Below are 112,963 nucleotides of genomic sequence, written 5' to 3' on the forward strand. Positions count from 1 at the left end.
GGGCCGGCGGCGCCCGGGGGGGGGGGGGGGGGGGGGGGGGGGCCCCCCCCCCCCCGGGGGGGGGGGGGGGGGGGGGGCCCCCCCCCCCCCCCCCCACTCAGGTCACAGGCGCTCGAGGAGCTTGCGCATCTGGGCGATCTCGGCCTGCTGCGCGGACTCGACCGCCTTGGCCAGTTCCTTGGCCGCGGGGTCGGCGCCCTGGGCCTGCTCGGTCCTGGCCATCTCGATCGCGCCCTCGTGGTGCGCGATCATGAGCTCGGCGAACTGCCGGTCGAACGCCGCGCCCTTGGCCGCGGCCAGCTTCTTCATGTCGTCGGCGGACATGATGCCGGGCATCTCGTGGTGCATGCCGCCGGACGGGGCCGGCTTGCCCCAGGCGGCGAGCCAGCTCTTCATGGTCTCGATCTCCGGGTCCTGGGCGGCCTTGATCTTCTGGGCCAGCTCCTTGATCTCGGGGTCCGCGGCGCGGGTGGCGGCCAGGCCGGCCATCTCCACGGCCTGCTCGTGGTGCGGGATCATCATCTGCGCGAACATCACGTCGGCGTCGTTGACGGCGGCCGACGGCTTGGTGCTGGCCGAAGGGGACATGCCCTGGTGGCCGGCCATCGGGTCGGCGGTTCCGCCGGCGTTTCCGCAGGCGGTGAGCAGGGCGAGGGCTCCGGCGGCGAGCGAGATCTTGCGCAGGATCGAGCGGTTGGTGTGCATGACTGTGGACTCTCTCGGTCGAGGTGTACGGCTGAGCTGCGGTGAACTCGACCGGCCTATAGACGCAGCACCGAGAGAGCGGTCAGGCGGGGAGCCGTGGGTGGTGGGCGGGCGGCTCGCCGGACCCGGGTGAACGTCCGGCTCAGGTGGAAGGACGTGCGCCGCAGCCGGCCGCGCCGGGCGGCGAGTGCCAGGACGAGGAGTGAGGCGAGGATCGCCACGCAGACGGCCGTGGGGTCCAGGCCGGGTGCGGCCGGCTGCTGGTGAGGGGACGGGGTGGCGGATCGTCCGTGGGTGGAAATCGCGGCGGGCTGCTGGTGCGGGGAGGGGGAGGTCGCCTGGGTGGGCTGGCCGTGGGTCTGGCCGTGGGTCTGGCCGGGGTGGCCCATCGTGTGCATGCCGGAGATGCCGAGCGCGAGCAGGACGAGCAGGAACCCGCGCACGAGGCGCGCGCGCCCGTGGTCGGTCAGTTTGCTGCCGGTCATCACTATCCACAGTAGTAGCTGGGCGGTCGGGCTCGGAACCGGCCGAGCCCGACACCCGGCCGATCAGACCAGGACCGCCTCGTAGCCGGTCTCCTCGATCGCGTCCACGATGACGGCGTTGTCGACGGTGCTGTCCGTGGTCACGGTGACGTGGCCGGTGGCGAGCTCGATGTCCACGTTGCTGACGCCGGCGACGGTGGTGATCTGGTTCCTCACCTTGGTGGCGCAACCGTTGCAGGTCATGCCGGTGACCTTGTAGGTGGCGGTGGTCATGCCGTCCTCCTCGATCCTTAATACCCCCCTTGGGTATCGACTCGGTGCACTCTACGCCGATACCCCCTCCCTGTATATGAGATCCACATCACACCGCTCCCGTATACCCCAGTGGGGTATGGTCTCTTGGCATGAAACGAATCACTGTGGTCGGGGCGTCGCTGGCCGGGTTGCGGGCCGTACAGGCGCTTCGGCGGGAAGCGTTCGACGGGGAGGTCACCCTGATCGGCGCCGAGACGCACCTGCCCTACAACCGGCCGCCGCTGTCCAAGAGCGTCCTGCGCGGCGACGACGACATCGCCCTGCCCGGGGCCGAAGAGCTGGACGAGCAGTGGCTGCGCGGGCGGCGGGCCGCCGCGCTCGATCCGATCGGCAAGGTCGTCAAGCTCGACGACGGCTCGGAGGTCGGCTACGACGGGCTCGTGATCGCGACCGGCGCGCGGCCGAGACGGCTGGCCGAGCACCCGCCCGGCGTGCACACCCTGCGCACCATCGAGGACTCGCTCGCCCTCCGCGCCGAGCTCGCCGCGGGTCAGCGGCGGGTCGTCGTGATCGGCGGCGGCTTCGTCGGCGGCGAGGTCGCCTCGACCGCACGCTCGCTCGGCCACCGGGTGACCCTGATCGACAGCGCGCCCCAGCCCATGCTGGCCACCGTGGGGTCCGACGCCGCGCACTGGCTCGCCGCGCATCACCGGCGCAACGGCGTGAACCTGCTGTCCGGCGTGCGGGCGATCGGTTTCGCGGGCGAGGCTCGGGTGGCGGGCGTACGGCTCAGCAACGGGCAGTCCGTCCCCGCCGACCTCGTGATCGCCGGCATGGGCGTCGTGCCCAACACCGAATGGCTCGCCGGCAGCGGGCTGACCGTCGAGGACGGCGTGCTCTGCGAGCCGACGCTGTTCGCCAGGGGCGCCGCCGACATCGTGGCCGCCGGGGACGTGGCCCGCTGGCCGCACGGCTTGTACGGCGACGCACTGGTCCGGGTCGAGCACTGGGCGACCGCCAACGACCAGGGCGCCCTCGCCGCGCTCAACCTGCTGGCCGGGCCGGAGCACGCGAAGCCGTACACCGACCTGCCCTCCTACGCCACGCACGTGCACGACGCGCGGATCCAGACGGCGGGCCTGCCGCACCTGGCCGACGAGGCCAGGGTGCTCGCCGGGTCGCCGGCCGACGACAGCTTCGCGGTCGGGTTCGCCCGGCGGGGCCGCCTGGTCGGCGCGGTGGCGGTCAACTCACCCAAGGAGCTGATCCGCCTCAAGCGCCGGGTCGCCGCCGGTGAGGAGCTCTGATCTACGATCCTCGATAGCATGACGGGATGCGCCGCCTGGGTGAGCTCGAAGCTGTGATCATGGAGCGGATGTGGTCCGGCCGGCGTCCGGCCACGGTGCGAGACCTGGTCGAGGAGCTGCGCAACGACCGGGAGATCGCCTACACGACGGTGATGACCGTGATGGACAACCTCCACACCAAGGGCCTGCTGAAGCGGCGGACCTCGGGCAAGGCGTACGTCTACGAGACGGTGTCGTCGAAAGAGGCCTACGCCGCTGAGCTGATGCGTGAGTTGCTGGCCGGCAGCGGCAACCGGGCGGCGACGCTGGTCCACTTCCTGGAGCGGCTCGACCCCGAGGAGGCCGAGGCCATGGAGGCGGCGCTCCGGATCATCCCGCCGGGCGGCCGCCCCTGACCGTCGGCCGGGGGCTCCTCACTCGGCGGGTTCGAGGCCGATCAGCAGGTTGAAGGCGCCGGTCAGCAGGTTCAGCGACACCAGGCCGACGATCTCGGCGATCACCCGGTCGCTCCAGCCGTGTGCCCTGAGCTCGGCCACGTCCTCGTCGGTGAGTGAGGACGGCTCGGCCAGCACGCGGACGGCCACGGCGATCAAGGCGGCCTCGCGGGCGTCGGTCGAGGTGCCCTGGCGGGCCAGTTCGATGTCGGTCTCGCTGAGCCCGGCGGCTCGCGCGGCCTTGGTGTGCGCCGACAAGCACATCGAGCACCCGATCCACTCCTGCACGGCGAGCGAGATCTTCTCGCTCAGCGGGCGCGGGATCTTCACCCGCTTCATCGCCCGGGAGAAGTCCAGGTAGCCCTGGAGCAGCGCGGGCGAGTGCGCCATGGTGGCGACCATCTCGCCGGCCCCGCCCCGCCTGGCGACGATGTCCTCCAGGATCTCGCGGGACTTCTCGGGTGCTTCGGTCGGGTCGAGTGCCGGAAGGCGTCGCATCGTGTTCCTCCTTGTGCCGCTGCCAACGCTATACCCCCTACCGGTATTTCGGAACCCCCACTGGGTATGCTTAAGTTGAACAGCAATGTTCAAGTTAAGGAGTGAGCGGATGAAGAATTCAAGCTGGGCGGTCCTGGTCCTGTTGTGTCTGGCGCAGTTCATGCTGATCATCGACATCACCGTGGTGCAGGTCGCGCTGCCGGCCGTGGGAAGCGGGCTGGACCTCGACCGTGAGGCGCTGACCTGGGTCGTCACCGCGTACACGCTGTGCTTCGGCGGCCTCATGGTGCTGGGCGGCCGGCTGGCCGACGCCTTCGGGGCCCGCCGCACGCTGCTCGCCGGGCTGGTCGTCTTCACCGTGGCCTCGCTGGTGTGCGGCCTGGCCTCGACCGGGGCCATGCTGATCGCCGGACGGGCGTTGCAGGGCGTCGGCGCCGCGTTGCTGTCCCCGGCCGCGCTGGCGATCATCACCAGCACGTTCGAGGGCCCGCGGCGTCACCGGGCGCTGGGCGTGTGGGCGGCCATCGGCGGCACCGGAGCGGCGCTCGGCGTGCTGCTCGGCGGCGTCCTCACCGCCGGGCCGGGCTGGACCTGGGTGTTCTTCGTCAACGTGCCGGTCGGGCTGATCCTGCTGCTGGCCATTCCCGCGCTGGTGCCCGCCCTGCCCGGCCGGCCGCAGCGGCTGGACCTGCCGGGCGCCACCGCCGTCACCCTGGCCACCGGCCTGCTGATCTACGGTCTGGTCACCGCGGGCGACGCCGGCTGGACGGCTCCGGCCACCTTGCTGCCGCTGCTCGGCGCGGTGGCGCTCTACGCCGGTTTCGTGCTGATCGAGCGGGCGTCCCGCGCTCCGCTGATGCGGGCCGGGACGCTCGCCCGCAGGCCGGTCCTCTCCGGGACGTTCGTCATGCTGCTGGCCACCGGCCTCATGCTGGGGTTGTTCTTCCTCAGCTCGCTGTACCTGCAGCACGTCCTCGGCTTCAGCGCCCTGGAGACCGGCCTCGTCTTCCTGCCGGTGGCCGTCGCCATCACCCTCGGGGCGCAACTCGGCGGCCACCTGATCGGCCGGCTCGGCGGGCGGCCGGTGGCGGTGGGCGCGTTCGTCCTCACCGCGCTCGGCGCGGCCCTGATGACCCGCGTCTCGCCCGAGGCCGGCGTCTACACGACGCTGGTGCCGGGCTTCGTCGTCGCGGCCCTCGGCATCGGGCCCGCCTTCGTCACCGCCACCACCACGACCCTGGCCAACATCCCCAGCGGCGAGACCGGGGTGGCGTCCGGTGTGATCAACACCTTCCACGAGCTGGGCGGGTCCATCGGTGTGGCGGTGGTGTCCACCGTGGCCGCCGCCAGCCTGTCGCCGGGTGCGAGTGATCTGGGGGGCTTCACGTCGGCCTTGGTCGTCTGTCTGGTCGCGGCTGTTTTCGCGGCGGTCGTTTCGTTGGTGCTGGTCCCGGGGGGTAGGCCGGCCGCTGCGTTCGTCGGCCATGGGCACGGGCACTAGGGGACAGTACAGTCTGGGCTGTATTGTCGTGCTGGTGAACACGGTGGTGAATGCGGAGGCGCTGGCCCGGGTGGGGACGGCGCTCGCCGATGAGAACCGGCGCCGGTTGTTGCTGGAGTTGCTGCAGGCACCGGCTTATCCGGCGGATCTGGCCGAGCGGTTGGGGATGACTCGGGGGAACGTGTCGAACCATCTGGCCTGCCTGCGGGGGTGTGGGCTGGTGCGGACCGTGCCGGTGGGGCGGCGGGTTCGGTACGAGCTGGCGGATGTGAAGCTGGCTCGGGCGCTGGCCGAGCTGGCGTCGCTGGTGTTGCTGATCGACGAGGTGGAGGGCCGGGCGGAGGGGGAGGCGTGCGAGCCGGGTGATTTCGGTGGCTGACGCCTGCTGCGCGCCGGGCCCGGCCGCCCCGGGTCCCGCCGCGTCGGGTTCGGCCGCGTCGGGTTCGGTCACCTCGGAGGAGGTGGCGCCGGCGGCGATCTGGCGGGTGCGGGAGCTGCGGTTCGCGGCGGTGGCGGGGGTGTTGCTGCTGGCCAGCGTGGCCGCTCCCGGGCTGTGGGCCGGTGGGGCCGCAGCCTGGTGGGCGAGCGGGTTACAGCTCGCCGCCGTAGTGGTGGGTGGAGCCACGTTCGTCCCGGAGGCGGTGCGGGCGCTGGTGAAGGGGCGGCTCGGGGTCGGGCTGCTCATGACCATCGCCGCCGCCGGCGCGGTCGCGCTCGGCGAGTACGGCGAAGCCGCCACCCTCGCCTTCCTCTTCTCCATCGCCGAAGGGCTGGAGGGCTACGCCGTCGCCAGAACCAGGCACGGCCTGCGCGCCCTGCTGGACCTGGTGACGCCGACCGCCCGAGTACGTCGCGACGGCAGGGAGTCGGAGGTCCCGCCCGCGGAGCTGCGCGTCGGCGACATCCTGGTGGTACGGCCCGGCGAACGGATCGCCACGGACGGCGTGGTCACCGCCGGTCGCGGCTCGCTCGACACCTCGGTCGTCACCGGCGAATCGGTGCCCACCGAGGTCGAGCCCGGCGCCGTGGTGTACGCGGGCACGGTCAACGGCTCGGGAGCGCTGGAGATCAGCGTCACCGCGACCGCCAAGGACAACTCGCTGGCTCGCCTGGTCCACATCGTGCGCGAGGCACAGGAACGCAAAGGCGCGAGCCAGCGCCTGGCCGAGCGGTTCGCCCGCCCGCTGGTGCCCGGCGTCCTGGTCCTGGCGGCGTTGATCGCGCTCGTCGGGAGCCTGACCGGGGACCCGGCCGTGTGGATCGAGCGGTCCCTGGTGGTGCTGGTCGCCGCGGCGCCGTGCGCGTTCGCGTTGTCGGTGCCGGTGGCGGTGGTCGCCGCGATCGGCGCGGCTTCCAAGGCCGGGGTGCTGATCAAGGGGGGCGCGGCGGTCGAGGCGCTGGGCCGGGTCAAGGTGGTCGCGCTGGACAAGACCGGCACGCTGACCCGCAACCGGCCGGTGGTGATCGAGGTGCTTGCCGTACCCGGTGGTGATCGGGATCGGGTCCTCGGTGTCGCCGCCGCGCTGGAGGCGCGCAGCGAGCATCCGCTGGCCGCCGCGATCCTGGCCGCCTGGCCGGGTCCGGAGGCGCCGGCGGCGGACGTGGAGGCGGTGCCGGGGCACGGGCTGCGGGGACGTGTCGAGGGCGTGCCGGCTCGGCTGGGCAAGCCGGGGTTCGTCGAGCCGGGGCCGCTCGCCTCGGAGGTGCGCCGGTTGCAGGACGCGGGGGCGACCGTGGTGCTGGTCGAGCACGACGGCTCCCTGGTGGGGGCGGTAGCCGTACGCGACGAGATCCGTCCGGAGGCGGCCGAGACCGTCGCCCGGTTCCGGGAGCTCGGGGTCGAGGTGGTCATGCTCACCGGCGACAACGCCCGCACCGCCGCCGCGATCGCCGCGCAGGCCGGCATCACGGACGTGCGCGCCGGACTGCTGCCCGCCGACAAGGCGCGCATCGTCACCGAGCTCAAGGCGCGCGGGCCGGTCGCCATGGTCGGCGACGGCATCAACGACGCGCCCGCGCTGGCCACCGCCGACGCGGGCATCGCCATGGGCGTCATGGGCAGCGACGTGGCCGTCGAGGCCGCCGACCTGGCGCTCATGGGCGAGGACCTGCGCCGCCTGGCCGACGCCGTCGCGCACACCCGTGCCGCGCGGGCGATCTTCACCCAGAACCTGCTGCTGTCCGGGGCGATCCTGGTGGCGCTGGTGCCGCTGGCCGCCGCCGGGGTGCTGGGCCTGGCCGTCGTGGTGGCCGTGCACGAGGTGGCCGAGGTGCTGGTCATCGGCAACGGCATCCGGAGCGGGCGACGCCGCCACCTGCCCCAGCGGGTCCGGGGCGCGAGCATCCAGGAGGCCGCGTAGACGGCCGAGACGCCGTCGGCGAGCACCGCCACCAGCCCGGGTACGGCAGCCATTGATCGCCTCGCGCTCAGGACCCGAGGATCCGCGCCCTTCGCGGGATCGGCCCCGGGTTCCCCTCATCCCGACCTCCTCGGAAGATCAAGGGTTCGGCAGCGCTCGACGAGGTGCCCGGTCAGGCGACGGTTCCGGCGTCGACCAGGAAGGCCGCGCCGGTGATGTTCCGCCCGCCGGGACCCGCCAGGTGGGCGACCGTCTCGGCCACGTCCTCCGGATCCAGGTAGCGCCCCAGCGCCGTGAAGGCCCGCTCCTCCTCGGCGTCCGGGCCGTCGGCGGGGTTCATCTCGGTGTCGGTGGAGCCGGGATGGACCAGGTTCACGGTGATCCCCCTCGGCCCGAGCTCCCTGGCCAGCCCCTTGGTCAGCCCGACCAGCGACGACTTGCTCATCGCGTACAACGTCCACCCCCCGTACGGCACGCGCTCCACCAGGCTGCTCCCGATGTTGACGATCCGCCCGCCCGCCCCCATGACCGGGACGACCGCCTGGGCCAGCAGGAACGACGCCCGAGCATGGATGGCCATCGTCCGGTCGAGCTCTTCGAGGGTGACTTGCTCGACCGGCCCGAACGGCGCCACACCGGCGTTGTTGACCAGGATGTCGACCCGCCCGAACACCTCCACCGCACGCTGGACCGCGGCCCGCAGCGCCGCCGGGTCCGTGGCTTCGGCCCGCACCGCCACGGCCTCGCCCCCGGCCGCGTTGATCGCCGCCACGACCTCCTGAGCCCGGTCAGCGGCCGAGGCATAGGTGATCACCACCCGGATGCCGTCCCGCGCGAGCCGCCGGGCGATCGCCGCTCCGATGCCCCTGCTCCCACCGCTCACCAACGCCACTCTCATGACCGCCTCCGATGTAAACGGAATCCATTCCGCTTAAGACGGTATCCGGAATCTGTTCCGTTTACCAGCCCGCACTAGGCTGGTCCGGTGACAGCCGAGCGAGCCGACGCCGCCCGCAACCGGGCGAAGATCCTCGCGACCGCGGCGGAGATCGTCGCCACCCAGGGGATCGACGGCCTGACCATGGCCGAGGTGGCCGCGGCCTCCGGGGTCGGGGTCGGCACCCTCTACCGCCGCTTCGGCGACCGCTCCGGCCTGGCCCACGCATTGATCGACGCCCGCGAGCGCGAGTTCCAGCAGGCCTTCCTCACCGGCCCCCCGCCCCTGGGCCCGGGCGCCGAGCCCGCCGAACGCCTGCGCGCCTTCCTGCACGCCCTGGCCGACCGCACCCTCGCCCAGCTCGACCTGCTGCTCATGGCCGAGACCGCCGCCCCGTTCGCCCGCTTCGGCGGCGCCTACGAGGCCTACCACCAGCACCTCAGCCTGCTGCTCGGCCACCTCCGGCCCCCGGCCGAGGCGCCCTTCCTCGCCGACGCGCTCCTCGCCCCGCTGGCGGCCAACCTCGTCGCCCACCGCGGCTACTTGGCCGACACCCTCAAATCAGGCCTCGACCGCCTCCTGCTGAGTCTCGGCTGACTGTGAGGCGTCGGAGGCGAGTCTCCTCATCTCGCCCCGCCTCTCCCCGCGATTTCCGGATAATTCGGTTCATGGCGAGGGGATACCGGTATGTCGATGCCGTTCGATTACTGAACGGGGACGAGCCCGCGATCCAGGGTCTCGACACCGTCCTGGGGGTGGCGACCCTGGGCCTGTGGGATCTGATCGACGTCAAAGGTCAGCTCGTCCAGGTGGGCAAGGATCTGCTGGCCCGATGGCGGGAGTGGAGATCGCGCAGTTCGTGGCGCAGCCGTACGGAACGGATCGAAGCCGCGCACACGATCGTGGTCGTCACCGCCTTCTTCTCGGCCCTGGACGAGTTGCGCCTGGACATTCGGCTGACCCCGGAAGAGCAGGAGCGGCTCGCCGGTGTTCCGCTCGGCCGGCCGCCGCTCGAATCCGTGCCGTTCTGCCCGTCGCCGCAGCAGCCGTTCGAGGCCACCCGCGACCTGGTCGCGAGCTATTACCGCGACCTCGCCCTCCAGTTGTTCCGTTTCATCGGCGGCTTCGCGTTCTGGGAGGACATGCCGGAACACCGGCGTGAACGGATCTCCGACGCGGTCCTCGCCCAGCAGGCGCTGCGGCTCTACGAGGACAGTTACCGCCGGCTGGCGCAGGACGTACCCGAATTCGGGTTCTGGGCCGGCATGATCGACCACCAGGCCACTCGGGCGAGTCTGACGGACCTGCACGGGCTGCTGTCCCGGGTGGCGGCCGAGGTGGTTCCCGGTGACCGGCTCGCCGAATTGACGCGAGCGCAGCAGGCGCTGCTTCGCCGAGCGATCGCCGACATCGGCGAGGTGCCGGACGGCCTCGTTCTGCCCAGCCTGGAAGAGGCCTACATCACGCCGTGCTACCGCATCACCGATGTAGGGCGGGGAGACAATCCCGCCATCGAGTCGTGGTGGGACGAGCATCGGCTCCGCCGCGATCTGCCCGCCTTTCTGGCCGGCTTTCTCACCAATCCCATGGCCAGCCGGGTGCCTTTGGTCGTGCTGGGACAACCCGGAGCGGGCAAGTCGGTGCTGACGAAGGTGCTGGCCGCCCGGCTGCCCGCAACCCAGTACCTCCCTATTCGCGTGCCCCTGCGGGAGGTCTCGGCCAATTCGGGGATCCAGGAGCAGATCGAGCAGGCCGTCCACCAACTGACCTCCGAGCAGTTGTCCTGGCCCACCATCGCGAAATCGGCCAACGGCGCGCTGCCGGTCGTGATGCTCGACGGTTTCGACGAATTGATCCAGGCCACTGGAGTGCGCCAGTCGGACTACCTGGCGAAGGTCGTGAAGTTCCAGGAGCGCGAGGCGGACCTGGGCCGGGCGGTATCGGTGATCGTGACCTCCCGCACGGCGGTCGTCAACCGGGCGGAGTTCCCGGTCGGCACCGTGGTCGCCCGGCTGGAACCTTTCGACCAGAAACAGATCGAGGCCTGGCTGACGATTTGGAACCGGGCCAACGCCGACCATTTCCGTACGGCCAGGATTCAGCCTCTGGGTGCGGAAGAGGTCCTTTCGCAGCGGCAGCTTGCCGAGCAGCCGCTGCTGCTGCTCATGCTGGCCATCTACGACGCCGACGGAAACGCGCTCGGTAAGGGATTCGAGCTGAGCCAGGCCGAACTCTACGAACGGCTGCTCCGCCGCTTCGCCGAACGAGAGCTGCTCAAGGAGCACCCTCCGGCCCGTGCCCGGGAATTGGTGGACTGGGAGCTGACAAGGCTGTCACTCGTCGCTTTCTCGATGTTCAACCGGAGGCGGCCGTGGGCCACGTCGGACGAAGTCGATCGGGATCTGGAAGCGCTTCTGGAGCCCGCGCCACTGGCCCAGCCCAAGGACTTCGCCACTCCGCTCGGCCATGGCGACCGGGCTTTCGGCCGGTTCTTCTTCGTGCATCGCGCGCAGGCCGTACGGGACGACCGGGTTCTGGAAACCTACGAATTCCTCCACCTGACCTTCGAAGAGTTCCTGATCGCCAGGATGGTGGTCACCGTCGTCGCAGAGCTCGCGATCCAGGAATCGGCCAGATTCCGGCCACGGGCGGCGGACGGTTTGCTGCGAACCCTGTTGTCCTACTCGGTGCTCACCAACAGCACAGCCATCATCACCTTCATGCGGGAGGTCATGGCGTCCCATTCTGTGGAGGAGCGGAAGAACTGGCAGTCCGTGCTCGCCCGGATAAGCCGCGAGCTGGATCAGCGAGACGACTCCCACCTGCCGGGCTATCGGCCCTGGGATGCGGGCTCGGTCAGGCGACATGCTTATTACTCGGCGAATCTCATGATCATCGCGCTGATCTGCCGGCCGAGCCTGAACGCCCGCGAGCTGTTGTCCGACGAGGGCGAGGGCATGGCGGGCGCCTGGCGGCGGCGGGCGCTGCTCTGGCGCTCGCAGGTCGCGCTCGCCGAGTGGTACGGCCTGGTCAGCCTGGTCACCATCAGCGACTACCTGGGCTTGAGCATCGAGGACCTCGCGAGCAGAGAACGGAGCATGCTCTCCAGCAGCGAGGCCTTCACCTACGACCGGGGCGCTCCGAGCAGCGAACTGCTGCGGGAACAGGCCCGCTTCTCGTACCTGGGTGACGAGATCAAGCTTCTCCACGCGGTCGAGCCGATCCTGCCGATGGGTCCTCCGGAACTCCTTCGCGACTATCTGGACATCCTCATGCTGCCGCTGAACGTCCCGGTGAGGGATCGGAGCCAGGCCTACGTCCGCATCGGCTACCGGACGGAGCAGCAGTGGGAGATGAAGGCGATTCTCGGGGACCTCGCGATGATGCCCGTCCAGGCGGCGGGCGCCGTTCTCAAGGAGCTCGCGACCGTGTCCGACGCGGCGGAGCAGTACGCGATCGAGCTCGCCACCCGGCTGGGTCTGCCGCAGCGGATCGGCTGGTATGCCCGGGGATGACCCTTCCAGGGCTTTGACCAAAGCGATCAGAAATGGAGAAGCCCAGGTCGAAGTCCCGCCCGTAGCGTGAGGGCATCACTTCGATCCCATAGAGGAGTCACCGCATGAAGGCGCACGTCAGCTCGATCCTCCTGGCCGTCGACGACATGGAGCGGGCCAAGCGGTTCTACACCGAGGGCCTCGGCTGGAAGGTCAAGAACGACTACGGCATCTCGGTCTTCTTCGAGTCCGACGGGGCCTCGCCGGTCGGGTTCTACGGGCGCGAGGGGCTCGCCGCGCAGGTGGGGCTGAGCCCGGAGGGCAGCGGGTTCAGCGGCCTGGTGCTGACCTACGTCGTCCGCAGCGAGGGCAGGGTGGACGAGATCATGGACGAGGCCGAGAAGGCCGGTGCGACGATCCTGAAGCCCGCCGGGGCGCTGCCGTGGGGCGGGTACGGCGGGGTGTTCGCCGACCCGGACGGCTACGTCTGGAGCCTCGGTTACAGCGACCAGGGCGAGGACCAGCCCTACGCCGAGTAGGACCCGGCGCGCCGGAAATCAGGTGTCCGGCACCCGCACCGCGCGCCGGAAATCAAGTCTGCCGAATCCCCTTCCCGCGGCGTAGGATCCGGGCCTCAACGGGCCGACGGGGGAAGGGTCAGGGAGCCGATGAGCGATTCGTTCGTGCATCTTCACGTCCACACCGAGTATTCGATGCTCGACGGAGCGGCCAAGGTGAAGCCGCTGTTCGCGGAGGCCGCGAGACTGGGGATGCCGGCGATCGCCATGTCCGACCACGGCAACATGTTCGCCGCGTACGAGTTCTACCAGACCGCCAAGGGCGGCCCGGTCAAGCCGATCATCGGCATCGAGGCCTACGTCGCGCCGGAGAGCCGGTTCGTGAAGAAGCCGGTGTTCTGGGGCCGCCGGGCGGAGACGGGCGTCGCCGACGAGGAAGGCGGCAAGGACGTCTCCGGCGGCGGGCGCTTCACGCACATGACGATGTGGGCCAAGGACACGGCCGGGCTGCGCAACCTGTTCCGGCTGTCGTCGCTGGCCAGCTACGAGGGGTACTACTCCAAGCCGCGCATGGACCAGGAGCTGATCTCCGCCAACGCCTCCGGCATCATCGCCACCACGGGCTGCCCGTCAGGGGCCGTGCAGACCAGGTTGCGGCTGGGGCAGTGGGACGAGGCGGTCCGGGTCGCCGGTGAGTACCAGGACATCTTCGGCCGGGAGAACTACTTCCTGGAGATCATGGAGCACGGCGTCGACATCGAGAAGGAGGTCCGCGCCGACCTGCTCAAGCTGGCCAAGCACCTCGACCTGCCGATGCTGGTCACCAACGACTCGCACTACGTCACCGCGGACCAGGCCGACGCCCACGACAGCCTGCTCTGCGTGGGCGTCGGCAAGAACAAGGACGACCCCAACCGTTTCCGCCTCAACGGCTCGGGCTACTACCTGAAGTCCGCCGAGGAGATGCGCGGCCTGTTCCCGGACTACCCGGAGGGCTCCGACAACACGCTGCTGATCGCCGAGATGGTCGGCTCCTACGACGAGGTGTTCAGCTACGTCGACCGGATGCCGCAGTTCCCCGACGTGCCGGAGGGCGAGACGCAGGAGTCGTGGCTGCGCAAGGAGGTGCTCACCGGGCTGGCGATGCGGTACGGCACGCCGATCCCCGAGCACGTCCTGGAGCGCTACGAGACCGAGATGAAGATCATCGGCCCGATGGGCTTCTCGTCCTACTTTCTCGTGGTCGCCGACATCTGCAAGTACGCCCGCGACAACGGCATCCCGGTGGGCCCGGGCCGGGGCAGCGCCACCGGCTCGATCGTCGCCTACGCCACCCGCATCACCGAGTTGTGCCCGCTGGAGCACGGCCTGCTGTTCGAGCGGTTCCTGAACCCGGAGCGGATCAGCCCGCCCGACATCGACCTCGACTTCGACGACCGCCAGCGTGACCGCATGGTCCGCTACGTCACCGACAAGTACGGCACCGAGATGACCGCCCAGGTCAACACCTTCGGCACGATCAAGGCCAAGGCCGCGGTGAAGGACGCCTCGCGCATCCTCGGCTACCCCTTCGCCGTCGGCGACAAGATCACCAAGGCGATGCCGCCGGACGTCATGGGCAAGGGTGTGCCCCTGGCCAAGCTCTTCGACGAGAGCCACCCGCGTTACGTCGAGGGCACCGAGATCCGCGCCCTCTACGAGAACGACGCCGACGTCCGCAAGGTCATCGACACCGGGCTCGGGCTCGAAGGCCTGATCCGGGGCACCGGCGTGCACGCCGCCGCCGTCATCCTGTCCTCCGCGCCGCTGCTGGACCTGATTCCGATGCACATGCGGAACAAGGACGGCGTGATCATCACCGGGTTCGACTATCCCTCGTGCGAGGAAATGGGCCTGATCAAGATGGACTTCCTGGGTCTTCGGAACCTGGGCATCATCGATCACGCCATGAAGATCATCGAGCAGAACCGGGGCGTCCGGCTCGACACCCTCACCATCCCGCTCGACGACGCGACCACCTACAAGCTGATGGCCCGCGGCGACACGCTGGGCGTCTTCCAGCTCGACGGCGGGCCGATGCGCCAGTTGCTGCGGCTGATGGAGCCCACCCGGTTCGAGGACATCGCCGCCGTGCTCGCCCTCTACCGGCCGGGCCCGATGGCGGCCAACGCGCACACCAACTACGCCCACCGCAAGAACGCCCGCCAGGACATCGACCCGATCCACCCCGAGCTCAAGGACGCGCTGGAGCCGATTCTCGGCACCACCTTCCACCTGCTGGTCTACCAAGAGCAGATCATGGCCATCGCCCGCGAGTTGGCCGGCTACACCCTCGGCGGCGCCGACCTGCTGCGCCGCGCCATGGGCAAGAAGAAGCCGGAGATCCTGGCCAAGGAGTTCGAGAACTTCCAGTCCGGCATGCGCGGCAACGGCTTCTCCGACGAGGCCATCCAGGCGTTGTGGGACGTCATGCTGCCCTTCTCCGGGTACGCCTTCAACAAGTCGCACACCGCCGGCTACGGCCTGGTCGCCTACTGGACGGCCTACCTCAAGGCCAACTACCCCGCCGAGTACATGGCCGCCCTGCTCACCAGCGTCGGCGACGACAAGGACAAGGCCGCGATCTACCTGGCCGAGTGCCGAAAGATGGGCATCCAGGTGCTGGCGCCGTGCGTCAACGAGTCGCACCAGGACTTCGTCGCCGTCGGCGAGGACAAGGTCCGCTTCGGCCTGGGCGCGGTCCGCAACGTCGGGGAGAACGTCGTGGAGGGCATCGTCACCGGCCGTGCCGAGGCGCCCTACACCGACTTCAACGACTTCCTCGGCAAGATCCCGCTGACCGTCTGCAACAAGCGCATCATCGAGTCGCTGATCAAGGCCGGCGCCTTCGACGCCATGAGCCACCCGCGCAAGGGCCTGCTGGTCGTGCACGAGCAGGCGGTCGACTCGGTCATCGGCATCAAGAAGAACCAGGCCCACGGCCAGGACTCGCTCTTCGGCTCGTTCACCGAGAGCGGCGACGACGCCTCCTTCTCCATCGCGGTGCCGGACGCCGAGTGGGACAAGAAGACCAAGCTCGACTTCGAGCGCGAGATGCTCGGCCTCTACGTCTCCGACCACCCGCTGGCCGGCACCGAGCGGCTGCTGGCCCGCAACCGCGACACCACCATCGCCGACCTGCTGGACAGCGGCCGGGACGACCGGGGCGACGTGCGGGTCTGCGGGTTGATCACCAAGGTCGAGCGGCGGGTCAACAAGGCCGGCAACATGTGGGCGATCGCCACGGTCGAGGACATGGACGCCGCCGTGGAGTGCCTGTTCTTCCCCAAGAGCTACGAGCTGTACGCCCCGGAGCTGCGCAGCGACCTGGTGGCCTCGGTCAGCGGGCAGATCAACAACCGGGACGGCGCGATCTCCATCTTCGCCACCGACCTCACGCCGCTCGACGTTTCCGGGATCACCAGCGACAGTGGGCACCCGGTGACGCTGCACCTGCGGGAGGAGCGGCTGAACCCCGCCTCCGTGGAGGAGCTGCGCCGGGTGCTCAAGGCGCACCAGGGCACGGTGCCGGTCCGCATCGCGTTGCGGCGGCGGTCGGGCAAGTCGGTGTTGCTGGCGTTGCCGGAGTATCCGGTCACCGCGGAGGTGTCGTTCGCGGCCGACATCAAGACGCTCTTCGGCCCCGACGCGGTTTCCTTGTAGTGAGGTGCCCCCGTGACACGGTCCCTGTGAGACGCCTGCCGTACCTCGCCCGACATATCCGTACTCGCGTGACATGCTCTACGCGTGCCCACCACCATCTACGACGTAGCCCGCCGTGCCGAGGTGTCCGCGGCCACTGTCTCCCGGGTGCTGAACGGTAACCCCAACGTCGATCCCGACATGGTGGCCCGGGTCCTGAAAGCCATCAGGGAGCTGGGCTACCGGCCCAACGCCGTGGCCCGCAACCTGCGGCGCAGCCGTACCACCCTGTGGGCGGTGATCGTCTCCGACGTGGGCAACCCGTTCTTCACCACCCTGGTGCGCGGGGTCGAGGACGTGGCCCAGCAGGCGGGTTTCTCCGTCGTCCTGTGCAACACCGACGAGAACCCCGCCAAGGAGGAGACCTACGTCGCCGCCGCGCTGAGCCAGCAGATGGCCGGCGTGATCATCTCGACCAGCGGCAGCACGAAGGCGGCCAAGTCGCTGGCGGGTTCGCCCACCCCGGTGGTGGCCATCGACCGCGAGCTGGCCGGCGCCGGCGTGGACATGGTGGTGGTGGACAACGCCGGGGGAGCCGAGGCGGCCACCCGGCACCTGGCCGCCGCCGGGTTCGCGCGGATCGCCTGCATCACCGGCCCGGCGGGCGTCTCGACCGCGGAGCAGCGGCTGGCCGGCTACCTGGCCGGGGTGAAGGCGACCGGCCGCGAGCCGATCGTGCTGCGCTCGACCTTCCGCGAGCAGGGCGGGTTCGACGCGATGAGCGCTCTGCTGGACGCCCCCGACCGGCCGGACGCGGTCTTCGTGGCCAACAACCTGATGGCGGTCGGCGCGATGCGCTGCCTGGTGCGCCGCCGCATCGCCGTGCCGGAGGAGATGGGCCTGGTCGGCTTCGACGAGCTGCCGTGGGCCGACCTCATCCGGCCGTCGCTGACCACCGTCGGCCAGCCGGCCTACGAGCTGGGCCGCACCGCCGCCCGGCTGCTGGCCGACCGGATCCAGTCCCCGGCGTCCGAGCCCGCCCGCATCGTCCTGCCCACCCAGCTCAACGTACGGCAGAGCAGCACCCGCTGAACTGAGCAATCGATTGCAGTTACCCTTTCCCTCAGGCGATCCGAACGGGGGCAGGATGACGACGATCTACGATGTGGCCCGCCACGCGGGGGTTTCCGCCGCGACCGTCTCGCGGGTGGCGAACGGCCGGGCGACCGTGGATCCGGTGCTCGCCGAGCGGGTACGGCAGGCGATGAGCGAGCTGAAGTACCGCCCCAACGCCGTGGCCCGCAACCTGCGCAAGAGCAGGACCACGCTGTGGGCGGTCATCATCTCCGACGTCGGCAACCCCTTCTTCACCGCGATGGTCAGAGGCGTCGAGGACGTCGCCCAGCAGGCCGGTTTCTCCGTCGTGCTGTGCAACAGCGACGAGGACCCGGCCAAGGAGGGCAGGTACGTCACCGCCGCGCTCGACGAGCAGATGGCCGGCGTGATCATCTCGCCCTCGGGCCGGGCCACGCACGTTAACCGCCTGGTCGAGGCGGGGGTGCCGGTGGTGATGATCGACCGCCAGGTGCGCGGCAGCAGTGTCGACACCGTGCTGGTGGACAACGAGCACGGCGCCGAACTGGCCACCGCGCACCTGATCGAGGCCGGGTACGAGCGGATCGCCTGCATCACCGGCCCCCGCCGGTTGTCCACCGCGGCCCAGCGGTTGCGCGGTTACCAGCGGGCGCTGCGCGCGCACGGCCGTGCCGTACCGGCGGAGCTGATCAAGTACGCCGACTTCCGGGAGGAGGGCGGGTATGCGGCCATGGCCGAGCTGCTGCGGGAGTCGCGGCCGGACGCGGTGTTCGCCACCAACAACCTGATGACCGTCGGCGCCGTCGAGTGCTTGGTCGACCAGGGGGTGCGCATCCCGGAGGAGGTCGGGGTGGTCGGCTTCGACAACATCCCGTGGGCGCACCTGGTCCGGCCGTCGCTGACCACGGTCGGGCAGCCCACCTACGACCTGGGCAGGACCGCCGCGCTGCTGCTCGCCGAGCGGATCGCCGAGCCCACGCGGCCGGCGACCAGCGTCACCCTGCACACCCGGCTGCACGTCCGGGAGAGCTCGGTCCGCTGAACCCTTGACTCCGGAATCGGGGCTCATTACCTTTTGGGCAACCAGCAATCGATTTCTCAGGGGTGCTCATGACCGTGCCCGCTGTGCTCGGGGTCGACATCGGGACGTCCAGCAGCAAAGGGGTCCTGGTCGGCCTGGACGGCACGCTGCTGCGGACCGCCGTCAGGGAGCACGCGGTGGACCGGCCGAAACCCGGCCACGTCGAGATGGACGGGCGCGTCTGGTGGACGGAGTTCGTCTCCCTGGCCCGTGAGCTGGGCCAGGACGCCGAGGTGCGCGCGGTCGGGGTGAGCGGGATGGGCCCGTGCGTCCTGCTCGCCGATGCCGACGACGTCCCGGTCCGCCCGGCCGTCCTCTACGGCGTCGACACCCGCTCGACCGCGCAGATCGCCAGGCTGGAAAGCGAGCTGGGGGCCGAGGAGATCCGCCGGCTGGGCGGCTCCGACCTGTCGAGCCAGGCCGCCGGAGCCAAGATCGCCTGGGTGGCGGACGAGGAGCCCGAGCTGTTCGCGCGGGCCCGGCGGCTGTTCATGCCTAGCTCGTGGCTGGTGCGCCGGCTCACCGGCGAGTACGTGCTCGACCACCACTCGGCCAGCCAGTGCACCCCGCTCTACGACGTCGGGCGGCTCGACTGGCACGGGCCGTGGGCCGAGCGGATCGCCCCCGGCCTCGACCTGCCGCCGCTGCGCTGGCCGGGCGAGGTCGCCGGGAAGCTCAGCACGCAGGCCGCCCGAGAAACCGATCTCCCGGCCGGAGTTCCGGTCATCACCGGGACGATCGACGCCTGGGCCGAGGCGCTCAGCGTGGGCGCGCACGAGCCCGGCGACCTCATGCTGATGTACGGCACCACCATGTTCCTCATCCACACCGCAGCCGAGCACCGCACCTGGCCCGGACTGTGGGGGACCGTCGGCGCGCTGCCCGGCACCTACAACCTGGCCGGCGGCATGGCCACCTCGGGCGCGATCACCGCCTGGCTGCGCGAGCTGGTCGGCGCGGGCTACGAGGAACTGCTGCACGAGGCGGCCGGAGCGGGCCGGGGGGCCAACGGGCTGCTGATGCTGCCCTACTTCGCCGGGGAGCGCACGCCGGTCATGGACCCGCGGGCCAGGGGAGTGATCGTCGGGCTCAGCCTCTCGCACACCCGGGGCGACCTCTACCGGGCGGCGCTGGAGGCGACCGGCTTCGCCGTACGGCACAACATCGAGACCATCCGCGCGGCCGGCGGAGACATCCGCCGGGTGGTCGCGGTCGGCGGCGGCACGCAGGGCGGCCTGTGGACGCGGATCGTCTCCGACATCACCGGCCTGCCGCAACACCTGCGCGCGACCTCGATCGGCGCGTCGTACGGCAGCGCGTTCCTCGCCGCCCAGGCCGTCGGCCCGGCCGAGATCGACGACTGGAACCCCGTCCGGGAGGAGGTCGTCCCGCAGCCGGAAGCGGTCGCGGACTACGACCGCCTCTACCGCCTCTACCAGCAGCTCTATCCGAGCACGGCGAGCCTCGCGCACGAGCTCGCCGACCGTCAGCTCCGTTGAAGGGCAGGTCATGTACCGACTCCCCCCGCTCATCGAGCCGCCCGCCGCAGAGCCCGGCGTCATCTACACGGTGGCCAGCGGCGATCTGCGCCAGGGCGCCAACCAGACGTGCTGGCCCGTGCAGGAGAAGCTGGAAAGCGACCTTTCCGCGGCGTTACGCGACCTGGGCTGGAAGGTCCGGCGCGGGCACGAGGTGGACCCGGCCAAGGGGCACGGCTTCATCGACAGCCAGCGGGCCGGGATCGAGGTGTTCAAGCGGCTGCCGCCGGACGCCCCGCTGATCGTGGTCGAGGCGGTCTGGCAGTACAGCCACCACGTGCTGGCGGGACTGCGCAGCCACCGCGGGCCGATCCTGGTCGTGGCCAACTGGAGCGGGCAGTGGCCCGGCCTGGTCGGCCTGCTCAACCTCGCCGGCAGCTTGACCAAGGCCGGCAAGCCGTACTCGCTGCTCTGGAGCGAGGACTTCACCGACGAGTGGGCGCGGCAGGGGTTGAAGACCTGGCTGGAGAGCGGCGAACTGACCCACGACACCAGCCATGTGACGAAATATCGGCAAAAAGGGGATGGTCCGGAGGTCGCCCTCGGCCAGGCGGTCGCCCGGCAGCTCGCCACGGAGAAGGCGATCATCGGCGTCTTCGACGAGGGCTGCATGGGCATGTACAACGCGATCATCGACGACGAACTGCTCAACCCGCTGGGCATCTACAAGGAGCGGCTGTCGCAGAGCGCGCTCGTCGCCGAGATGGGCCGGGTGAGCGACGAGGAGGCCCGGCAGGTCCGGGTCTGGCTCGACCACATGGGCCTGGTCTTCCACACCGGCACCGACGAGGCCACCGAGCTGACCGAGGCCCAGCTCACCGCCCAGTTCAAGATGTACATCGCCGCCCTGCGCATCGCCGACGACTTCGGCCTCGACGCCGTGGGCATCCAGTACCAGCAGGGGCTCAAGGACGTCGTCCCGGCCAGCGACCTGGCCGAGGGCCTGCTCAACAACGTCTCGCGCCCGCCGGTGCGCAGCCGCGACGGCTCGCGCGAGCTCTACGCCGGGCAGCCGCTGCCGCACTTCAACGAGGTGGACGAGGGCGTCGCGGTCGACTCCCTGATCACCAACCGGATCTGGACCGCCATGGGCCTCGACCCGGCCACCACGCTGCACGACGTGCGCTGGGGCGAGGAGTACGACGGGCGGTTCGTCTGGGTCTTCGAGATCTCGGGCTCCGTGCCCGCCTCGCACAACGGCGGCTACCACCGCTCGTGGAGCATGCGGCAGCCCCCGATGTACTTCCCGCTCGGCGGCGGCACGCTCAGCGGCGTGTCCAAGCCGGGGGAGATCGTCTGGTCGCGCGTCTTCATCATGGACGGCGAGCTCCACGTCGACCTCGGCCGCGCCACCGTGGTCGAGCTGCCCGCCGAGGAGACCAGACGCCGGCTCGACGCGACCACCCCGCAGTGGCCGATCATGCACGCGGTCCTGCACGGCGTCAGCCGCAACCAGTTCATGGCCCGGCACCGGGCCAACCATCTCAACGTCGCCTATGCGGACGACGCCGCCGGCGCGGACAAGGCGCTGGAGGCCAAGGCCGCGGCCTTCGCCGAACTCGGCGTGCACGTGCATCTCTGCGGAATCTCCTGACAGGAGGGGGCCTCGTGAAGCCCTTACGCGTCGCACTGATTCCCATCCTGGTCCTGGCGCTCGCGCCGGCCGGGTCCGTCCAGGCCTCGACGGTGCACTCCCCGGCCGTCGTGGTGAGCAAGCTGACCGGTCCCCACTCGCTCAGCGACACCGGCGGCCGGTGGCAGGTCCACGCCACCGACCTCGGCATCATGTGGGACAACGGCAACGGGGAGGTCCTGGCCGCCTTCGGCGACACCTTCGGCAGCACGTGGCAGCCGCCGGGCGCCAACGGCAACGACTGGCGCAGCCAGGTGCTGTTGCGCAGCACCGACCGCAACCTCGCCGACGGCCTGTCCTTCAGCAGCGCCGCGACCGACACCGCGGGCCACGCCAAGGAGCTCATCCCGAGCCGGAAGATCGACAACGACGAGATCACCGTCATCCCCACCGCGGGCGTCGCGGTCGGCTCGCGGCAGTACCTCGGCTACATGTCGGTCCGGCACTGGGGCCAGCCCGGCTTCTGGGACACCAACTACGCCTCCATCGCCTACTCCGACGACAACGGCCAGACCTGGGTCACCGCCGGCGGCCCCCGCTGGGACAACCCCGGCGGCGCCAACCGCTTCCAGATGGCGGCCTTCGTCCGCCGCGACGGCTTCGTCTACGTGTACGGCACGCCGAACGGCCGCAACGGGGCCGCCCACCTCGCGCGCGTGCCCGAAGGCTCGATCCTGAACAAGTCGGCCTACCAGTACTGGACCGGCACCGCCTGGCAGTCCGGCCAGGACACCCTGGCCGCGCCGATCGTCGCGGCCCCGGTGTCGGAGCTGTCGGTGCAGTTCAACGCCTACACCGGCAAGTGGCTGATGACCTACCTCAAGGGCAGCGACATCGTGCTGCGCAGCGCTAGCGCGCCCACCGGCCCGTGGAGCGCCCCGGCCGTGGTCGCCAGCTTCGCCGACTTCCCCGGCCTGTACGGCGGCTTCATACACCCGTGGTCGTCGGGGCCCGACCTGTACCTGGCGCTCTCGCAGTGGACGCCGTACAACGTCTACCTGGTCAAGGTGCAGCTCAACCGGGACGCGACGATCACCAACCCCAACCTGGTGCGCGACCCGAGCTTCGAGCGCCAGGCGACCGGCACGGTCTCCAGCCCGTGGGCGGTGCGCGGCAACGGCGGCATCGACAACGGGACCTGGTCCTTCACCGCCGACCGCAACGCCTTCGTCCGCTACAACCGCGGCTGGCACGACCTCTACCAGACGGTCGCGGTCACCCCCAACACCAACTACACGCTCACCGGCTGGCTGCGCACCTCGCCGAACAACGACAACGGCTTCTTCGGCGTGCGGGCCCCGGGCGGGCCGCCCATCGCCGAGGTCAACTTCCGCGCGCTGGGCGGCTGGACGAAGCAGACCGTCACCTTCTCCAGCGGCAGCCGCAGCTCCGTCGAGGTCTTCGCCGGAATCTGGACCGACAACGGCGACATGTGGCTGCAACTCGACGACCTGTCCTTGACCAAGCGTTAGAAATCGATTTCTCTCAGGAGGACCCGTGACGTACGGCCAGTACGGCAGCAGCCTGCGCGATCTGCCGCGGTTGCGTTCGCATCGCCGCCGGAGGGTGTCGAGCTGGGACCGTTCGGGCGGCAACGACGACCGCGTCACCGTCGAGCCGGGACAGACCGTCACGCTCGCCGACATCCGGGGCGCCGGCTCGGTCAACCACATCTGGATGACCGTGGCGCCCCGCGACCCGGGCACGCCCGAGACCCGCGACCGCGACTTCCTGCGCAAGCTGGTCCTGCGGGTCTTCTGGGACGACAACGAGCACCCCAGCGTGCTCGTGCCGCTGGGCGACTTCTTCGGCATGGGCCACGCCCGCACCGCCAACTTCGTCTCCGCGCCGCTGCAGATGAGCCCGCAGGACGGCAAGGCGTTCAACTGCTGGTTCCACATGCCCTTCGGCAGCCGCGCGCGCTTCGAGCTGACCAGCGAGTGCGCCGAGGAGGTGCTCTGGTTCTACTACTACATCGACTACGACGAGTTCGACGAGCTGGGCGAGGGGCTGGGCCGCTTCCACGCCCAGTGGCGGCGGGAGAACCCCGCAGACGGCGTCGAGCAGGGCACGATGTCGAACTCGGAGTACCTGTTCGGCGGGGTCAACCTCGACGGCGCCGGCAACTACACCATCCTCGAGGCCGAGGGCCGCGGCCACTACGTCGGCTGCGTCCTGAACGTCACCAACCTGCGCCACACCTCCGACTGGAACTGGTACGGCGAGGGCGACGACATGATCTTCATCGACGGCGAGGCGTTCCCGCCGTCGTTGCACGGCACCGGCACCGAGGACTACTTCAACACCGCCTGGTGCCCCAGCCAGAGCTACCACGCCCCCTACCACGGCCTGACCCTGCCGGGCGGGGAGAACTGGTCGGGGCAGATCTCCATGTACCGCTTCCACATCGAGGACCCGGTGCCCTTCACCACCTCGATCCGGGTCGGCATCGAGCACGGCCACGCCAACCGGCGCCAGGACGACCTCTCCTCGGTCGCCTACTGGTACCAGGAGCTGCCGCACAAGCCGTTCACGCTGCCTCCGGTGCGCGCACGGCTGCCCATCTTGTGATCATGACGTAAGGAGACGACGTGCGCACACCACTCATCCGGCTGATCGCGGCCGTGGCCGGCGCGGCCGTGCTGGCCGCCGGCTGCGGCTCGGGCGGCAAGCCACCCGCCCAGGGCGGCGGCGGGGGCGCCAAGGCCGAGATCACCCTCTGGCAGCAGAAGTTCACCGACCAGGAGGACGCCTGGTACAAGAAGGCGGTCGCCGCCTTCAACAAGGCGCAGGACAAGGTCGTGCTCAAGCACGTGATCGTCCCCGCCGACACCTGGGACCAGAAGATGAAGGCCGCCCAGGCCGCCGGCAAGGCGCCGGACGTCTACACCGTCAACTACAGCAAGGTGCCCGGCTTCGCCCGCACCGGCGTGATCCAGCCGCTCGACAAGCTCATCCCGGCCGACAAGTGGGCCGGGCTGCAGGAGTCGGTGGCCGGCTCCGTGGCGTACAAGGGGCAGAAGTACGCCTACCCCATGCTCGTGGAGCCCTCGGCCGTGCTGTTCTGGCGCAAGGACCTGTTCACCCAGGCCGGGCTCGACCCCAACCGGCCGCCGGCCACCTGGCAGGAGCTCATCGACTACGGCAAGAAGCTGACCACCAAGGACGTGGCCGGCGTCGTCACCGCGGCCAACCAGATCGACATGGCCTGGTCGACGTGGGGCCTGCAGTGGAACGCGGCCGGGCACCTGCCGATCACCGACGACTGGTCGGCGCCGCAGGCCACCGATCCCAAGTACAAGCAGTTGTTACAGGTCTACCAGACCCTCTACCAGGAGGGGATCATGCCCAAGCAGCCGCTGGCGCCCTACGCCGACGCCAACCCGCTGGGCCAGGGCAAGACCGCGATGATGGTCTGCGGCTCGTGGGCGGCCAGCGTGCTGATCCAGGACTACCCGAAGCTGGTCGGCACCATCGGCGCCGCGGCGCTGCCCTCCTTCGACGGCGACGCGACCAAGCCCACCGCCACGCTCGGCGGCTGGACCATGGTGGTCGACGCCAAGAGCAAGAACCCGCAGGGGGCGGCCGACTTCGTCTCCTGGCTGCTGGCCGGGGACACCACCCTGCTGGTGGAGTTCTTCAAGAACACCAAGTTCTCCAAGTACTCGCCGCGCTCGGCCGTCGCCGACGCGATCGCCCAGGATCCGGCCGTGGCCGAGAACCCGTGGGCCAAGATCATCGAAGAGCAGGTCGTCAAGCACGCCAAGCCCGAGCCCACCTACGACTGGGCCATCAGCCTGGCCTTCGGCAAGGCCATCGAGAAGGCGCTGCAGGGCAAGGACATCGACCAGGCCCTCCAGGCCGCCGACGCCGAGATCAAGGACCTGATCGCCAAGAACAACCTGGCCGGACAGGGATCCTGACCCTCGCGAGCCCGCTGCCGGCCCGCGCGCAGGACCGGCAGCGGAGAAAGGAGTGCCCGTGGCTGTCACGTCACTGCGGGCCACGAGCGCCGGGGCCCAGGCCGGCACGGCCCCGCCCCGGCGGCTGAGGCGGGACAACCGGGCGGCGTTCCTCATGGTGACGCCGCTGCTGGTGCTGCTCGGCGTCTTCGTGATCTGGCCGCTGCTCCACGCGGCCTACATCAGCTTCTTCACCTGGAGTTTCTACGACCCGGCCGTCTTCGTCGGCCTGGAGAACTACCTCAACGTGCTCACCGACGCGGAGTTCCTGCACTCGGTCTCGCGCGGCCTGCTGTTCTCCGCGATCGTGGTGCCGATCCAGGTGACCGTCGCCTTCGTCTTCGCCAACCTGGTCAAGTCGGTCAGCCGCCGGATGGCCGCGGTGCTGAAGGTGACGATCTACGTGCCGGCCGTGATCTCCGAGGTCATCGCGGCCATCGTGTTCACGCTGATCTACACCCACCGCGGCGGGCTGCTCAACTGGTTCCTCGACTTCTTCGGCATCGAGGCGATCCCGTGGCTCGGCGACACCGCCACCGCGCTGCCCGCCATCGCGGTGCCGGCCGTCTGGATCGGCATGGGCGTCGCCTCGCTGATCATGCTCGCCGGGCTGCTCGACATCCCCGAGACCTACTACGAGTGCGCCTCGCTCGACGGGGCCGGGCCATGGACCAAGATGACCCGGATCACCCTGCCGCTGATGAAGAACGTCATCCTGTTCCTGCTGGTGACCGGCTTCGCGGCGTCGCTCCAGTTCCTCATCCTGCCGTGGCTGATGACCCAGGGCGGCCCGGTGAACTCCACCAACCTGCCGAACCTGTTCATCCTTCAGCACTTCAACACCGACCTGTACGTCGGTTACTCGATCGCCGCCGCGCTCCTGCTGTTCGCCGTGCTCGGCGCGGTGTCGGCGATCATCTTCCGGCTGGTCAGATCAGAGAAGGCGATGGACGCATGAGGCGCGCACTGGGCTGGATCCTGCGGTACGGCCTGGCCGTCCTGTTCGTCGTCGCCGCGCTGTTCCCGCTGGCCTGGCTGGCGGTGGCCGGGTTCAAGGCCAAGACCGAGGTGGTCGCCACGCCGTTCCAGTTCTTCCCCGAGGTGTGGCGCTGGGAGAACTACACCCAGCTCCTGGCCGACGAGGCCTTCGTGCGCTCGCTCGGGGTGACGCTGGTCGGCGCCACCCTGTTCGCGGCGCTGAGCCTGGTGGTCAACTCGCTGGGGGCCTACGCCTTCGCGCGGCTGGAGTTCGCCTTCAAGCGGACCCTCTGGGTCATCGTGCTGACCACGATGTTCATCCCCGGCATCGCGATCATGCTGACCTCGTTCATCGTGGTGACCGAGCTGGGCATGCTGGACAGCATGGCCGTGCTGGTGGTGCCCGGCGCGGCGGCGGGGGTGCAGGTCTTCTTCCTGCGGCAGTTCTTCCTGTCGGTGCCGGCGGCGCTGGAGGAGGCCGCCCAGCTCGACGGGGCGGGGCCGTGGCGGATCTTCCGTCACATCTTCATCCCGCTGTCCAAGGGGGCCTTCGTGGTGGTGGGGGCCACCTCGTTCCTGCTGTTCTGGAACTCCTACGTCTGGCCGGTGCTGACCATCACCGACCCGGAGCTCTTCCCCATCCAGCAGTACCTCGCCGGCTTCCGCTCCGAGCGGAGCAGCGAGCAGGGCCTGCTCATGGCCGGGTCCACGCTCGCCGCGCTGCCGGTCATCCTGCTGTTCCTGATCTTCCAGCGGCACATCATCCGCGGCGTGCGCATCGCGGGGCTCAAGTGAGGGCCGGGCGGGCGATTCCGCACGAGGAGGGCCGGCACGTCGCGATGCCGCTGGGCGGGATCGGGACCGGCAACCTGGCGATCTGCGCCGACGGCTCGCTGCGCCAGTGGCAGCTCCAGAACGTGGGCAACCACCGGGGCGTCCTGCCGTACACCTTCTTCGCCCTGCGGGTGAGCACGTGGGAGCCGCCCTCGGACGAGCTGTTCGTGCTGCAGGCGCAGGCCCCGGACGCCCCGGCCACGCCGCTGGTCGACGACGACCACGTGCCCGCCTGGCAGCGGGACCTGCTGAGCGCGCATCAAGGCGTGCCCGCGACGACCTTCCGCGGGGTCTATCCGTTCGCGCACCTCGACTACCACGGGCTGCCGGTCGAGGTCGGGCTGGAGGCGTTCAACCCGCTGATCCCGCTGGACGTGGACGACAGCTCGCTGCCCGCGGCGCTGTTCACCTTCACCGTCACCAACCCCGGCCCGCTGCCCGCGCAGGTGTGGCTGGCGGCGGCCGTCCAGAACCCGGTCGGGCACGACGGGACGACGCCGGTGGACGGGGTGCGGGCGCTCGGCTACGGCGGCAACACCAACCGGGTGCGGCGCTCGGGCGGCTGGACCTCGCTGGTCATGGACAACGCCGGGCTCGACCCCGCGGCGCCCGGCGCCGGGCAGGCCGTGCTGACCGTGGACGCGGCCGACGCGGCGGTGCTGCCGCAGTGGACCCACCCCGACGAGTTCCTCGCCTTCCTGGCCGGGCGCGCGGTCTACGGCGACGCCGAGCGGGTACGGCACGCGTCCTGGGCGGCCGACCCGCAGGCGAGCGGCCCGCAACAGGCCTTCGGCACCAGCCCGCCCGGCCAGACGTGGAACGGCGGCGTGGTCGCGCCGATGGTCCTGCAGCCCGGCGAGTCGCGCCAGGTCCGGCTCTGCCTGGCCTGGTGCTTCCCCAACCGCTATGCCAGCTTCGTGCAGTTCGGACCGCCGAACCCGGAGTGGGGGCCGACCCGGTTCTGGCTGGGCAACGCCTACGCCACCCGCTTCGCCGACGCGCTCGACGTGGCGGCCCACGTCCGCGACCGGTGGACCTCGCTGCGCGAGGACTCGTTGCGCTGGGTGGAGACGCTGACCGGCAGCAGCCTGTCGCCGGTCGAGGTCGAGCATCTGGCCGCGCAGGCCTCGATCCTGCGCAGCCCGACCTGCTTCCGTGCCGCGGACGGGGCGTTCTTCGGCTTCGAGGGCGTGCTGGGCGCCTCGACGGTCATGTGGACGGGCGACGTCGGCGGCTCGTGCCCGCTCAACTGCACCCACGTGTGGAACTACGCGCAGGCGGCGGCCCGGCTCTTCCCCACCCTGGAACGGAGCATGCGGGCCACCGAGTTCGGGGTCATGCAGGCGCCCGAGGGCTACCTGCCGCATCGCGTGATCGTGCCGACCTACCTGCGCCAGCTCTGGGACCGGCCCATCGGCGGCCCGGTCGAGCCCGCCCTCGACGGCATGCTCGGCGCGGTGCTCAAGACCTACCGCGAGGTACGGCACGGCGCCGCCCTCGACGCCTACTGGCCGGGCGTGAAGCGGTTGCTGGACCACATCCGCGGCAAGTGGGACCCGCACGGCAGCGGCGTGCTGCTGGGCGTCCAGCCCTCCACCCACGACATCGACCTGTGCGGGCTCAACCCCTTCATGGGCACGCTCTGGCTGGCCGCGCTGCGGGCGGCCGAGGAGATGGCGCTGCTGGCCGGGGAGCCCGCGCTCGCGGCGGAGCTGCGGGAGTTGTTCACGCGGGGGAGCGCCCGGTACGACGAGGAGCTGTTCAACGGGTCCTACTACGTGCAGGTGCCGGCGGAGGGCGACTCGGCGGAGTTCCAGTGGCTCGACGGGTGCCTGGCCGACCAGCTCATCGGGCAGTGGTGGGCGCACCAGCTCGGGCTGGGATACGTGCTGCCGCGCGAGCACGTCGTCTCGGCGCTGCGCGCGGTGGTGGCGCACAACCTGCGGAAGGGGTTTCGCGACTTCGAGCATCCCTACCGGGTCTTCGCCGACGAGGACGACGTGGGGCTGCTCATGTGCACCTGGCCACGGGGCGGGCGGCCTGCCGTACCGACCCGGTACTGCGACGAGGTCTGGACCGGCAGCGAGTACCAGGTCGCGGCGCACTGCCTGTGGGAAGGGCTGGAGGAGGAGGGCCGGGCGATTTTGGACGGGCTGTGGAGCCGCTACGACGGGCGGCGGCGCAACCCGTACAACGAGATCGAGTGCGGTGACCACTACGCGCGGGCGCTGGCCGGGTGGTCGGTGCTGGACGCGCTGGCCGGGGCGTCCTACGACGCGGTCACCGGGCGGCTCACCGTGGCTCCGCGCGGACCGGGCCGGTGGCCGTTGCTGCTGCCGGACGGGTGGGGCACGCTCGTCCGCGACGCGGAGGGCGTGCGCGTCGAGCCCGCCTGGGGCGAGCTGAGCATCAGCGGGATCGAGCACGGGCCCGGCTGAGGGGCGCGGCGGATCGAGGGCCTCGTGGTCACCGGCCGGCGGTCTGGCGGCTCTGGTAGGCGGTCAGGGCTCCGGCGCCGCCGCGGCAGCCGTACACCATGCGCTGGCGGGCCGCGCCGCAGCCCACGCGCCGCAGCCAGGTGAGCTGCCTGGCGACCATGGGCAGGTCGCCGGCGGCCGACAGGGCGGGCGTGAGGTAGGTGACCAGCTCGCCGACCAGCCGCCAGGCCGGGACCAGTTTGCGGGTGGCCAGGTCCAGGCCGTTGCCTTCCAGGCCGTCGTGCGCCGCCCGCCAGTGCGCCGCCCGCAGGACCGACTCGGGCGGCTGCGGCGCGGGCAGCCCCGAGCGCACCTCGCCGAGCACGGTCGAGACCAGGGCCCGCACGATCGCGGCCAGCAGCACCGTCTCCCCGGCGGTCGCGCACGCGTCGGCCACCCGCACCTCGACGGTGGGTAGGTGATGGGAGGGCCTCACCAGCCAGTAGATCATCGCCTCGTCGAGGATGACTCCGGAGCACAACATCGCCTCGACCGTCTCGCGGTACTCCTGGACGCTGTCCAGATAGGGCGGGAAGTCCACCGTCGGCCACCTCGCCTGCGCCCGCGCCCGCCAGGCGGCGTGCCCGCTGTCGGTGCAGCCCACCAGAGGCGAGTTCGCGGTCAGCGCCAGCAACGTCGGCAGCCAGGGCCGCAGATGGTTGCAGACCTGGACGGCCTCCTCCAGGTCCGGCACCTCGACGTGCACGTGGCAGCCGCAGGACTGGTCGCCGACCAGCACGGCCCCGTACTCGCGGGCCATCATGCGGTAGCGGGGATCCTCGGTCAGGACGGCCCGGCCGGGCCGCTCGAAGGGAATGGTCCCCGAGGCGATCAGCCGGCAGCCCGCGTCCCGGGCCGCCGCGGCCAGCTCGGCCCGCATCGTGCCCGCCTGCTCGCCCAGGTCGGCCAGGTCATGGTGCGGCGTGGTGATGGCCTCGACCTGGCAGGCGGCGAACTCGCGTTGCAGCAGCCCGCGAAAGCGCGGCGGCATCTTGGCCACGACCTGCCCGGCCCGTGGCGCGGCCCGGCCGGTGCATGGATCCACGAGGAAGAACTCCTCCTCGACGCCGACCGGCGGCACGGCTGTGCCGGTCGGCGGCCGTCCTCTCGACGTCGCCGACGCCGGCGGGCACGACGTCGTCCTACGGCTGTGATCCACAGGGCCTCTTCTCCGCAGCGGACACCGACATCCTTTTTGCCCCGAAATGTCGGTTTCATGCGCGGGCGGGTGAGGTGCGGTCAGTCGGCGGTGATGGTGAGGCGGGACTGGGTCGCGCCCTGCCACTCCACCAGCAGCACCGTGGCGTCGTCCTGGAGCAGGCCGTCGTGGTAGTCCAGCACGCCGTGCACCAGGCGGCGCAGGGTTTCGGGCGCGGCCAGCCCGTCGGCGGTGTGCCGGATGATGAAGTCCACGAACCGGCTGAGTCCGAACTCCCTGCCCCCGGCGCTGCGGGCCTCGGTGATGCCGTCGGTGTAGAGCAGCACCCGGTCGCCGGGTTCGAGCTGCTCGCGGCACATGACGACGGGCAGGTCGAGGCCCATGCCCATGGGATGCGCGGGCGGGCAGGTCAGCGACGTCGTCCACCGGCCCCCGCGGATCACCACCGGCGGGTGGTGGCCCCGGTTCACCCAGCTCAGCATCCCGGTGCTGGTGTCGAGATCGGCCAGGATCGCGGTGACGAAGCGGGTGCCACGCCCGAACTCGGAGATCAGCACCTCCTCGATGTTCACCGTGTTCTCGGCCAGGCCGAGGTCCTGCCGCCGGTTGTTCCGGCACGCGGCCACGGCCAGGCTGGCGGTCAGCCCGGCGGACACGTCGTGGCCCATGGCGTCGAAGATGCCCAGGTGCGCGACGTCACCGGCGATGGCGTAGTCGTAGGCGTCGCCGCCGACCTCGTAGGCCGGCTCCATGGCCGCGCAGATGACCACTTCCGGGTGGGCGAAGGTGAGCGGCGGCATGAGCTTCCACTGCATCTCGGCCGCCACGTGCATCGGCCTCGTGCGCACCAGCCGGGCGTAGGAGTCGCTGTGCGAACGTTTGCTGGCCACCAGCAAGGCCGCCAGCGAGGCCAGCGCCCGCATGTTCACCAGGTCGGTGTCGTCGGCGTCCCGGACGCTGACGCGGAGCATCCCCAGGCGTTCGGTGCCGTCGAGCAGCGGGATCCACCAGTGGTCCGGCTCGCCCTCGGCGCCGGGCCGCGACACGATCCGGGTCTCCATGAACCCGCGCCCGGCCACGGTGTTGCCGATCCGCAGCTCGGCCGGAGGTTTGTCGGCGGTGTCCGCGTCCCCGGCCGGCAGGAGCCTGAGCACCTGCTGCTGGAGATCGGTCAGGTAGATCAGCACTTCGTGCAGACCGACGTACGCGGCGTGCTTCGCGATCAGCGAAGGCATCTGCTCCAGGGCGCCGATGTGGCCGGCCTCCAGCAGCCCTGCCAGCATCCTGCCGGTGTCTCTCACCATGTCGATCTCGATTTCTTGCGGCGCCTGTGCTTCGTGAGGCCGTACGGGTCCTGCCCCGGTTGAGCCGGATTCACGCCGCACCTGGGTATGGGATCCAAGGTAGGCGAGATGTCGTATAGCGCGGGTCGCCGATCGTCTTCCTGGTAAAGCTGGAACCAGACGCGGGAGGCAGCCGACATGAAGTACGTGCTGATGTTCGTCGAGACCGAGCAGTTCGCCAAGGAGCTCGAGGCGATGGGAGAACTGGAGCGGGAGACCGCCTACGAGGCGGTGGGCCGGTGGTTCGCCGACCACGCCGACCAGATCACGCACCACACGCATCTCGCGCCCGCGCACACCGCGACCACCATGCGCATGCGAGCCGGCGCCGAACCGGTCGTCACGGACGGGCCGTTCGTGGAGGGCAAGGAGGTGGTCAGCGGCTACGTCGAGGTCGAGGTGGCCGATCTCGACGAGGCGCTGCGGCTGGCCAGGACCTGGCCGGCCTGCCCGCTCGTGGAGATCCGCCCGGCGGGATGACCACCAGGTCAGGGGCGCCCGGCGGTCCCGAGGCGGAACTGCTGGCGCGGGTGGTGCGGGAGCACGCGGGGCGGCTCGCCGCCTCGCTGGTCTCGTTGCTGGGCGACTTCTCCGCCGCCGAGGACCTGGTCCAGGACGCCGTGGAGACCGCGCTCAGGCGCTGGCCCGCCGAAGGCGTCCCCGACCGGCCCGACGCCTGGCTGTTCACCGTCGCCCGCCGCCGCGGCCTGGACGTGCTGCGCCGGGAGTCGACCTACCGCGCCAAGCTCGCCGAACTGCGCTGGCCGGTGCGGCAGGAGCCGGACGATCGGCTCCGGCTCATCTTCACCTGCTGCCACCCGGCGCTGTCGCGGCCGGCGCAGATCGCGCTGACGCTGCGGGTGGTGTGCGGGCTGAGCACCGCGCAGATCGCGGCGGCCTTCGTCGTCCCGGAAACGACCGTCGCGCAACGGCTGACCCGCGCCAAACGCAAGATCGCCGAGGCCGGGATCCCGTACCGCGTGCCGTCGGCCGAGGAACTGCCCGCCCGGCTGAACGAGGTCCTGGCCGTGGTCTACCTGCTGTTCAACGAGGGCTACCTGTCCAGTACGGCGGAGCGGGCCCAGGCGCGGGACCTGGTCGACGACGCCGAGTTCCTGGCCGCGCTCCTGGTCAGACTGGCGCCCGGCGAGCCCGAGGCGGCCGGGCTGCTGGCGCTCATCCGGCTGCACCGGGCCCGCAACGCCGCCCGCTTCGGCCCGGACGAGCGCCTGGTCCTGCTGCCCGACCAGGACCGGTCGCGCTGGGACCGGCCGCTGATCGAGGAGGCCACCGCGTTGCTCACCCGGGCCGCCCGCACCCATCACCGTCCCGGTCCCTACCAGGTGCAGGCCGCCATCGTGGCCTGTCACGCCGAGGCCGAGCGGTGGGAGGACACCGACTGGCCGCAGATCGTGATGTTGTACGACGTGCTGCTCCACCTCGCGCCGTCGCCGGTCGGCCGGCTGCACCGGGCCGTGGCGGTGCGGTACGCGCAAGGTCCCGCCGCCGCCCTCGCCGAGCTGGACGCGCTGGCCGGCACGCTGGACGGTTACCCGCTGTATCACGCCATCCGGGCGGAGGTCCTGCGGGCGCTGGGGGAGCCGGGGGCGGCGCGCTCGTGTGACGCGCGGGCGCTGGAGCTCACCGTCAATCCCGCTCAGCAGGCTCTGCTGGAGGAGCGGCTGCGCTGGGGTTAGCGGCTCGGCTTCGCCGTACCCGGTGGAGGGTCAGGGCGGCCACGAGCAGGACGGCGAGCGCGGCCCAGGCGAGGCCCACGGACTCCAGCAGGCCGGTGACCAGGCCCTGCGCCGAGGTGACGGCGGAGATGATCGGGTCGTCGGCCGCGGCTCCGGCGAACACCCGCAGCTCGTACCAGCCGTAGTAGGCGACGTACAGGCCGGCGAGCAGCAGCAGCGCCCCGCTGACGCGGGTGACGTACGGCAGGACACGCCGCATCCGGCCCACCACGGCGGCCCTGGCCAGAGCCACGGCCAGGGACAGGAAGGTGACCACCAGCCCCATGCCCAGCGCGTAGGCCGCGAAGACGGCCAGCGCGCCGAGCGGGCCGCCGCCGGTCAGCGAGGCCGAGGTGACCGCGAGGAAGGGCCCGACGGTGCAGGACAGCGAGGCGACGGCGTAGGACAGGCCGTAGCCGTAGAGCGAGGCCGCGGAGGTGGTGGGCCGGCCACGGGACAGCGTGGGGACGCGCAGGAGCAGCTCCCGGCCGCTCAGCAGCCACCCGCCCAGCGCCAGCAGGGCGAGGCCGATGACGATGGTCACCCAGGGCAGGTAACGCCCGACCGAGACCGCCAGCGGCGTGACGACCAGCCCGAACAGGCCGAAGACGGTGACGAACCCGGCGGTCATCGCGGCCGACAGGGTCAGCGCCCGGACGACCGGGCCCCGCGAGGAGGGGCTGTCGTCGCCGAGCAGCAGGGTCAGGTAGGCCGGGAGCATCGCGAAACCGCACGGGTTGAACGCGGCCACGAGGCCGGCCGTCCCGGCGAGGGCGAGCGGCAGGTCGGCGGCCATCGGTCAGCCCGTCAGCTTGCGCACGTGGCCGGCGAGCTCCGCCTCGCCGAGCGGGCCGGTGGCCTTGGTGGCGGAGCCGTCGGGGCGCAGGAAGACGAAGGTGGACTGGCTGCTGACGCCCAGCTTCGTCCACACCGCGCCCTTGGGGTCGGCGAGCTGGACGATGGAGCCGGTGCCGGTGCGCTGGACGAACTCCTTCATCGCGGCCTCGGTGTCCAGGCCCGCGACGCCGACGAAGGCGGCCTCGCGGTACTTGGCCGCTACGGCCTTGACCGCGGGGGCCTCGGCGCGGCACTTCGGGCACCAGGGGGCCCAGAACCAGAAGACCACCGGCCGGCCGGCCAGACCGGCGCCGTCGAACGGCCGGCCGTCCAGGGTCCGCGCGGTGAACCGCAGCGCGGCCGGGACAACAGGCGTGGGCACCGCCGAAGCCGAAACCGCTGCGGGGGTGGTGGGGGCCGAGAGCGGGGCACGGGTGTCGAGCGGCGCGGCCGCGTCGTCCCACTCACCCCCGCCACACCCGCTGACCAGCAAAAACGCCGCGGTGAGCGCCGCCGTGGCGGCCCGTGCTCTGACCATGCGGCCAGCGTAGGACCGCGCACCCGGCCACGGTCTTACGAGGTGATGACGGGCTCAGACGGTCCGCGTCGGCAGGCTCCGCGCGGTCCGCCGCAGTTCGGCGCCGAGGGCCTGGAGCCGCTCCAGCCCGACCTCCTCGTCGAGGGACTGCCGGGCGTCCTGCACCAGTTGCCCGGCCTCCTCCCTGGCGTCGGGCGCCAGGACCGCGCCGAGGTCGACCATCCGGCTCTCGACCTGGTCGGCGGCGGCGACCACCTCGGCGCGCGCCTCCTCGATCTGGTTGTCGGCGGACATCCCTGCCTCCATGAAAGTGTCGTTAGGTAGATGAACCGTAACATTCCGCAACACCAGTCGGCGGACTCCCCCCAAACCCACCGATCCCTTGCCCAAAGCCGAGATTCCGCGGAGCAGGCCGCGGGAATCGTGTGACCGGCGAGGGGCGCTGAGCCTCCGCGGCAGGCGTCACGAAGGGATGCGCCGTGAACGGTGGCGAGGCGGAGCAGGTCGGTCCCGTGCCGGGGAAGGAGCCCGAGGCACGTCCGTACCGGCACCCGGCCGCGGGCTGGGGAGCGGCGAAGGCGGTCACCGAGATCGTGCTGCGCCAGGGCGAGGTGGTGGACGGCCCGAGGTCCCTCCTGCGGATGAACCACGAGGACGGCGGCTTCGACTGCCCGGGCTGCGCCTGGCCGGACACCCAGGGCCTGCACCTCGACATCTGCGAGAACGGCGTCAAGCACGCCACCTGGGAGATGACCCGCAAACGGGTCGGGCGCGAGTTCTTCGCCGCGCACTCGGTGACGGAGCTGACCCAGTGGAGCGACTTCGCGCTGGAGGACCAGGGCCGGCTGACCGAGCCGATGGTCTACAACGCCGAGACCGACCACTACGTGCCGATCGGCTGGCAGGAGGCGTTCGAGCTGTTCGGCAGCACCGTGCGCGCGCTGGAGAACCCGAACCAGGCGGCCTTCTACACCTCCGGGCGGCTCGGCAACGAGGCCACCTTCCTCTACCAGTTGATGGCCCGCGAGCTGGGCACCAACAACCTGCCCGACTGCTCCAACATGTGCCACGAGGCCAGCGGCCGGGCCCTGACCGCGGCGCTCGGCACCGGCAAGGGCACCGCCGACCTCAAGGACTGGGAGACCGCCGACGCGCTGTTCGTCATGGGGGTCAACGCCGCCTCGAACGCGCCCCGGATGCTCACCACGCTGGCCCAGGCCTACCGGCGGGGCGCGCAGGTGGTGCACGTCAACCCGCTGATCGAGGCCGCCGCGGGCAGCACGATCATCCCGCACGAGTTCACCCAGATGGCGTTGCTCCGCGCCACCCGCACCAGCACGCTGAACCTGCAGGTGCGCAGCGGCGGCGACATGGCGCTGATGCGCGGCATCGCCAAGGCCACCCTGGAACTGGCCGAGACCGACCCCGGCGCGGTGGATCGGCAGTTCCTCGACCGCTACACCGTCGGCTTCCAGGAGTACGCGGCGCTGTGCGCCTCGACGTCGTGGGAGGAGATCGAGCTCCAGTCCGGGATCAGCCGCGAAGGCGTCCGCAAGGCGGCCCGGGTCTACCGCGACGCCGACCGGACCGTCATCAGCTGGTGCCTCGGCGTCACGCAGCACGAGCACGGCGTCGACACCATCCGGGAGATCGTCAACGTGCTCCTGCTGCGAGGCAACATCGGCCGCGAGGGCGCCGGCCCGTCACCGGTGCGCGGGCACAGCAACGTGCAGGGCAACCGCACCTGCGGGATCGACCACCGGCCGCCGGCCGGCTTCCTCGACCGGCTCGCCGCGGTCTGCGGCATCGACCCGCCGCGCGCCCCCGGGCTGGACACGGTCGGAGTCATCGAGGCGATGCACCGGGGCGAGGTGAAGGTCTTCGTCGGCATGGGCGGCAACTTCGCGCTGGCCGCGCCGGACACCGTCTACACCCAGGCGGCCCTGCGCTCGTGCGAGCTGACCGTGCACGTCAGCACCAAGCTCAACCGCAGCCACCTCGTCCACGGGCGCAAGGCGCTGATCCTGCCGTGCCTGGGGCGGACCGAGAAGGATGAGCAGGCCGGCGGGCTCCAGGGGACCTCGGTCGAGGACTCGATGAGCATGGTCCACCTGTCCGTCGGGATGAAGGGGCCCGCTTCGCCGTACCTGCGGTCGGAGCCGGCGATCATCGCCGGGCTGGCCCGGGCGGCGCTGCCGGCCAGCGCCACGCCGTGGGAGTGGTACGTCGAGGACTACGACCGGATCCGGGACACGATGGCCCGGGTGCTCGACGGGTTCGAGGACTTCAACCGGCGGGTGCGGCTGCCGATGGGCTTCCGCATCAAGCAGCCCGCGCGCGAACTGGTCTTCCTCACGCCGTCGGAGCGGGCCGAGTTCGCTTCGGCGCCGCTGCCCGACGTGCTGCCCGCTCCCGGCACGTTCAGGTTGTGGACGATGCGCTCGCACGACCAGTGGAACACCACCATCTACTCCGACGACGACCGCTACCGGGGGATCAAGAACCTGCGGACCCTCGTCTTCATGAACGCCGACGACATGCGCGAGCTCGGCATCCCCGAGTTCGGGCCGGTGGACGTCACCGCCACGGCCAAGGACGGCTCCACCCGCTCCCTGACCGGCTTCCTCGCCGTCCCGCACGACATGCCCCGCGGGTGCGCGGCCGGCTACATGCCGGAGATGAACGTGCTGTGCGCGATCACCGACTACAGCGCCCAGAGCGACCAGCCGCTGATGAAGCAGTTGCGGGTCACCATCACCGGCACATGATCCGGCCGCCGCTGTCGGCCGTCACCCGGCTCGTGTACTCCGGGCTGGCCGGCGCGGTCGTCGGCGCACTCGTCGGACTGCTGGCCGACGGGCCGATCGCCCTGCTCACCGCGATCACCGCGACCGCCACCGCCTTCGTCGTCTCCGGGTGGATCGTGTTGTGGTCCATGGACGCGGGCACCACGCACCGCTACGCGCGGCGCGAGGACTTCCGGCCGGTGACCGAGGAGGTCGTGATCGTCACGGCCGCGCTCTCCGGGCTGACGGTCATCGTGGTGCTGCTCCTGGTCGGCAACACCGGCGACAGCCACGCCGCGGCCGCCGCCGGCGTCGCCGGGGTGTTCATGGCGTGGGCGGCGCTGCACCTGATGTACGCCACGCGCTACGCCTACCTCTTCTACGAGCACGCCGGCGGGATCGACTTCAACTCCCCGCACCCGCCGTCCTACAGCGACTTCCTCTACTTCAGCTACAACCTCGGCATGACCTACCAGGTCTCCGACACCGACGTCTCCAGCCCCGAGATCCGCCGGGTGGTGCTGCGCCACTGCCTGCTGTCCTACGTCTTCGGCACCAGCATCCTGGCGACCACCCTCAACCTCGTCGCGGGCATCGTCACAGGTCCCTCGTAAGCACCCGGCCGGCCGTCCGCAGTGCAGTCATCTGACCGATTGCCGCCGGGCGGCGCGGATCTAGCGTCGATCCCGTCGAGACCGACCAGGGAGGACCCCAGATGCCTTACGTGACCAGCGCAGACGGAACCGAGATCTTCTACAAGGACTGGGGGAGCGGGCAGCCGGTGGTGTTCAGCCACGGCTGGCCGTTGAACGCCGACGCCTGGGACAACCAGATGCGCCTGGTGGCCGACCGCGGCTTCCGCGCCATCGCCCACGACCGGCGCGGCCACGGCCGCTCCGGGCAGTCGTGGGAGGGCAACGAGATGAACACCTACGCCGACGACCTCGCCGGCCTCCTGGACCGCCTCGACCTGCGCGAGGCGGTGCTGGTGGGGCACTCCACCGGCGGCGGCGAGGTGACGCGCTACATCGGCCGGCACGGCACCTCGCGGGTGGCCAAGGCCGTCCTGCTCGGCGCGGTCCCGCCGCTGATGCTCAAGAACGACGCCAACCCCGACGGGCTGCCGATCGAGGTGTTCGACGGCATCCGGGCCGGGGTCGAGGCCGACCGCTCCCAGTTCTACAAGGACCTGGCGGTGCCGTTCTACGGCTACAACCGGCCCGGCGCCAAGGTGTCCCAGGGCGTGATCGACGCGTTCTGGCTGTGGAGCATGCAGGTCGGCGTCAAGGGCGCGCTCGACTGCATCCGAGCCTTCTCCGAGACCGACTTCACCGAGGACCTCAAGCGCTTCGACGTGCCGACCCTGATCGCGCACGGCGACGACGACCAGATCGTGCCGCTCGTCGCCTCGGCGCTGGCCTCGGTCGAGCTGGTCAAGGGCGCGACCCTCAAGGTCTACGAGGGCGGGCCGCACGGCCTGGCCGGGGACTTCGAGCGCGAGTTCAACGACGACCTGCTGTGCTTCCTGACCCAGTGAAGGCTTCCGGCCCAGCGAAAGGTGAAACCGCTATGAGCAAGCCCGACACCATCGTCCTCATCCACGGCTTCTGGGTGACGCCCCGCAACTGGGAGCACTGGATCGCCCGCTACGAGGCCCAGGGGTTCAAGGTCCTGGCCCCCGCCTACCCCGGCTTCGAGGTCGAGGTGGAGGCGCTCAACGCCGACCCGACGCCGATCGAGCAGGTGACCGTCCCGCAGATCATCGAGTCGCTGGAGAGCCTGATCCGCGGCCTCGACCGGCCGCCGATCATCATGGGCCACTCGGCGGGCGGCGTGTTCACCCAGATCCTGCTCGACCACGGGTACGGCGCGGCGGGCGTGGCCATCAACTCCGCGCCCACCGAAGGCGTGAAGGTCATCCCGCTCTCCCAGATCAAGGCCACCTTCCCGGTGCTGAAGAACCCGGCGAACCGCCACAAGGCCGTCGGTTTCACCTTCGAGCAGTGGCGCTACGCCTTCACCAACACCTTCCCCGAGGAGCAGGCCCGCGCCGCCTACGAGCGCTACCACATCCCCGCCTCCGGCCACATCTTCTGGGGCAGCGCCCTGGCCAACATCCACCCGGGCAAGGACGACAACTGGGTGGACTACCGCAACGACCGGCGCAAGCCGCTGCTGTTCATCTCCGGCGAGCACGACAACCTCATGCCGCCGAAGATCCAGCGGTCCAACGCCGCCCACTACAAGTCGCCCGAGACCCTCACCGAGGTGCTCGAGTTTCCCGGCCGCTCGCATCTCATGCCCGCCGAGGAGGGCTGGGAGGAGATCGCCGACGCCGCGCTCGCCTGGGCGCTCAAGCACTCCTGAGCCAGGAACCCGACGGCCCCGCCGTACCTCTCCGAGAAGGAGGTACGGCGGGCCGTCGGCGTTCACGGGAGAGGGCCGCAGCGGTTACGTAAGTCCATCTACGTCATCCGACGAATGCCTTCAGCCGCCCCGCTGCCTACCGTCGGATCATGCTCTCCAGCCCGAAGCTCCGCCAGCAGCAGCCGGTTCCACTCCTCGGCATGGGTGACCGAGGCGCCGTGCGGCGCGTCCGGGACGCACGCCAGCCGGGCGCCGGCGATCGACCGGGCCACGCGCTCCGCGCCGCCGTCCGGGTCCACGAAGGCGTCCCGGCCGCCCGCGATGACGAGCACCGGCACGGTCACCCGGGCCAGGTCGGGTCCGGGGTCGGCGTCACGCCAGGTGCCGAGCGCGCCCAAGGTGGCCTGGGGCGCGCCGTCGCAGGCCTCCCGCAGCAGGTAGAGCCGGGTCTGCTCGTCCAGGGCGTCCTGCCCGTCGACGGCGAACAGCCGCCGCAGGACCTCGTCCAGCACCGGGATGCGGTGCCGCGCGGCGGCGTCGTGCAGGTCGCCGGCCAGCGGGCCGGGGAACAGGACCGGGCTGCCCAGGACCAGCCGGCGCACCCGGGTGGAGGTCGCGGCGTAGGCGAGCGCTTCGGCGCAGCCGGTGCCGAACCCCACCAGGCTCACACCGGTCAGGCCGAGCCCGTCCACCACGGCCGCCAGGTCGGCGGTGAAGGCCGCCTGGTCGTACCCGCCCCAGGGCCGGTCGGACCGCCCGAAGCCGCGCCGGTCGTAGCCGATCACCCGGTGCCCCGCCGCGACGAGCGCGGCGACCTGGGGTTCCCAGAACCGGAGGGTGAGCGGCCAGCCGGGGACCAGGAGCACGGGAGCGCCCGAGCCGAAGTCCTCGACGTGCAGGCGCACCTGGTCATCCACCTGTAGCAGCGGCATCTGCCCAGCATGGGCCCGCCGGGTCCCGGCGGCATCGGTCAAATGACTGCACCCGAGGAGGCGTTCCATGGACATCATCGGCCGCGAGCGTGAGCTCGCCGAACTCCGCCGCGCGATCGACCGCGCCCCGGGCACGCCGCCCAACGTGGTCCTGCACGGCGATCCGGGCGTGGGCAAGTCCGTGCTGCTGCAGGCGGGCATCGCCTACGCCAGGGAGCGCGGCGTCCGGGTGCTGGGCGGCAGCGGGTTCGAGAGCGAGGCGCAACTGGCCTTCGGCGGCCTGTTCCAGCTCTTCGCCCCGGTGATGGACTACCTCGACCGCGTCGAGCCGTTCCACCGCGACGTGTTACGCCGGGTGCTGGGCCTGCAGGCGGGGCCGGCGCCGGACCGGCTGGCCATCTCGGTGGCCTCCCTGGCCGTGCTGGCGGCGGTGGCGGAGGACGGCCCGGTGCTCATCGCGGTGGAGGACGCGCACTGGGTGGACCACCCCACGCGCGAGGTCATGATGTTCATCCTGCTGCGGCTCCAGCCGTACGACCTGCGGGCGATCTTCGCGCGCCGGCCGCTGACCGCCCGCGAGCGGGTCACGCCGGGGATCAACATGCTGGAGCTCGGCCCGCTAGCCGACGAGGACGCCGGGCACCTGCTCGACGAGGTGCATCCCGGCCTGCCCGAGTCGGTCCGCCGCCGCGTGCTGCAGGACGCCGCGGGCAACCCGCTCGCGCTCACCGAACTGCCGCAGACCTCGGTCGGGGTGGAGCTGCTGCCCGCGGGCGCCCCGTTGCGCACCCGGCTGGAGGCGGCCTTCGCCGACCGGGTGCTGGCCCTGCCGCCGCACATCCGCACCACGCTGCTGGTCGCCGCGCTGGACGGGGACCGCCTCGAACACCGGGCCGAGCTCTCGCCGCACGACCTGCTGGAGGTCGAGGGGCTCGGGCTGGTCACCCGGCACTCGACCCCGTCCGGGCTGCGCTTCCGGCACCCGCTGGTGCGGTCGGCGATCAGCGGCACCGCCTCGCCGGAGGAGCTGCGCCTGGCGCACGCGGTGCTGGCCGAGCAGTACAAGGACGATCCCGAGATCAGGATGTGGCACCTGGCCGCCGCGAGCGTCGAACCGGACGAGGCGACCGCCGCCGAGATCGAGGCGGCGGCGGACGCGGTGAGCGTGCGCGGCGGCACCGGGCTGGCGGTCGAGGCGATGCGCAAGGCCGCGGCGCTCACCCCCGACCTGGCCGACCGCGCCCGCCGGCTGGAGCGCGCCGCCGAGCTGGCGGGCGAGTCCGGCCAGCTCGACCTGGCGCAGGAACTGCTCGACGAGGCCCGCCGCCACCTGGACGACCCGGCCCGCGCGCTGTCCACCCGGGCGCAGATCCTCCTGCTGCGCGACGGGGACCTCGACGCCGCCCGCCGGCTGCTGCGCCGCGCGCCGGGCTCGGGCCTGCTGGTCCGGGTGCTGGCCGCCTCCTACGCCCAGGACCACGAGGAGTGGGCCGAAGTCACCGGCCTCGTCTCCGGCCTCGTCTCCGGCAGTGGCGACCCGCACGTCCGGCTGCTGCACGACGTCTTCCGCGGCGAAGGCAGCGCGGAACGGGTCCGTGCCGCCTTCGACGCCCTGCCCGGCGAAGCCCCGCCCGGCCGGGTGGCCGCGCTGTGCCGGGCGGCGACCTGGCTGGACCTGCTGCCCGACTATCGACCGCACATCCGCGGCCTGATCGGCGGCGAGGGCGCCATGCACGCGGCGAGCGGCTACTGGCTGGCCGCGCACGACCACTTCCTGGCCGGCCAGTGGGACGCCGCCGAGACCGCCGCCGGCGCGGGCCTGGACCTGTGCGTCCGGCACGACCTCGACCTGCTCGCCCACGACCTGCGCTGCAGCCTCGGCTGGATCGCCGCGGGCCGCGGGGACGCCGACAGCGCGCTGGAGTACAGCCGGACCGTCGAGCAGTGGGCGGCGCCGCGCGGCAGCGGACTGCACCTGTCGCTGTCGGCGCGCAACCTGGCCCTGGCCGCGATGGCGCACGGCGACTACGAGAGCGCCTACGGGCACTGGAGCGGCATCAGCCCGCCGGGCTCGGTGCCGGCGCACGTCGCCTACGCCCCCTGGACGGTCTTCGAGCTGGTCGACTCGGCCGTGCGCACCGGCAGGACCGCCGAGGCGCGAGCGCACGTGGCGGCGGCCATGCGGCTGGCCGTACAGCCGCCGAGGCTGCGGCTGCTGATCACCGCCGCCCGCGCCCTGGTCGCCCCGGAGGAGGAGGCGGCCGGCCTGTTCCGCTCGGCGCTGGCGCTGCCGCTGACCGAGCGCTGGCCGTTCGACCACGCGCGGATCCGGCTGGCCTTCGGCGAGCTGCAGCGGCGCCGCCTGCAGCCCGGCGAGGCCCGTCCCGAGCTGCGGCGGGCCTCGGCGTTGTTCGCCGGGATGGGGGCGAGCGCCTGGCAGCAACGGGCCGAGCAGGAGCTGCGCGCGACCGGTGTGGCGGTCACCGCGCGGCCCAACGCCGCGCACGGGCTGACCTCCCAGCAACTGGAGGTGGCCCGCCTGGCCGCCTCGGGGCTGAGCAACAAGGAGATCGGCGAGCGGCTGTTCCTGTCCTCTCGGACGGTCAGCGCGCACCTGTACCGGATCTTCCCCAAGCTCGGGATCACCTCGCGGGCAGCACTGCGCGACGCGCTGGAGGGTGCAGTCAACTGACCGATTCGCCGGCCGGGGGCGCCGCCGCATGCTCGTCCTGCCGACGAGAAGCCGGCGCCTACCGACGAGGAGCGATCACCATGACCGTCCGCCCCCGCCACCGCGGCCTGAGCATGTTGCTGGCCGTACTGACCCTGATGCTCGGCCTGACCGGCACCGCCACCTCCGCCGCCGCCACCGCCACCACCTCCGCCGCTGCCACCACGGGCGGCACCGCGAAACCCACCGTGGTGCTCGTGCACGGCGTGTTCGCCGACTCCTCCGGCTGGAACGCGACGATCACCGCGCTCCAGGCGGCGGGTTTCCCGGTGATCGCCGCGGCCAACCCGTTGCGTGACCTGGCCGGGGACTCCGCCTACGTCTCCAGCCTGGTGAAGACCATCCCCGGCCCGGTGATCATGGTCGGGCACTCCTACGGGGGCGCGGTCATCACCAACGCGGCGCGGGACAACGCCAACGTCAAGGCCCTGGTCTACGTGGCCGCCTTCGCCCCCGACCAGGGCGAGACCCCGCTCAAGCTGGCCGAGCGCTTCCCCGGCAGCCTGCTGGGCGGCGCGCTGGTGATCCGCGACTTCCCGGGCGGCGGCCACGACGGCTACATCGACCAGGCCAAGTTCCGTGAGGTCTTCGCCGCCGACCTGCCCGTGCACGTCACCCGGCAGATGGCGGTCACCCAGCGGCCCGGCAGCGTCGACGGCCTGTCCGGCCTGAGCGGCGTCCCGGCCTGGAAGTCGGTCCCGTCCTGGTACGTCATCCCGACTGAGGACAAGGTCATCCCGCCGGCCGTGCAGCGCTTCATGGCCGAGCGGGCCGGCAGCAAGGTCCGCGAGGTCACGGGCGCCTCGCACGTGGTCATGCAGTCCCGGCCCGACGTCGTGGTCCGGCAGATCCTGGCGGCCTACTCCGCCACCCGCTGACCAGCTCCATCGAAGGGCCCGGCGTCCGCGCCGGGCCCTTCACCCGTTCCCGGGCAGGGCGTCGCGGAGCTGGCTGCGGGCGTTGATGCCGAGCTTGGGAAAGAGCCGGTACAGGTGGGTGCTGACGGTCCGGGGCGACAGGTAGAGCTGCTGGCCGATCTCCCGGTTGGACAGCCCCGCGGCGGCCAGCCGGGCGATCTGCAGCTCCTGCGGCGTGAGCCGGTCGAGCGTGCTGGGCAGTCGCAGGTCGCTGGCCTCACCGGCGGCACGCAGCTCCTGGCGGGCGCGCTCGCCCCAGGGCAGCAGGCCGAGGGTGTCGAAGGCGTCGCGGGCGGCGCGCAGCGAGGCGCGGGCCTCGTGCACCCGCCGCCGGCGGCGCAGCCAGGTGCCGTGGGAGAGCAGGAGCCGGGCGCGCGAGGTGGGCCAGGTGGACAGGTCGGCCTCCAGCGCCTCCTGGTAGAGCCGCTCGGCGTCGGCGTCGGCGGCCAGGAGCGCGCGGGCGTGCCGCAACCCCACGTGCAGCAGCGGGGCGGGGGTCTTCCGCCCATCCGCCTCCAGCTCCGCCAGCAGCGGCCGAACCTCGTCCTGCCGCCGGGCCAGGACCGCGGCCTCGACCAGCTCGCTGATCACCCAGTGCCGCCAGACCGCGTGGTAGGCGGGTCCGCCGCGGTCGAAGATCCGCAGCAGGTAGTCGACGGCCTCGTCGTGCCGCCCGGCGCACAGCGCGATCATGCCTCGGGCGTGCTGGAGCATCGACCGGATCGAGCTGATGTTCATGGTGCCGAGCGCCCGGTCGCCCTCGGCGGCGAGCGCGAGGCCCTGCTCCTCCTCGCCGCGCAACCCCGCCAGCAGGGCGAGTACGGCCAGGCAGCTCGCCACCCAGCGCGGCTGGCCGGACTCCCGGGCCAGCCGCTCGCCTTCCTGCCCGGCGAGTACGGCATTGCGCCAGTCGCCGCAGAACACCTCGTTCCAGGTCTGCGAGCAGAGCGCCTGAGCCAGGACCCCGAGCCGGCCCTGCGCCCGCAGGCCCGCGATGGCGGTCTCCAGGAGGTCGCGGGAGAGCGGGTAGTCGCCGACCGCGGTGGCGGCCACGCCCAGCAGCCGGGCCTCGGCGCCGTCGAGACTCTTCTCGCGCAGCCTGCGCACCCGCTCGATCACCTCGGCGCCGTGCTCGACCGGGGCGGAGGTGGACATGATCATGATCAGCCCGGGGTCGTCCGGGCCGGGCGCCAGCCGCCGGGCCAGGGTGAGGACCTGGTCGCGCAGCTCCCAGCCCGGTTCGGTCCACCAGCAGCGCAGGCCCGCGGCCCGGACGAAGTTGAGCGCCAGGGGGCGGTTCCCGGACGCCTCCAGGGTCTCGGCGGTGGCGATCAGCCGCCGGATCCGGTCGGGGCCCTCGTTCTTGCCCTCGTCGAACACCGCGCCCAGCCAGGTCAGCCGGGCGCGTTCCGTCTCGTCCAGGTGCTCGGGCTCGACGAGGGCCAGCAGGGCGGCCACCTGGTCGCCGCGGCCCAGCTCGAACGAGAGCTCGGCGGCACGCAACAACCGGCGCGCGCGGACCGACCGATCCTCGCTGATCTCGGCCGCCCGGCGCAGGGCGGTCACCGCGACCGCCACCGCACCGCGCCGCCGTGCCCGTGCGGCCGCCGCCTCCAGCTCGGCGGCTACCGGCTCGTCCGGCCGCTCGATGGCCGCGGCGCGATGCCACGCCCGGCGATCCGGATGTGCACCGAGCACCTCGGCCAGCGCCGCGTGCGCGCCGAGCCGCTCGGCGTGCGCGGCAGTCCGATAGACCGCCGACCGCACCAACGGATGCCGAAACCGCACCACCCGCCCCACACCACCCTGCTTTGGGACCTTGGCCACCCCACCCTTTTCCTCGATTAACACCAGCCCGGCCGTCACGGCTGGGGTCAGGTCGGCGGGTGTGGCTCCGGCGGCTGCGAGTGCCTCGGCCAGGTCGGGCCCGTCGTTGGCCGCCGCGGCGAGCAGCAGCCGCCGGCCCGAAGGTGAAAGCTCGCCCAGCCGGGCCGCGAAGGCCCGCTCCAGCCGCGCGGTGAGCGGCAGGAACCCGTCCTCCGCACCCTCCTCCCCACCCAGCGCCACCGGAAGCTCGGCCAGCGCCAGCGGGTTGCCCGCCGCAGCCTCCAGGACCCGCAGCCGCACCCCCTCGGCCAGCCCCGGCGCCCGGACATCGAGCAACTCCTCGGCCGCAGCAGGCTCCAGCCGCTCCAGCTCCAGCTCAGGCAGCCCAGGCCCGGGCAGCAGGCTGGGATGCCCGTCCCGGATCGTCATCAGCACCGCCACCGGCTCGGCCCCCACCCGCCGCACCAGGAAGGCCAGCACCTCGGTCGTCGGCCGGTCGAGCCACTGCACGTCATCGACGGCCACCAGCACGGGCCGCCGCGCGGCGGCGTCGCTGAGCAGCGTGAGCACGGCCAGCGCGATCAGGAACGGCTCGGTGTCGTCCGCCTCCCGCAGCCCGAACGCGGCGCGCAGAGCCTCCCGCTGCCGCTCCGGCAACGCGTCGATCGTGCCGAGCAACGGCTGCAGAAGCTGGTGCAGCCCCGCGAACGGCAGATGGGTCTCGCTCTGCACGCCCGCGGCGGACAACACCACGACACCCCGCCGCCGCGCATCATCGGCGGCAGCGGCGACCAGCGCGGACTTGCCGATCCCGGGAGTGCCGCGCACCAGCAGCGCGCCGCCCCGGCGGGGCAGCCCGTCGAGGAGCGCCCCGATCCGCGCCGTCTCGCGCTCGCGGCCGATCAGCACGTCCGACCTCCTGCCGCCGATTCAGTCCACTTTGTGGATCTTAGGAGGTGGTCGGCCGGAGCGGTGAGTGCAGTCATCTGACCGATTCCCCGCCTGCGCCGCCGTTCTAGCGTCGTGCTCGTCACCGCCGAGCCCACCGAGGAGCCCGCACGATGTCCACGCCTCCGGGAGCGTTCCCTCCATGACCGCCGTCCGATTCACGCACATCGGCGGGCCGACCGTCCTCATCGAGTTCGACGGCTGGCGGTTGCTGACCGACCCCACCTTCGACCCGCCCGGGCAGACCTACTCCTTCGGCTGGGGCACCTCCTCACGCAAGCTCGCCGGGCCCGCGCTGGCCGCCGCCGACCTGCCGCCGCTCGACGCGATCCTGCTCACCCACACCCACCACGGCGACAACCTCGACCAGGCGGGGCGGGACCTGCTGCCGGCGGCGGCCACCGTCGTGACCACCCGCTCCGGCGCCCGCACCCTCACGGGCGCAGTGCGCGGGTTGCGCGCAGGGGAGATGACGCGGCTGGAGGCGCCGGGCCGCCCGCCGATCGACGTCACCGCCACACCCTGCCGGCACGGCCCGCCGCTCAGCCGCCCGCTCACCGGCGAGGTGATCGGCTTCGCCCTCACCTGGCCCGGCCAGGAGTACGGCCCGCTGTGGATCACCGGCGACACCGTCTACCACCGCGCGCTCCGCCGCAGCGCCGCCGAGGTAAGGCCCGGCACCGTCCTGCTGCACCTGGGCGGCGTCGGCTTCCCGCTGACCGGGCGGCTCCGCTACACGATGACCGCCCGCCAGGCCGTCCGGCTGTGCGAGAAGGCGGTCCCGCGCACGGTCCTCCCGGTGCACTACGAGGGCTGGCAGCACTTCCGCCAGGACCGCGAGGACGTCGAGCGGGACCTGCGCCGGGCGCCGCGCTGGGTCGGCGGCCTCTTCCACTGGCTGCCCCTCGGCACCCCCGACCCGGTGACCGTCTAGTCGAACACCACCATGACCACCCAGCCCTGAACTCACGTGTTCGTGCGATGTCCGGCGGCCGGCCGTCGCCCACGCTCCCTGGAGGAGGAAGCCATGACCATCTTTTCGCGCGGGTTCCGCGGCCGGAGCCGGGGCGACGACCGGCTGCCGCCGGGCCAGTACCTCACCGAGGACTTCCCGGTGCTGTCGGCCGGTCCCACGCCCAGGGTGCCGCTCGACCGGTGGGAGTTCACCGTCGACACCGAGACCGGGCAGGTGCACCGCTGGACGTGGCCGGAGCTGATGGCTCTGCCGTACGAGACGCCGACGGTGGACATCCACTGTGTGACGAGCTGGTCGAAGCTCGGCACCCGGTGGCGCGGGGTCTCGCTGGACGTGCTGTTCGAGCAGGTGGAGACCTCGGCGGAGTACGCGCTGGTCTACTCCTACGGCGGCTACACCACGAACCTGCCGCTGGAGGACCTGCTGGACGGCAAGGCGTGGCTCGCCTACCGCTTCGACGACGAGGAGCTGGCGCCCCGGCACGGCGGTCCGGCGCGGCTGCTGGTGCCGCACCTGTACTTCTGGAAGTCGGCCAAGTGGGTGCGCGGCATCCGGCTGCTCGCCGAGGACTGGCCGGGGTTCTGGGAGAGCGCGGGCTACCACAACTACGGCGACCCGTGGCGTGAGCAGCGCTACGCCGATGACTAGGTGGCTGACCGCGCGGCTGGTCGAGGCGCGGGACGAGACGCCGACCGCGCGCACGTTGCGTTTCGAGGTCCCCGGCTGGCCGGGTCACCTGCCGGGGCAGCACGTGGACGTCCGGCTGACCGCCGAGGACGGGTACACCGCGCGCCGCAGCTACTCCCTGGCCTCGGCCGCCGGCGTGGAGCTGACGGTGCAGCGGGTGGCCGGCGGGGAGGTCTCGCCGTACCTCACGCGGGACCTTCGCCCCGGCGACCTGGTCGAGCTGCGGGGTCCGGTGGGCGGCTGGTTCGTCTGGCGGGCGGCCGATCCGGCTCCGGTGCTGCTGGTCGCCGGGGGCGCGGGCATCGTCCCGCTGATGTCCATGATCCGGGCGCGCCGCGCGGCGGGGGTGTCCACGCCGTTCCGGCTGGTCTACTCGCTGCGCTCGCCCGCCGAGCTCTACTACGCCGCCGAGCTGCTGGACCCGCCCGCCGGGCTTGAGGTGAGCCTGGTGCACACCCGCCGCACCCCGCCAGGCCACGCGCGGCCCGCCGGGCGGCTCACCGCCGCCGATCTCGGCCCGTACGGCGAGGCGGACTGCTTCGTCTGCGGCCCGTCCGGCTACGTCGAGGCCGCCGCCGACCTCCTGCTGGGCCTGGGCCACGACCCGGCCCGCATCAGGACGGAACGCTTCGGCCCCACGGGCTGACTGGCCAGCCTTAAGGGCTGGCCGGCTCGTCCGCCGGGCCGAGCAGGTCCCAGCGGTTGCCCGAGACGTCCACGAAGACCGCGACCCGCCCGTAGGGCTCGCGGCGGGCCGGGCTGACGAACTCGACGCCGGCCGCGACCATCCGCGCGTGGACCGCGTCGAAGTCCGTCACCCGCAGGAACATCCCCACCCGCCCGGCGAACTGCCGCCCGACCGCCGCCTCCTGCTCGGGCCCGTCGGCCCGGGCGAGCAGGATGCCGGTGGCCGCGCCGGGCGGGCGGACGACGACCCAGCGCTTGGGCCGCCCGTCGTTGGTCAGGGAGGGCGAGTCCTCGGCCAGCTCGAAGCCGAGCACGTCCACGTAGAACCGGATCGCCTCGTCGTAGTCGTGCACGATCATCGAGACCAGGTCGAGCTGCATCGCCCCACCTTAGCCACGCCGGTGCGACTCCCGCTGACACCCGGCCATGACATCCTGATATTTCGGGCATGGCACAATCGCCGCCATGCCTAACCGGATCCTGGCCATGGCGGCCGTGCTCACACTGGCGGCAACGGGATGCGGGCTGGTCTCCGGCCAGGAGGCCGCGACACCGCCCCCTGCGCCGACCGCCCCGCAGTCCGACCAAGCACAGTCAGGCGCGTCGCCGTCGGACAAGGCGGGCAAGCCCGAATCGGGCAAGTCCGCCGAACCGCAGCCCCTCGCCAGCACGCGCAGCACGATGACCGAGTCGCTCAAGATCGACGTGATCGGCCTCAACCGCTACAAGTCCAAGCACCTCGTCGCGCAGCTCCGCCTGTCCAACACCGGCACCGAGGACCTGCCCTGGACCGGCCAGCTGGGCGACCACACCCGCGAGCTGGGCGCGATCCGGTGGGCCTCGGGCATCGGCGTGCTCGACCACGACACCCGCACCTGGCTCCTGCCGTACCAGCCGGCCGACTCGCCGTGCCTCTGCACCGACCAGCAGCGCGACGGCCTCGACTACGCCATCGAGCCCGGCGCGTCGATCACCGTCTACGCCGTGCTGCCCGCCCCCTCCGGGTCCACCACGACCGTCGTCACCCCGGCCGCCCCGCCCATGCCCGGCGTGCCGATCAGCGACGAGCCGCCGGCGGGCGACTTCCCCGACCCGGACGCCCAGCCGGTCACCCCGGTGACCCGCAAGATCGTCCTGCCGTCGGAATCGCTGGACAAGTCCGAGGAGACCGCCGACGACGGCCAGAACCTCCAGGTCAACCTCTCCTCCGACGTGCTGTTCGCGGTCGACAAGGCCACCCTCACGCCCCGCGCGCGCACGGTGCTCGCCCGCACCGCCAAGCTGATCGACGCCTCGCCCGCCACCACCGTCGAGGTGGCCGGCCACGCCGACTCCTCCGGCAACGACGCGATCAACGACCCGCTCTCCAGGCGCCGCGCCCAGGCCGTCCAGCGCGCCCTCGCCGGCCTGCTGACCAGGGACGGCGTCCGCTTCCAGGCGAAGGGGTACGGCTCGCGCCGCCCGCTCTACCCCAACGAGAGCGACGAGGGCCGCCGCCGCAACCGCCGCGTGACGGTCACCTTCGCCAAGGCCCAGCCGCCGGCCGAGCCCGCCCCCGAGCCCGCCGCGACCACCCGGCCCGGCGCGGCCGGCCTGACCGGCAGCACCCGGGTCAAGGGCCAGGAGTTCGCCCTGGAGGTCACCGGCCTGCGGCGGCTGCCCGGCGGCATGGGCCTGCTCACCTACACCGTCACCAACAAGGGCGACGCCGAGACCTGGTTCAACGAGCTCCACCACGCCCCGGACTGGCAGGCCTACAAGTACCAGGCCGCGGGCAACGTGCGGCTCACCGACGTCGCCGCCCGCCGGCAGTACCTCCCGGGCCGGCTGCAGGTGCCGACCGACGCCGGGACCGACGCCTACTGCGCCTGCACCGACGTCTCCGGCGTACGGCTCAGCACCGAGAAGTACGCCCCGGGCCAGGTCCGCGAGTTCTGGGGGCTGTTCGCGCTGCCCGACACGGCCGCCGAGCTGAAGGTGGCCATCGGTCCCTTCCGTCCCCTTCAGGTGGCCGTCGGGTAGAGGGGTTGATGGGTCCCGCAGGAAGGGGCAAGATCTCTATCCCGAACCCGGGAGGCTTTCTCATGCGCGTTGTCATCGCTGGCGCAGGAATCGCGGGGCTGACGACAGCCCTGAGCCTGCACGCCGCCGGCATCACCGACGTGGTCATCCACGAGTCCGTCGAGGAGATCCGGCCGCTGGGAGTGGGCATCAACCTGCTGCCGCACGCCGTCCGCGAGTTAGTCGAGCTCGGCCTCGGCGAGAAGCTGGCGGAGACGGGCGTGGCCACGGCCGATCTGACCTTCATCAACCGCTACGGCCAGGTCATCTGGTCGGAGCAGCGCGGCCTGGCCGCGGGCTACGGCTGGCCCCAGTACTCCATCCACCGGGGCCGCCTGCAGTACCTGCTCCTGGACGCGGTCAAGGAGCGGCTGGGCGAGGACGCGGTGATCACCGGCTCGCCGGTCACCGGCCTGGAGCACGACGGCGACGTCCTGATCGGCGCCGACGGCATCCGCTCGGGCGTGCGTGCCGCGCTCTTCCCCGACGAGGGCGAGCCGCTGTGGAGCGGCCAGGTGCTGTGGCGCGGCACCACGGTCACCAAGCCGTTCCACGGCGGCCGGTCGATGGTCATGGCCGGCGACGACGTCCAGAAGATCGTCATCTACCCGATCGCGCCGGTGGACGAGGACGGCAACCAGCTCATCAACTGGGCGATCCAGCGCCAGGCGCCCGAGACGGTGCCGAGGGGCGACTGGAACCGCAAGGTGGAGATCGAGAAGTTCCGCCACCACGTGGCCGGCTGGCGGTGCGAGTGGCTCGACATCCCCGCGCTCGTCGACGGCGCCCAGGTGGTCTACGAGTACCCCATGGTGGACCGCGACCCGCTGCCCCGCTGGTCGACCGACACGGTCACGCTGGTCGGCGACGCGGCCCACCCGATGTACCCCACCGGCTCCAACGGCGCGGTGCAGTCCATCATCGACGCCCGCGTGCTGGCGCACACGCTGGCCACCGGCGGCGACCTGGCCGCCTACGAGAAGGAGCGCCGCGAGAAGACCAACGCCATCGTGCTGGCCAACCGGCAGGACGGCCCCGAGGTCGTGCTGCGCCTGGCGCACGAGCGGGCCCCGCAGGGCTTCGACGACATCGACGAGGTCTTCCCGCGCGCCGAGCGCGAGGCCATCGCGATGAAGTACAAGCAGACCGCGGGGTTCGTGGCCGACGTGCTCAACGAGCGGTCGTCGTACTCGGTCTGACGACCTCCTCGGCGATCCGCCGGAGCTGGCCGGCGAGCCGCTCGGGCGGGAAGAGCCACAGCCCCACGCCGGCGGCTCCGGCGGACCGCAAGGCCCGGAGCCGCTCCGCGACCCGTTCCGGGGTGCCCGCGACGGCGAACTCGTCCACCCAGGCATCCGGTACGGCAAGCGGTTCGTCCGGGGCCAGGGCGGCGACCCGCTCGCGGATCTCCGGCCCGTGCGCGGACTGCCCGACCAGCGCGGTGTGCGCCTCGGCCCGCAGGAAGAACCCGACCGCGTCCCGCACCGCGTCACGCGCCTCGCGCTCGTCGTCGGCCACGGCGGCCAGCGCGAAGGCGACGATCGGCGGCCCCTCGCCCTCGGCCCATCGACGGTCCCCCGCCCGCCGGCCGGCTGAGGCGGCTCCGGCGCGCACCTGCTCGCGTGCCCAGGCCACGTAGGCGGGCCCGGCCAGCACGGAGAGCAGCACCCCGTCGCCCTTGGCCCCGGCCACCCGCAACGCCCGCCCGTTGACCGCCCCGATCCACAGCTCCGGCGGCGTCGCCGGCGGGAAGTCCAGCCGCACCCCCGCGAACTCGTGCGTGCCGGTCCGCCGGTCGACGACCTCCCCGTCCAGCAGGTCGCGCACCGCGTCGAAGGTCTCGGCGACCGCGGTCAGCGGCCGTTCGGGCAGCAGGCCGAGCTGCCTGAGCCAGTGCGTGTTCCCCAGCCCCACCGCGGCACGGACCCGCCCGGGGTACATGCGCGCCAGGCCGGCCAGTTCCATGGCCAGGATCGCCGGGTGCCGCGTCATCACGCTGGCCAGCCCGAGCCCCGCGGTCAGGTCGCGGGTGGCGGCCAGGAGCTGGGTGAGGCCGGACATCCCGCCGGTGAAGAAGCAGTCCTCGGAGAACCACAACCCGCCGAAGCCGAGCTGCTCGGCGAGGGCCGCGCCCTCGGTGAGCCGTTCGGGCGGGGTCAGGCTGCCGAAGACGATCCCGATGGTGTCGAGGTCCATCCTGGAGTCCTTCCATGGGCAATAACCCAGGACAACCGGACAGCGTGTCCGGTTATTCCGGCCCGAGCCAGCCGTTCTCCCGTGCCAGCCGGATCGCCTCCGCCCGGCCCGGCACGCCGAGCTTGGCGACGATGGCGCTGAGGTGGTTGCGGACCGTCCCCGCCGACAGGTGCGTCCGGCGGGCGATCACGGTGACCGGCGTGTCGAACTCGGCCAGCCGCAACACGTCCAGCTCGCGCGGGGTGAGCGGGCAGGGCGGCGCGGTGAGCGCGTCGGCGGCCATGGCCGGATCGACGTACCGGCTGCCGGCGTGCACCCGGCGGATCACGTCGGCCAGTTGCCCGCCCCGGGCGCCCTTCGGCAGGAAGCCCTTGGCGCCGGCGTCGAGCGCCCGCTTGAGCAGGGGCGGCCTGCCGTACCCGGTGAGGATGATCACCGCGCAGGACGGCAGGGCGCGGGACAGTTCGGTGGCGACGCCGAGGCCGTCGAGCTCGGGCATCTGCAGGTCGACCACGGCCACGTCCGGCCGGTGGGCCAGCGCCTCGGCGACGGCGGCGCGGCCGTCGCCCGCCTGGGCGACGACCTCCAGGTCGGCCTCCAGCCCGAGCAGCGCGGCCAGCGCGGTGCGGATGAGTTCCTCGTCGTCGGCGAGCAACACTCTGATCATGGATCCACCGTCGGGGGGCTCAGGCGGCGGCCGGGAGGGCGGCCTCGAGGGTGAACAGCCCGCCTTCGGCGCGTGTCCGCAGCGTGCCGCCGGCCTCCGCCAGCCGGTCGCGCAGGCCGTCGAGCCCGGAACTGTGCCGGTCGGGCCGCGCCGCGGCGGCGCCGTCGTTGGTCACCGTCATCCTCACCTGGCCGTCGTGTCGGGAGAGCTCTATGGTGCACCAGGCGGCGCCGCTGTGGCGAAGGATGTTGGTGCCCGCCTCGCGCAGCACGAAGGCCAGCAACGTCGCGGTCGCGGCGGGCACGCCGCCGCTGCGGTCGGTGACCGTGCACCGGATCCCGGACGAGCGCAGCACCTGGGCCAGCGAGTCGAGCTGCGCGCCCAGGTCGATCTCCCGGTAGCCGTGCACGGCGCGGCGCAGGTCGGCCAGCGCGGTCGCGGCCAGGCGGTTCACCTCGGCCGACTCCTGCCCGGCCCGGCCGGGGTCGGCGGTGGCCAGGCGCTCGGCGAGCTCGGACTTCAGGGCGATCACCGACAGGGTGTGGCCGAGGATGTCGTGCACGTCGCTCGCGAAGCGCAGCCGCTCCTCGGTGGCGGCGAGCCGGCTCTGCGCGGCCTGGCCCTCGCGGGCCGCGATGAACAGGTTCCACAGCCAGGCGTGCACGCCGGTGATCGCGATCGTGCCCAGCCCGATGCCGGCGGTGATCAGCAGGTAGGGGCCGGGGGAGTCGCCGTTCCACCACGCCGCCCCGGCCGAGCCGGCCAGGGCCGCGACCACGGCCGACCAGCCGGCCGCCCGGCTGCCCAGCATGGGGGCGGTCCCGATCACCGCCGCGCCCACCCAGGCCCAGGTGCGCCAGCTCTCGGCGGCCAGCGGCACGGTGAGCGGGAGCGAGAGCACCACGGCCGCGGCGAAGGCGCCCAGCAGCCACCGCTGGGCCCGCGCGGAGATCGAGGGGGTGACCGCGGCGTAGAGCACGCCCGACTGCGTGAGGGTGAGCAACGCGATGCCGGCCGCGCCGAGCCAGACGCGGGTGGGGTCGCTCTCGCGGGCCAGCCCGATGCCGGGCATGAACACGGTGGTGAACACGGCCATGGCCAGGGAGGCCAGCGTGGCCGCCCTGACCAGGGCCAGTTGCCGGTGGAGCACCGTCATGGAAGCCATTCTCCCTAGATCAGGATGAGGATCGTCAGGCCGACCACGGCGTCGAAGACCGCGCAGCCCTCGGCGTACGCCTTGGGCACGACCTTGCCGAGCCGGTGGTGCAGGATGTCCCAGCCGGAGTGCGCGAGCCAGCCCGCGGCGACCAGGTAGGGCATGAGGGTCGCGTCCACGGCCATCGCCACTCCGGCCAGCACGACGTAGGCGGCGAAGGCGGCGAGCTGCATGACCAGCAGGCGGCGGTCGTGCAGCTCCCGGCGCAGCAGGCCGATCACCAGGTAGGCGCCGGACAGCAGGAGCAGCAGCCAGGGCGCGGGCACCCAGGGGTTCACCCAGTTGTCGACGGTGATGGCCAGGGCGATCCAGCTCGGCCACCGCCGGGAGATCACTCCCGCGATCGACCGGGGCCGGGCCTCGTGGTGCGTGGTGTAGGCGGCCCGCCGGGCCAGCATCAGGGCGAGCATGGCCGCGAGCATCAGCACGTGCCCGCCGGTGTGCAGGTCGCCGCCGCTGATCAGCCCGGCCCAGTACGGCAGGAGCAGCACCGCGAACGGCAGGACCATCGCGGCCCCCATCTCGGTGACGTCGCGCCAGCCGTGGCCGCGATAGCGCATCCACAGGGACATGGAGAGCGTCATCTCGGCGGCCATGACCATGGCCTGCAGGTCCGCGCCGGGGGTCCAGCCGAACAGGGCGCAGACGAGCTTCCAGAGCGGGTCGAGCAGGGTCATCCCGACGAGCATGGCGAGGACCATCTCGGCGAAGTGCCGGGTGAAGGGCCAGACGCGCTGGAGGAGGGACCGGCGGGGGGCGGGGGAGTGGGTCGAGGTTGTCATGGCTTCAGCGTCGTTCCGCCGCGGCGCAGCCGGCACCCGCGTGCCGTCACGTCCCGCCCGTGAGGATCGCAGGGGTCTTCCGTGACTTTGGGCCTTGCCGCCGGAGGTGACCCCGATCTACGATCCAAGAAAATTGTTAGGAAACTTTCTTAAAAGAAAGGCTTCCGACGTGCGACGCCTCATCACCCCCCTGCTTCTCGCCGTCACCCTCCTCGTCCTCGGCCTCGCCCCACCGGCGATGGCCGCCGATCGCCTGACCGCCGTGTTCAGCCTGACCGGCACGACCGGCAAGTTCGTGGTCAGCAACCCGGGCACCACCGCGGTCAGCGGCTGGTCCCTCGTCTTCGACCTGCCGGCCGGAGTCACCGCCAGCAGCCCGCAGAACGCGACCATCACCCAGAACGGCACCCGGGTGAAGCTCACGCCCGCGTTCTACATCGCCACCCTCCAGGCGGGCCGCAACACCGAGCCCTACTCGCCGACGGTCAACCTCAGCTCCGCCGTCCAGCCCACGAGCTGCACGGTCAACGGGGCCAACTGCGACGGCACCGGCGAACCGCCGCCACCGGCCGCGCCGGTCGTGGCCGAGTACGAGGTCGCCGGCACCTCCGCCAAGTTCATCATCAAGAACAACGCCACGACCGCGCTCAACGGCTGGACGGTCGTCTTCGACCTGCCCGCGGGCGTCACCGCGAGCAACGCGCAGAACGGCTCGCTCACCCAGTCCGGCCGTACGGTCACCCTGACCCCGGCCCACTACAACACCACCATCAACGCCGGCCGCACGACCGAGCCGTACAGCCCGAGCTTCACGGTCAGCAGCTCCGGGGCCGAACCCACGAGCTGCCGGGTCAACGACGTCAACTGCGACGGCTCCGCCGACGCGCCGCCCGGCGTGCCCGGCAACCTGCGCTCGCCGGTCAAGACGACCAAGACCGTCTCCCTGGCCTGGGACGCGGCCACCCCCGGCAGCCTGCCGATCACCGGCTACGAGGTCTACAACGGCACGGCCAAGGCCGCCGAGGTCACCGGCACCAGCGCGACCGTCACCGGCCTGACCCCGAACACCAGCTACACCTTCACCGTCAAGGCCAAGGACCGCAAGGGCACCCTGTCCGGCGCCAGCGCGCCGGTGACCGTGAAGACCAACAACCCCTCCGACGACACCCAGGCGCCGACCACGCCGGGCAACCTGCGCAGCACCGCCAAGACCTCCTCGACGGTCACGCTCGCCTGGAACGCCTCGACCGACAACACCGGCGTCGCCAACTACGACGTCTACGTGGGCTCGGCCGTCGCCACGACGGTCACCGGCACCACCGCGACGGTCTCCGGCCTGTCCCCGTCCACGGAGTACGCCTTCACCGTGAAGGCCCGCGACGGCTACGACAACCTGTCCCCGGCCAGCGCCGAGGTCAAGGTGACCACCGCCGACATCGTCGAGACCGGCTACGCCCGGGTCGGCTACTTCGTCCAGTGGGGCATCTACGGCCGCCAGTTCTTCGTCAAGAACCTCGACACCAACGGCTCGGCCGCCAAGCTGACCCACATCAACTACGCCTTCGGCAACGTCGACCCGGTCAACCTGACCTGCCTGCAGGGCGTCACCAAGGGCACCACGTCCAACCCGCAGGACCCCAACCAGGGCGACGGCGCCGGTGACGCCGAGGCCGACTACGGCCGGCCCTTCAGCGCCGCCCAGTCGGTGGACGGCGTGGCCGACACCGGGTGGGAGAAGCTGCGCGGCAACTTCAACCAGCTCAAGAAGCTCAAGGCCAAGCACCCGCACCTGAAGGTGCTGATCTCGCTCGGCGGCTGGACCTACTCCAAGTACTTCTCCGACGTGGCCGCCACCGACGCCGCGCGCAAGAAGTTCGTCTCCTCCTGCATCGACATCTACATCAAGGGCAACCTGCCCGTGTACAACGGCGCCGGCGGCCCCGGCACCGGCGCGGGCATCTTCGACGGCATCGACCTCGACTGGGAGTGGCCGGGCGCCGAGGGGCACCCGGGCAACCACGTCAGCCCCGCGGACAAGGTCAACAACACCCTGCTGATCGAGGAGTTCCGCCGCCAGCTCGACGCCCTGACCGTCACCACCGGCAAGCGCTACCAGCTCACCGCCTTCACCCCGGCCGACCCGGCCAAGATCGAGGCGGGCTGGGAGCTGGCGAAGGTCGCCAAGTCCATGGACATCTTCAACGTCCAGGGCTACGACTTCCACGGCGCCGGCAGCGACAACTCGTGGGAGCCCAACCGCACCGGCCACCAGGGCAACCTGTACGCCGACACCGACGACCCGTACAACTTCCACTTCAGCGTGGAGAACGCGGTCAACGAGTACCTGAAGGCCGGCGTGCCGCCCAGGAAGATCACCATCGGCCTCGCCTACTACGGGCGCGGCTGGCAGCAGGTGACCGACGGCGGCAAGTACGGCGAGTGGCAGGCGGCCGTCGGCGCGGCCCTCGGCCAGTTCCAGGAGGAGGCCGGCACCCGCGGCTACAGCAACCTCCTGGCCAGCGTGCCCGGCTGCACCATCAGGCACGACGAGCAGGCCGTCGCCACCTACTGCTACACCGGCAACAACGGGCAGTGGTGGACCTTCGACGACGCCTGGGCGATCGGCAAGAAGACCGCCTGGCTGAAGCAGAAGGGCCTGCTCGGCGCGATGATCTGGGAGATGTCGGGTGACACCGGCGTCCTCACCACCGCGCTCGACAACGGCCTGAAGTAGATCCGGCCGCCGAATCCCGGGCAGGGAACCCCTGCCCGGCGATTCGGGGCCACCTGAGCCGGTGGCCCGGGCGCCAGTGCGGGGCGCCCGGGCCATCGCCCCCGCCGCTAGGCTGGCCGCCATGCCCGCCCGCCTCAGCCAGATCGTGATCGACTCCGCCGACCCGCGGGCCCAGGTTCGCTTCTGGGCCGCCCTGCTGGGCGGCGAGCCCGTCGACCGCGCCCGCGGCTGGTCGCACGTCGAACCCCCCGAGTTCGTACGGCTGGCCTTCCAGCCGGTCCCCGAGGCCAAGAGCGGCAAGAACCGGCTGCACCTCGACATCGAGGTCGAGTCCGTGGAGCACGCCGCCGACCGGGCCGAGACGCTCGGCGCCCGCCGGGTGGGCTCCGCCGTACGGGACGAGCAGGGCGCCTTCCAGGTCATGGCCGACCCGGAGGGCAACGAGTTCTGCTTCGTCGGCGACTGACTCAGCCCACGTGCACGATGGGCCGGCGCTCGATCTCGGGCTCGGCCTGGCGCAGCACCTCGCGGGTGAGCGGGGGCACGTCGCCGCCGCCGAAGACCAGGTAGCGCAGCAGCGCGGGCACCGGGTTGCCCTCCACCCAGTGGAAGTAGACGTGCGGCAGCCTCCCGGTCTGGTCGCGCAGGTGCAGCAGGATCGCGGCGATGGCGTTGGGGATGGTCGCCGACTCGACGGTGAGCACGCGGAAGCCGTACCGCTCCTCACCCACCACGCGCAGCTCGCTCTCGAACTCCGACGCGTCCGGCACGGTGACCTCCAGGAAGAGCAGGCCCTCCTTCTGCCGCAGCCGGTGCCGCTCCCACGCCTCGCGGCACTTGTCGACGTACTCCTTCTGGTCGCGCTCGTGCGGCTCGTTGGCGATCAGGTGGATCTCGCCGACCTCGTGCAGGAAGCGCCGGGCGGTGTCGTCCAGGGAGATGCGGGTGACGCGCAGCTCGGTCGAGCGGGTGGCCCGGGAGACGAGCGAGGTGACCACGATGGCCAGCACGAAGAACAGCGCGATGACCAGGCCGTCGGGCCGCTCGATGATGTTGGCCACGGTGGCGTAGGCGAAGATCAGCGTCACCACGCCGAAGAAGATCGCCGATCGCGTCAGGCGGCGCTTCAGGGCCGACAGGGTGACCGCGACGGCGGCCGACAGGATCAGCGCCAGCACGCCGGTGGCGTAGGCGCCGCCCTGCGACTCCACGTCCGCGCCGAAGAACAGGGTGATGGCGAAGGAGACCAGGGTGAACAGCAACACCATGGGCCGGCTCGCGCGCGCCCAGTCGGGGGCCATGCCGTACCTCGGCAGGTAGCGCGGCACGATGTTGAGCAGCCCGGCCATGGCCGAGGCGCCGGCGAACCACAGGATGGCGATGGTGCTGATGTCGTAGGCGGTGCCGAACCAGTCGCCGAGGTACTCGTGCGCCAGGTAGGCCAGCGCGCGGCCGTTGGCCTGGCCGCCCTCGGCGAACTCGGCGGGCGGGATGAGCACGGTGGTGGCGAAGCTGGAGGTGATCAGGAAGACGCTCATGATCAGCGCGGCGGTGGTGAGCAGCTTGCGCGCCCCCTTGACCCGCTGCGCGAGCTCGCCCCTGACCAGCGGCATCACCGCGACGCCGGTCTCGAAGCCGGACAGGCCCAGGGCGAGCTTGGGCATCACGTAGAGCGAGACCGCGATCATCGCGACCGGGCTGGCGTAGTCGGCCTCCAGCACGTTGCGCCAGTTGGCGACCAGCTCGGGGGCGGCGAGCACGTGCTGCACGGCGGTGGCCACGACGACCACGTTGAGCAGCAGGTAGACCGCGACCAGCACGACCGCGATGGAGATCGCCTCGCTGAAGCCCAGCAGGAAGACCGCGCCGAGCGCGGCGATCAGCACCAGCGTCACCGGCACCTGCGTGCCGTGCAGGAACTCCGGCACGAACGGGTTGTGCAGCACGTGCGCGGTGGCGTCGGCGGCCGACAGCGTGATGGTCACGATGAAAGCCGTCGCCACGAAGCCGAGCAGGAACAGCACCAGCAGCTTGCCGCGCCAGCCCGGCAGCAGGCTCTCCAGCATCGACAGCGAGCCCAGGCCGTGCGGGCTCTGCTCGGCGACCGCCCGGTAGGTCGGCAGCGCGCCGAACAGTGTCAAGGCCACCAGCAGCAGCGTCGCGACCGGGCTCAGCGCCCCGGCCGCGAGCGCGGCGATGCCCGGCTGGTAGCCCAGGGTGGAGAAGTAATCCACACCGGTCAGGCACATGACCTGCCACCAGGAGTGCTGCCTGTGCGGGACTTCGGGGGTCTTCGAGTCCGCGTGATGCAGACCATCCAGCAACCAGCGCCGGATCGAGGATCCGGTATGCGGCCGGGTTGACGTGGTCAACCCGCTCACCCCCAACAGTCAAACGGACCAAAGACCGGGAAGCGTATCCTTCGCCGTGGAGTGTGAGGAACCAGTTCAGATGCGTCTTGACGCAATCCCTACGCCCAGGTCCTGACGTTGCCGCCCCACCGTTGTCGCCACCCTGAGGAGCCGTGTGAACCTGACCGAGCGGGGTCCCGCTTTCGCCGAGTTCTGGCGGGAACGGCACCTGTGCACGCTGAGCACCGTCCGGCCGGACGGCACCCCGCACGTGGTGCCCGTGGGCGCGACCCTCGACCTGCCGGCCGGGATCGCCCGCGTCATCACCTCGGGGGCCTCGCGCAAGGCGCTGCTCGTCGCCGCCGGCGCGGACCGGGTGGCGTTGTGCCAGGTCGACGGGCGGCGCTGGTCCACCCTGGAGGGGATGGCCGTGGTCCGGCGCTCGGCCGAGGAGGTCCTGGAGGCCGAGCAGCGCTACGCCGAGCGGTACAAGCCGCCGCGGGCCAACCCGGAGCGGGTCGTGCTGGAGATCGCGATCACGCGGGTGCTGGGCAACATGTGAACTACGACTTGGTGATCGTCACGGTGTAACCGCCGTCGTCGTGCTTCTCCCCTACGCTGATGCCAACGTTGCCGGCCTTGTAGTGGTACTCCCGGGACGGGGTGTCCCCGCACGACTCCGGCCGCTCGCCGAGCAGCCGGATCGGGCCCTCGCCGGTGCGCACGGTGGAGTCCACCGAGTAGAGGACCACGCCGGTGTGGCAGGCGTCCACGTCCACGCCCTCCCGGGCCCGCACCTCGATCACGGTGGCCCGCGTCGGCGACGAGCGCACGACCGCCAGCTTGACCCCGCCCGGCTTCTCGACCGGCGAGATGTGGTGCCGGGTGGTGCCCGGTGTGGCGACGCAGGCCACCTCGGGCTCGCCGAGCCAGCCGAGCTTGCGCTTGTGCCAGGCGAAGAAGTCGGGCTGGCGGCCGGACAGCTCGCCCATCACGTCGAACTCCCCGACGTAGCGCCCGTTCTCCGACCCCTTCTCGGGATACAGGTCGGGCAGGCCGAACAGGTGGGCGGTCTCGTGGGCGACGACGCGGTACTTCAGGTCGGGGTCGTCGCCGAAGTAGGTGATCGCCGCCGCGACCTCCGCGCCGTGCACCTGGACCGGGGGCGCGCCGCCGGTGTAGGCCGCGGTCGCCTCGGCGGAGATCTCCGAGGCGGCCAGCGTGGCCATGATGTGCACCATCGAGTAGGCGCCGAAGTCGACCGACGGCTCGGCCCGTGCCACCGCCTCCAGCGCGTCGCGGATGTAGGCCTGCTGCGTCTCGATGCCGAAGCCGCGTTCCATGCCGTAGTCGGTGGACTCCTTGGGCATCCGGGCCCACTTCAGCACCGGGGTGAGCTGGAGGTCGAGCTTGCCGTACGAGGCCTGCTGGAACCAGCGGGACACCGGCCGGTAGTGGGCGAAGCGCTCGGCGAGATCCTCCTCGCCCACGGCGTCGGGGAAGTCGACGAAGACCATCAGCGCCCGTACGGTGCCCACCGGCCGCAGGTAGTAGCGGTAGTCGGTCGGGCCCTCCTCGCCGTCCACGGACGAGGGCAGCTCGCACGGCGAGCCCGCGCTGGGGTTCAGCGTGCCGGGCGCGGCGGTGACCCGCTGCGCCGCGCAGCCGCACAGCGCCAGCACGAGCACGAAAGCCAGCAGCCGGGCGCGGTTCACGGCCGCTCCTCGATGAGCATCTGCGGCCGGCCGGTCACCAGCAGCCAGCTCGGCAGCAACGCCAGGCAGAGCAGCGGCACCAGGTCGAGGTCGGTGACCACGGTCACGGCCATGAACAGGCTGAGCCAGCCCTGCTGGGTGACCGCCAGCGTCAGGCCCAGCACGCCGCAGGCCACCGCGAGCGGCACCGGCACGCCGGGAACCACCTCGCAGACCAGCAGCCCGAGCGCCACGCCGACGAAGACCGCCGGGAAGATGCGCCCGCCGACGAAGCCCGCGGTCGCCGCGACCAGCAGGGCGGCGACCTTCACCACGACGACGAGCAGCAGGTGGCCCGCCGGGTAGCCGGCGCCGATCAGCTCCCGCATCTCCGCCAGGCCCTTGAACAGGGTGATCATCCCGCCGATCACCCCGAGCACGCCCAGCACGAACCCGCCGAGCGCCAGCCGGGCCACCGGCTGCCGCACCCGGTGGAAGAGCCGGTGCACGTGCGGGAAGGCGTAGACCGCGACCAGCCCGACGGCCGCGCCGATCGTCGCGATCACCATCCCGCTGAGCAGGTCGATCGGGCGCATCGCATAGTCCGGCAGGTCGAGCGCGAAGGACGGGCTCGCGATCACCACCATGGTGATCGCCCCCGCCGCGGCGGCCACCAGGGGGGCGAACAGCCGGTCCCACAGCGGCGGCGCGTCCGCGCCCGCGTTCGTCTCCGACAGCAGCAGCGCGGCGGCGACCGGCGTGCCGAACATCGCGCCGACCGTGCCGGCCACCGCCATCCCCATCCACGCGACGCCGGGCACGGCCGGGATCAGCCGGGCCCCCGCCGCCACCGTCACCGCGATCGTGGCCGCGGTGATCGGGTTCTCCGGTCCGAGGCTCGCCCCGCCGGCCAGGGTGAACACCGCGGCCAGCAGGATGCCCGGCAGCACCTTCACCGGCAGCGGCGGGCCCACCAGCGCCTCGGTCGCCGGGTCAGGCCCGGACGGCAGCTTCCACAGCACCAGGCCCACGGCCACCCCGCTCAGCGTGAGCACCGCGAGGATCCACCACCACGCCGACCCGGTGAAACCGATCCAGGACGGCAGGCGGTCCCACAGCACATGCTGCAGCAGCTCGGCGAGGTAGCTGAGGCCCAGGAGCGTCAGGGCGCAGCCCACGCCGACGACCACGGCGGGAAGTGCCATGCGGGCCAGCGTCCCGGCCCGGCTGTGCGCGATCGGCGGAGTGGCCACGCTCAGCCCCGCGTCGGACGACCAGCCGGCGACGGGTGGATTTCGGGGCTTCCGTCAGGAAGTCCGGTGATCGGTTGAAGCATGGGCTGGTCATGCCCGTACGGCAGTAAAGGGAAGATCATCCGGTTGGCAGGTTTGCGGCCAGGTGGCCCAGCCCCGCCCCGGCCGCGACCGCCAGCAGGCAGCCGGCGAACATGCCGACCAGGTTGAGCGCCCGCTCGCGGGTGCCGTGCAGGGCAAGCGTCTCGACCATCGCGGTGCTGAAGGTCGTGTAGCCGCCGCAGAACCCGACGCCCGCAAGCACCCGCCAGTCACCGGTCAGGCCCACTCCGACGAGCAGGCCGAGCAGGAACGAGCCGGTCAGGTTCACCACGGTCGTGGCCACCGGGAAACGGGTGGGGAAGCGGCTGCGGATCGCGTGGTCCACCAGGTAACGGGCCGCCGCCCCCGCCGCGCCGAACAGCGCCACCAGGAGAGTCACCGGCTCGCCCGGCCCGCACGGGCCCCCAGCCACGCCGCGCCCAGACCACCGGCGAGGCTGGCCACCGCGTAGCCGAGGGCGAGCCAGAACCGCCCGGCCAGCAGGAGCTGATCGACGTCCAAGGCGAAGCTACTGTAGGTGGTGAACGACCCGATCACCCCGGTCCCGGCCAGCAGCCGGACCTCCGGCCGCACCCTGGAGCTCGCCACCAGCCGGCCGAGCGCGAAGGCGCCGCTCACGTTGACGGCCAGCGTGGCCAGCGGGCCGTACTCGGCCGCCGGGAGCAGCAGCGTCACGCCGTACCGGGCGCTCGTCCCCGCCAGCCCGCCCGCGGCGACCAGGGCGGCGGCTTTCCAAGGAGTCATGGCCGCCAGATCCTAACCGCGCCGCCCGCCCGCCCCGAGGTCAGGGCGCGTCGGTCTTCGAGCCGAGCAGTTGCGGCGAGACCCGGTCGACCAGCGCGTTGAGCTCCGGGTCGGGCCCCCAGTCGGCCACCAGCAGCCGCAGCCCGGCCCGGTGGTGCAGCAGCAGCCGCTCGTGGATCCGCTCGCCCTCCGGGGTGAGCCGCAACGAGTTGCCGTCGGTGGAGCGCCGCACCAGCCCCGCCGCGACCGTCTGGTCGACGTAGGGCCGCCCCTCGGCCCGGCTGACCTGACCGCGTTCGGCCAGCTCGGTGGCGCGCATCCAGCCGCCGTGCGCGCCCAGCCGGGCGACGATCCACACCCCCTGCGGGCTGAGCTCCTCCAGCCCGGCCAGTTGCCCGAGCCGCCGGTAGTAGTCCCGGCGCAGGTCGGCGTGGGCGAGCTGGACCAGCCCCCGCTCGACCTCCTCCAGGGACGAGCGCTCGGCCGAGGCCGTCCCGAGCCCCTCGCCCAGGTCGCTCGCGCCGACGGTCTGCTTGAGCGGCTGCTCGGGGATGAACCAGGTGAGCAGGAAGGCCACGAACAGCACCGGCGTCGCCACCAGGAACACCCGGGCGATCGAGTCGGCGTACACGTGCAGGAAGTCGGCCGCAAGCTCCGGTGGCAGCCGTTGCAGCGTGGTCGGGTCGCTCTGCACCGCCGCCGGGGTGAAGCCCGGCGGGAAGGTCGTACGGCCGGCCAGCTCGGCGATGTCGTCGTTGAGCCGCGCGGTGAACACCGAGCCGAGGATGGCCACCCCGAAGGAGCTGCCGATCGACCGGAAGAAGGTGGCGCCCGAGGTCGCCACCCCCAGGTCACGGTACGGCGCGGCATTCTGCACGATGATCACGAGCACCTGCATGACCAGCCCGAGCCCGGCGCCCAGGACGAACAGGTAGAGGCTCATCGTGAGCGTCGAGCTGTGCTCGTCCAGCAGCGACAGCAGGAACATGCCGACGGTGGCGATGGCCGTGCCGAGGATGGGATACATCCGGTAGTGCCCGGTCTTGGCGATGAGCTGCCCGCTCAGGATCGAGGTGCCCAGCACGCCGACCATCATCGGCAGCAGGTGCAGCCCGGAGGCCGTCGGGCTCACGCCGTGCACGATCTGCATGAACAGCGGCAGGTAGGTCATCGCGCCGAACATGCCGAAGCCGACGACGAAGCCGATGATCGACGACATGTTGAACGCCCGCAGCCGGAACAGCCGCAGCGGCATGACCGGTTCGGCGGCCCGTTTCTCGACCACGACCCAGGCGGCCAGCATGACCAGGGCCGCGGCGATCAGCCCGATGATCACCGGGCTGCTCCACGGGTAGGTGGTGCCGCCCCAGGTGGTCATCAGCACCAGGCACGAGGTGGCCGCGCCCAGCAGCACGATCCCGGCGTAGTCGATCTTGTGCTTGGTGCGGTTGGCCGAGCCGGGTAGCACCGCGGCGATCACGAAGAGCGCGAGCGCGCCCAGCGGGAGGTTGATGAAGAAGACCCAGTGCCAGGACAGGTGATCGACGAAGAGCCCGCCGAGCAGCGGCCCGGTGATGCTGGAGACGGCGAAGACCGCCCCGAACCAGCCCTGGTAGCGGCCCCGCTCGCGCACCGGCACCACGTCGCCGACGATCGCCTGCGCCAGGACCATCAGCCCGCCGCCGCCCAGGCCCTGGATCGCCCGGAAGAGGATGAGCTGGGTCATGTTCTGCGACAGCCCGCAGAGCACCGAGCCGATCAGGAAGATGACGATCGCGGCGAGGAAGAGGTGCTTGCGCCCGTACTGGTCGCCGAGCTTGCCCCACAGCGGGGTCGAGACCGTGGAGGCGAGCAGGTAGCCGGTGACCACCCAGGAGAGCTGTTCGAGGCCGCCGAGGTCGCTGACGATGGTGGGCAGGGCGGTGGAGACGATCGTCTGGTCGAGGGAGGCGAGCAACATGCCGAGCATCAGGGCGATGATGATCAGCACGACTCTCGGTTGTCGTTGATCGTGCTCGGTCGTCATGCTCCGGGTGATCCCCGGGCAATCTTCCGGATAGCGGCAACTCCTCGCCAAATCCGCTTCACCGCATGCCCAGAAACGTCCGAAAAATCCGGAAACTTCAGGAGGTGAAGCGCTGCCGGAGCTCGCCGATGCCCTCGATCGTGGAGACCAGCTCGTCGCCCGGCGCCAGCCAGCGCTGCGGGGTACGGCCCAGCCCCACCCCGGCCGGCGTGCCGGTGAACACCACGTCACCGGGCAGCAGCGGCAGCACCGCCGACAGCTTGGCGATCAGCGCCGGCACCGGGAAGATCAGGTCGCGGGTGCGGCCCTTCTGCATCTCCTCGCCGTTGATCGTGCAGCGCAGCTCCAGGTCGTCGGGGTCGGCGAACTCGTCCGGCGTGACCACGCACGGGCCGATCGGGGCGAAGCCGGGGAAGGACTTGCCGAAGCTGAACTGCGGGGCCGGGCCGGTCAACTGGGTGATCCGCTCGGACAGGTCCTGCCCGATCGTCACGCCCGCGACGTGCTCCCACGAGGGCTCGGCCTGGTAGGCGCGCGAGCCGATGACCACGACCAGCTCGATCTCCCAGTCGGTGTGGCCGCCCGGCGGCAGCCGTACCTCTGAGACCGGGCCGGTGATGGCGCTGGCGAACTTGGTGAAGATCGGCGGCAGCGTGTCCGGGGCCGCGAAGCCCGACTCCGAGGCGTGCTCGCTGTAGTTGAGGCCGACCGCGAGCACCTGGCGCGGCGCGGGGACGGGGGAGCCGAGCCGCTCGGCGGCGTACGGCACGCCCTCGGGCAGGTCGGCGCTCGCGGCCCAGGCGCGGAACTCGGCCCAGCGCTCGTAGACGGCCTGCGGGTCGGCGGCGAAGCGCCCCCCGCTGGCTTCGGCCACGTCCACCGCGCGGTCGTCGATCAACAGGACGAGGCGGCCGGCGAGGTTCGCGATACGCATCGGGAGGCTCCCTCAATTCATCATGATGATTATGCGTATCCTAGCCAGATGAATCGTGCGGAGCGGGCGGCGGAGGTCCTGGCCGGGCTGTCCAGGGCGGCGGCCCCCGGCGAGCGGCTGGGCACCAAGGAGGAGCTGCGCCAGGCGTGCGGCGTCTCGGCCGGCACCTTCAACGAGGCGTTGCGCCTGCTCCAGGCCCGCGGCCTGGTCACCGTACGGCCCGGCCCCGGCGGCGGCCTGTTCGCCGCCGAGCAGTCGCCGATGGTCCGGCTGGGCACCACGATGCTCGCGCTCGACTCCGGCGCCTCCGAGGTCGCCGATGCCATCCGGGTGCGCGACGCGCTGGAGCCGCTGCTCTTCGAGGACGCGCTGTGGCACGGCTCCCCGGCCGACTTCGCCGAGCTGCGCGCCTGCCTGGAGACGATGAAGCGCGCGGCCGGCGCCACCGCGTTCGTCCGGGCGAACTGGGCGCTGCACGCGCGGATCGCGGAGATCAGCCCCAGCCCGCTGCTGCGCTCGCTCTACCTCAGCCTGCTCGACGTCATCGGCTCGCGCACGGTCTCGATGGCCGAACCCGATCCTGGCTACCTGGCCGCCCGGCACCGCCTGCACGAGCGCCTGGTCGAGGCCCTGGAGCGCCGCGACCGGGAGGCCGTCGCCGCCCTGCTGGCCGAGCACGCGGTCAGCGGCTGATCACGGAGGCCAGCCGGCCGAGCGCGGCGGTGATCTGCGCCGGGCTGAGCCCCCGGTCCTGCCGCTGATAGGTGTAGACGTCGGGCGCGAGCGGGGCCAGCAGCACGTCCACCAGCGCGTCCGGGTCGGGCGTCGCGGCGGCGACCAGCAGCGAGCGCACGTGCACCCGCCAGAACCCGTAGGCCCCGGTCTCGAACCGGGAGCGCCCGGTCTCGGCGCCCAGCACCAGGTGCGCGTGCGCCTCCAGCAGCTCCACCATCGCCGCGTAGAACGCGGCCAGCCGCTCGCGCGGCGGCGCCCCCGGCCCCAGCGGCGGCTCGCCGCGCAGAAGCCGCTCCTGCAGCGCGGCCTCGTGCGAGTCGAGCAACGCCGTGGCGATCGAGGCGCGGTCGGGGAAGCGCCGATAGAGCGTCCCGCGCCCGACCCCGGCGGCTCGGGCGATGTCGTCCATGGTCACGTTGGGCGCGCCCTTGGCCGCGAACAGCTCGGCGGCGGCGTCCAGGATGCGGCCGCGGTTGCGCGCGGCGTCTGCTCTCTCCACCGCCCCAGCATATAACTGGACACTGTGTCCGCTTATCCGGTAGCGTATAAGCGGACACGATGTCCGGATATGGAGACCGATCATGAACCTCTTGCACCTCGATGCCAGCGCCCGCCGCGCCTCCCTCTCCCGCGAGCTGTCCGCTACCTGGGCCAAGCGCTGGCGGACCGAACACCCCGACGGCGGCTACCACTACCGCGACCTGGCCGCCGACCCCGTCCCGCACATCGGCGAGGCCTGGACCGAACTGTGCGACTACGTGATGGCCCACCGGATCACCGAGATCGCCAGGTACCGCGAAGCCGCCCGCACCCCCGCCCAGATCGAGGCATGGGACGTGCTGGAGCCGCTGCTGAACGAGCTGGTGTGGGCCGACGTGGTGCTGATCGGCACGCCGATGTACAACTACTCGATCCCCTCCTCGCTCAAGGCGTGGCTCGACCAGGTGACCTTCCCCCGCATGTCGCTGGCCGGCCGCCGCTTCGTGGTGACCAGCGCCCGCGGCGGCATCTACACCGGCGACGCCCCCAAGGCGCCCCTCGACCACCAGGAGCGCTACCTGCGCGACTTCTTCCACGGCCACTTCGCCGTGGACGACGTCACCTTCATCCACGCCGAACTGGCCAACGCCCGCATCGACCCCCTGCTGGCCCACCTGCGCGAGCAGCACGAGCAGTCGCTGGCCGCCGCCCGCCAGGAGGCCGGCCGATGAACTGGCTCGTGCTCCTGCTGGCCGGCCTGGTCGAGGTCGCCTGGTCGCAGAGCATCCGGCCGACCGAGAACTTCACCAAGCCCCTGCCGAGCGTGATCTCCATCGCGCTCATGATCGGCGCGGTGCTGCTGCTGTCCCGGGCGATGAACACCATCCCGGTCGGCACCGCCTACGCCGTCTTCACCGGCATCGGCGCGGTGGGCGCCATCGGGCTGGGCATCTGGCTCAACGACGACCCCGTCTCGATCGGGCGGATGGCCGCCCTGGCGCTCATCGTCGGCGGCATCGTGCTGGCCAAGGTGACCTCGTAACCGCCGGGGCGCGGCCCCATACTTACGCTGATGCCGAAGTACGCCGCCGCCGTCGCCCCCGTGATCGACGCCGCCCACATCGACGGGCACGCCGCCAGCCGCCCCCTGTCCGCCGAGGCCGTCCGCGCCTCCGGGCTCACCCCCGGCCTCCTCGTCGACCAGCGCTTCACCCTCCCGCTCCGGCCGCTGACCCGCGCCGGGCTGGCCGCCGTCTACCGGTACGGCACCGCCGCCGAGCGCGAGCCGGTGCTGCGCGCCCACCTCGACGAGGGCGCCCTGGAGGAGGAACCCGCCGGGACCTTCCGCGTGACGGCCAAGGGGCTGGCCTTCATCGAGCTGGTCTACCGGGCCAACGCCGAGGCCACCGCCACGCTCTGGGCCGGGCACGACGTGGCCACGCTGGCCGGGCTGGCGGGGCGGGTGCTGGAGGCCGCCCTCGACGACGCGGGACCGGCCTTGCGGGTGATGGCTCCGCCGTACGAGCCGGATCCGAGCCCGGGGCTGCTGCTGTTCAACCGGCTGGCCGCGTTGCGCTACCACCGGGCCGACGCGCACGCCGCCGCCTGGCAGGCGGCCGGGCTGACCGCCGCCCAGGTCACGGCCCTGCCGCCGGGCGAAACGCGTGAGCGGATCGAGCAGGAGACCAACCGGCGGGCGGCCGTGCCGTACCGCGTGCTCACCGAGACCGAGCGCGGTGCCTTTCTGGACGGGCTGCTGGCTCTGGTACGCCCGGCAAAGTGACTTCGCCGGTATCTCGCGATGCGGGCCGGATGAGAGCACAATTGACCGACATGACCGGGACCCCGGGCCGCCGGAGCCCGGGCCCCGCCTGGCTCGGGGCCGTCTAAGGAGGCAGTAGGGCCGTGGAGCTGCCCAGCCAGCCGCGGGTGATCGTCGGCGTCGACGACTCGCCCGCCTCGCGCTGGGCTCTGGCCTGGGCGATCGGCGACGCGCGGCTGCGCCGGATGGCCCTGGTGGCCGTGCACGTGAGCCGGGCGCCGGTGCATCCCTTCTCCGAGACGCTGCCGGTGCACCACGCCGCCCGCCAGGACGAGGAGGAGCGGGCCATCGAACTGGTCGAGCGCGCCTTCGAGGACGTCGCCGGCGGCGTGCCGTACGACGTGGAGACCGCCCTGATCAGCCGGCTCGGCGAGCCGGGCCACCACCTGGTCGACCTGGCTCGCGAGGGGGACCTGCTGGTCCTCGGGCGCAGCCGCCGCGGCGTGCTGGCCCGCATGCTGCTGCCCTCGACCAGCCTGTACTGCGCGCGGTACGCCAGGACCACGGTGATCATCGTCCAACCGCCGTCACCGCCCGACCAGGAACAGGTGTCCGCCGAGCGCACCCGCCGCTTCTGGCGCTGAGCGACCTCAGCCCCTGCGGTGCCTGGCCTGCCCGTTGGCCCGCGAAGTCGCCCACGCGCTCAGCAAGGTGGTGATGGGCACAGCGGCGATCAGCCCGAGAGTGCCGACGACGCTCCGCACGATCTCCTGCGCGATGGCCGGGTTGGCCAGCACGTCACCAAGTGGCTGCGCGGCCACGCTGATCAGGATGAGCAGAGGCAGCGAGGCGCCCGCGTAGGCGAGCACGATGGTGTTGATCACCGACGCGATGTGCGCCCGCCCGACCCGGGCGGCGGCCCGGTAGAGCGTCCCGAAGCCGTAGCCCGGATTGGCCCGCGCCAGCTCGGCCACGGTGGCCGCCTGGGTGACCGTGACGTCGTCGAGCACGCCCAGCGAGCCGATGATCACACTGGCCAGCAGCAGGCCCTCGGTGTTGATCTGGTAGCTCATGCCCAGGTAGAACGAGCTCTCGTCGGTCACCCCGGTCAGGTGCGCGAAACCGATCGAGGCGTAGGACAGCACGCCGGTGAGCGTCAGGCTGATCAGCGTGCCGAGGACGGCCATCGAGGTGCCGACGGTGAAACCGTGCGTCAGGTAGAGCACGGCCAGCATGATCGCCGCGGCGCCGACGATGGCCACCAGCAACGGCGGCTCGCCTTGCAGGATCCCCGGGATGATGAAGAGCAGCAGCAACACGAAGGTCACCGCCAGGCCGACCAGCGCGGTCACGCCCTTCCACCGGCCGAAGGCGACCACCGCGGCGGCGAAGGCCAGCCCGAAGATCCACAGCGCGCCGCTCCGGTCGTGGTCGGAGAGCTGGTAGAACTCGCCGGTGTTGATCGCGACGATCTCGTCCCCGGTCTGGAAGACCTGCGAACCCGGGCCGCTCGGCAGCAACGCGGTGATCTCGTCCTGCGCCTCGGTCCGGACCGTCGCCTCGCCGCAGGTCTTCGGATCGGGCTTGGGCTCGCCGGGCAGCGGATCCGAGCACGCCTTCAGGAAGATCGCGGTGATCGTGCCCTTCACCCGCTCCGGGCCGGGCTGCGGCTTGTCGGTCCGCTCACCCGGCCACAGCAGGATCAGCGAGACCAGCGTGGCCAGCGCCAGCGGGACGACGACCGCAAGCGTGGCGATCCGGGTGCCACGCGAGGCCGGAACCTCGGTGCCGTGCGTGTGGTGATTGCCGCCCATGTCTCCTAGGCCACTGTGCGCAGTAGCAGGCCCTGTTCGATGCCTGATGTCGGGATCGAACCGTACCCGAGGTCAGCCCCCGGCCGTGCCGGTTCGCCGGGCTACGGAAACACCACGGCCGCGGGGACCAGAGGTCCACCGCGGCCGCGTTCCGGGCTGTTCGCTTACTTGAAGCTGCGCAGGCGCAGGCTGTTGGTGACCACGAAGACGCTGGAGAAGGCCATGGCCGCTCCGGCGATCATCGGGTTCAGCAGGCCGAGCGCGGCCAGCGGCAGGGCGGCCACGTTGTAGGCGAAGGCCCAGAACAGGTTGCCCTTGATCGTGCTGAGCGTCCGGCGGGAGAGCCGGATGGCGTCGGCCGCCACCCGCAGGTCGCCACGGACCAGGGTGAGGTCGGCCGCCTCGATCGCCACGTCGGTGCCGGTGCCCATCGCCAGGCCGAGATCGGCCTGGGCGAGCGCGGCGGCGTCGTTGACGCCGTCACCCACCATCGCGACCGTCTTGCCCGCGTCCTGCAGCCGCTTGACCACGTCGACCTTGTCGGCCGGCAGGACCTCGGCGATGACGTCCTCGGGAGCGATGCCGACCTCGGCCGCGACCGTCCTGGCGACCGCCGCGTTGTCGCCGGTGAGCAGCACGGGGGTCAGGCCGAGTGCCTTGAGCTGCTCGATCGCCTCCTTGCTGGTCGGCTTGATGACGTCGGCCACCACGAGGATGGCCCGCGCCTTGCCGTCCCAGCCGACCGCGACGACCGTCCGGCCCTGGTCCTGCTCCTCCTCCAGCTTCGCCTTGAGCGCTTCCGGAAGGTGCTGCGACCACTCGGCCAGCAACTGCGGCCGGCCCACGAGGACCGCGTGGCCGTCGACGACGCCCTGGACGCCGAGACCCTCGATGTTGGCGAAGTCCTCGACCGTGGCGGTGGACTCCGCCGCCCGGGCGATGGCCTGCGCGATCGGGTGCTCCGAGGCGTGCTCGAGAGCCCCGGCCAGCTTCAGGACCTCCTCGCGGCTCTCGCCGTCGGCGAGGTGGACGTCGGTGAGGGTCATCTTGCCCTCGGTGACGGTGCCGGTCTTGTCCAGGACGATGGTGTCGATCTTGCGGGTGGACTCCAGGACCTCCGGGCCCTTGATCAGGATGCCCAGCTGGGCGCCCCGCCCGGTGCCGACCAGCAACGCGGTGGGCGTGGCCAGGCCGAGGGCGCAGGGGCAGGCGATGATCAGTACGGCTACCGCCGCGGTGAAGGCGGCACTCGCGCCCTCGCCCGTGCCGAGCCAGAAGCCCAGCGTCGCCACGGCCAGGCCGATCACGATCGGGACGAAGACCCCCGAGATCCGGTCGGCCAGCCGCTGGACCTGCGCCTTGCCGGTCTGCGCCTGCTCGACCAGCTTGGCCATCTGGGAGAGCTGGGTGTCCTGGCCGACGCGCTCGGCCCGGATGATCAGGCGGCCACCGGCGTTGACGGTCGCGCCGACGACCTTGTCGCCCTTGCGGACCTCCACCGGGACCGACTCGCCGGTCAGCATCGAGGCGTCGACCGCGCTCGTGCCCTCCTCGATCACGCCGTCGGTGGCGATCTTCTCGCCGGGGCGGACGACGAACCGGTCGCCCACCTGGAGCTGCTCGGCCGGGATGCGCCGGCCGTCGACCAGCTCGACCTCCTTGGCGCCCAGCTCCAGCAGGGCGCGGAGCGCCGCACCCGCCCGGCGCTTGGAGCGCGCCTCGAAGTAGCGGCCGGCCAGGATGAAGGCGGTCACGCCTGCGGCGGCCTCAAGGTAGATGTTGGCCGAGCCGTCGGTGCGGGCGATGGTGAACTCGAACGGGTGCGTCATGCCGGGGACGCCTGCCGTACCGAAGAAGAGCGCCCACAACGACCAGCCGAACGCGGCCAGCGTGCCGATGCTCACCAGGGTGTCCATGGTGGCGGCGCCGTGGCGCAGGTTGGTCCAGGCGGCCTTGTGGAAGGGCCAGCCGGCGTAGACGACCACAGGGGCGGCCAGGGTCAGGCTCAGCCACTGCCAGTTGGTGAACTGCAGCGCCGGGACCATCGCCATCGCGATCACCGGCACGCTGAGGACCAGGCTGGTGACCAGGCGGTTGCGGAGCGGCCTGAGCTCGTCCTCCGGCTCCTCGTCGGCCGTCCCCTCCTGCTGCTTCGGCTTGGGGAGGGCGGCGGTGTACCCGGCCGACTCCACCGTGGCGATCAGCTTCTCGGGGTCCACGCCCTCGGGGAAGGTGACCTGCGCCTTCTCCGTGGCGTAGTTGACGGTCGCGGTCACGCCGTCCAGCTTGTTCAGCTTGCGCTCGATCCTGTTGGCGCAGGACGCGCAGGTCATGCCACCAATCGACAGCTCGATGGTGTCGGTCATCGCCTTCTCCTTCCCTGGCACTCTTCGCGCGTCCGGTTAGTGGCCGTGCTCTTCGTCGTCGTCGTGACCGGTTTGAGCGGTCTGGGCCTTAGCTGTGAAATCTGCGGTATGCACGGTTTCGCCGTGCTTGAAGTCGAGGAACAGGCGGTAGTCGCCCGTGCTCGGCACCTCGGCGAAGAAGACGATCTCCGGCCCGGCCGCCTTGCTCTCCTCCGGATGCACGTGGAGGTAGGCCAGGTCACCGGCGCGCAGCGCCACCAGGTGGCCGTAGGCGCCCAGGTAGGGCTGCAGGTCGGTGACGGGCTTGCCGTCCTTGGTCACCCGCAGCGTCAGCTTGCTGGACCGGCCCGGGACCAGGTCCCCGTCGAGGGTCACAGTGTAGTCGCCGACCTTTGTCGTACGGCTGGCCGCGGGCAGCGGCTTGGCCTGGAACGCGCCCGAGGCGTACAGGTCGGCGCCCAGCGTCAGGCCGCTCTGGCCGGTCGGCTTGAAGTCGGCGAACGCGCGGTACACGCCCGCCTCCGGCAGGGTCAGCGGCACGCTCCACACCCCGCCGCCGGCCTCCTCCGGGTGCAGGTGCTGGAAGCTGCCCAGGTCGCGGGAGACCACGATGAAGTGCAGCTTCTTCTCGTGCTCGACGGCGTAGTCCGTGACCGGCTTTCCGTCCGGCCCGGTCACCGTGAAGCGGAAGTCGGTCGCCTTCCCCGGCTCCACCGTGTTCGCCACCGGCGTCAGCGTGTACCCGCCCTGCGAAATCTGCAGCCCTCCGGGGGTATCCCCCTTGGCCCCCTTGGCCGCCGTCGTCGCCGCCTCATGCCCCCCGCCATGCCCTCCCTCTGTGGTCGTGGTCGTGGGCGTGGTTGTGCTCGTGGGCTGGGGCGTGCTCGCGGGCTTGGGAGCCGCATGTCCATGCTGTCCGCTCTTCGGCTCCGGCGTGGCCGTCACGTCCCCCACCGCGTTACCCCCGGCGAGGGCCGCCCCGAAGATGAGCGCTAGACCAAGGCCGTACGCGCCGAGCTTGGCTGGAGTGTTCACTGGTTCACCACTTCGTATCCGGCTGCCTCGACCGCGGCCACGATCTGGTCGCGCTCGACGGGCGAGTCACTGTCCACGGTCAGCAGGCCACTGGCCAGGTCCACCTCAACGGCGGTCACCCCGGCGACCTCGCCGACCTCTTCCTTGACCGAGCTCACGCAGTGGCCGCAGGTCATGCCCTTGACGGTGTAGGTGGCAGTGCTCATGTCCATCTCCTCGTTCCACTCTCTTTCTACCACAACACCATACCCCCCTATGGTATTTCTTAGAAAGAAATTTATACCCCTAGGGGGTATCGGTGTACTCCGGAAGCTACCTAACCCCACAGGGGTATGTCAACCCGCTCCCCTCAGCCGTGCACCGCGACCCCGCCCTTCGACCGCGCAGCCCGATGCCGGTGCCGGCCCGACCCGCCCTCCCCCTGCATGGCGTTCGCATACAGCCGCAAACCCCCGAGCTGCAGAACCGCAAAATTCGAACCCGGCCGCGCCACCACAGCAATCCCCAACAGTCCGGTGTGGAACTCAACCGCCTGCTCAACGTCATGAACGAGATAACGAACCCCGGCAGCCTCCATAGACCCTCGCTGCCCTTACCGCCCGCCCCGTTCACCGCCCTGGGCCAAGCGCCACACCCCCGCCACAAGCGCCAGACAAGGTCCGCCGCACCCTGCAACCAGCGCCACCCACCCCGCACCAAGCGCCCTCACCCGCGCCAAGCGCCCCCACTCCGAACGCGAGGACCCATCACCCCGAACGCGAGGACCCACCACCCCGCAAACCGAGCCCGTCACCCCCAGGCCGCGCCCCACAACCCCCGCGACAAGACCCCCACCCCCGTCCAGCACCGGACACCCCACCCCGACCCCCGCGCCAGCCCCAGGCCCCCAGCCCCTCCCCACCAGCACCTACCGCAATGTCAAGCCCCCCTCACCAGCGCCTACCGGAAAAACCCGCACATCTGGTTCGCGGGCAACACCGGAAGCACCCCCATCCCTTGCTAGTCTGCTAAACGAACCGTCGTCCCGCCTCCGGCTAGGGCGGGACAGTCGAAGAATTGGGGTCACATCGTGAAGAAGCTGCTCGTCCTGGCCCTGCTCGCTCTCGGGGGCTTGCTGATCTGGCGCAAGGTTCAGGCCGACCGCGCCGAGCTCGACCTGTGGACCGAAGCGACCGGCAGCGAGAAGTAAGTCTCGCCCTTGAGCGAAGCCATGCCGATCAAGCTGGCCTGCCTGGATCTCGCCGGCACGACGATCGGTGACATCGCCACGGTGGAACGTGCTTTCTCCGAGGCGGTCGCCACCCAGGGCATCGTGCCCGGGACCGGCGCATATGCCCGTGCCATGGTGCACGTGCACCGGTCCCGGGGCTGCCCGAAGATCGAGGTGTTCCGGGGGATCTTCCCCGGCAACGAGGCCCAGGCGCAGGCGGCGAACCTGACGTTCGAACGCTCCTATGAGGGCACCATCGAACGCACAGGCCTCGTCCCCACGCCCGGCGTGATCGAGGTCCTCGACAAACTGCGTGGTGCGGGCATCTCCATCGCGCTCATCACCGGCTTCAGCCGGTCCACCCTGAGCCGTGTCCTCGGCGTGCTCGGCTGGGAAGACAAGGTCGACCTGGCCATTTCGCCCGAAGACGCCGGCCGGGGCCGCCCTTGGCCCGACATGATCCTGCATGCCGTACTCCGCCTTGGCATCGAGGACGTCCGCCAGGTCGCCGTCGCGGGCGACGCCGAGAGCGACATGCTCTGCGGCCGCCGCTCAGGCGCCTCCATCGTCGCCGGCATCATGAACGGCGTCCACAGCCGTGAACGCCTCCTCAAGGGCGGCGCCACCCACGTCCTCGACTCTCTGGCCGATTTTCCCGATTTGATCTTGGCCGAGGAGCTGGGGGCGCAGCAGGTAGCCGCTTCCGTTCGGTAAGCTGTCTTTCGTTCGCGGGGCCTTAGCTCAGTTGGCAGAGCGCCTGCTTTGCAAGCAGGATGTCAGGAGTTCGAATCTCCTAGGCTCCACCAGTAGAAACGCCCCGTTACCGATCTTGGTAACGGGGCGTGAGTGTCTAACTGAGTGACTAAGCCTCGGATTCGACCTTGAAAATGGCGTCCATCGCCGTCGCCCCGTCTTGAATGACGGGTCTGATCTGCTGGCGGTAGACCGTCTCCGTGACCACCGTGTTCGTGTGGCCCACCAAGCGTGAGATGTTCTCGATTGGCATCCCCGAATCCGAGAGAAGCGAGACGAAGCTGTGCCGCATCTCGCGCGGCGTCCACTCTTCCGCGTCCAGCCCGGCAGCGGCGATGACCTTCCGGAAGTCCCGGCGAGTGTTCCCGGCGCTCATGGCGGTCCCGGTCTTTGTGCAGAAGACCAGATCCTTGCCCAACCGCCCGGCCTCGCTCGCGGCCTGCCGGTCAGCCTTTTGCGCCTTCCAGAGCGCTTTCAGCACGTCCACGCAGCGCTGCGGGAGTTTGAGCGTGCGACGGGACTTCTCCGTCTTGGTGTCCCCGCCCTTGCGGACGGAGCGCCACACGTAGATGGCGAACTCGGTGTGTTCCCATCCCACATCGGAGACGGGCAGCCATGCGTGGCGCTCCGCATGGAACGCCACGACGTAGGGCCAAGCCAGCTCGCGTAGTTCCTCCGTGCGAGCCCCGGTCAGCAGGGATAGGACGATGTACGCCCGGATCCGTAGGTCGGCTTGCTCCGCAGCGATCAGAACGGATTCCGCTTGGGGGAGAGTCAGCGCCTTGGACCTACGCCCCGAACGACCTGCCGGAACCTCACAGAGGTCCACGACGTTCCGCTTCACCTTTTCGCGAACCATCGCGTTCTTGATCGAACGGTTGAGGATGCCGTGCAGCAGCTTCAACGTCCGGGTGCTGAGCGTCGCGGCCTTTTTCGCCAACCACTTGTCGATGTCTTCCACTGACAGATCCCGGAGCTTGCGCGCTCCCAGCGAAGGGATCACGTGTTGCTCTGCGAAGTCACGGTAGAGCGCTACGGTGCGTGGCGCGCGTCCCTTGAGTCCGTGCAGCAGCCAGTAGGTCACTGCGTCGGCCACTGTGTAGTTGGTCGGCGCGAGGGCCAGGCCGTCTTCGTGATCGCGAAGGATCTCCTTGAGCTTCTCCTTGGCTTCGGTTTTGGTCTTACCGCTCCCCTTCTTCACGATCCGCTTGCCAGCGGGGGTGTAGCCGACCGTCACTGAGGCGATCCATCGTTGCCGCTTCTCATCCCAGTGAAGGCCACCGTCTCCTCTGCTTCGTCGCTTGGTCACTAGGCGGACTCCCTTGCTTCTCTCTCCAGCAGGGCTATGTACTCGCGAACGCCGTTGGCGGTGATGAGTCGGGCGCGGCCCTGCTTGACAGAGGGCAGGCGGCCGGTGCGAATCAGCTCGTAGATCATGCTCCGGCTGAGCCGGAGCATCTTCATGGCGTCGGTGATGCGGAAGAGCTGAATGTCTTCCCGCGTGATGGTGGACACGGCTGAGATTGCTCCTTCGGATGGCCATGGGGAACGCCCGGCGGGCGGACGCTTCCTGCTTTCGGAGGTGCTTCCACCAGGTTGGGAGGGGGGTAGCCGTACCAGCCGTACCAGCCTCGTTTTGGCTGGTCAGCCCTGGTACGGCTTTTTCGTTGGTACGGCTCAAGCCGTACCAACGAAAAAGCCTCATCGGCTCTGAGCTGCGGCGTTGAGGCTGGTACGGCTGGTACGGCTACCCCCGGTGAGAGGGAGCACGTCCGCCTCGGGGACGGGTTCGGCGGTCGGGCAGTAGCGCGCCCAGGCGTCGAGGAAGTCAGCGCGCTGGTAGCCCTTGGCCTGCCCGGCCGGCGGCGGAAAGCGGATGGTGGTTGAGCGGATGTCGTACTCGCGCAGGATCGTTCCGAGCCGCATCGCGGTCAGCCCGGCGGGGCCGAAATCGGCCCAGGGCGCTTCGGGGTTGGCCTTGAGCCGGTCCAGCAGGGTCGCGGTGGGCAGGGCGGTGTCGGCGCCGAACGCGGCGCGGCAGTCGGTGAGTAGGCGGACGCGGGTGGAGGGTTGGGATGCTTCGTCGGCTTCGGCGGTCAGGGCCAGTACGGCGTGGCGGGCGCGGTCGGGCCAGTGCCCGCCGGCGTGGTCGGCGACGGCCACGAGCGGCTCCCACGTGTCGGCCGCCCGGTCTTCTACCGGCATCGGCGGTTCGGCCGCCTCCAGCGCAGCCAGGTCAGCGCGCAGCCAGGCCGACAAGTCGCATGCCAGCTGGCGAAGTGCGGGCCGGTCGCGTCGGTGCCGGTACGGCGCGACGATTTCGCCGGGGCCACGCCGGCGCATCCGTACGACCACGGCGCGGTCCTCAATGGTGTCGGGCATGGCGCCGATGCCGGCGAGCGCGGCCATGGCGAAGGTGGGGATGGACTCCACGCGGTTGGCGTTGGCGTCGTACCGTTTGGCCGGCCGGTTGCGCTGGTGACCGGCGTTGAGCAGGCCGCGAAGGTCTTCGTTGCCGTCCGCTTTCGGACCGAAGATCGTGTCAGCCTCATCCACCAACATGGTGGGCGGGTCCTCGGTGATGGACCGGTAGACGGCAGCGCTAGAGCTGTTCACAGTGATGAACGGGTTGTGGCAGGTGGCTTCGACCACGTCCAAGAGCCGGGACTTGCCACAGCGTTTTTCGGGGGCGCGGATCACCAGGCGGGGGGCGTGCGCCCAGGCGGGTTGAGCGTGGGTGGCGGCGATCCACAGGACGACGGCGTGTGCGGCTTCTGGGCTCGGCAGGATGACGTAGCGGGTCAGCGCGGTGAGCAGGGCATCCAGGAGAGCCGCACCGCGCCCGGTGGGGTCGGTGGATGGGTCCATGTGATGGGCTCCTGACGGAGTTGGTGGGTGGTCATGCGGCCACGCTGCGGGGGCGTCGGGCGCCGTTGCGGAGCCCGGAGGCGATGGTGAGGCGCGTTTCTGACGGTCTGAGCCCGATGGCTTCCCCCTGCTGTCCAAGCAGCTTTGTGACCTCAGATTCGCTGAGCGCGCCACCGGCGACCAACTGGCCGAGAGCGGTCGCGGCCAGGAACAGGGTGCGGTTGCGCTCGCCGAGCGGGGCGGCGGCCAGGCGGTCCAGCTCGCCGGCGATCGCCGCGCGTAGGAACGCGCCGCGCCGGTCGAGAGGAAGGACCAAGCGGACAGGCTGAGCGGGCGTCGGTGGCGAGGCTTCAAGCCGCTTGGACAGCCAGGGGGGTAGGGGGGCGGCGGGGCCGTCGTGCAGCACCTGGTAAGTGCCGGTCCCGTCGGGCAGTTCCACGTGGCTCCCGGGGCCGACGACGTACCCGCCGTTTGCGCGGGTGTCGATCAGCCAGCCCAGGCCGGTGCCCTTGTGTCCCTCGGTGTTGGCCAGGCGTAGGCCGGCGGGGGCGGTGAAGTAGAGGTGAGTTCCGTCGCGGCGAGTGCGGACGGTGAAAGTCTCGAACGGCAGGGGTTCTCCGGCTCGTTCGCACAGAACGGCCAGCACGTCCGCGCCGTCGTTTACCCCCGGCAGGTCCCAATGGGGCGGGGGGCGAAGCCCCTCCTTTCCGGTTTTGGGGGTGTCGAGGTCGAGCACCACCAGGCGGGAGGGTCCGCAGGCGATCCCGACGTTGTACGGCTGGTGCGCCCACCACGCGTGGATGGTTGCCGGATCGGTGGTGGCGCGCGATTCCCAGGACGTGAACCCGCGGGGCGGCGTCTTCCCGCCCGGGACGAGGGGGAAGACATGCCACCCACGCGTGGCGGCGGCGAGGGCGTAGCGAACAGGCACGCTCACGCGGCTTTCCTTTCGGTGTGGTGTTGGGGGGTGTGCAGCCTGGCCAGGAGGCGGGCACGCCACTGCACCGCGTAGAGCAGGCAGTTGGCGCAGTTGCGGTGCACACAACCAGGCAGGGGCGGGCTGTGGAAGGCGTCTTTACTCCAAGCCATGGAGTCGGCCGAAGTCAGGTAGCTGCCATAGCGCAGCAGGCCCAGCGTTTTGACCCCGAAGCCGTGCAGGCGCAAACCCAGCCCGGCCAGCGTGGTGACAATCTGGCCGATCTCGGCAGTGGATTGGCGGCGACAGACTGAGCCGATTCCTACCAGCGGGAGCGCTGCGAGGTCCACGCCGGCGGCGGCGTACAACTCGACGCAGTGCAGGTAGTCGTCAAGTTCCCAGCCTTGCACCACGGGGAAGATTTTCAGATCCGGCGCCAGCTGGCGCAGCGTCAGGAAGTTGTCCACTGTGCGGTGCAAGTGTTCACGGACGCTGAGATGAGTGCCGGCGAACGTTTCGCGGCCGAATCGCCCCCCGTGAATGATTGCGGGCTCACACATCCAGTCCTGCGGTGCGGCCCATTGGAGATTGATCTTTTCGCGATGGTTGCGGAGCCAGTCCACGTACGCATGCGGGGTTATGGTCCACCGGCCATGTTTCTTCAACTCGGTGAAGCCGCGCGAGTCTACGTAGGTTGGGCAGCGCGCAATCAGGTGGCGGGGAAGCGGTCGGCGCGCCAGTCTGCTGTAGCTGACCATCGCGGGGAAGGTGATGCGACCTAACCAGCCCGGTTCGGGCAGCCCTGTCACGAAGAGGGGCATCTGAGCAGGGTCGGGGCGGGGAACGGCAATCACGCGGCGTACCTCTCGACATTGTGCGAGGTCTTATCTGCCTGCTCTAGGCAGAGATTTTCTGTACGGGGCGGGCCGGCGTTGGCGTCGCCTAGAAGGAGGGTCAGGCGCTGATCGAGGGCGTCCTGTGCATCAGGCGGCTTGGCTGTCCGGATCGGGTGCGGGGAAGGCTGACAGCCAGGTGTCCAGCGGGTTCACGCTGGTCTCGGCGGTGGTCGGGGTGTTGTTGCGGACGGGCATAAGCAGGCCGGCGAAGTGGGTCCCGCAGGTGACCAGGACGGGCGCGTACTTGCCCTGGAGATGCCGGAATTCCAGCGGCAGACCGTCGCGGACGGCGGAGGCGAAGCGGGCCAGCATGCTCGGGGCCATGGAGACGGGCGCGGCCTGCACGGCGGCGGGCATGCGCAGCTTGCTGCCCATGAGGGTCCGCCACGGAATGAAGAAGTCCATGGGCGAGGCGGAGATGTGGAAGGTCAGCGGCGATTCGCTGGTCAGCGTGATGGTGAGCCCGTCCATGGCCATGGACAGGACGAGCTGGTCACGGCGCCGGACGGCGGCGAGAACGCGCCGGAGGGTGGCGGCGGGGACGGTGATGCTGCCGTTGGTGGGCGGTTGGTCGTCAGGAAGCGGGTGGCGGCTGATGCCGAGCGTGTAGCGGTCGGTGGCCACGGCGTAGAAGACGCCATGTTCGATCTCGCAGGAGATCAGGGTGAGCCCGGGCACGCGTGCGGCCATTTCGGTGGAGGCGTGGGCCAGGACGGGATTGAACAGGCTGTGCAGCTCGTGGCCGGCGAAGTGTCCGATGGTGATGGGGGCGGGCGGGCTGCATGTGGCGGGAAGCATGATCGTGTCCTTTCGGGTCAGAACAGCGGGTCGGCGCGGCGTTCGGCGCGTCGGAGGTCGGCGGCGGCCAGGCGGCTGCACAGGCGGTAGAGCCAGGCCAGCAGCGCGGGCGGCCTGGTCACGGTGGGACCACCGAACGTGGTGTCGCAGCGGCGGCAGATCAGGTGCGCGCTGTAGCGGGTGCCGAGCCGGCCGATGCTGAGCGGCGCCACCTCGTAGGCGTGGCCGTGGGTGCGGCACCGGAGTTCGTTGATGCATCGCGGGCAGCGCCAACGCTGGTCATAGGGGCGGACGTGGGCCGGCTCAGCGTCGGTGATGCGAGCCCATCCGTCGGCGGTCAGGTGGTCGATGGCTTCGGCCACGCTGGCGAAGGTGGGCAGGTTGGCGGCGAGTCCGTTTCCGCCGCACCGTTGGCAGACGGCGCGGATGTGGTGGCCGGCGTAGAAGGTGTGGTGGTAGCGGGGTCGGGTGGGTCGGTTGCCGGAGGCCATGGTGGGTCTCTCCAAGTCGGTTGGCGTGCCGGGCTGGCAGGGCAGGGTGGCGGGGCCGTGGATCAGCGAAGGGCGTCGCGGTGACGGCGGCGAAGGGCCTGCTGGTGTTCGGAGATGGGGATGCCGAACAGGCGGACGCCGAGCCGGGGAACCAGCCCGGTCGCCTCGCACGCGGTGCAGAAGCTGAATGAGCGGGTGAACAGGGCGCCGCGTTTGACGCCGGTGCCTTGGCAGGGTCGGCAGTCGGTGAAGGGGCGGCGGGTCAGGCCGTGCCGGTAGCCCAGCAGGGTCAGCACGCCGGCGAGCGTGAGCAGTGACGTGGAGATGATGCCGACGCCAAGCATGGTGATGATGGACATGGTGGTCTCCCGGACGGGAAGCGGGGGTGATCATGCATGGGCGGCCCGTGACAGCCCGGTGGTGTCACGGGCAGGGGTCGGGGTGTGGTGTTACAGGTCAGCGGCGGTGTGACAGCGTGACAGGCCGGCCGTGACAGCGGGCGTGACGGGCGGGTGTGACACCCGTGACAAGATCGTTTTGGGGGCGGGCGGTGCTCCCACGCGCAGCCGCACGCGAGAGCCCGCCCGCCGGGCCGGGTGCCGTCAGGCGGCGTCCTGGTAGGGGCGCGCGCCGGCGTTCAGCGGTCCCAGATCGACGATGGTGAACGTGGTGACGCTGCCGGTCTTGGCGCTCGACAGCACGCCTCGCTCGGTCAGGTCGGTCAGGACCTTGTAGATCCAGGCGCGTCCGTTGCCGGTGCGCTGCCGTACGGAGGTCAGGTCCGGGTCGGTGGCGGTGAACGACACTCGCCCGTCCTGCTTGCGCTCGCGCAGCCAGGCGTGGATGAGGGTGCGGGCGTCGGCCGGGTGCATGCGTACGTCGGGGCCGTCCGCCTGCAACGCGTCCGCGTCGGCGCCCTCGGGCGGGGTGATCGGGTCGTCCGGGCCGGCCGACAGGGTCGGGTCGGGGTCGTCGCTTTCGGCCAGCGTCGCGGTGACCACGTCCCCGCTCTGCCGTACCAGCTCAACTAGGTCGTCGGCGGCGGCACCGGCCGGGATCAGGACGGGCCGGGCGCCGGTGGCGGGGTCGGCCGGGCCGATGACGCCCTTGCGCTCCAGGGCTTCGAGCAGGCGAGCGCAGTCGCCGGCGGCGATCCGCAGCCGGCCGCGCAGCAGCTCGGGGGTGGCGTCCTGGTGGGCGATGACCAGCGCGGCGGCGTCGGCCAGCAGTTCGGCCCAGTCGGCGGCGAACTCGGCCACCGGGTCGGCGGCGAAGTCGCCGGGGTCTGTGGTGCTGAGTGGGGTGGGCATGGTGTCTGCCTCGGGTTGCGGGTGGGTGGCGGGGCCGGTCGGGCGGGCCAGGGCGGCGGTGAACGGGTCCACCTTCTTGGCGCGGGCGGGGAAGGCGGCGGCGTGGGCGGCCATCGCGGCGCGCGCCTCGCGGCTGTCGCGTCCCCAGGTGTAGGTGCGCAGCGGCATCGCGTAGTGCGTGGCCGGGATGCCGCGGGCGTCCAGCAGCGCCATGCCGGGGTAGTGGTCCTCCCACTCATGCGGCGCCACGTCGGCCTTGCGCTGGCGAGCCGAGACGCCAAACTTCACGTCGTCGGGGTCGGACAGGCCGAAGCACATCTTGGCCATCTGAGAGCGGAACAGCGTCGGGATCTGGGTGTAGTCGGCGCGCTGCAACGACAGGATGACCGAGCCGCCGGCCGAACGGATCTCCTTGAGGATCTCGCCGAGCTTCTCGGCGTCCTTGTCGCTGATCTCGGCGATCAGCTTGGCAATCTCTTCGATGTGCAGGTACCAGTAGGTCAGGCCGCAACCGGGCTCCCAGTCGCTGTAGCCGTGCGCGGCCAGCCACTTGGTGCGCTGCGGGATCGCCTCGTGGATGGCGCGGATCAGCTCGACCGCGCCGGCCTTGCCAGTCTCGAAGCGGTGCAGCCCCTCGCGCAGCGGCCCCATCGTCTGATCGTCTTTGCTGATGTCGATGGAGAACACCGCGGCATCAGCGCGGGTCATGATCTCGCCGACCAGGTTCCACGCACCGCCGATCGACTTGCCGGAGCCGGTGCGGCCCATCACCTGCAAGTGGTGGCCGACGAACCGATACAGCACGTCGTCGCCGTCCTGGTAGAGCCCGATGCGCAGCGGCTTGTCGATGGATGCGCCGGGGTGGGACGGGCCGGGCCAGAGGATCGGCTGGCGGATGGCGCGCGGGTCGGAGACGGTGATGTACGCCCGGTCGGCGCGGTCGTCATCGCGGGCCACGATGACGCTGCCGGGCGGGAGCTGCATCCCGGACTCGATGCGGTCGGTGGCACTGATGGCGTCCGCGGCGGTCTTCTCACCCGGCGGGAGCTGCAGGACGCCCTTGACCTTGTGGTCGGTGATCTGGGTGGCACGTGCGCGGGCGCCCTTGAGCCCGGCTTGCTCCTTGGCCCGGTTGAACAGGCTGCCGAGCGCGTCCCCGCCGTGCTCGGCCTCATCTCCGCCGGCGCGGCGGATGACGGTGCGGATGTTCCACGACAGCGCCAGGGTGGCCCCGCCGAAGAACAGCACGCCCTGCATGACGGGGTTGCCGAGCCCGGTCACGGTGGCGGCGGTGAACCAGCCGCCGGCGGCGGCGGTGGTCAGTGTGGAGTGCAGCCGGCCCACCAGCCGACGCTGATGGGTGATAGCCCATGTCAGCCCGGTCAGCACGGTCACGCCCAGCGTGCAGCCGACCGCGGCCCACGTCACCTTAGGCGGCTGGCCCCACCACAGGTGGGACAGGAAGCCGGCCAGGGTCAGCAGGCCCAGCAGCAGCCACGGCGGCACCAGCACGCCCACTTTGGAGATGGCCGATGCGGTGAGGCGTTCCATGCTGGCGTCCTGCACCAGTTGCAGGGAGGTCGAGGATCGGCGCATCACAACTGCACCTGCCCCTTGTAGTCCTTGCGCTTGTCGGAGCGCTTGTCGGTGAGCGCGTCGGCGAACTCCTGCCGGAACTGCAAGTGGAACTTGACCAGCTCGGCGGAGATCCCCAGCGACAGTTCTCGCGCTTCGTCCAGCACGCCGGCCACACGGGCGGCACGCGCGCGAACGTCGATGCCCAGCAGCATCGGGTGGCCCTTGAGCTGCCCCATGGCGGTCTCGGCGGCGTGGGCGGCGTTGTCCAGTTCGCGCGCCATGTCGTGCGCGAATCGCTGGCCGGCGCTGGCGTAGTCGGTGATCTTCTTGGGGACTTTGCCGTGGAACTCGATGTTGGCGATTTCGTCGAGGCGGTTCTGTCCGGTACCCATGGTGTTCCTCCTTCCGCTGGTCAGCGGGGCGGGGTGAAGTGCTTGACGTAGGTGCGGTGGAAGCGCTCGCCGCGGTCGGCCAGGGCGGCGGCCAGTTCGCGGGCGCGCTTGAGGCGCTTGGCCACGCGGCGGGCGCGGATCTTGGTGTCCACGCCGAACAGCAGCTTGTTGCCCTTCATGGTGGTCATGGCGGCTTCGGCGTCCACGGCGGCGATGTCCAGTTCCAGGGACCACCGGTCGGCCAGCGCGGTCAGCGCCTTGCCGTAGATGTAGAACGCCTCCCCCAGGGAGCCGGTGAACTCGATGCCGGACAGCTCGGTGATCGCACGGCGGCCGGCGTCGGGCAGGCCGGGGGCGGTGGTCATGGGCGTACCTCCCGGTCGGGGTCGGTGACGATGTCGGCTTCGGGTATGCCGTCGGCCCAGGCGCGAGCCTCACGGGCCAGCAGCGTCAGGCCGCGGCAGGCGGCCGGGATCAGGGGGCGGATGCCGATGAGCGCGGTCAGCCACGCGTCCAGCGCGGTCACCAGCAGCACCAGCACGGCCAGCAGCAGGGCCAGCGCCCCCCGCAGCCAGGCCAGGAGACGGCGCAAGCTGCGGGAGGCGCGGGGCGGGACAGCGTCGGTGACGACGTACACCACGCGCGGCCGGCGGGGCATGGACATCACCACCGGGTACGCTCCCGGCCGGTTTCGGCGTGGTAGGCGGCGGCCACCCGCTCCATGCGGGTGTGCACCAGGACGCGCACGCGGGGCAGGTCGAGCAGGCCGCGGACAGCGATGGTGACCGGTACGGCCAGGCAGCCCAGACCGATGACGATGGACATGATCAGGATGAAGGTGAACACGGAAGGTCCTTCCGGGAAGGGTCAGGAGGTGTGGGTGCGCAGCGCGTCACGAACGGCGCGGGCGGTGTCCATGCCGCAGCCCAGGGCGCGGCGGATCTTGTCTGCGCCGGGGTCGGCGGGCAGCTCGCCGGCGGCGATCAGGTGGCGGGCGCGGGCGGTGAGGGTGTCGAGTGCGGCGGTGTTCGGCCTGTACGACGGGCCGGTAGGTGTACCGGGCTGGCCGTGATCCAGGCGGGCGAACGCAGCCAAGATGACGGGCAGGGCGGTGACGATGGCGACGGCCACGATGGGACCCAGCAGGTGCAGCACAAGCCGGGACAGGGAGAAGCTGGTCCCGTCCGGCAGTCCCCAGGGCAGGTAGGGCCAGGCGTTCATGCCGAGTGTCAGCGCCAGGAAAAGGTGCTCGATCCTGACCAGGGTCCGTTCGGTGAGCGGCTGGCCGCGCGTGCCCAGGTAGGCACGTGCCCCGACGACCACGAGCAGGGCCAGGGACAGGAACGGCTCGACCAGCCAGGCGAACACCCACGAGGGCGTCCAGGCGGTCGCGCCGTCGGCGGCGAAGTGCTGGACGCCGGCGGTGGACCACGCCAACGCCAGGGTGAGCGAGACCAGCGCGGCGGTGACCAGCGTGCGGCGCATGCGGGCGGCCTGCCAGGCGCGCATCTCCGGGTCTTGGGCCAGGGCGTGCAGCCGGGCGGCCTGCTGGGCGGCACGCCGGCGCTTGCGCACCTTGGGTGTGTCCACCAGCAGCGGGGCGTCGTCGCCCTGGAGTTCGGCCAGCAGGTGCGCTTCGGCCACTTCGGCGCGTAGGCGGCGAACCCGCCGGGTCAGCCCAGCGGGCGGGGCCGGCGGGGTGGACGGCTCAGGCAGGGCGGGCGGGAGACTGGCGGCCACGTGCCGTTCCAAGTCGGCCAGACCGCGGGCGATCTCGTCCGGCGTCGGCTCGGGCAGCGGGTCCGGGATGTGAGCGGTCACGGTCAGCCCTCCTCGGGCAGGGTGGCGAGCAGGTTGGCCAGCCGCACGTAGACCACCTGCAAGGTCAGGTGCTTGTCAGCGGTCCACGTGTCGGCGTTGTCGTTGAACGAGGCGTCGATGCGGTTGACGACGGCGGACAGTTCCGCGCGGATCTCAGGCAGGGTCGTCATGCGGCGGCCTCCGTCCCGAACGCGCAGTCGTTGCAGACGCCCAGCCGGCGCGAGAGCACATAATCCATCTCGCGCGCGCAGTCGGGGCAGGTACGGCGGGCGGCGTTGGCGGCGTCCAAAGCTCGCTGCCTGGCCGGGGTCATCGGCCGCTTGGGGAGCGCGAACCGCAGGTCGTACAGGTACGCGCGACGCACGCCCGGTGCGCCGTGCCGGGTCGAGGACCAAAGGATCTGGGCTTGCACGCCCTGGCCGCCGGGACGCAGGCCGCGGGCGGCGAGCTGGCGCATGGTGAGCAGATGCGGCGGGGCCATCTGCCACGGGTAGGTGGGGGTGCCGTAGCGCTGGCCGGCGGGGTCCCAGAAGCGGGCGCGGATGCGGCTCACGACGGCCACCCCTTCCAGCAGCGTCCGCAGCCGGGCCGGTCGCACCAGTTGTGCGGGTCGGCCGACCAGGCGTGAACGGCGCTCTCCAGGGGTCCGCCCATGCGGGCCAGCAGGCGGGCCATCTGGCGGACCCGGTAGCGCTGGTGGAGGAAGCGGATCAGGTCGCAGATCAGCAGCCCGGCGAGAAAGGCCATGAGGTGAGAGACGAGGGTCATCGCGCGTGGCCTCCTTTCAGGCCGGGGACGAGGCGCGGCGGAAGCGGATACGGCAGATACGGCAGCCGGGGCAACGCTTGGCGCCGTGGAGCGGGCACAGCTCGATTCGGCGGCCAGAGCGGGTGCCGCAGCGCGTACAGCCGATGACGGAGGCCGAACGCTGCCCGCACTCGCAGCGGAACCGGAAGCCGGCGCGGACCATCAGGCCACCTCACGCGGCTGGTTGCCGGTGCGCAGCTCACGCAGCTCGGAGGCGGTCAGCGCGGCCCACACGCCGTGCGTCGTGTGGGTGGCCAGCGCATAGGCGCGGCAGGACTCCAGCGCCGGACAGGAACGGCAGAGCGCCTTCGCCGCCCGCACCCGGTACGCACGTTCACGCGGCGTCTCGTAGTCCGGCTCGAAGAACAGCACATCGTCTTCCGGCGTGCAGACAGGGCCGGCGTCGGCGAGGTCGGCCAGCAACTGGGCGACGCTTCGGCCGCCAGCTGGCAGGCTCACGTCGAGCCGGGCACAGGTGTGACAGACGGGCGGCGAAGGCGGCTCGCAGCCGGGGGCCGATTCCTCAGCTCCGCCGCAGGCGTCGCACATCCACTGCACAACCGGCGCGGTCACGGCCGGGCGGGGAACCAGGGCCAGCAGGCCAGGAGGATTGAACCGGTGAGTCATGATGGTGAGTGCCTCTCTGAGGAGAGGACCGGGGACGGTGCTTGTCTTGGCGGGCAGGACCGTCCCCGGCCCGTAGGCGAAGTGGGAGCGCAGCGGCTAGCCGTTCAGCCGGTCGGGCTCCAGCGAGAAGAACAGGACGTTGAGCGAGTCGCGGCCGGTCTGGCTCTTGGCCAGTTCGTAGACCTGCATGTAGCACTCCATGCGGGACGCGCCGGCAGGAAGGTCCACGGTGTTGGCGAGAGTGGCGCTGCCGAACCCGCCGTTGGTGGGCCACTGCACGGAGATGATCCACGTGTAGCGGACTCGCTCCGTGGCGCCGGCGGTCTGGTGCGCTTCGGTGGTGGCGGTGCTCATGGTGAAGATCTCCCTTTGCAGGAGTCGGGGATGGATGGGAGACCGCGGTCGTTTACCACGGTCGGGCCGCCTTTCATCGGGAGGCGGTGGCCCTTCGGCGTCACTGTGGAGTTGTTAGTGCAGCGGCGGTTGCGTCTGTCCCGTCGGCCAGAGCGGTCCGGCAGCGTCGGCGCGCGACCCCGTCAGATCGCCTTTCCGAGTGCTACCGGGTGATCCCTCTCCTGGGAGGTGCTCACACGAGTCAGCGTATACGTAACTACGTATACGCACAAGGCTTTGGGATACGATGTTGCGTATACGCTGATCGCGCCACCGGAGAACCGCCGAAGGGGATGAGCAAGCAGTGCCAGAACCGGCTTACGTTCGCATCGCAGGCGAGTACGCCCGACGTATCCGCAGCGGAGCGCTACCGCCTCGTGTCCAGCTCCCGAGCTACAAGGAGATCGCGCAGGAGAACGATGTCTCGGAGATCGTCGTCAGGAAGGCTCTTGAACTGCTCCAGAGCCAGGGTCTCGTTCGATCCGAACGCCGGCGTGGCGTGTTCGTCGCAGACCGCCCCAACCTTGTGCGCGTATCGCCAGAGCGCCAACTGGAGTCCGCGGAGCGCTCGTTCGAGAACGAGTCCGACCGCGGGGTACAGGTCGAGCGGGAGACGCGGGAGCTTCCCGCCGGCCGTGAGATCGCGGAGGCCCTCGGGCTGTCAGAGGGTGATTTGATCACTCATGTCGTCACCCGCGCTACCGAAGGTGGCCGGGCGATCTCGATCTCGGACACCTATCAGCCGGCGGGCATCGTCGGTGTGTCGGAGGCGGCCTTCCTGGAAGAGTCCATTACGGACAAGCTCCCCGCCTCGTCGCATGCGAGCTGGCTGCGCACCACTCCCGGCGATCTTGTCAAGGCGGTCAATCAGCGGTTCATCTCCGAGGACGGCCGGGTCATCATGATCTCCGAGGTGTCATATCCGAGGGATCGCTACGACGCGTTCGTGTTCCGTATGTCCCTCAAGTAGTCAGACAGGAATAGGGGCACCGGGCGGCCCGGTGCCCCTTTTCGTTGCGGTTCTTAGCGACGAACCCAGCTTTGCGCAACGTCCGACTCTCTCCACCACGACACAAATCTTGGGTCCGCGGCGTCCAGTCTCCAACGCTCCGACAGGGCGTCAAAGAAGGCATCATTGCCGGTCTTGCCGCCCTTGGACTCCCCGATGTAGATCAGCCGCCTGCCCCCGGCTTGCTCGAAGGATGCGAGTGCCTTTGACGACATCTCATCGCCCCAGCCGGGAGGCCAGCAGAGGAACAGAACGTGCCCGGAGTCGGCGCTGTACCCTTCCAAGCCGGTAACCGGGTGCCACACGTCCACCTGCCCGGCTGCTCCAAGGAATGAGACGTTTCGTGACGTGTCTGGCGGCTCCAGGTCGTAAGCCTCCACAGTGAGCCCGGTGCGAGCCAACTGGGCGGCCCAGTATCCCCGGCCAGCGCCCAGTTCCACGATCGGGAGGCCAGCGCAGAGCGCAGAAATCCAGGCGATGGTCTCTGGCGAAGGGATCGCGTAGGCGTACGTCGCTTGCAGGATCATCTGGGCGTATGCGAGTCGCGCGCTTCCTGTCGCCAGCCCACCGTTGACCACGCGACGGCCCTCGTGCTCGGATACGAACGGTTCGACGATTTCCCAATACGGGTTCTCGCTTGCGTCGCGCCCGCCCGTCATGAAGTGGACGAACCTGAGGTCAAAGGCGGCATCGGTCTGGTCATCGCCGGTGCCCGGTAGGCCAGCCGCCATGTCGAGATAGTCGGCGACCACGGGGAACTCGGCTTTGAGTCGCCGCTCATCCTCCAAGAGCGCCGTCAGTTCATTCCATCGTTGCGAGGTCATGGTCAGATTGGCCATGCCCGGAGTTTCCCTCACGTGGCTGTCTCGCGCCACGCTTCACGGGACATCCTCACCAGTCCCTTACCGCTGCCCGTAGTTCCCGTAGGCGAGACTTCGCCCGTCTTTCTGGCGCCTCACGCTGCAGTGCTTCGAGTTGGGTGTCTAAGTGGGTGACAACGGTGGAAGTCGATCACGGACGTCGCTGGACGCTCGGCGACGCGTCACGCGGCACGCCCTCTACGCCATCGCCTTTCAAACAAGCGTTCTAATTGCTTTGCAAGCAGGATGTCAGGAGTTCGAATCTCCTAGGCTCCACCTCGCTTCACCTGCAGAAAGCCCAGGTCAGACATGATCGTCTGCCCTGGGCTTCTGTGTGTCTGGGAGGAATTCGGGAGGCGTGCCCGTCACGTGCCCGATCGGTTCCTCAGAACCCCGCGGGCAAGGTCGTCAAGCTTCCGCGCCACCTCGCGCTGACGCTCATCGGTGGAGTGCTGGTAGATCATCGCGGCGCGGGTGCTGGAGTGACCCATCCTCGCCATCAGCTCACGGATCGATGCCCCGGCGTTGGCGGCAAGGGTGTTTCCGGTGTGCCGGAGGTCGTGAAAATGAATCTTCGGTAGCCCGGCATCCTCCAGAGCCTTGGGCCACACGCGGCGGTTGAAGTTGCTGTTGCGGAGCGGACCATCGTCGGGCCCGACGAACACCAAGCCTTCATCGCCGTCCTGGGCGAAGTCCTTGAGGTGTGCTCGGAGCTCATCCACGATGAGGCCGGGAATCACCACGGTGCGCTTGCCGGCCTCTGATTTCGGGTCGGTGAAGACGAGCCCCTTCCCGGTGAGGTAGATGAGCTGACGTTCCACGCGGATGGTCTGCTCGTCGAGGTTCAGATCCCTCTTCTGAAGGCCGGCCAGCTCACTCCACCGGAGGCTCGCGAAGGTCCCCAGAAGAACCAGGGCGCGGTAGCGGTTGCCGATGGCGTCCACGAGCTTGTAGACCTGCCCGACTGTCAGGATCTTGCGTTCCGCGGACTTTTCCTGCCCGGCTCCCTTGATTCGGCACGGATTGCGCTTCAGGAGTTGATCGTCCACTGCTGTGGTGAAGATGGCCTTGAGCAGCCGGTACGCCTTGGCCGCGGTCACCGCACTGACTCCGGCGTCGAGGAGCTTCTTCCGCCAACGCCGAACGTGCGGCTCCTTGATCTCGTTCATGGCCTTCTCGCCGAAGGTGGGTACGAGATGTGTGCGCAGCAGGTAGCCGTACAACTCGATCGTGCGGGGGCGAAGGTTCGGCCGCTCGTTGATCCAGTCCTTGCCGTACTTGCCGAATTTGATCTTTCCGGCGTCGGGATCAATCCACTCACCTTCCAGGATCTCGGCCTCGGTTCTGGTCAGCCAGATCTCAGCGTCGGTCTTGGTGGCGAAGGTCTCAGGCGCCGGGCGGTCGACGCCATCCGGACCCGGATAGCGCGCTTGGTAGCGCCCGGACGGGAGTTGCCGTACACGGCCGAAGCGCCGCTTGGTCGCCTTCTTCTTCCTGACGGTCACGCGGCCCTCCTTCGGCGGGTGGTGATCGGATGGACGACGCCGGCGGCGATGAACGCCTCAAGCGCGGCTTCGGGGATACGCACCTTGCGGCCGACATGGACGAAAGTGATGCGGCGTTCCTCGATCAAGCGCCGAGGGAAACGGACGCTCGTGTTCAACCGCTCGGCGACCTCTTCGACGGTCAGCAACCGGCCCTGGGTGAGGTCTTGGGTCATGCCGCGCCCTCGTTTCTGCCCGTCGAGTGGCCTGCGGCTCTGGCTTCGAGGGCCAGGAGGCTGGCGCGGAACTGTTGTCGTCGGGCGATGCCTCTCATGAGTTGGGTTGCTCGGGGTGTTCGGGTTGGGTCGTTGGTGGAGACCGGGTGCCAGATGTAGCGGTGCGGGTCGTTGGTGGTCGGGTCGTCGAGGCCGAGGAGTTCCATGGCCCAGGCGCGGCGGTCCTGCTTGTGGTCGCGGAGGGTTTTGTTGGACCACTTGCGGGAGACGAGGACGCGGCGGCCGGCGTAGCCGAGGTGTTCGGGGCGGTGGGCTTTGCCGCGGCAGTGGCCGGGGGTCATGCCGGGCTTGGGGTCCTTGGGTTGGATGCCGTAGCGGAGCCAGTTGGCGCAGGCGGGCGAGCAGGGTTCGTAGCGGAGGGCGTCGAGGAGGCGGGTGGTGTGGTCGTGGCGGGCCTGGTCACTGTCGTTGAAGGGGGCGCCGAGGGACTTGGTGAGGTACTTGGTCAGGTAGCCGAGGGCTCGGTTGGCGGCGGGGGAGCCGGCCAGGACGCCTTGGACGTCGGCTTGGTCGCCGAAGCGGACGACGTGTGAGGGTTCGTCGAGTTGGTCGAGAGCTTGGGTCCGGGTGGGGAGGTATTCGCCTGTCTCGGGGTTGAGGTAGCCGTCTTCGTCCCAGGCGGGTTCGTAGTCGACGGGGTTGTCCGAGGGAGGCCACCAGACCTGGTGGTAGGTGGCGGCGGCGATCTGCTTCATCTCGGCGCGGGGCAGGGTGCCGCGGATGGCCATGTGGAGGTGTGGGGCGAGGCGCTTTTGGGGTTCGACGGTGGCGAAGTACTGGACGTCGTAGCCGGCGACGCGGCGGAGGTTCTGGGTGAAGCGGTCGACGAGCTTGGAGAAGTGGATGGCGTCGCGGGCGGCGCGCCGGTAGTCGTAGGTCGTGGGGTCGACGGGGACACCGTTGCGGATCTTGCCGTACGACGGGAGGGTCAGGGTGACGAACATCGAAGGGCGGTAGAGCTGGCCTTGAGGGCCGGTGAAGGTGCGGCCCAGGGTGGTCGGGCGGCGGGTTCGGCGGGGCAGGTCGGGGGCGTCCTGGCGGCGGCGGGTGGTGCGGGTGCGGCGTGCCGTACTGCGGTGGGAGGCCAGGGTGCCGCGCATGCCTGCTTGGGTGATCTCGGCGTCGATGGCGACCAGGGCGGCGGCCCAGTCGGCGGCTTCAGCTTCGGTAGTGGCCTGGTCGTGCTTGGCCTGGATGTCGGCGCGGAACTCGATGAGCCAGCGCTGGTCGTCAGTGGCTTCGGCGGGGTCGGCCGTGGGCTCGTGGTCGAGGTGCCAGCCCTCGCGGCATTGGGCCTTGCGGAGCTGCTGGTTGCGCTTGGCGCAGGGCGGGCACTTGGCCTCCTGCGTGGCGCCGCAGGGGAGGTCGAAGGGGATGATCTCGCCGGTGGTGGTGTCCTGGCGGCGGAGTTCGATGGGGCGGATGCAGACGCCGTTGTTCTTGGCGATCTCGATGGCGACGTCCAGAGCCAGGGGCATCGCCTGCCGTACGAGCCGGGGCAGGGTCACATGGCCTCCCGGAAGAGGGCGGTCATGGCGTTGATGTCGGCGTCGGAGACGTAGGCGGCGCGGGCACGGACGGGGTCCGGGGAGGACTCCAGGCGGACGTAAGCCACGCCGGCGCCGAGGGCCGGGATCGGTGAGATGTGGTCGGCCAGTGCGCCCCGGTCGCGGGCGCCGTCGCCCAAGACCATGTCGACCTGCTCGGACTCGTCGAGGCGGAGGGCGATCTTGTCGGGGAAGAGGTTGCGGATGGTGATGACGTCCTTGCGCGGGTCCTGGAGGGCGGCGAGGACGCCGACGCCTACCGCGCGGCCCTGCGTGGTGAGGGTGGCCAGGGCGGAGGAGATGCGTTGCCGTAAGGCGCGGTCGGACTGGTAGGCGGTGAGGAACGCGATCTCGTCGACGACCACCAGGACGAACGGGTCGCGGGTGGTGGGGACGTGGTCGCGCTGCACTCCGGCGAAGCGGCCGGCGCGTTCGCGCATGACGGCTACGGCCTGGTCGAGGAGGTCGGCGCAGTCGGCCGGGTTGGCGGCGTAGCGGTTGCCGAAGACAACGCGGCCGAAGGACAGTTCCATGAGCTTGGGGTCGAGAGCCCAGATCTCGGCGAGGCCGGAGAGCACGGCGGGGATGAGGCCGCGGATCGCCGACCAGAGGATCGAGCCCTTGCCCGCTCCGGTGGCGCCGGCGACCAGGACGTGGGTTCCGTGGAGCTTGAGGCGCCAGGGTCGGCCGTCCTCGGTGCGTCCGATCTCGATGGGGCCGACCGTGGGTTTGGCCGCGAAAGGTACGGCAGGCAGTGGTTCGGCGAGAGGGTCGTGACGCGGGAAGGTGAGGCGGAGGCGGCCGGCGCGTTCGACGCTGACGCGGCAGGACGGGGCGCCGAAGCCGTGGGCGAGGTGTTCGATGCGGTCGGACCAGTCCTTGGCGGCTTGGCCGTCGAGCATCTTCACGGTGACCACGTCGGCCCGTGAGGTGCAGGTGACGCGGAGCAGGCGGGGCATGTAGTCGCGGCCTCGCAGGTGGCGGCCGAGGCCCGAGACGGTCATGACCGGTTGCCAGTGGCGGCGGTAGATCCAGATGAGCCGCCACCAGGCGAGCAGGCGGTGTCCGAACCACGGGAGGACCTGCCGCGGGTAGGCGACGGCCCACGGGGTGATGAGCGCGATGGGTGTCGCCAGCGCCATAGCGGCGAACTGCCAGCCGTACAGGCTGAAGAGGGTTCCGGGAGTGATCGTGATCGTCGCGGCGATGGGGTGTCGGACCAGGGCGCGGATGAGGCCGATGATCAGGCGAATGGCGAAGATGACGATGGTGACGATCGCCGGGGTCTGGACGATGGCCGGACGGAAGACGACTGCGGTGTCCGGGGTGGTCGAGACGATGCCGGAGACGGGATCACCAGGCAGTTTTCTGAGCATTAGGCTTGATGCCTTCCTTGATGTGAGAACCCAGGGGAGAACCGGGGCCGCCGGAAGTTGGCGCTTCTGGCGGCCCGCTTGGATCACGCGTTCTTGGCGTGGAGCTGTTCGCAGGCGGCGAGGTACTCGGCGGCGGTGCGGGCCAGGGCCTTCGCGAAGGCAAGGTCGTTGTCGGTGAGCGCGGCGTCTTCCTCCGTGGAGAACGAGACGATCGAGGAGCCGAAGGTGAGATCGAAGATCGGCGTACGACCGGCGTAGGTGTAGCAGCGGACTCGGGCGTTCTCTCCGGTCGAGAAGAAGTGGTGACTGCGTCGGCTCATCCGCGGGCCTCCTCGGAGGCGGCGCGGAACATCTGCTCGATCGAGGCGGCGAAGGCCGCAGTCTCGGCCGCCAGTTCACGGGCGAAAGCGACGTCCGCCTTGGTGACGCGGTCGGTGAACGACGTCGTGATCAGGACCGACGTGGTGTCGAAGTCGAGGGACAGGACCGGGGTCCGTCGCGGGTAGGGGTAGGACTTGGCGTTCGACGGAGCGCCCGCCTTCAGCGTGATCACCGAGACCGGCCGGGGGCGCTTCACGCGACATCCTTGGAGGAGTACGTGCGCGGGGCGCGGATGCCGGTGGCGCGGAGCGAGTAGGCGAGCCGGCCGGTGTTCATGGCGACGTACGGCGTGACCGTCATGCCGTCGAACTCGACCGGGACGATCATCGGGCCGGAGGCGGGCGCCGGCGGCACGATGGGCTGAGTGGGGGAGAGGATCTTCACGGCCACGGTCTTCTGGGAGAGCTTCACCGTGGGGTCGCCGTCCATGACCGCGACCTGCCAGACGAGTTCGCCGGTGGTCTTGTCCTTGGCGTAGACGACGCGGTCCTTGGTGGAGGCGTCGAAGTCCTTGACCTGCTCGACCTCGCTGACGAGGAAGCAGCCGTGCGGGAAGACCTGCTCGAAGTGGACGGGGATAGGACCTTGGATGGCCATGTGGCTCCCTCTGTGTACCCCCCTAGACATTGAGCGCTTGGTGCGTTCGAGGTCGGCGTCTAGGGGGCTATGCACTGAAGGTAGATCGGTGATTCAGAACTGTCTAGGGGGGTGGACGAAATTCTCTGGCTTCCCTAGAAGAACTTCCAGAACATGGCCGTAGCGTCGTCGAACGCCTTGCCGCGAGGCCACCGTGCGCCGTCGAGGTCGCTGGTCTCGGCCTCACGGACAAGCTTGATCAACTCGTCCGGCCCGGTGAGCGCGAGCAGCCCGAGTGCTTCTCTCCAGCTCGCCAGCGCGAAGCGGTCGACCAGTCGGGATGCCCCGTCACTGAGCAGCGCAGCCGCCTTGACCGTGTCTGCCGGAACGCTTCCGGTCAGCGCTTGATCAGCGGCCAGCGGGTCAACCGCAGCCACCCAGAACCCGCCGTCCCTGTTGCGGTGATCCCGAAGGGTCTCCACGTACGCCCGGTGCGCGGCTACGTGTTCGGGCGTGCCGGCGGCAAGCGCGTCCATGGCTTTCCGGTACGGCTCGCCTACCAGAGCCTCACGCTCGTCGCAGATGACCATCGGCTCGTCGGTGCCGACGACGTCGAGCAACAGGACCGAGTCAGCAAGGACCAGCCACTCAACGGCGCTTGCCGTACGGCGGAGCATGACCACCGTCGCGGATGGAGAGCCGGGGTGGGTGAGGTCGCAGGTCGAGTCATGCAGTGAGGCGACGGCCTTGATCCCATCAGCCAGGACCTCCGTCAACGAGGTGTCCTCGTCGCGACTCATCCCCGCGAGGAGGGACGAGCCGAGCGCCTGCACGAACCACGGCACCCCATGCGAGCACCCGGCATCCGAGCCGACCGGCGTACCGACCCCGTCGAGCAGCACCGCGGCGTTAGGCGTCGCCCCCGCGAAGTCCTCGTTCGGCCGGCCTGGAGCTGCTTCGGTGGCGAAGGCGAGGCGCACGGTCAACTCTCCTCGTGGCGGTAGAGCGGGCTGGCCAGTTCTGCCCGGACGGGTTCCCCGGTCGCCGGGTCGTACTCCACGCCGATGACGGTGGAGAACCGCTCTTCGCCGACCTGACCCCACAGGGTCGCGATTTCGGAGGTGAGCAGGTCGACGACACCAAGGGTCCCCTGCGGGTGGATGCCGGTGAACACCAGCACGTTGCCCTGCCCATCGGGCCGGGGGAGTCGGCCGAGGTACGCGTAGTCGACCGGGCGGGCCGGGTCGGAGTCCTCTCCCGATCGATACACCTCGCCGGTACGGCTGTCGCGCAACGTCCAGGCGCCGTCCTTGACCCACTCGATCACCGGGTCGGACTCGTACAGCGCGCCCATCACGGGCGAGAGCTTCGGCCCGCAGATCACGATGAGGTTCGGGCGGTTGAGGTCGATCTCCCCGCCGAGCGGGACGTGTTCGAGGTTGGCGGCCATGCCGAAGCCGCGCGCCAGGTCCTCCAGCCGCTTGGCCGCGGTGACGTCCTCGATGGCGACCACGGGACGGGCGTTGTTCGCCTCCCGCTTGAGCGGAGTCGCCAGCGTGATCGTCCCAGTACCCAGGAACGCGCCCTCTGGCGCTGGCCCCGTGTGCTTGATCTGGTGAATGCGCCCGCGCGACAGCCCCGCTTGCTGGGCGATCTGGGCATAGGAGATGCCTTGGGCGTGAAGCTCTTGAATCACCCGGCGGCGGAGCCTCGCCAGCTCGGTGACCTCCAGTTGTGCCGCGCTCAGTCGCTCGGTGGCTTGGCGGATCAGCAGGTATGGGTCGTCGATTGCGGCGATACGCTCAAGCTCGCTGGGTGGCACGGTGGTTCCCTTTCCGTGGTGCTCCACCGAGTCTAGGCCCCTAGACGATTCACCGTCGATCCCTCTAGACAGTACGGATTTGAGGGCTTCCCTGGTCAGTCCGCTTACCGCCTTGATTGCCGATCGCCGTTTTGGGACGCCGCGCGTCAACGCGCCCTGCCGTTGAGCAGGTCTGTCCACAGGCTGTGGGCTTCCGCCCTGAAGAGCCGCGCGGACTCTGCCTCAGGGGCACTTCGGTACAAGAAGTACAGACCGGCCGCACTCCGGAGTTCGTAGAACGTGGCCTGACAGTCACACGTCCACTGGACCACCCGAACGCGTTCGTCCCTACGCGGTTCGCCCCACTCGATCGCTTCGTAGTTCGGATCAGCGGCCGGCACATGCACCGCGTAGCACGTCATGACCCACTCGCCAGAGCCAGAGGTGACACTTCCAGGACCGCCCACACCGTCCGGCCGTAGTCATCGCCCGCTACGCCCCACTTCGCGGACAGCTCGGACACGATCGCCAGCCCTCGTCCTCCCGGTTCCGTGGTGCAGAGCGGGAACAGCATCGGCCGGCGCGGCCCGCCCTCATCCCGCACCTCCACCCGGAGCGAGGAGCCGACGACTTCCAGGGTGACGACGAACCTGCCGCCAGGCCGTCCGCTGTGGCTGTGGCGGATGGCGTTGGTGGCCAGCTCGCTCACGATCAGGATGGCGTCGTCGAGCGTGGGCCAGGCGCCGAGGAAGGCCGAGACGAAGCGGCGGGCTTCGAGGATGGAGATGGTGGAGCCGAGGAACATGCGAGATACGCGCCAGGGAGGCATGGACGTCTCCGATGTCTAGGGGGCTATACATCCATGGCAGCAGCGTATGAGTGTCGCAGGGCTTGACTCAAGTTATCTCACTTATAAATAAGTGAGTTAGTCGATGTTCTTCAACTGCCGAAAGTCCGCGGCGACTCGGCCGAGCAGTTCCCGCATCTCGTCCCCGAAGATCGCCACACCCTCGAAGGCCCGGAAGGTCTCCAGGTGAACCCGGACATCATCGGCATCCGTGATGATCGCTTCCGAGGTCAGCATCTCGACAACACTCGCCTTCTCATCGAAGACCGTGAACCCGTGCAGGGGGAGTCGCGGCACTTGAACCGCCCACGGCACCACCCCAAGCCGCACGGTAGGCAGCGTGGAGAGCTGCATGAGACGATCAAGTTGAGCGTCGACCACAGAGACAGGCCCAGGCCACGTTCGTACGGCGCCCTCGGTGAGCACGAAGGAGAACTCCCGCCCCTCCTCGAAGAGCACAGCCTGCCCTTCGACGCGGATAGCAGCCGCCCGAGAGATGGCATCCTCTTGGCCAGCTCCACCAAGACGAAGGGCCAGCCGTGCGTACTCCGCCGTCTGAAGCAGAGCGGGAATCATCGCCGGCTGAAACGAGTCGACTCGACTCGCGGCACGCACCCGTGCCACATCAGCTTCCTCACGGCCGGCCAACCCACCCTTGAGTCGTGGGATCTCCTCACGAAGACGCTCAAGCAGGTTATCCAACTCACCCCGCGAAGCATCCGACAGCGACAGCCCCTCAACTAGCCGCTCAACCGTCTCGGGCAGCGGCAGCAGTTGCCCGGTCTCAATCTGAGAGATCGTCGGCTGCGTAACCCCAGCGCGCGCGGCCAGCTCCTTGCCTGTGAGTCCTACGCTCTTGCGAAGACGCCGAACCAGAGCGCCTAGCGCCCGCAGCCGCTCCCGACGATCGTCCACATTCAGCGTTCTACCATCCCTCAGACCGCGTCCTCAGTTGTGGAAGCGGATCACTGCCGAATTGTTCTTGTAGGGATCAAGGGCGGCGCTCCGCACCGCCACGCGGCCCGAGCTTGCGGCCCGCACGCTGCGCGTGCGGCCTGGAGGCCGTTCTCGCGCACGGTCCGCCACTCGGGCCGCGACCTACTGGAAGGCTGCCAAGATGTCCATGGTCGAGTCGTCACGCTTGCTGGCCATGAGGTAAACGACTTCGCCCTCCCAATCGGTGGACACGCCGTCGAGGCCATCAACGCATATGACGCACTGCTCATCGTGCGGCTCGTCGATCCGGCTCCACCCCTTGACTAGGAACTTCTGGAAGATCTGTTCACTATCCATCCGTACACTCGCCGTGAATGAGATAAAGCCACCGGACCCAGAGTCGCAGTCATTCCCCTCTTCGAGAGTGACGGCAACAGCCTCGGGGAGAAGCCCCGACACGATCTCCTTGAGATCTCTGATGTCCGCGTTGGCCGCTGCCTCGCATCCGGGCCAACAACCAGTCATCAACACGGATAAGACGAGTCCTGCCGCGAGAGCAGCACCAGTCCTTGCAAGCCTGTCCATCGGATGACCTACTCCTTAAGGTTTCCGGCTAGCGCGGCAGCGGTACAGGCACTACACCTCCGGCGGGGGTACTCCGGCTCCAGGATGATCGCCGTGCTGAGTCTGGGGTCCGTAGAGGGCTGAGGTGGAAGCCTGATCATGCCGTCCGCCATCGTCCCGGGACAAGCCGAGCAGCCCAGGGCCATGGGGCCAAGGTCGTTCGTCCGGTGGGGCGCTCCACCTTGTCCCCATGGCCCTGGCCCGCTTCCCCTTCGGGCGGGACGACGGCAGAAGGCATGATCAGGCGGGTGGGGTGCGTGCGGCGCGCTTCTGCCTGGACAATGCCATCTGTGGAAGTCGTCCGAGTCTCCGCTGACATGATCACCGTAGACCTCAGCCCGGACGATGCTCTCGCCATCAACAACGCCCTCAACGAGGTATGCAACGGCATCCACCTTGATGAGTGGGACTTCCATACCCGCATGGGTGTCGAGCGTGATCACGCCCGCGCTGTGCTGCGGGTAATCAACGACTCTCTCAATCAGATGAAAGATCAGCGCTTGGCCGAGGGCAAGGAGTGGTAGGACCGCAGGTCACCACTTGATCGCCGTGCCATTAACATGCCATTAGCGCTTCTTCTTGATCTTCCCCTTCCGCTCGGCCTTGACCCGCGCACTCAGCGCGTCGGCGATCTTCTGGTCTGCGTCTCGGGTGGCGTGCTGATAGATCAGCGCCGCCCGGTCGCTGTCGCGGCCCATCCGAGCCTTGAGGTCCGCGATGCTCGCTCCGGATTGAGCCGCGAGGGTGTTGCCCGTGTGGCGGAGATCATGGAAGTGCAGTCCTTGGATCCCCATTTCGTTGAGCGCTTCCGCCCATTTGGCTTCCCTCCTGAAGTTGCCGCCCCGGAGGAAGGCGCCGCGCTTGCCGAGAAAGACGAAGGCGTCCTCCGCCTCGTCGACATACGCGGCAAGATGGTCAGCCAACGCCGGGACGATGACGGACGGGATGGCGATCGTGCGCCGGCCTGCGCGCGACTTGGGCGGGCCGAGCTGCATGATGCCGCCGTCGAGTTCGAGGAGTTGCTCCCGCACGCTGACCGTGCGCGCGGTGAGGTCGAGGCTTCGCCGGCGCAGCGCGATCACTTCACCCCACCGCAGGCTCGCGAAGGTCGTCAGGAGGATCAGCGCCTTGAACCTCTTGTCCGCCATCCGGTCGGCCAGCTCGAAGACCTGAGCGAGAGTGAGGATGGGGCGCTCCGGGGTGTGCTCGTTGTCGGCGCCCTTGATACGGCACGGGTTTCTCATGATGATCTTGTCTTCCTCGACAGCGGTCATCAGTACGGCCCGCAGCAGCCTGTATGCCTTGGCCGCAACCGACACGGACACACCGGCCTTCAGCATGTCGGCTCGCCAAGCGCGAATCATCGGCGTCGACAGCTTGCCCACCGCCACGCCACCCAGGCCCGGCACGATGTGACGGTTGAGCAGCCACATGTAGCCCTCGATCGTCTTGGGCCGGAGGCCGGGACGCTGGCTGATCCACGTACGGGCGTAGTCGCTGAGCAGCACCTTCCCGTAAGCCGGGTCCGTCGCCGGTGATGATCTGAGATTCGATCAAGGTGAGCGCGCGGTCGGCGTCGGTCTTCGTCGCGTAGGTCGTCTCCCCGGTCCTGATTTGACCCGACAGGTGATCTACGGCGGAGACGAGTTGCGACCCTCGTAGGGGGGCGAGGAGCCGAGAGCAGCGTGGAGAACTTGCTGCGGACAGCAGCCCCTTTGCCTGCAGGCATAGGAACGTCCGCCACCAGGTCCCGATGCTTCGCGGCGCCGGCGATTGTCGGCGTGAACGCAGAATCCGCCGGACTGTCGCCGCGCTGACCCGCACACCGAGCCGCATCCGTTCGCGGTGGACCCGCCGGTACCCCCGCCTGGGATTCTCCTGGGCCAGACGAAGGACCAGGTCTCAGACCTCTTTGCCTGTTCCGGGACGGCCGGTACGGTGGGGTAGAGCCATGCGCGTCTGATCAAACGATGATGCCAGGCCAACAAGGCGCCCGGGGCGACCAGTTGATGAGCCCGCAGCATCGACGGCAAGAAGCGGGCCAAGGCCGCGAGAAGCGCCTTACCGGCCCAGTCCGGCTTCGGCCGCACAACCTGACGCTTCAACACCACCACCTCGTGGCGGAGCACCATGATCTCGACATCCTTGGGCGCCTGGCTACGCCCCATCAACGCCAGCCAACCAAGCACCCGGATCAAGGTTAGATATAGCAGACGAATCTACACGGCCCGCGATCTTGCCTGCGCGGCGCCTGGAGGTCAAAACCGCAGATCAAGCACCACACCAGGAGTTTGAAGCGCTATAGCTCCCAGCCCAAGGATCACGCAACGCCACCACCGATTGCCGGCCAGGGCCGATTTCTAGACAACCCCTCACTGCACGGGATACCGCCACGCCCGAATTGATCACTCTCTGTATGGGGAAATGCATGTTTTCCTCCTAGATAAGATCGTGATAAAGATCCATCTTGACGTCCAGTGTCGGATTTGTGATCTTTGGTCTGTTTGATCACATACCGCGCACTCGGTGCTCGCCGAGAGCTTGCTTTCGGCATGGAGTGTGGGTGCGCATGCGCCGTACGTCGTCATGGCTTCGTTCTGGTCACGTAGTGGCTGCGGCGTCCTTGATTCTGATTCAGCTCGTGGCATTGCCCACTCGTGCCGAGGCGCAGATCGGGTCACGAGTCGAGGAGAGGTCTGCCGAAGTTTCCGGACCGGTGGACACGCCGAAGCAGCAGGCGGGCTCGGCCAAGGGATTGCCCCCTTTAGTAGGCACGGAGCAGACCCAGCCAGCGGCTGCCAAAGGACAGGGCAAGAGCGGCGGCGTTCAGGTTTCGGCGCCTGCTGGAGCTGTCGCTGAAGAGCAGCGCAGTGCGTTGGCACGTGACGTGGCGGCTGCGGCCACGTACGACTGTTCGACCATCCGGCAGTGGCAGCCAGACGTGATCTACAGCACTGGCCAGTGGGTCCAATACCAAGGCTTCGTCTACCGGCGCAACCAGATGTATCCGGGCGATTACACCACCACCCCAGGCGGCACCTACTGGGACGGCGTCGGCGCGTGTGCGGCCCCAACGCCGACTCCGACCCCTACGCCGCAATATCCCCCGACGCTTACGGCCGCCTTTCCTCTGAACGGCATGCTGATCAACTCGCGGACCCCGCTGTTCGGAGGCAGCGCCTACAGCAACATGGGCTCCTCCTCTCTGACCTATTCCTTCAAAGTTTGTACGAACCAGGCTCTGTCGACGGGCTGTGTGTCCTCGGGAAGCCTGGGGTCGAACATCAGAACCTGGCGAGTGCCGACGGGAAGCGCGCTGGCCTGGAGCACTCAGTACTGGTGGCGGGTCACCGTCGTAGAGCCGTCCAACGGGATGTCGACCTACTGGGATAGCTCCTTCACCACAGGTGTGCGGCAGCCAGCGGTCAACTCACAGTTCGCCAGCTCAACCGGAGGCCTGCCGTTCGAACCGTCAACCGGCAACTTCACCACGACCGCTACTGACGCGGTTGTTGCGACAGCAGGCCCCTCGCTGTCGGTCGTGCGGTCATACAACAGCCTCGACCCCCGCCGCAGCGGCACGTTCGGTGCCGGATGGACCTCGCGCTGGGACATGAAGATCGTCGCAGACGACTGGGCCGACACCTCCGACACGACGAAGCCGACCCGGCTGACGGTGACTTATCCCGACGGCCGTCAGGTGCGCTTCGCTCCGAACGCTGACGGTACCTTCCAGCCGCCTCCTGGCACCTACGCGACGCTCACGAAGATCGCAAATCCGGACCTGGCCGGCTGGCGGCTGACCGACAAGGCGGGCACCTCTTACTTCTTCGACCTCTCCGGCCGCCTGACGAAGATCGCCGACCTGCGGGGCCGTACACAGACTCTCACCTACAACGGCGACGGCAAGCTGTCCACGGCGACCGCCTCGGGCGGTCGGTCGCTGACCTTCACCTGGACCGGCGGGCACGTGACCCAGGTTTCCACGAACGAGGCGAACGGCGCGCCGCTCACCTGGACGTACACCTACGAGGGCGACAAGCTCATCAGCGTGTGCGCCCCTGTGGCCGATACCTGCACCACCTACGCCTACACGAGCGGCTCGCAGTACCTCAGCGCGGTGCGAAACTCCGACCCCATCGGCTATTGGCGCCTCGGCGAGGCCTCCGGCACCAAGGCCAAGGACTCCGGCTGGGGGGCGGGTGACGCGAGCCTGACCGGGGTGACGCTCGGACAGGCGGGAGCCGTTGAATCGAGCCCCGACAAGGCCGCGAAGCTCTCCGGAGCGGGGACCATCTCCCTGCCCGACCACGCGATCGCCCAACTCGCCGGCTCCGCCTCGATCGAGACGTGGTTCAAGACCTCTGCAGCCGGTGTGATCATGGCAGCAGGGACCGACAACGGCAGCGACCCCGCCCGCTCTCTGGTCTACGTGGGTTCGGACGGCAAGCTACGCGGCCAATTCCGCCCCACCACCGGCACGTCAGCGATCGCCCCGATCACCTCCACGGCCGCAGTCAACGACGGCCAATGGCACCACGTCGTGCTCACCCTGTCGGGCACAACGCAGCAGATGTTCCTGGACGGCCAGAGCGTCGGTACGGCGACAGGCTCAGGCTTCGGCGGCTGGCCGGTGGGCGCCCAGATGGGTAATGGCAAGCTGGAGGGCGGTAAGTGGCCAGGTGGGCCGGCAAGCACGGCAAATCTGCCGCTGAACGGATTCCTGGACGAGGTCGCCCTCTACGACCGGCCCCTGTCGGCCGATGACGTCGCGATCCACTTCGCCGCACGTGGGGCCGCGCCGCACCTCATGTCGAAGATCACGCTGCCGTCCGGCCGCGTCGGGATGGAGGCGACCTACGACCCGGCGACCGACCGAGTCAAGACACTCACGACGGCCCACGGCGGCGCCTGGCAGCTCGGGGCGCCCACGGTCAACGCCAGCACCGGCATTGCCACCGTGACCGTGACCGACCCGGCCACGAACACCCTCGGTTTCGAGTTCGACTCCTGGCGCGGCGACCGGCTCGTATCGCAGACAGATCAGCTCGGCAAGAAGACCGCGTACGCCTATGACACGGGCGGTTTCCTCTCCAAGGTCACTGATCCGAATAACAATGCCGTCCAGCGCACCTACGACAAGCGCGGCAACGTGCTCACCACGACCACCTGCCGGTCCACGACGAGCAATTGCCAGACCTCGCGGTCGGAGTATTACCTCAACACCTCCGACCAGCTCGACCCGCGCAACGATCGCCTGGTCAAGAGCCGGGACGCGCGCTCGGCATCGGCCACCGACAACACTTACGCCTCGACTGTTGAATACACGGCCTTCGGCGAGGTGTTGAAGGAGACCACTCCGGCCACCGCTGACTTCCCGGCCGGCCGTTCCGTCGGCTACGCCTATACCGACGGCACTGAGGCAGCCGTCGGCGGCGGCGTCACCCCCGCCGGGCTGCTGAAGACCAAGACCGACCCGCGCGGCAATGAGTGGACCTACCGTTACACCGCTGCCGGCGACCTCGCCGAGCAGACCGACCCCGAGGGCTTGGTCACCAAGCTCGCCTATGACGAGATCGGACGGCTGGCTGCTTCGACCCAGGTTTCGGACGCGCATCCGAACGGCGTCACGACCAGCTTCACCTACGACAAGCTGGGTCGGATCCTCACCCAGACCAGTCCCGGGATCAAGAACGAGATCAGCGACGTCACGCACACCGCGAAGACCACCTTCACTTACGACGCGGACGGTAACAAGCTCACCGCCACTCTCGCCGACACGACCGGCTCTGACCCCGACCGGGTGACGACCTACACCTATGACACCAGCGGACGCCTCGACACCGTCACCGGCCCCGAAGGCGGCCAGGTCACCCAGACCTACAACACGCTGGGCCAGGTGGTCACCACGAAGGACGCCCGCGGCACTGTCCTGCAGTACGGCTACAGCAAGCGCGGCGAGAAGATCACCACCACGCTGAAGGGCTGGACCGGCAGCCCGGTCGCTCCGCAGGCGGCGCAAGACGTCGTGGTGGAAGCCCTCGCCTACGACCCCGCCGGACGGCTCGCCTCCCGCGTCGACGCCATGGGGCGGAAAACCTCCCTCACCTACTACACCGACAATCTGCCGTGGCAGACCATCGCCGACGACGTCAAACTCAACGGCTCAACCACCGCCCGGGACGTGGTGCTGGAGGAGAACACCTACGACGCGGCGGGCCACCGTACCAAGCAGGTCACCGGAGGCGGCCGCCTGACCGCCAGCGCTGTGTACGACGCAGCCTCCCGGGTGACCTCGCAGAACATCGACCCCGCAGGCGTGAACAGGACCACGACCTTCACTTACGACGCCGCTGACAACGTGCTCAAGACGGCTCTGTCCGCCGGCGGAACCACCAGAGTCGAGACTCGCGAGTACGCCTACACCAAGACCGGACAGATCAACCGCGAGACCGTCGAGAACGGTGCCGAGGACATCGTCACCACACGAACATTCGACGACCGTGGCCTGCCCGTCAGTGTCACCGACCCACGCGGCAATGTCGCCGGCGCGGATGCCGCCGCCTACACCACCACGATGCGTTATGACGCGGCCGGACGCCTGGTCGAAGTCATCGCACCGCAGGTCGCCGTCGAGAAGGAGGGCGCGACCACCCTTAAGCGGCCATCGGCCCTAATGGGCTTCAACACCGCCGGCGAGCAGACCCACCAGACCGACGCTGAAGGTCGCACCACCACGACCACCTTCAACAAGGCCGGGCAGCCGACCAAGATCACTGCGCCGTCCTACACTCCCCCGGACACTACCGGCCGCGTCGGCGGCGAAGTCGGCTGGTGGAAGGCGGACGAAGGCAGCGGCACGGTTCTCAACGACTCCTCCGGAGGTAACCACCCGGCCACTCTGGTTGGCCCCACCACCCGGGTAGACGGCCGCACTGGCGGAGCCGTCGCCTACACCACGGGTACGCACGCAGTGACCTCCGGGCCAGTGATCCACACCAACCGCAGCTACACAGTGTCCGCCTGGGTGAAACTGGCTCGGGATGACCACCACGCCGCCGTCGTCGGCCAGGACGGAACCGTCAACTCGGCCTTCAAGCTGGTCTTCTCGCCTAACGACAAGAAATGGCGGATGCTCACGTATTCGGCCGACGTCAGCGGGGACCCCGGCGTAAAGATCGTCTCGAGCAATCTGGCCAAACTGAACCAGTGGACCCACCTCACCGGGGTATACGACGCGGAGCAGAGCAAGATCCGCCTCTACGAAGACGGCGTTCTGGCCGCCGAAGGCGCCTACACCAGCACCTGGGATGCAACCGGCAGCTTCCTCATCGGGCGCACCAAGTACGACAGCGGCTACCAGCACTCCTTCCAGGGCGCCATCGACGACGTCCAGGCATGGGACCGCGTCCTGACCGCAGCGGAGATCGCTTCCGTCGCAGGGGTATCCGGCTCGCCCACCCCAGACGCACCGATCACGCCTACCGTGAAGAACGAGTACAACAGTGCGGGCCAGGTGACGAAGACCACAGACCCGCGTGGCTTCGTGCGCAGCATCGAATACGACCAACTCGGCCGTCCTGTCCGCGTCACCGACCCTGCGCCTCAGAACGAAGCCCCCGGCCGCTGGGTCACCGAGTACGACCTGCTTGGCGAGAAGCTCGCGACCGTCGACCCGCTCGGCGCCCGCACCGAGGCCACCTACGACGACTTGGGCCGCCAGATCACCGCAACCGTAATCGAGCGCAAGCCGACCACGGCCGCCTACACCACCAAGCTCGAGTACTACGACAGCGGCCAGCTCTCCAAGAGCATCGCCCCCGGCAACCGCACCACTACCTTCACCGTCAATGCGGCAGGCGAAATCACCGCCGTCACCGATCCCGAGAACCACACCACCACTAGCACTTACGACCTTGCTGGCCGAGTGGTGAAGGCGACCGACCCGCTGGGCAACGCCACCCAGACCGACTACGACCTGGCCGGCCGCGCCGTCGCCGTCAGAAACCTCGGATCCACCGGCACCATCCTGCGGACAGGTACCGTCGACTACGACGCGGCTGGCAACGCGACCAGCACCACCTCTGGGGAGGGCAACACCACACGCCAGTCTTTCGACGCTTTGGGCCGCGTCACCTCCCTGATCGAACCGATCACGGACACCAAGTCGATCACCACCACCTTCGGCTACGACGCAGCCAGCGCTCCCACCCGCCTCACCGACGCCCGCGACAACACCACCTGGACCACCTACAACTCTCTCGGCCTGCCCGAGTCGGTCATCGAGCCCTCCACTACGGCCCACCCTGACCCCTCCGACCGCACCTGGACCACCAGCTACGACGCCGCTGCCAACCCGGTCAGCATCCTGCAGCCCGGCGGCGTGCGCACCACCCGTGTCTTTGACCATCTCGGCCGCCTCACCTCCGAAGAAGGCGAAGGCGGTGGCGCGGTCACGGCCTCCCGCGCCTTCGGTTACGACGCCGTAGGCCGCCCGACCAGGCTGGGCGACCTCAGTGCGGACTACAACGACCGCGGTCTCCTCACCAGAATCTCCCACGGCACGGTTCAGCAATCGGCCTTTGTCTATGACGAGCTTGGTCGCACCATCCAACGGGAGGATGCCTCGGGCTCCTCCATCTTCACCTGGGACAACGCAAGCCGCCTCAAGACGGCCACCGATCCGGTATCCGGCCGGACCCTCACCTACGGCTGGGACGAGGCGAACCGACTACGTACTTTGGCCTCGGCCAGCGACAGCCAGATCTTCGACTACGACGCCCAAGACCGCTTGATCAGCCATCAGGTAAAGAGCGTCGGTGGGACAGAGCTCGCAAAGATCACCTACGGCTGGGACAAGGACGACAACCTCACCGCGAAGACCACCACAGGCATAGCCGGAGCCGGAGCTAACACCTACGCCTACGACAAGGCCGGTCGTCTGACCTCGTGGACGGCTCCGGACGGATCCGCCACACCCTACGAGTGGGATGACGCCGGCAACCGGACTAAGGCAGGCAGCAGCACCTTTACCTACGACGCGCGCAACCGCCTGACCTCAGGAGGGGGAACTGACTACACATACACCCCCCGAGGAACGCTCGCTAGCCAGATGAAGGACGGTCAGACCACTGCGCTGGCCTTCGACGCCTTCGACCGGCTCATCGCCG

At 70.3% G+C, this 112,963-nt stretch carries 107 protein-coding genes and 1 tRNA gene (1 of these 108 cut by a window edge); 46 read left to right on the plus strand and 62 right to left on the minus strand.

Annotation, left to right across the window (positions count from 1 at the left end; genetic code table 11):
- Window positions 1–102: 102 nt before the first annotated feature.
- From ACIBG7_RS39930 to ACIBG7_RS39940, 3 genes are all read right to left on the minus strand, one after another.
- A complete protein-coding gene (locus ACIBG7_RS39930; RefSeq protein WP_397339623.1) occupies window positions 103–705 on the minus strand; it encodes a DUF305 domain-containing protein in 603 nt (200 codons plus the stop codon).
- 56 nt (window positions 706–761) lie between these two features.
- On the minus strand, window positions 762–1,190 hold the full coding sequence (locus ACIBG7_RS39935) for a hypothetical protein (protein ID WP_397339624.1): 429 nt from the start codon (window positions 1,188–1,190) through the stop codon (window positions 762–764).
- A 63-nt stretch (window positions 1,191–1,253) separates the two neighbouring features.
- A complete protein-coding gene (locus tag ACIBG7_RS39940; RefSeq protein ID WP_397339625.1) occupies window positions 1,254–1,463 on the minus strand; it encodes a heavy-metal-associated domain-containing protein in 210 nt (69 codons plus the stop codon).
- A gap of 131 nt (window positions 1,464–1,594) precedes the next feature.
- Here ACIBG7_RS39940 and ACIBG7_RS39945 point away from each other — a divergent pair, with 131 nt between their 5' ends.
- Complete coding sequence (locus tag ACIBG7_RS39945) at window positions 1,595–2,752, plus strand: FAD/NAD(P)-binding oxidoreductase (RefSeq protein WP_357918642.1); 1,158 nt, start codon at window positions 1,595–1,597, stop codon at window positions 2,750–2,752.
- Between the two features lie 26 nt (window positions 2,753–2,778).
- On the plus strand, window positions 2,779–3,147 hold the full coding sequence (locus tag ACIBG7_RS39950; RefSeq protein WP_397339627.1) for a BlaI/MecI/CopY family transcriptional regulator: 369 nt from the start codon (window positions 2,779–2,781) through the stop codon (window positions 3,145–3,147).
- 18 nt (window positions 3,148–3,165) lie between these two features.
- On the opposite strand, the gene ACIBG7_RS39955 is transcribed toward ACIBG7_RS39950, so the two are convergent.
- The gene (locus tag ACIBG7_RS39955) at window positions 3,166–3,684 is read right to left on the minus strand and encodes a carboxymuconolactone decarboxylase family protein (RefSeq protein ID WP_357918648.1); all 519 of its coding nucleotides are present in this window, start codon (window positions 3,682–3,684) and stop codon (window positions 3,166–3,168) included.
- Between the two features lie 109 nt (window positions 3,685–3,793).
- Here ACIBG7_RS39955 and ACIBG7_RS39960 point away from each other — a divergent pair, with 109 nt between their 5' ends.
- From ACIBG7_RS39960 to ACIBG7_RS39970, 3 genes are read left to right on the plus strand one after another with little or no spacing between them, the layout of a single operon-like run.
- Window positions 3,794–5,185 carry an MFS transporter gene (locus ACIBG7_RS39960; protein WP_397339629.1) on the plus strand — a complete coding sequence of 464 codons (1,392 nt, stop codon included), beginning with the start codon at window positions 3,794–3,796 and terminating at the stop codon, window positions 5,183–5,185.
- A gap of 31 nt (window positions 5,186–5,216) precedes the next feature.
- A complete protein-coding gene (locus ACIBG7_RS39965) occupies window positions 5,217–5,564 on the plus strand; it encodes an ArsR/SmtB family transcription factor (protein WP_397339753.1) in 348 nt (115 codons plus the stop codon).
- Window positions 5,557–7,545: a heavy metal translocating P-type ATPase gene (locus ACIBG7_RS39970; RefSeq protein ID WP_397339631.1), complete on the plus strand. Its 1,989-nt coding sequence runs from the start codon at window positions 5,557–5,559 to the stop codon at window positions 7,543–7,545. Before ACIBG7_RS39965 ends, ACIBG7_RS39970 begins: the two co-directional genes overlap by 8 nt.
- A gap of 172 nt (window positions 7,546–7,717) precedes the next feature.
- On the opposite strand, the gene ACIBG7_RS39975 is transcribed toward ACIBG7_RS39970, so the two are convergent.
- Entirely contained in the window at window positions 7,718–8,443 is a 726-nt protein-coding gene (locus ACIBG7_RS39975; protein WP_397339632.1) for an SDR family NAD(P)-dependent oxidoreductase, read from the minus strand.
- A gap of 87 nt (window positions 8,444–8,530) precedes the next feature.
- Here ACIBG7_RS39975 and ACIBG7_RS39980 point away from each other — a divergent pair, with 87 nt between their 5' ends.
- The 14 genes from ACIBG7_RS39980 to ACIBG7_RS40045 all read left to right on the plus strand — a co-directional run bounded on the left by ACIBG7_RS39980 (window position 8,531) and on the right by ACIBG7_RS40045 (window position 29,734).
- Complete coding sequence (locus tag ACIBG7_RS39980) at window positions 8,531–9,079, plus strand: TetR/AcrR family transcriptional regulator (protein WP_397339633.1); 549 nt, start codon at window positions 8,531–8,533, stop codon at window positions 9,077–9,079.
- A 71-nt stretch (window positions 9,080–9,150) separates the two neighbouring features.
- Window positions 9,151–11,997: an NACHT domain-containing protein gene (locus tag ACIBG7_RS39985; RefSeq protein ID WP_397339634.1), complete on the plus strand. Its 2,847-nt coding sequence runs from the start codon at window positions 9,151–9,153 to the stop codon at window positions 11,995–11,997.
- A 104-nt stretch (window positions 11,998–12,101) separates the two neighbouring features.
- Window positions 12,102–12,515, plus strand: coding sequence for a VOC family protein (locus ACIBG7_RS39990; protein WP_357918662.1), 414 nt, complete (start codon window positions 12,102–12,104; stop codon window positions 12,513–12,515).
- A 129-nt stretch (window positions 12,516–12,644) separates the two neighbouring features.
- Window positions 12,645–16,196 (plus strand): DNA polymerase III subunit alpha, encoded by a 3,552-nt coding sequence (gene dnaE / locus ACIBG7_RS39995; protein ID WP_397339635.1) that lies wholly within the window; start codon window positions 12,645–12,647, stop codon window positions 16,194–16,196.
- Window positions 16,197–16,280: 84 nt separating this feature from the next.
- Entirely contained in the window at window positions 16,281–17,267 is a 987-nt protein-coding gene (locus tag ACIBG7_RS40000; RefSeq protein ID WP_397339636.1) for a LacI family DNA-binding transcriptional regulator, read from the plus strand.
- A 55-nt stretch (window positions 17,268–17,322) separates the two neighbouring features.
- The gene (locus tag ACIBG7_RS40005; RefSeq protein WP_357918671.1) at window positions 17,323–18,312 is read left to right on the plus strand and encodes a LacI family DNA-binding transcriptional regulator; all 990 of its coding nucleotides are present in this window, start codon (window positions 17,323–17,325) and stop codon (window positions 18,310–18,312) included.
- 68 nt (window positions 18,313–18,380) lie between these two features.
- Window positions 18,381–19,850, plus strand: coding sequence for an FGGY-family carbohydrate kinase (locus ACIBG7_RS40010; RefSeq protein WP_397339638.1), 1,470 nt, complete (start codon window positions 18,381–18,383; stop codon window positions 19,848–19,850).
- 10 nt (window positions 19,851–19,860) lie between these two features.
- Window positions 19,861–21,483 carry a hypothetical protein gene (locus ACIBG7_RS40015; RefSeq protein WP_357918677.1) on the plus strand — a complete coding sequence of 541 codons (1,623 nt, stop codon included), beginning with the start codon at window positions 19,861–19,863 and terminating at the stop codon, window positions 21,481–21,483.
- A 14-nt stretch (window positions 21,484–21,497) separates the two neighbouring features.
- Window positions 21,498–22,994, plus strand: coding sequence for a DUF4185 domain-containing protein (locus ACIBG7_RS40020; RefSeq protein WP_397339639.1), 1,497 nt, complete (start codon window positions 21,498–21,500; stop codon window positions 22,992–22,994).
- Between the two features lie 25 nt (window positions 22,995–23,019).
- Window positions 23,020–24,093: a glycoside hydrolase family 172 protein gene (locus ACIBG7_RS40025; RefSeq protein ID WP_357918683.1), complete on the plus strand. Its 1,074-nt coding sequence runs from the start codon at window positions 23,020–23,022 to the stop codon at window positions 24,091–24,093.
- Between the two features lie 20 nt (window positions 24,094–24,113).
- Window positions 24,114–25,445 carry an extracellular solute-binding protein gene (locus ACIBG7_RS40030; RefSeq protein WP_357918686.1) on the plus strand — a complete coding sequence of 444 codons (1,332 nt, stop codon included), beginning with the start codon at window positions 24,114–24,116 and terminating at the stop codon, window positions 25,443–25,445.
- Window positions 25,446–25,503: 58 nt separating this feature from the next.
- Entirely contained in the window at window positions 25,504–26,442 is a 939-nt protein-coding gene (locus ACIBG7_RS40035) for a carbohydrate ABC transporter permease (RefSeq protein ID WP_397339640.1), read from the plus strand.
- A complete protein-coding gene (locus ACIBG7_RS40040) occupies window positions 26,439–27,257 on the plus strand; it encodes a carbohydrate ABC transporter permease (protein ID WP_357918692.1) in 819 nt (272 codons plus the stop codon). The genes ACIBG7_RS40035 and ACIBG7_RS40040 overlap by 4 nt, the downstream gene beginning before the upstream one ends.
- Window positions 27,254–29,734 carry a GH116 family glycosyl-hydrolase gene (locus tag ACIBG7_RS40045; RefSeq protein ID WP_397339641.1) on the plus strand — a complete coding sequence of 827 codons (2,481 nt, stop codon included), beginning with the start codon at window positions 27,254–27,256 and terminating at the stop codon, window positions 29,732–29,734. The genes ACIBG7_RS40040 and ACIBG7_RS40045 overlap by 4 nt, the downstream gene beginning before the upstream one ends.
- 28 nt (window positions 29,735–29,762) lie before the next feature.
- Here ACIBG7_RS40045 and ACIBG7_RS40050 read toward each other — a convergent pair whose 3' ends face one another.
- Window positions 29,763–30,932 (minus strand): glutamate--cysteine ligase, encoded by a 1,170-nt coding sequence (locus ACIBG7_RS40050; protein ID WP_357918698.1) that lies wholly within the window; start codon window positions 30,930–30,932, stop codon window positions 29,763–29,765.
- A gap of 80 nt (window positions 30,933–31,012) precedes the next feature.
- A complete protein-coding gene (locus ACIBG7_RS40055; protein WP_397339642.1) occupies window positions 31,013–32,236 on the minus strand; it encodes a PP2C family protein-serine/threonine phosphatase in 1,224 nt (407 codons plus the stop codon).
- 177 nt (window positions 32,237–32,413) lie between these two features.
- Between ACIBG7_RS40055 and ACIBG7_RS40060 the strand changes: the two genes are divergently transcribed.
- Together ACIBG7_RS40060 and ACIBG7_RS40065 are read left to right on the plus strand one after the other, a co-directional pair.
- Window positions 32,414–32,755, plus strand: coding sequence for a YciI family protein (locus ACIBG7_RS40060; protein WP_397339643.1), 342 nt, complete (start codon window positions 32,414–32,416; stop codon window positions 32,753–32,755).
- Window positions 32,752–33,972 carry a sigma-70 family RNA polymerase sigma factor gene (locus tag ACIBG7_RS40065; protein ID WP_357918707.1) on the plus strand — a complete coding sequence of 407 codons (1,221 nt, stop codon included), beginning with the start codon at window positions 32,752–32,754 and terminating at the stop codon, window positions 33,970–33,972. The genes ACIBG7_RS40060 and ACIBG7_RS40065 overlap by 4 nt, the downstream gene beginning before the upstream one ends.
- On the opposite strand, the gene ACIBG7_RS40070 is transcribed toward ACIBG7_RS40065, so the two are convergent.
- The 3 genes from ACIBG7_RS40070 to ACIBG7_RS40080 are packed head-to-tail and all read right to left on the minus strand — an operon-like array spanning window position 33,923 to window position 35,680.
- On the minus strand, window positions 33,923–34,807 hold the full coding sequence (locus tag ACIBG7_RS40070; RefSeq protein WP_397339644.1) for a cytochrome c biogenesis CcdA family protein: 885 nt from the start codon (window positions 34,805–34,807) through the stop codon (window positions 33,923–33,925). The two genes, ACIBG7_RS40065 and ACIBG7_RS40070, sit on opposite strands and share 50 nt — an antisense overlap.
- A gap of 3 nt (window positions 34,808–34,810) precedes the next feature.
- The gene (locus tag ACIBG7_RS40075; RefSeq protein WP_397339645.1) at window positions 34,811–35,386 is read right to left on the minus strand and encodes a redoxin domain-containing protein; all 576 of its coding nucleotides are present in this window, start codon (window positions 35,384–35,386) and stop codon (window positions 34,811–34,813) included.
- Window positions 35,387–35,440: 54 nt separating this feature from the next.
- Window positions 35,441–35,680: a hypothetical protein gene (locus tag ACIBG7_RS40080; protein WP_357918714.1), complete on the minus strand. Its 240-nt coding sequence runs from the start codon at window positions 35,678–35,680 to the stop codon at window positions 35,441–35,443.
- A gap of 185 nt (window positions 35,681–35,865) precedes the next feature.
- Between ACIBG7_RS40080 and ACIBG7_RS40085 the strand changes: the two genes are divergently transcribed.
- From ACIBG7_RS40085 to ACIBG7_RS40100, 4 genes are all read left to right on the plus strand, one after another.
- Window positions 35,866–38,154, plus strand: coding sequence for an FdhF/YdeP family oxidoreductase (locus ACIBG7_RS40085; RefSeq protein ID WP_397339646.1), 2,289 nt, complete (start codon window positions 35,866–35,868; stop codon window positions 38,152–38,154).
- Window positions 38,151–38,786: a DUF1345 domain-containing protein gene (locus tag ACIBG7_RS40090; protein WP_357918720.1), complete on the plus strand. Its 636-nt coding sequence runs from the start codon at window positions 38,151–38,153 to the stop codon at window positions 38,784–38,786. The genes ACIBG7_RS40085 and ACIBG7_RS40090 overlap by 4 nt, the downstream gene beginning before the upstream one ends.
- 101 nt (window positions 38,787–38,887) lie before the next feature.
- Window positions 38,888–39,709 carry an alpha/beta fold hydrolase gene (locus tag ACIBG7_RS40095; protein WP_397339647.1) on the plus strand — a complete coding sequence of 274 codons (822 nt, stop codon included), beginning with the start codon at window positions 38,888–38,890 and terminating at the stop codon, window positions 39,707–39,709.
- Window positions 39,710–39,741: 32 nt separating this feature from the next.
- A complete protein-coding gene (locus ACIBG7_RS40100; RefSeq protein WP_357918726.1) occupies window positions 39,742–40,539 on the plus strand; it encodes an alpha/beta hydrolase in 798 nt (265 codons plus the stop codon).
- A 98-nt stretch (window positions 40,540–40,637) separates the two neighbouring features.
- Here the strand turns inward: ACIBG7_RS40100 and ACIBG7_RS40105 are convergent, their stop codons facing one another.
- The gene (locus ACIBG7_RS40105; protein ID WP_357918729.1) at window positions 40,638–41,471 is read right to left on the minus strand and encodes an alpha/beta hydrolase; all 834 of its coding nucleotides are present in this window, start codon (window positions 41,469–41,471) and stop codon (window positions 40,638–40,640) included.
- A gap of 67 nt (window positions 41,472–41,538) precedes the next feature.
- Between ACIBG7_RS40105 and ACIBG7_RS40110 the strand changes: the two genes are divergently transcribed.
- Together ACIBG7_RS40110 and ACIBG7_RS40115 are read left to right on the plus strand one after the other, a co-directional pair.
- Entirely contained in the window at window positions 41,539–44,163 is a 2,625-nt protein-coding gene (locus ACIBG7_RS40110) for an AAA family ATPase (RefSeq protein WP_397339648.1), read from the plus strand.
- A gap of 80 nt (window positions 44,164–44,243) precedes the next feature.
- Window positions 44,244–45,080, plus strand: a complete 837-nt coding sequence (locus ACIBG7_RS40115) for an alpha/beta fold hydrolase (protein ID WP_397339649.1) — start codon at window positions 44,244–44,246, stop codon at window positions 45,078–45,080.
- A gap of 39 nt (window positions 45,081–45,119) precedes the next feature.
- Here the strand turns inward: ACIBG7_RS40115 and ACIBG7_RS40120 are convergent, their stop codons facing one another.
- Complete coding sequence (locus ACIBG7_RS40120) at window positions 45,120–47,855, minus strand: AAA family ATPase (protein WP_397339650.1); 2,736 nt, start codon at window positions 47,853–47,855, stop codon at window positions 45,120–45,122.
- Between the two features lie 181 nt (window positions 47,856–48,036).
- On the opposite strand from ACIBG7_RS40120, the gene ACIBG7_RS40125 reads away from it, so the two are divergent.
- From ACIBG7_RS40125 to ACIBG7_RS40135, 3 genes are all read left to right on the plus strand, one after another.
- Complete coding sequence (locus tag ACIBG7_RS40125; RefSeq protein ID WP_397339651.1) at window positions 48,037–48,828, plus strand: MBL fold metallo-hydrolase; 792 nt, start codon at window positions 48,037–48,039, stop codon at window positions 48,826–48,828.
- A gap of 93 nt (window positions 48,829–48,921) precedes the next feature.
- The gene (locus tag ACIBG7_RS40130) at window positions 48,922–49,518 is read left to right on the plus strand and encodes a sulfite oxidase-like oxidoreductase (RefSeq protein ID WP_397339652.1); all 597 of its coding nucleotides are present in this window, start codon (window positions 48,922–48,924) and stop codon (window positions 49,516–49,518) included.
- Window positions 49,511–50,203, plus strand: coding sequence for a ferredoxin reductase (locus ACIBG7_RS40135; RefSeq protein ID WP_397339653.1), 693 nt, complete (start codon window positions 49,511–49,513; stop codon window positions 50,201–50,203). The genes ACIBG7_RS40130 and ACIBG7_RS40135 overlap by 8 nt, the downstream gene beginning before the upstream one ends.
- A 10-nt stretch (window positions 50,204–50,213) precedes the next feature.
- Here the strand turns inward: ACIBG7_RS40135 and ACIBG7_RS40140 are convergent, their stop codons facing one another.
- The gene (locus ACIBG7_RS40140; protein WP_357918748.1) at window positions 50,214–50,624 is read right to left on the minus strand and encodes a VOC family protein; all 411 of its coding nucleotides are present in this window, start codon (window positions 50,622–50,624) and stop codon (window positions 50,214–50,216) included.
- 85 nt (window positions 50,625–50,709) lie between these two features.
- On the opposite strand from ACIBG7_RS40140, the gene ACIBG7_RS40145 reads away from it, so the two are divergent.
- Together ACIBG7_RS40145 and ACIBG7_RS40150 are read left to right on the plus strand one after the other, a co-directional pair.
- Window positions 50,710–52,266: an OmpA family protein gene (locus ACIBG7_RS40145; RefSeq protein WP_397339654.1), complete on the plus strand. Its 1,557-nt coding sequence runs from the start codon at window positions 50,710–50,712 to the stop codon at window positions 52,264–52,266.
- Between the two features lie 62 nt (window positions 52,267–52,328).
- Window positions 52,329–53,504, plus strand: a complete 1,176-nt coding sequence (locus ACIBG7_RS40150; protein ID WP_397339655.1) for a flavin-dependent oxidoreductase — start codon at window positions 52,329–52,331, stop codon at window positions 53,502–53,504.
- Here ACIBG7_RS40150 and ACIBG7_RS40155 read toward each other — a convergent pair.
- The 4 genes from ACIBG7_RS40155 to ACIBG7_RS40170 are packed head-to-tail and all read right to left on the minus strand — an operon-like array spanning window position 53,476 to window position 57,166.
- Window positions 53,476–54,501, minus strand: coding sequence for an LLM class flavin-dependent oxidoreductase (locus ACIBG7_RS40155; RefSeq protein ID WP_397339656.1), 1,026 nt, complete (start codon window positions 54,499–54,501; stop codon window positions 53,476–53,478). The two genes, ACIBG7_RS40150 and ACIBG7_RS40155, sit on opposite strands and share 29 nt — an antisense overlap.
- Window positions 54,502–54,553: 52 nt before the next feature.
- Window positions 54,554–55,168 (minus strand): response regulator transcription factor, encoded by a 615-nt coding sequence (locus tag ACIBG7_RS40160; RefSeq protein WP_357918760.1) that lies wholly within the window; start codon window positions 55,166–55,168, stop codon window positions 54,554–54,556.
- A 19-nt stretch (window positions 55,169–55,187) separates the two neighbouring features.
- The gene (locus ACIBG7_RS40165) at window positions 55,188–56,324 is read right to left on the minus strand and encodes a sensor histidine kinase (protein ID WP_397339657.1); all 1,137 of its coding nucleotides are present in this window, start codon (window positions 56,322–56,324) and stop codon (window positions 55,188–55,190) included.
- Window positions 56,325–56,338: 14 nt separating this feature from the next.
- Complete coding sequence (locus tag ACIBG7_RS40170) at window positions 56,339–57,166, minus strand: DUF6010 family protein (protein WP_397339658.1); 828 nt, start codon at window positions 57,164–57,166, stop codon at window positions 56,339–56,341.
- Window positions 57,167–57,335: 169 nt separating this feature from the next.
- On the opposite strand from ACIBG7_RS40170, the gene ACIBG7_RS40175 reads away from it, so the two are divergent.
- Both ACIBG7_RS40175 and ACIBG7_RS40180 read left to right on the plus strand, forming a co-directional pair.
- Window positions 57,336–59,900, plus strand: a complete 2,565-nt coding sequence (locus ACIBG7_RS40175; protein ID WP_397339659.1) for a glycosyl hydrolase family 18 protein — start codon at window positions 57,336–57,338, stop codon at window positions 59,898–59,900.
- Between the two features lie 121 nt (window positions 59,901–60,021).
- Window positions 60,022–60,366: a VOC family protein gene (locus ACIBG7_RS40180; protein WP_357918772.1), complete on the plus strand. Its 345-nt coding sequence runs from the start codon at window positions 60,022–60,024 to the stop codon at window positions 60,364–60,366.
- Between the two features lies 1 nt (window position 60,367).
- On the opposite strand, the gene ACIBG7_RS40185 is transcribed toward ACIBG7_RS40180, so the two are convergent.
- On the minus strand, window positions 60,368–62,149 hold the full coding sequence (locus ACIBG7_RS40185; RefSeq protein ID WP_397339660.1) for an amino acid transporter: 1,782 nt from the start codon (window positions 62,147–62,149) through the stop codon (window positions 60,368–60,370).
- A gap of 277 nt (window positions 62,150–62,426) precedes the next feature.
- On the opposite strand from ACIBG7_RS40185, the gene ACIBG7_RS40190 reads away from it, so the two are divergent.
- Window positions 62,427–62,813, plus strand: coding sequence for a pyridoxamine 5'-phosphate oxidase family protein (locus ACIBG7_RS40190; RefSeq protein WP_397339661.1), 387 nt, complete (start codon window positions 62,427–62,429; stop codon window positions 62,811–62,813).
- A 1-nt stretch (window position 62,814) separates the two neighbouring features.
- Here ACIBG7_RS40190 and ACIBG7_RS40195 read toward each other — a convergent pair whose 3' ends face one another.
- The 6 genes from ACIBG7_RS40195 to ACIBG7_RS40220 form a co-directional block, all read right to left on the minus strand.
- A complete protein-coding gene (locus tag ACIBG7_RS40195; protein WP_397339662.1) occupies window positions 62,815–63,966 on the minus strand; it encodes a M6 family metalloprotease domain-containing protein in 1,152 nt (383 codons plus the stop codon).
- Entirely contained in the window at window positions 63,963–65,198 is a 1,236-nt protein-coding gene (locus ACIBG7_RS40200) for an ion channel protein (RefSeq protein ID WP_397339664.1), read from the minus strand. The genes ACIBG7_RS40195 and ACIBG7_RS40200 overlap by 4 nt, the downstream gene beginning before the upstream one ends.
- 118 nt (window positions 65,199–65,316) lie before the next feature.
- The gene (locus ACIBG7_RS40205) at window positions 65,317–65,679 is read right to left on the minus strand and encodes a fluoride efflux transporter FluC (RefSeq protein ID WP_397339665.1); all 363 of its coding nucleotides are present in this window, start codon (window positions 65,677–65,679) and stop codon (window positions 65,317–65,319) included.
- Complete coding sequence (gene crcB, locus ACIBG7_RS40210) at window positions 65,676–66,044, minus strand: fluoride efflux transporter CrcB (protein ID WP_397339666.1); 369 nt, start codon at window positions 66,042–66,044, stop codon at window positions 65,676–65,678. The genes ACIBG7_RS40205 and crcB overlap by 4 nt, the downstream gene beginning before the upstream one ends.
- A gap of 40 nt (window positions 66,045–66,084) precedes the next feature.
- Entirely contained in the window at window positions 66,085–68,070 is a 1,986-nt protein-coding gene (locus ACIBG7_RS40215) for an MFS transporter (RefSeq protein ID WP_397339667.1), read from the minus strand.
- Window positions 68,071–68,167: 97 nt separating this feature from the next.
- Window positions 68,168–69,004, minus strand: a complete 837-nt coding sequence (locus ACIBG7_RS40220) for a fumarylacetoacetate hydrolase family protein (RefSeq protein ID WP_357918793.1) — start codon at window positions 69,002–69,004, stop codon at window positions 68,168–68,170.
- A 48-nt stretch (window positions 69,005–69,052) separates the two neighbouring features.
- Here ACIBG7_RS40220 and ACIBG7_RS40225 point away from each other — a divergent pair, with 48 nt between their 5' ends.
- A complete protein-coding gene (locus tag ACIBG7_RS40225; RefSeq protein ID WP_397339668.1) occupies window positions 69,053–69,697 on the plus strand; it encodes a FadR/GntR family transcriptional regulator in 645 nt (214 codons plus the stop codon).
- Here ACIBG7_RS40225 and ACIBG7_RS40230 read toward each other — a convergent pair.
- Window positions 69,687–70,238 (minus strand): TetR/AcrR family transcriptional regulator, encoded by a 552-nt coding sequence (locus ACIBG7_RS40230; protein WP_397339669.1) that lies wholly within the window; start codon window positions 70,236–70,238, stop codon window positions 69,687–69,689. The two genes, ACIBG7_RS40225 and ACIBG7_RS40230, sit on opposite strands and share 11 nt — an antisense overlap.
- Window positions 70,239–70,320: 82 nt before the next feature.
- Here ACIBG7_RS40230 and ACIBG7_RS40235 point away from each other — a divergent pair, with 82 nt between their 5' ends.
- The 4 genes from ACIBG7_RS40235 to ACIBG7_RS40250 all read left to right on the plus strand — a co-directional run bounded on the left by ACIBG7_RS40235 (window position 70,321) and on the right by ACIBG7_RS40250 (window position 72,625).
- Complete coding sequence (locus ACIBG7_RS40235; RefSeq protein WP_397339671.1) at window positions 70,321–70,950, plus strand: FMN-dependent NADH-azoreductase; 630 nt, start codon at window positions 70,321–70,323, stop codon at window positions 70,948–70,950.
- A complete protein-coding gene (locus ACIBG7_RS40240; protein WP_357918805.1) occupies window positions 70,947–71,261 on the plus strand; it encodes a multidrug efflux SMR transporter in 315 nt (104 codons plus the stop codon). Before ACIBG7_RS40235 ends, ACIBG7_RS40240 begins: the two co-directional genes overlap by 4 nt.
- 30 nt (window positions 71,262–71,291) lie before the next feature.
- Window positions 71,292–72,002 carry a hypothetical protein gene (locus ACIBG7_RS40245; protein ID WP_357918808.1) on the plus strand — a complete coding sequence of 237 codons (711 nt, stop codon included), beginning with the start codon at window positions 71,292–71,294 and terminating at the stop codon, window positions 72,000–72,002.
- A 122-nt stretch (window positions 72,003–72,124) separates the two neighbouring features.
- Window positions 72,125–72,625 (plus strand): universal stress protein, encoded by a 501-nt coding sequence (locus ACIBG7_RS40250; protein ID WP_357918811.1) that lies wholly within the window; start codon window positions 72,125–72,127, stop codon window positions 72,623–72,625.
- A 6-nt stretch (window positions 72,626–72,631) separates the two neighbouring features.
- On the opposite strand, the gene ACIBG7_RS40255 is transcribed toward ACIBG7_RS40250, so the two are convergent.
- The 4 genes from ACIBG7_RS40255 to ACIBG7_RS40270 all read right to left on the minus strand — a co-directional run bounded on the left by ACIBG7_RS40255 (window position 72,632) and on the right by ACIBG7_RS40270 (window position 77,402).
- Window positions 72,632–73,795, minus strand: coding sequence for a YibE/F family protein (locus ACIBG7_RS40255; protein WP_357918814.1), 1,164 nt, complete (start codon window positions 73,793–73,795; stop codon window positions 72,632–72,634).
- A 164-nt stretch (window positions 73,796–73,959) separates the two neighbouring features.
- Window positions 73,960–76,161, minus strand: coding sequence for a heavy metal translocating P-type ATPase (locus ACIBG7_RS40260; protein ID WP_397339673.1), 2,202 nt, complete (start codon window positions 76,159–76,161; stop codon window positions 73,960–73,962).
- A gap of 36 nt (window positions 76,162–76,197) precedes the next feature.
- A complete protein-coding gene (locus tag ACIBG7_RS40265) occupies window positions 76,198–76,887 on the minus strand; it encodes a hypothetical protein (protein WP_397339674.1) in 690 nt (229 codons plus the stop codon).
- A 305-nt stretch (window positions 76,888–77,192) separates the two neighbouring features.
- A complete protein-coding gene (locus tag ACIBG7_RS40270) occupies window positions 77,193–77,402 on the minus strand; it encodes a copper ion binding protein (protein ID WP_357918823.1) in 210 nt (69 codons plus the stop codon).
- 863 nt (window positions 77,403–78,265) lie between these two features.
- Here ACIBG7_RS40270 and ACIBG7_RS40275 point away from each other — a divergent pair.
- From ACIBG7_RS40275 to ACIBG7_RS40285, 3 genes are all read left to right on the plus strand, one after another.
- A complete protein-coding gene (locus ACIBG7_RS40275) occupies window positions 78,266–78,385 on the plus strand; it encodes a DLW-39 family protein (protein WP_357918829.1) in 120 nt (39 codons plus the stop codon).
- Between the two features lie 21 nt (window positions 78,386–78,406).
- Complete coding sequence (locus tag ACIBG7_RS40280; RefSeq protein ID WP_397339675.1) at window positions 78,407–79,120, plus strand: HAD family hydrolase; 714 nt, start codon at window positions 78,407–78,409, stop codon at window positions 79,118–79,120.
- Between the two features lie 16 nt (window positions 79,121–79,136).
- Window positions 79,137–79,212 (plus strand) — tRNA-Ala (locus ACIBG7_RS40285).
- Between the two features lie 56 nt (window positions 79,213–79,268).
- Here ACIBG7_RS40285 and xerC read toward each other — a convergent pair.
- From xerC to ACIBG7_RS40380, 19 genes are all read right to left on the minus strand, one after another.
- Entirely contained in the window at window positions 79,269–80,396 is a 1,128-nt protein-coding gene (xerC, locus tag ACIBG7_RS40290) for a tyrosine recombinase XerC (RefSeq protein ID WP_397339676.1), read from the minus strand.
- A gap of 71 nt (window positions 80,397–80,467) precedes the next feature.
- Entirely contained in the window at window positions 80,468–80,674 is a 207-nt protein-coding gene (locus tag ACIBG7_RS40295; protein ID WP_397339677.1) for a helix-turn-helix domain-containing protein, read from the minus strand.
- 186 nt (window positions 80,675–80,860) lie between these two features.
- On the minus strand, window positions 80,861–82,027 hold the full coding sequence (locus ACIBG7_RS40300) for a DUF3631 domain-containing protein (protein WP_397339678.1): 1,167 nt from the start codon (window positions 82,025–82,027) through the stop codon (window positions 80,861–80,863).
- A gap of 31 nt (window positions 82,028–82,058) precedes the next feature.
- Window positions 82,059–82,964, minus strand: coding sequence for a bifunctional DNA primase/polymerase (locus tag ACIBG7_RS40305; protein ID WP_397339679.1), 906 nt, complete (start codon window positions 82,962–82,964; stop codon window positions 82,059–82,061).
- Window positions 82,961–83,764, minus strand: a complete 804-nt coding sequence (locus ACIBG7_RS40310) for a hypothetical protein (RefSeq protein WP_397339680.1) — start codon at window positions 83,762–83,764, stop codon at window positions 82,961–82,963. The genes ACIBG7_RS40305 and ACIBG7_RS40310 overlap by 4 nt, the downstream gene beginning before the upstream one ends.
- 162 nt (window positions 83,765–83,926) lie before the next feature.
- The gene (locus ACIBG7_RS40315; protein WP_397339681.1) at window positions 83,927–84,637 is read right to left on the minus strand and encodes a hypothetical protein; all 711 of its coding nucleotides are present in this window, start codon (window positions 84,635–84,637) and stop codon (window positions 83,927–83,929) included.
- A gap of 17 nt (window positions 84,638–84,654) precedes the next feature.
- A complete protein-coding gene (locus ACIBG7_RS40320) occupies window positions 84,655–85,128 on the minus strand; it encodes a hypothetical protein (RefSeq protein ID WP_397339682.1) in 474 nt (157 codons plus the stop codon).
- A gap of 62 nt (window positions 85,129–85,190) precedes the next feature.
- Window positions 85,191–85,487, minus strand: a complete 297-nt coding sequence (locus ACIBG7_RS40325) for a hypothetical protein (protein ID WP_397339683.1) — start codon at window positions 85,485–85,487, stop codon at window positions 85,191–85,193.
- A gap of 243 nt (window positions 85,488–85,730) precedes the next feature.
- Window positions 85,731–88,034, minus strand: coding sequence for a DNA translocase FtsK (locus ACIBG7_RS40330; RefSeq protein ID WP_397339684.1), 2,304 nt, complete (start codon window positions 88,032–88,034; stop codon window positions 85,731–85,733).
- A complete protein-coding gene (locus ACIBG7_RS40335) occupies window positions 88,034–88,408 on the minus strand; it encodes a hypothetical protein (RefSeq protein ID WP_397339685.1) in 375 nt (124 codons plus the stop codon). Before ACIBG7_RS40335 ends, ACIBG7_RS40330 begins: the two co-directional genes overlap by 1 nt.
- A 20-nt stretch (window positions 88,409–88,428) precedes the next feature.
- Window positions 88,429–88,773, minus strand: a complete 345-nt coding sequence (locus tag ACIBG7_RS40340; RefSeq protein ID WP_397339686.1) for a hypothetical protein — start codon at window positions 88,771–88,773, stop codon at window positions 88,429–88,431.
- Window positions 88,770–89,066: a hypothetical protein gene (locus tag ACIBG7_RS40345; protein ID WP_397339687.1), complete on the minus strand. Its 297-nt coding sequence runs from the start codon at window positions 89,064–89,066 to the stop codon at window positions 88,770–88,772. Before ACIBG7_RS40345 ends, ACIBG7_RS40340 begins: the two co-directional genes overlap by 4 nt.
- Window positions 89,067–89,071: 5 nt before the next feature.
- Window positions 89,072–89,254, minus strand: a complete 183-nt coding sequence (locus ACIBG7_RS40350; RefSeq protein WP_397339688.1) for a hypothetical protein — start codon at window positions 89,252–89,254, stop codon at window positions 89,072–89,074.
- 21 nt (window positions 89,255–89,275) lie between these two features.
- Window positions 89,276–90,229, minus strand: coding sequence for a hypothetical protein (locus ACIBG7_RS40355; protein ID WP_397339689.1), 954 nt, complete (start codon window positions 90,227–90,229; stop codon window positions 89,276–89,278).
- A 2-nt stretch (window positions 90,230–90,231) separates the two neighbouring features.
- The gene (locus ACIBG7_RS40360) at window positions 90,232–90,399 is read right to left on the minus strand and encodes a hypothetical protein (protein ID WP_397339690.1); all 168 of its coding nucleotides are present in this window, start codon (window positions 90,397–90,399) and stop codon (window positions 90,232–90,234) included.
- Window positions 90,396–90,782: an RRQRL motif-containing zinc-binding protein gene (locus ACIBG7_RS40365; RefSeq protein WP_397339691.1), complete on the minus strand. Its 387-nt coding sequence runs from the start codon at window positions 90,780–90,782 to the stop codon at window positions 90,396–90,398. Before ACIBG7_RS40365 ends, ACIBG7_RS40360 begins: the two co-directional genes overlap by 4 nt.
- Window positions 90,779–90,997 carry a hypothetical protein gene (locus ACIBG7_RS40370; protein WP_397339692.1) on the minus strand — a complete coding sequence of 73 codons (219 nt, stop codon included), beginning with the start codon at window positions 90,995–90,997 and terminating at the stop codon, window positions 90,779–90,781. Before ACIBG7_RS40370 ends, ACIBG7_RS40365 begins: the two co-directional genes overlap by 4 nt.
- Before the next feature lie 201 nt (window positions 90,998–91,198).
- A complete protein-coding gene (locus ACIBG7_RS40375) occupies window positions 91,199–91,495 on the minus strand; it encodes a WhiB family transcriptional regulator (protein WP_397339693.1) in 297 nt (98 codons plus the stop codon).
- A gap of 264 nt (window positions 91,496–91,759) precedes the next feature.
- Window positions 91,760–92,017, minus strand: a complete 258-nt coding sequence (locus tag ACIBG7_RS40380; RefSeq protein ID WP_397339694.1) for a hypothetical protein — start codon at window positions 92,015–92,017, stop codon at window positions 91,760–91,762.
- 343 nt (window positions 92,018–92,360) lie between these two features.
- Here ACIBG7_RS40380 and ACIBG7_RS40385 point away from each other — a divergent pair, with 343 nt between their 5' ends.
- A complete protein-coding gene (locus ACIBG7_RS40385; RefSeq protein ID WP_397339695.1) occupies window positions 92,361–93,026 on the plus strand; it encodes a GntR family transcriptional regulator in 666 nt (221 codons plus the stop codon).
- A gap of 53 nt (window positions 93,027–93,079) precedes the next feature.
- Here ACIBG7_RS40385 and ACIBG7_RS40390 read toward each other — a convergent pair whose 3' ends face one another.
- The 13 genes from ACIBG7_RS40390 to ACIBG7_RS40450 form a co-directional block, all read right to left on the minus strand.
- Complete coding sequence (locus tag ACIBG7_RS40390) at window positions 93,080–93,904, minus strand: hypothetical protein (RefSeq protein WP_397339696.1); 825 nt, start codon at window positions 93,902–93,904, stop codon at window positions 93,080–93,082.
- Window positions 93,905–94,290: 386 nt separating this feature from the next.
- A complete protein-coding gene (locus ACIBG7_RS40395; RefSeq protein WP_357918835.1) occupies window positions 94,291–95,430 on the minus strand; it encodes a site-specific integrase in 1,140 nt (379 codons plus the stop codon).
- A complete protein-coding gene (locus ACIBG7_RS40400; protein ID WP_357918837.1) occupies window positions 95,427–95,645 on the minus strand; it encodes an excisionase family DNA-binding protein in 219 nt (72 codons plus the stop codon). Before ACIBG7_RS40400 ends, ACIBG7_RS40395 begins: the two co-directional genes overlap by 4 nt.
- Complete coding sequence (locus ACIBG7_RS40405; protein WP_397339697.1) at window positions 95,642–97,213, minus strand: replication initiator; 1,572 nt, start codon at window positions 97,211–97,213, stop codon at window positions 95,642–95,644. Before ACIBG7_RS40405 ends, ACIBG7_RS40400 begins: the two co-directional genes overlap by 4 nt.
- The gene (locus ACIBG7_RS40410; RefSeq protein ID WP_397339698.1) at window positions 97,210–98,628 is read right to left on the minus strand and encodes a cell division protein FtsK; all 1,419 of its coding nucleotides are present in this window, start codon (window positions 98,626–98,628) and stop codon (window positions 97,210–97,212) included. Before ACIBG7_RS40410 ends, ACIBG7_RS40405 begins: the two co-directional genes overlap by 4 nt.
- An 83-nt stretch (window positions 98,629–98,711) precedes the next feature.
- Window positions 98,712–98,948, minus strand: a complete 237-nt coding sequence (locus ACIBG7_RS40415; protein ID WP_397339699.1) for a hypothetical protein — start codon at window positions 98,946–98,948, stop codon at window positions 98,712–98,714.
- Window positions 98,945–99,205, minus strand: a complete 261-nt coding sequence (locus ACIBG7_RS40420) for a hypothetical protein (protein ID WP_397339700.1) — start codon at window positions 99,203–99,205, stop codon at window positions 98,945–98,947. Before ACIBG7_RS40420 ends, ACIBG7_RS40415 begins: the two co-directional genes overlap by 4 nt.
- On the minus strand, window positions 99,202–99,606 hold the full coding sequence (locus tag ACIBG7_RS40425; protein ID WP_357918852.1) for a plasmid replication, integration and excision activator: 405 nt from the start codon (window positions 99,604–99,606) through the stop codon (window positions 99,202–99,204). The genes ACIBG7_RS40420 and ACIBG7_RS40425 overlap by 4 nt, the downstream gene beginning before the upstream one ends.
- 134 nt (window positions 99,607–99,740) lie before the next feature.
- Window positions 99,741–100,565, minus strand: coding sequence for an integrase (locus ACIBG7_RS40430; protein WP_397339701.1), 825 nt, complete (start codon window positions 100,563–100,565; stop codon window positions 99,741–99,743).
- A 2-nt stretch (window positions 100,566–100,567) separates the two neighbouring features.
- Window positions 100,568–101,407: a sigma factor-like helix-turn-helix DNA-binding protein gene (locus ACIBG7_RS40435; protein ID WP_397339702.1), complete on the minus strand. Its 840-nt coding sequence runs from the start codon at window positions 101,405–101,407 to the stop codon at window positions 100,568–100,570.
- 397 nt (window positions 101,408–101,804) lie between these two features.
- On the minus strand, window positions 101,805–102,191 hold the full coding sequence (locus ACIBG7_RS40440) for an ATP-binding protein (protein ID WP_397339703.1): 387 nt from the start codon (window positions 102,189–102,191) through the stop codon (window positions 101,805–101,807).
- A 120-nt stretch (window positions 102,192–102,311) separates the two neighbouring features.
- Window positions 102,312–103,148 (minus strand): helix-turn-helix domain-containing protein, encoded by an 837-nt coding sequence (locus tag ACIBG7_RS40445; RefSeq protein WP_397339704.1) that lies wholly within the window; start codon window positions 103,146–103,148, stop codon window positions 102,312–102,314.
- A gap of 183 nt (window positions 103,149–103,331) precedes the next feature.
- Entirely contained in the window at window positions 103,332–103,754 is a 423-nt protein-coding gene (locus tag ACIBG7_RS40450; protein ID WP_357918867.1) for a hypothetical protein, read from the minus strand.
- A 356-nt stretch (window positions 103,755–104,110) separates the two neighbouring features.
- Between ACIBG7_RS40450 and ACIBG7_RS40455 the strand changes: the two genes are divergently transcribed.
- A complete protein-coding gene (locus ACIBG7_RS40455; RefSeq protein ID WP_357918870.1) occupies window positions 104,111–104,317 on the plus strand; it encodes a hypothetical protein in 207 nt (68 codons plus the stop codon).
- Window positions 104,318–104,359: 42 nt separating this feature from the next.
- Here ACIBG7_RS40455 and ACIBG7_RS40460 read toward each other — a convergent pair whose 3' ends face one another.
- Complete coding sequence (locus ACIBG7_RS40460) at window positions 104,360–105,301, minus strand: tyrosine-type recombinase/integrase (RefSeq protein ID WP_357918873.1); 942 nt, start codon at window positions 105,299–105,301, stop codon at window positions 104,360–104,362.
- A 1,133-nt stretch (window positions 105,302–106,434) separates the two neighbouring features.
- On the opposite strand from ACIBG7_RS40460, the gene ACIBG7_RS40465 reads away from it, so the two are divergent.
- On the plus strand, window positions 106,435–112,963 hold the 5' portion of the coding sequence (locus ACIBG7_RS40465) for a LamG-like jellyroll fold domain-containing protein (RefSeq protein WP_397339705.1). 1,703 nt of this gene lie beyond the right edge of the window; 6,529 of the gene's 8,232 nt are visible here — the first part of the coding sequence; the start codon lies at window positions 106,435–106,437; the stop codon falls past the right edge of the window.

Source organism: Nonomuraea sp. NPDC050328 (genome assembly GCF_044459405.1).
In the GTDB taxonomy this organism is placed as follows: Bacteria; Actinomycetota; Actinomycetes; order Streptosporangiales; family Streptosporangiaceae; genus Nonomuraea.

Excerpts from the sequence above, each read along its gene's own strand:
- ACIBG7_RS39930 (WP_397339623.1), bottom strand. The coding sequence starts at position 705 with ATGCACACCAACCGCTCGATCCTGCGCAAGATCTCGCTCGCCGCCGGA.
- ACIBG7_RS39935 (WP_397339624.1), bottom strand. The coding sequence starts at position 1,190 with ATGACCGGCAGCAAACTGACCGACCACGGGCGCGCGCGCCTCGTGCGC.
- ACIBG7_RS39940 (WP_397339625.1), bottom strand. The coding sequence starts at position 1,463 with ATGACCACCGCCACCTACAAGGTCACCGGCATGACCTGCAACGGTTGC.
- ACIBG7_RS39945 (WP_357918642.1), top strand. The coding sequence starts at position 1,595 with ATGAAACGAATCACTGTGGTCGGGGCGTCGCTGGCCGGGTTGCGGGCC.
- ACIBG7_RS39950 (WP_397339627.1), top strand. The coding sequence starts at position 2,779 with ATGCGCCGCCTGGGTGAGCTCGAAGCTGTGATCATGGAGCGGATGTGG.
- ACIBG7_RS39955 (WP_357918648.1), bottom strand. The coding sequence starts at position 3,684 with ATGCGACGCCTTCCGGCACTCGACCCGACCGAAGCACCCGAGAAGTCC.
- ACIBG7_RS39960 (WP_397339629.1), top strand. The coding sequence starts at position 3,794 with ATGAAGAATTCAAGCTGGGCGGTCCTGGTCCTGTTGTGTCTGGCGCAG.
- ACIBG7_RS39975 (WP_397339632.1), bottom strand. The coding sequence starts at position 8,443 with ATGAGAGTGGCGTTGGTGAGCGGTGGGAGCAGGGGCATCGGAGCGGCG.
- ACIBG7_RS39985 (WP_397339634.1), top strand. The coding sequence starts at position 9,151 with ATGGCGAGGGGATACCGGTATGTCGATGCCGTTCGATTACTGAACGGG.
- ACIBG7_RS39990 (WP_357918662.1), top strand. The coding sequence starts at position 12,102 with ATGAAGGCGCACGTCAGCTCGATCCTCCTGGCCGTCGACGACATGGAG.
- dnaE (WP_397339635.1), top strand. The coding sequence starts at position 12,645 with ATGAGCGATTCGTTCGTGCATCTTCACGTCCACACCGAGTATTCGATG.
- ACIBG7_RS40005 (WP_357918671.1), top strand. The coding sequence starts at position 17,323 with ATGACGACGATCTACGATGTGGCCCGCCACGCGGGGGTTTCCGCCGCG.
- ACIBG7_RS40010 (WP_397339638.1), top strand. The coding sequence starts at position 18,381 with ATGACCGTGCCCGCTGTGCTCGGGGTCGACATCGGGACGTCCAGCAGC.
- ACIBG7_RS40015 (WP_357918677.1), top strand. The coding sequence starts at position 19,861 with ATGTACCGACTCCCCCCGCTCATCGAGCCGCCCGCCGCAGAGCCCGGC.
- ACIBG7_RS40040 (WP_357918692.1), top strand. The coding sequence starts at position 26,439 with ATGAGGCGCGCACTGGGCTGGATCCTGCGGTACGGCCTGGCCGTCCTG.
- ACIBG7_RS40055 (WP_397339642.1), bottom strand. The coding sequence starts at position 32,236 with ATGGTGAGAGACACCGGCAGGATGCTGGCAGGGCTGCTGGAGGCCGGC.
- ACIBG7_RS40060 (WP_397339643.1), top strand. The coding sequence starts at position 32,414 with ATGAAGTACGTGCTGATGTTCGTCGAGACCGAGCAGTTCGCCAAGGAG.
- ACIBG7_RS40065 (WP_357918707.1), top strand. The coding sequence starts at position 32,752 with ATGACCACCAGGTCAGGGGCGCCCGGCGGTCCCGAGGCGGAACTGCTG.
- ACIBG7_RS40070 (WP_397339644.1), bottom strand. The coding sequence starts at position 34,807 with ATGGCCGCCGACCTGCCGCTCGCCCTCGCCGGGACGGCCGGCCTCGTG.
- ACIBG7_RS40075 (WP_397339645.1), bottom strand. The coding sequence starts at position 35,386 with ATGGTCAGAGCACGGGCCGCCACGGCGGCGCTCACCGCGGCGTTTTTG.
- ACIBG7_RS40080 (WP_357918714.1), bottom strand. The coding sequence starts at position 35,680 with ATGTCCGCCGACAACCAGATCGAGGAGGCGCGCGCCGAGGTGGTCGCC.
- ACIBG7_RS40090 (WP_357918720.1), top strand. The coding sequence starts at position 38,151 with ATGATCCGGCCGCCGCTGTCGGCCGTCACCCGGCTCGTGTACTCCGGG.
- ACIBG7_RS40095 (WP_397339647.1), top strand. The coding sequence starts at position 38,888 with ATGCCTTACGTGACCAGCGCAGACGGAACCGAGATCTTCTACAAGGAC.
- ACIBG7_RS40100 (WP_357918726.1), top strand. The coding sequence starts at position 39,742 with ATGAGCAAGCCCGACACCATCGTCCTCATCCACGGCTTCTGGGTGACG.
- ACIBG7_RS40105 (WP_357918729.1), bottom strand. The coding sequence starts at position 41,471 with ATGCCGCTGCTACAGGTGGATGACCAGGTGCGCCTGCACGTCGAGGAC.
- ACIBG7_RS40110 (WP_397339648.1), top strand. The coding sequence starts at position 41,539 with ATGGACATCATCGGCCGCGAGCGTGAGCTCGCCGAACTCCGCCGCGCG.
- ACIBG7_RS40115 (WP_397339649.1), top strand. The coding sequence starts at position 44,244 with ATGACCGTCCGCCCCCGCCACCGCGGCCTGAGCATGTTGCTGGCCGTA.
- ACIBG7_RS40125 (WP_397339651.1), top strand. The coding sequence starts at position 48,037 with ATGACCGCCGTCCGATTCACGCACATCGGCGGGCCGACCGTCCTCATC.
- ACIBG7_RS40130 (WP_397339652.1), top strand. The coding sequence starts at position 48,922 with ATGACCATCTTTTCGCGCGGGTTCCGCGGCCGGAGCCGGGGCGACGAC.
- ACIBG7_RS40135 (WP_397339653.1), top strand. The coding sequence starts at position 49,511 with ATGACTAGGTGGCTGACCGCGCGGCTGGTCGAGGCGCGGGACGAGACG.
- ACIBG7_RS40140 (WP_357918748.1), bottom strand. The coding sequence starts at position 50,624 with ATGCAGCTCGACCTGGTCTCGATGATCGTGCACGACTACGACGAGGCG.
- ACIBG7_RS40145 (WP_397339654.1), top strand. The coding sequence starts at position 50,710 with ATGCCTAACCGGATCCTGGCCATGGCGGCCGTGCTCACACTGGCGGCA.
- ACIBG7_RS40150 (WP_397339655.1), top strand. The coding sequence starts at position 52,329 with ATGCGCGTTGTCATCGCTGGCGCAGGAATCGCGGGGCTGACGACAGCC.
- ACIBG7_RS40155 (WP_397339656.1), bottom strand. The coding sequence starts at position 54,501 with ATGGACCTCGACACCATCGGGATCGTCTTCGGCAGCCTGACCCCGCCC.
- ACIBG7_RS40160 (WP_357918760.1), bottom strand. The coding sequence starts at position 55,168 with ATGATCAGAGTGTTGCTCGCCGACGACGAGGAACTCATCCGCACCGCG.
- ACIBG7_RS40165 (WP_397339657.1), bottom strand. The coding sequence starts at position 56,324 with ATGACGGTGCTCCACCGGCAACTGGCCCTGGTCAGGGCGGCCACGCTG.
- ACIBG7_RS40170 (WP_397339658.1), bottom strand. The coding sequence starts at position 57,166 with ATGACAACCTCGACCCACTCCCCCGCCCCCCGCCGGTCCCTCCTCCAG.
- ACIBG7_RS40180 (WP_357918772.1), top strand. The coding sequence starts at position 60,022 with ATGCCCGCCCGCCTCAGCCAGATCGTGATCGACTCCGCCGACCCGCGG.
- ACIBG7_RS40185 (WP_397339660.1), bottom strand. The coding sequence starts at position 62,149 with ATGTGCCTGACCGGTGTGGATTACTTCTCCACCCTGGGCTACCAGCCG.
- crcB (WP_397339666.1), bottom strand. The coding sequence starts at position 66,044 with ATGACTCCTTGGAAAGCCGCCGCCCTGGTCGCCGCGGGCGGGCTGGCG.
- ACIBG7_RS40215 (WP_397339667.1), bottom strand. The coding sequence starts at position 68,070 with ATGACGACCGAGCACGATCAACGACAACCGAGAGTCGTGCTGATCATC.
- ACIBG7_RS40220 (WP_357918793.1), bottom strand. The coding sequence starts at position 69,004 with ATGCGTATCGCGAACCTCGCCGGCCGCCTCGTCCTGTTGATCGACGAC.
- ACIBG7_RS40225 (WP_397339668.1), top strand. The coding sequence starts at position 69,053 with ATGAATCGTGCGGAGCGGGCGGCGGAGGTCCTGGCCGGGCTGTCCAGG.
- ACIBG7_RS40235 (WP_397339671.1), top strand. The coding sequence starts at position 70,321 with ATGAACCTCTTGCACCTCGATGCCAGCGCCCGCCGCGCCTCCCTCTCC.
- ACIBG7_RS40240 (WP_357918805.1), top strand. The coding sequence starts at position 70,947 with ATGAACTGGCTCGTGCTCCTGCTGGCCGGCCTGGTCGAGGTCGCCTGG.
- ACIBG7_RS40245 (WP_357918808.1), top strand. The coding sequence starts at position 71,292 with ATGCCGAAGTACGCCGCCGCCGTCGCCCCCGTGATCGACGCCGCCCAC.
- ACIBG7_RS40255 (WP_357918814.1), bottom strand. The coding sequence starts at position 73,795 with ATGGGCGGCAATCACCACACGCACGGCACCGAGGTTCCGGCCTCGCGT.
- ACIBG7_RS40260 (WP_397339673.1), bottom strand. The coding sequence starts at position 76,161 with ATGACCGACACCATCGAGCTGTCGATTGGTGGCATGACCTGCGCGTCC.
- ACIBG7_RS40270 (WP_357918823.1), bottom strand. The coding sequence starts at position 77,402 with ATGAGCACTGCCACCTACACCGTCAAGGGCATGACCTGCGGCCACTGC.
- ACIBG7_RS40280 (WP_397339675.1), top strand. The coding sequence starts at position 78,407 with ATGCCGATCAAGCTGGCCTGCCTGGATCTCGCCGGCACGACGATCGGT.
- ACIBG7_RS40300 (WP_397339678.1), bottom strand. The coding sequence starts at position 82,027 with ATGGACCCATCCACCGACCCCACCGGGCGCGGTGCGGCTCTCCTGGAT.
- ACIBG7_RS40310 (WP_397339680.1), bottom strand. The coding sequence starts at position 83,764 with ATGCCCCTCTTCGTGACAGGGCTGCCCGAACCGGGCTGGTTAGGTCGC.
- ACIBG7_RS40315 (WP_397339681.1), bottom strand. The coding sequence starts at position 84,637 with ATGCTTCCCGCCACATGCAGCCCGCCCGCCCCCATCACCATCGGACAC.
- ACIBG7_RS40320 (WP_397339682.1), bottom strand. The coding sequence starts at position 85,128 with ATGGCCTCCGGCAACCGACCCACCCGACCCCGCTACCACCACACCTTC.
- ACIBG7_RS40325 (WP_397339683.1), bottom strand. The coding sequence starts at position 85,487 with ATGTCCATCATCACCATGCTTGGCGTCGGCATCATCTCCACGTCACTG.
- ACIBG7_RS40330 (WP_397339684.1), bottom strand. The coding sequence starts at position 88,034 with ATGCGCCGATCCTCGACCTCCCTGCAACTGGTGCAGGACGCCAGCATG.
- ACIBG7_RS40335 (WP_397339685.1), bottom strand. The coding sequence starts at position 88,408 with ATGGGTACCGGACAGAACCGCCTCGACGAAATCGCCAACATCGAGTTC.
- ACIBG7_RS40340 (WP_397339686.1), bottom strand. The coding sequence starts at position 88,773 with ATGACCACCGCCCCCGGCCTGCCCGACGCCGGCCGCCGTGCGATCACC.
- ACIBG7_RS40345 (WP_397339687.1), bottom strand. The coding sequence starts at position 89,066 with ATGCCCCGCCGGCCGCGCGTGGTGTACGTCGTCACCGACGCTGTCCCG.
- ACIBG7_RS40360 (WP_397339690.1), bottom strand. The coding sequence starts at position 90,399 with ATGACGACCCTGCCTGAGATCCGCGCGGAACTGTCCGCCGTCGTCAAC.
- ACIBG7_RS40370 (WP_397339692.1), bottom strand. The coding sequence starts at position 90,997 with ATGACCCTCGTCTCTCACCTCATGGCCTTTCTCGCCGGGCTGCTGATC.
- ACIBG7_RS40380 (WP_397339694.1), bottom strand. The coding sequence starts at position 92,017 with ATGAGCACCGCCACCACCGAAGCGCACCAGACCGCCGGCGCCACGGAG.
- ACIBG7_RS40390 (WP_397339696.1), bottom strand. The coding sequence starts at position 93,904 with ATGGCCAATCTGACCATGACCTCGCAACGATGGAATGAACTGACGGCG.
- ACIBG7_RS40400 (WP_357918837.1), bottom strand. The coding sequence starts at position 95,645 with ATGACCCAAGACCTCACCCAGGGCCGGTTGCTGACCGTCGAAGAGGTC.
- ACIBG7_RS40410 (WP_397339698.1), bottom strand. The coding sequence starts at position 98,628 with ATGCTCAGAAAACTGCCTGGTGATCCCGTCTCCGGCATCGTCTCGACC.
- ACIBG7_RS40415 (WP_397339699.1), bottom strand. The coding sequence starts at position 98,948 with ATGAGCCGACGCAGTCACCACTTCTTCTCGACCGGAGAGAACGCCCGA.
- ACIBG7_RS40425 (WP_357918852.1), bottom strand. The coding sequence starts at position 99,606 with ATGGCCATCCAAGGTCCTATCCCCGTCCACTTCGAGCAGGTCTTCCCG.
- ACIBG7_RS40440 (WP_397339703.1), bottom strand. The coding sequence starts at position 102,191 with ATGTTCCTCGGCTCCACCATCTCCATCCTCGAAGCCCGCCGCTTCGTC.
- ACIBG7_RS40450 (WP_357918867.1), bottom strand. The coding sequence starts at position 103,754 with ATGGACAGGCTTGCAAGGACTGGTGCTGCTCTCGCGGCAGGACTCGTC.
- ACIBG7_RS40455 (WP_357918870.1), top strand. The coding sequence starts at position 104,111 with ATGATCACCGTAGACCTCAGCCCGGACGATGCTCTCGCCATCAACAAC.